The organism is Bacteroides sp. A1C1 (assembly GCF_004328515.1).
GTDB lineage: Bacteria > Bacteroidota > Bacteroidia > Bacteroidales > Bacteroidaceae > Bacteroides > Bacteroides uniformis.
In genome coordinates this window covers 1787814-1903156 of sequence record NZ_CP036491.1, presented here as the reverse complement: position 1 = coordinate 1903156, position 115343 = coordinate 1787814, and the positions used below count along the sequence as shown (strand labels likewise).

At 45.7% G+C, this 115343-nt stretch carries 93 protein-coding genes, 3 tRNA genes and 1 pseudogene (2 of these 97 cut by a window edge); 41 read left to right on the top strand and 56 right to left on the bottom strand.

The window, feature by feature from the left end; translation table 11 throughout:
- From EYA81_RS07810 to EYA81_RS07795, 4 genes are all read right to left on the bottom strand, one after another.
- Window positions 1–1886 carry the 5' portion of a M3 family metallopeptidase gene (locus EYA81_RS07810; protein ID WP_131225594.1) on the bottom strand. The gene continues 199 nt to the left of window position 1, outside the view, so 1886 of the gene's 2085 nt are visible here — the first part of the coding sequence; it begins with the start codon at window positions 1884–1886; its stop codon lies beyond the left edge, outside the window.
- A 41-nt stretch (window positions 1887–1927) separates the two neighbouring features.
- Window positions 1928–3028, bottom strand: a complete 1101-nt coding sequence (locus EYA81_RS07805) for an endonuclease/exonuclease/phosphatase family protein (protein WP_117600125.1) — start codon at window positions 3026–3028, stop codon at window positions 1928–1930.
- Window positions 3029–3120: 92 nt separating this feature from the next.
- Complete coding sequence (locus EYA81_RS07800; RefSeq protein ID WP_117964656.1) at window positions 3121–4011, bottom strand: rhomboid family intramembrane serine protease; 891 nt, start codon at window positions 4009–4011, stop codon at window positions 3121–3123.
- The gene (locus EYA81_RS07795; protein WP_165491367.1) at window positions 3992–4675 is read right to left on the bottom strand and encodes a rhomboid family intramembrane serine protease; all 684 of its coding nucleotides are present in this window, start codon (window positions 4673–4675) and stop codon (window positions 3992–3994) included. The genes EYA81_RS07800 and EYA81_RS07795 overlap by 20 nt, the downstream gene beginning before the upstream one ends.
- Before the next feature lie 246 nt (window positions 4676–4921).
- Here EYA81_RS07795 and EYA81_RS07790 point away from each other — a divergent pair, with 246 nt between their 5' ends.
- Window positions 4922–5188, top strand: a complete 267-nt coding sequence (locus EYA81_RS07790; RefSeq protein WP_117878811.1) for an HU family DNA-binding protein — start codon at window positions 4922–4924, stop codon at window positions 5186–5188.
- 155 nt (window positions 5189–5343) lie between these two features.
- The gene (gene argS, locus EYA81_RS07785) at window positions 5344–7161 is read left to right on the top strand and encodes an arginine--tRNA ligase (RefSeq protein WP_055288277.1); all 1818 of its coding nucleotides are present in this window, start codon (window positions 5344–5346) and stop codon (window positions 7159–7161) included.
- Between the two features lie 141 nt (window positions 7162–7302).
- On the opposite strand, the gene topA is transcribed toward argS, so the two are convergent.
- From topA to EYA81_RS07765, 4 genes are all read right to left on the bottom strand, one after another.
- Complete coding sequence (gene topA / locus EYA81_RS07780; protein ID WP_131225593.1) at window positions 7303–9705, bottom strand: type I DNA topoisomerase; 2403 nt, start codon at window positions 9703–9705, stop codon at window positions 7303–7305.
- Between the two features lie 145 nt (window positions 9706–9850).
- Window positions 9851–11482 carry a TonB-dependent receptor gene (locus EYA81_RS07775; protein WP_131225592.1) on the bottom strand — a complete coding sequence of 544 codons (1632 nt, stop codon included), beginning with the start codon at window positions 11480–11482 and terminating at the stop codon, window positions 9851–9853.
- 15 nt (window positions 11483–11497) lie between these two features.
- Window positions 11498–14542, bottom strand: a complete 3045-nt coding sequence (locus EYA81_RS07770) for a tetratricopeptide repeat protein (RefSeq protein ID WP_131225591.1) — start codon at window positions 14540–14542, stop codon at window positions 11498–11500.
- A 104-nt stretch (window positions 14543–14646) separates the two neighbouring features.
- Window positions 14647–15186 (bottom strand): NUDIX domain-containing protein, encoded by a 540-nt coding sequence (locus tag EYA81_RS07765; RefSeq protein WP_131225590.1) that lies wholly within the window; start codon window positions 15184–15186, stop codon window positions 14647–14649.
- Window positions 15187–15292: 106 nt separating this feature from the next.
- Here EYA81_RS07765 and EYA81_RS07760 point away from each other — a divergent pair, with 106 nt between their 5' ends.
- Entirely contained in the window at window positions 15293–15784 is a 492-nt protein-coding gene (locus EYA81_RS07760) for a 3'-5' exonuclease (protein WP_131225589.1), read from the top strand.
- A 37-nt stretch (window positions 15785–15821) separates the two neighbouring features.
- On the opposite strand, the gene EYA81_RS19185 is transcribed toward EYA81_RS07760, so the two are convergent.
- From EYA81_RS19185 to EYA81_RS07670, 19 genes are all read right to left on the bottom strand, one after another.
- Window positions 15822–17399, bottom strand: a complete 1578-nt coding sequence (locus EYA81_RS19185; protein ID WP_165491366.1) for a bifunctional serine/threonine-protein kinase/formylglycine-generating enzyme family protein — start codon at window positions 17397–17399, stop codon at window positions 15822–15824.
- Between the two features lie 9 nt (window positions 17400–17408).
- Window positions 17409–18461 carry a PP2C family serine/threonine-protein phosphatase gene (locus EYA81_RS07750; protein WP_165491365.1) on the bottom strand — a complete coding sequence of 351 codons (1053 nt, stop codon included), beginning with the start codon at window positions 18459–18461 and terminating at the stop codon, window positions 17409–17411.
- Between the two features lie 19 nt (window positions 18462–18480).
- The gene (locus tag EYA81_RS07745) at window positions 18481–19044 is read right to left on the bottom strand and encodes an FHA domain-containing protein (protein ID WP_117600149.1); all 564 of its coding nucleotides are present in this window, start codon (window positions 19042–19044) and stop codon (window positions 18481–18483) included.
- A gap of 19 nt (window positions 19045–19063) precedes the next feature.
- Window positions 19064–19783, bottom strand: coding sequence for a caspase family protein (locus EYA81_RS07740; RefSeq protein ID WP_227187315.1), 720 nt, complete (start codon window positions 19781–19783; stop codon window positions 19064–19066).
- 18 nt (window positions 19784–19801) lie between these two features.
- Window positions 19802–20710 carry a hypothetical protein gene (locus EYA81_RS07735; protein WP_119961490.1) on the bottom strand — a complete coding sequence of 303 codons (909 nt, stop codon included), beginning with the start codon at window positions 20708–20710 and terminating at the stop codon, window positions 19802–19804.
- A 34-nt stretch (window positions 20711–20744) separates the two neighbouring features.
- On the bottom strand, window positions 20745–21230 hold the full coding sequence (locus EYA81_RS07730; protein ID WP_119961491.1) for a hypothetical protein: 486 nt from the start codon (window positions 21228–21230) through the stop codon (window positions 20745–20747).
- Window positions 21231–21371: 141 nt separating this feature from the next.
- On the bottom strand, window positions 21372–22076 hold the full coding sequence (locus EYA81_RS19180) for a DUF3298 domain-containing protein (protein ID WP_165491364.1): 705 nt from the start codon (window positions 22074–22076) through the stop codon (window positions 21372–21374).
- Between the two features lie 12 nt (window positions 22077–22088).
- Window positions 22089–23750 (bottom strand): serine/threonine-protein kinase, encoded by a 1662-nt coding sequence (locus EYA81_RS07720; RefSeq protein ID WP_131225587.1) that lies wholly within the window; start codon window positions 23748–23750, stop codon window positions 22089–22091.
- Between the two features lie 30 nt (window positions 23751–23780).
- Window positions 23781–25415, bottom strand: coding sequence for a serine/threonine-protein kinase (locus EYA81_RS07715; RefSeq protein ID WP_131225586.1), 1635 nt, complete (start codon window positions 25413–25415; stop codon window positions 23781–23783).
- 108 nt (window positions 25416–25523) lie between these two features.
- The gene (locus tag EYA81_RS07710; RefSeq protein WP_131225585.1) at window positions 25524–27707 is read right to left on the bottom strand and encodes a serine/threonine-protein kinase; all 2184 of its coding nucleotides are present in this window, start codon (window positions 27705–27707) and stop codon (window positions 25524–25526) included.
- A gap of 4 nt (window positions 27708–27711) precedes the next feature.
- Window positions 27712–29619, bottom strand: coding sequence for a serine/threonine-protein kinase (locus tag EYA81_RS07705; RefSeq protein WP_119961365.1), 1908 nt, complete (start codon window positions 29617–29619; stop codon window positions 27712–27714).
- A 52-nt stretch (window positions 29620–29671) separates the two neighbouring features.
- The gene (locus EYA81_RS19540; RefSeq protein WP_227187317.1) at window positions 29672–29908 is read right to left on the bottom strand and encodes a hypothetical protein; all 237 of its coding nucleotides are present in this window, start codon (window positions 29906–29908) and stop codon (window positions 29672–29674) included.
- Between the two features lie 59 nt (window positions 29909–29967).
- Entirely contained in the window at window positions 29968–31260 is a 1293-nt protein-coding gene (locus EYA81_RS07700; protein ID WP_227187319.1) for a serine/threonine-protein kinase, read from the bottom strand.
- A gap of 5 nt (window positions 31261–31265) precedes the next feature.
- Entirely contained in the window at window positions 31266–31634 is a 369-nt protein-coding gene (locus EYA81_RS07695) for a hypothetical protein (protein ID WP_131225584.1), read from the bottom strand.
- 13 nt (window positions 31635–31647) lie between these two features.
- Window positions 31648–32748 carry a leucine-rich repeat domain-containing protein gene (locus tag EYA81_RS07690; protein ID WP_131225583.1) on the bottom strand — a complete coding sequence of 367 codons (1101 nt, stop codon included), beginning with the start codon at window positions 32746–32748 and terminating at the stop codon, window positions 31648–31650.
- Window positions 32749–32779: 31 nt separating this feature from the next.
- Window positions 32780–33424, bottom strand: a complete 645-nt coding sequence (locus EYA81_RS07685) for a hypothetical protein (RefSeq protein ID WP_117958803.1) — start codon at window positions 33422–33424, stop codon at window positions 32780–32782.
- Window positions 33425–33560: 136 nt separating this feature from the next.
- Window positions 33561–34271 (bottom strand): FHA domain-containing protein, encoded by a 711-nt coding sequence (locus tag EYA81_RS07680; RefSeq protein ID WP_131225582.1) that lies wholly within the window; start codon window positions 34269–34271, stop codon window positions 33561–33563.
- A 16-nt stretch (window positions 34272–34287) separates the two neighbouring features.
- Window positions 34288–34662 carry a LytTR family DNA-binding domain-containing protein gene (locus EYA81_RS07675; RefSeq protein WP_131225581.1) on the bottom strand — a complete coding sequence of 125 codons (375 nt, stop codon included), beginning with the start codon at window positions 34660–34662 and terminating at the stop codon, window positions 34288–34290.
- Between the two features lie 6 nt (window positions 34663–34668).
- Complete coding sequence (locus tag EYA81_RS07670; RefSeq protein WP_131225580.1) at window positions 34669–36576, bottom strand: serine/threonine-protein kinase; 1908 nt, start codon at window positions 36574–36576, stop codon at window positions 34669–34671.
- Between the two features lie 551 nt (window positions 36577–37127).
- On the opposite strand from EYA81_RS07670, the gene EYA81_RS07665 reads away from it, so the two are divergent.
- From EYA81_RS07665 to EYA81_RS07655, 3 genes are read left to right on the top strand one after another with little or no spacing between them, the layout of a single operon-like run.
- Window positions 37128–37601, top strand: a complete 474-nt coding sequence (locus tag EYA81_RS07665; protein ID WP_117600168.1) for a hypothetical protein — start codon at window positions 37128–37130, stop codon at window positions 37599–37601.
- Window positions 37602–37612: 11 nt separating this feature from the next.
- Window positions 37613–38410, top strand: a complete 798-nt coding sequence (locus EYA81_RS07660; RefSeq protein ID WP_131225579.1) for an inositol monophosphatase family protein — start codon at window positions 37613–37615, stop codon at window positions 38408–38410.
- 53 nt (window positions 38411–38463) lie between these two features.
- Window positions 38464–39168 carry a ComF family protein gene (locus EYA81_RS07655; RefSeq protein WP_119961373.1) on the top strand — a complete coding sequence of 235 codons (705 nt, stop codon included), beginning with the start codon at window positions 38464–38466 and terminating at the stop codon, window positions 39166–39168.
- A 1-nt stretch (window position 39169) separates the two neighbouring features.
- On the opposite strand, the gene EYA81_RS07650 is transcribed toward EYA81_RS07655, so the two are convergent.
- From EYA81_RS07650 to EYA81_RS07640, 3 genes are all read right to left on the bottom strand, one after another.
- Complete coding sequence (locus tag EYA81_RS07650) at window positions 39170–39775, bottom strand: outer membrane beta-barrel protein (protein WP_119961374.1); 606 nt, start codon at window positions 39773–39775, stop codon at window positions 39170–39172.
- A gap of 186 nt (window positions 39776–39961) precedes the next feature.
- Window positions 39962–40035: transfer RNA gene (locus EYA81_RS07645), tRNA-Asn, on the bottom strand.
- Window positions 40036–40056: 21 nt separating this feature from the next.
- Window positions 40057–40130, bottom strand: a tRNA-Asn gene (locus EYA81_RS07640).
- Between the two features lie 81 nt (window positions 40131–40211).
- On the opposite strand from EYA81_RS07640, the gene EYA81_RS07635 reads away from it, so the two are divergent.
- The 15 genes from EYA81_RS07635 to EYA81_RS07560 all read left to right on the top strand — a co-directional run bounded on the left by EYA81_RS07635 (window position 40212) and on the right by EYA81_RS07560 (window position 65047).
- Window positions 40212–41195 (top strand): adenosine kinase, encoded by a 984-nt coding sequence (locus EYA81_RS07635; protein WP_119961375.1) that lies wholly within the window; start codon window positions 40212–40214, stop codon window positions 41193–41195.
- Window positions 41196–41217: 22 nt separating this feature from the next.
- The gene (locus EYA81_RS07630; protein WP_119961376.1) at window positions 41218–42909 is read left to right on the top strand and encodes a S41 family peptidase; all 1692 of its coding nucleotides are present in this window, start codon (window positions 41218–41220) and stop codon (window positions 42907–42909) included.
- A 229-nt stretch (window positions 42910–43138) separates the two neighbouring features.
- Window positions 43139–44539: a DUF5723 family protein gene (locus EYA81_RS07625; protein WP_207389424.1), complete on the top strand. Its 1401-nt coding sequence runs from the start codon at window positions 43139–43141 to the stop codon at window positions 44537–44539.
- A gap of 117 nt (window positions 44540–44656) precedes the next feature.
- Window positions 44657–47491: a hypothetical protein gene (locus tag EYA81_RS07620; RefSeq protein ID WP_119961378.1), complete on the top strand. Its 2835-nt coding sequence runs from the start codon at window positions 44657–44659 to the stop codon at window positions 47489–47491.
- Between the two features lie 167 nt (window positions 47492–47658).
- Entirely contained in the window at window positions 47659–49950 is a 2292-nt protein-coding gene (bglX, locus tag EYA81_RS07610; RefSeq protein WP_119961447.1) for a beta-glucosidase BglX, read from the top strand.
- 438 nt (window positions 49951–50388) lie between these two features.
- Complete coding sequence (locus EYA81_RS07605) at window positions 50389–53391, top strand: TonB-dependent receptor (protein ID WP_165491363.1); 3003 nt, start codon at window positions 50389–50391, stop codon at window positions 53389–53391.
- Between the two features lie 19 nt (window positions 53392–53410).
- Window positions 53411–54931, top strand: coding sequence for a RagB/SusD family nutrient uptake outer membrane protein (locus EYA81_RS07600; protein ID WP_117600174.1), 1521 nt, complete (start codon window positions 53411–53413; stop codon window positions 54929–54931).
- Between the two features lie 22 nt (window positions 54932–54953).
- Window positions 54954–55790 (top strand): LamG domain-containing protein, encoded by an 837-nt coding sequence (locus tag EYA81_RS07595; protein ID WP_117600175.1) that lies wholly within the window; start codon window positions 54954–54956, stop codon window positions 55788–55790.
- Window positions 55791–55815: 25 nt separating this feature from the next.
- The gene (locus EYA81_RS07590; protein ID WP_117600176.1) at window positions 55816–57456 is read left to right on the top strand and encodes a glucoamylase family protein; all 1641 of its coding nucleotides are present in this window, start codon (window positions 55816–55818) and stop codon (window positions 57454–57456) included.
- Between the two features lie 10 nt (window positions 57457–57466).
- Entirely contained in the window at window positions 57467–58783 is a 1317-nt protein-coding gene (locus EYA81_RS07585) for a glucoamylase family protein (RefSeq protein ID WP_117600282.1), read from the top strand.
- Window positions 58784–58838: 55 nt separating this feature from the next.
- A complete protein-coding gene (locus EYA81_RS07580) occupies window positions 58839–59690 on the top strand; it encodes an endonuclease/exonuclease/phosphatase family protein (RefSeq protein WP_117600177.1) in 852 nt (283 codons plus the stop codon).
- Window positions 59691–59912: 222 nt separating this feature from the next.
- Entirely contained in the window at window positions 59913–61487 is a 1575-nt protein-coding gene (locus EYA81_RS07575) for a sulfatase (protein ID WP_117600178.1), read from the top strand.
- A 58-nt stretch (window positions 61488–61545) separates the two neighbouring features.
- On the top strand, window positions 61546–63270 hold the full coding sequence (locus EYA81_RS07570; RefSeq protein ID WP_131226425.1) for a family 43 glycosylhydrolase: 1725 nt from the start codon (window positions 61546–61548) through the stop codon (window positions 63268–63270).
- An 8-nt stretch (window positions 63271–63278) separates the two neighbouring features.
- On the top strand, window positions 63279–64049 hold the full coding sequence (locus EYA81_RS07565; protein WP_005834487.1) for a prolyl oligopeptidase family serine peptidase: 771 nt from the start codon (window positions 63279–63281) through the stop codon (window positions 64047–64049).
- On the top strand, window positions 64046–65047 hold the full coding sequence (locus EYA81_RS07560) for a metallophosphoesterase (protein ID WP_005834489.1): 1002 nt from the start codon (window positions 64046–64048) through the stop codon (window positions 65045–65047). The genes EYA81_RS07565 and EYA81_RS07560 overlap by 4 nt, the downstream gene beginning before the upstream one ends.
- Window positions 65048–65053: 6 nt before the next feature.
- On the opposite strand, the gene EYA81_RS07555 is transcribed toward EYA81_RS07560, so the two are convergent.
- The 6 genes from EYA81_RS07555 to rpoN form a co-directional block, all read right to left on the bottom strand.
- Window positions 65054–65968 (bottom strand): glutaminase, encoded by a 915-nt coding sequence (locus EYA81_RS07555; RefSeq protein ID WP_005834492.1) that lies wholly within the window; start codon window positions 65966–65968, stop codon window positions 65054–65056.
- Between the two features lie 12 nt (window positions 65969–65980).
- Entirely contained in the window at window positions 65981–67846 is a 1866-nt protein-coding gene (locus EYA81_RS07550; protein ID WP_117964677.1) for a 4-hydroxy-3-methylbut-2-en-1-yl diphosphate synthase, read from the bottom strand.
- A gap of 91 nt (window positions 67847–67937) precedes the next feature.
- Window positions 67938–68447 (bottom strand): 5-(carboxyamino)imidazole ribonucleotide mutase, encoded by a 510-nt coding sequence (gene purE / locus EYA81_RS07545; protein WP_117879154.1) that lies wholly within the window; start codon window positions 68445–68447, stop codon window positions 67938–67940.
- 116 nt (window positions 68448–68563) lie between these two features.
- Window positions 68564–68944: a glycine cleavage system protein GcvH gene (gcvH, locus tag EYA81_RS07540; RefSeq protein WP_117600283.1), complete on the bottom strand. Its 381-nt coding sequence runs from the start codon at window positions 68942–68944 to the stop codon at window positions 68564–68566.
- Window positions 68945–69012: 68 nt separating this feature from the next.
- Window positions 69013–69675, bottom strand: a complete 663-nt coding sequence (locus EYA81_RS07535) for a phosphatase PAP2 family protein (RefSeq protein ID WP_131225577.1) — start codon at window positions 69673–69675, stop codon at window positions 69013–69015.
- A gap of 93 nt (window positions 69676–69768) precedes the next feature.
- Complete coding sequence (gene rpoN / locus EYA81_RS07530; protein ID WP_131225576.1) at window positions 69769–71259, bottom strand: RNA polymerase factor sigma-54; 1491 nt, start codon at window positions 71257–71259, stop codon at window positions 69769–69771.
- A gap of 327 nt (window positions 71260–71586) precedes the next feature.
- Between rpoN and EYA81_RS07525 the strand changes: the two genes are divergently transcribed.
- A complete protein-coding gene (locus tag EYA81_RS07525) occupies window positions 71587–72960 on the top strand; it encodes an aminopeptidase P family protein (protein ID WP_005830557.1) in 1374 nt (457 codons plus the stop codon).
- Window positions 72961–73061: 101 nt separating this feature from the next.
- Here the strand turns inward: EYA81_RS07525 and EYA81_RS07520 are convergent, their stop codons facing one another.
- Window positions 73062–74567, bottom strand: a complete 1506-nt coding sequence (locus EYA81_RS07520) for a HAMP domain-containing sensor histidine kinase (protein WP_005830555.1) — start codon at window positions 74565–74567, stop codon at window positions 73062–73064.
- A 42-nt stretch (window positions 74568–74609) separates the two neighbouring features.
- On the bottom strand, window positions 74610–76283 hold the full coding sequence (locus EYA81_RS07515; RefSeq protein ID WP_005830553.1) for a nucleoside kinase: 1674 nt from the start codon (window positions 76281–76283) through the stop codon (window positions 74610–74612).
- 83 nt (window positions 76284–76366) lie between these two features.
- Here EYA81_RS07515 and EYA81_RS07510 point away from each other — a divergent pair, with 83 nt between their 5' ends.
- Window positions 76367–78064: a Na/Pi cotransporter family protein gene (locus EYA81_RS07510; protein WP_005830551.1), complete on the top strand. Its 1698-nt coding sequence runs from the start codon at window positions 76367–76369 to the stop codon at window positions 78062–78064.
- On the opposite strand, the gene rd is transcribed toward EYA81_RS07510, so the two are convergent.
- Complete coding sequence (gene rd / locus EYA81_RS07505) at window positions 78061–78222, bottom strand: rubredoxin (protein ID WP_005830549.1); 162 nt, start codon at window positions 78220–78222, stop codon at window positions 78061–78063. The two genes, EYA81_RS07510 and rd, sit on opposite strands and share 4 nt — an antisense overlap.
- A gap of 141 nt (window positions 78223–78363) precedes the next feature.
- Here rd and EYA81_RS07500 point away from each other — a divergent pair.
- The 12 genes and pseudogenes from EYA81_RS07500 to EYA81_RS07445 form a co-directional block, all read left to right on the top strand.
- Window positions 78364–78782 (top strand): annotated as a pseudogene (locus tag EYA81_RS07500) (sensor histidine kinase); the annotation flags it as partial.
- A gap of 90 nt (window positions 78783–78872) precedes the next feature.
- Complete coding sequence (locus tag EYA81_RS07495; RefSeq protein WP_131225575.1) at window positions 78873–81557, top strand: calcium-translocating P-type ATPase, PMCA-type; 2685 nt, start codon at window positions 78873–78875, stop codon at window positions 81555–81557.
- 2 nt (window positions 81558–81559) lie between these two features.
- On the top strand, window positions 81560–82180 hold the full coding sequence (locus tag EYA81_RS07490) for an HAD family phosphatase (RefSeq protein WP_005830542.1): 621 nt from the start codon (window positions 81560–81562) through the stop codon (window positions 82178–82180).
- Complete coding sequence (locus EYA81_RS07485) at window positions 82164–83105, top strand: bifunctional riboflavin kinase/FAD synthetase (protein WP_057097766.1); 942 nt, start codon at window positions 82164–82166, stop codon at window positions 83103–83105. The genes EYA81_RS07490 and EYA81_RS07485 overlap by 17 nt, the downstream gene beginning before the upstream one ends.
- 225 nt (window positions 83106–83330) lie before the next feature.
- Window positions 83331–83816 carry a DUF3836 domain-containing protein gene (locus EYA81_RS07480; RefSeq protein WP_117964688.1) on the top strand — a complete coding sequence of 162 codons (486 nt, stop codon included), beginning with the start codon at window positions 83331–83333 and terminating at the stop codon, window positions 83814–83816.
- A 181-nt stretch (window positions 83817–83997) separates the two neighbouring features.
- Entirely contained in the window at window positions 83998–84792 is a 795-nt protein-coding gene (locus tag EYA81_RS07475; protein ID WP_016272429.1) for a CPBP family intramembrane glutamic endopeptidase, read from the top strand.
- The gene (locus EYA81_RS07470) at window positions 84789–85457 is read left to right on the top strand and encodes a DUF2975 domain-containing protein (RefSeq protein WP_005830532.1); all 669 of its coding nucleotides are present in this window, start codon (window positions 84789–84791) and stop codon (window positions 85455–85457) included. The genes EYA81_RS07475 and EYA81_RS07470 overlap by 4 nt, the downstream gene beginning before the upstream one ends.
- Window positions 85458–85480: 23 nt before the next feature.
- On the top strand, window positions 85481–86086 hold the full coding sequence (locus EYA81_RS07465; RefSeq protein WP_005830530.1) for a DUF2975 domain-containing protein: 606 nt from the start codon (window positions 85481–85483) through the stop codon (window positions 86084–86086).
- Window positions 86087–86101: 15 nt separating this feature from the next.
- Entirely contained in the window at window positions 86102–86743 is a 642-nt protein-coding gene (locus tag EYA81_RS07460) for a DUF2975 domain-containing protein (protein WP_005830526.1), read from the top strand.
- Between the two features lie 26 nt (window positions 86744–86769).
- Window positions 86770–87234: a DUF2975 domain-containing protein gene (locus EYA81_RS07455; protein WP_034532751.1), complete on the top strand. Its 465-nt coding sequence runs from the start codon at window positions 86770–86772 to the stop codon at window positions 87232–87234.
- Window positions 87235–87254: 20 nt separating this feature from the next.
- The gene (locus EYA81_RS07450; protein ID WP_005830523.1) at window positions 87255–87473 is read left to right on the top strand and encodes a hypothetical protein; all 219 of its coding nucleotides are present in this window, start codon (window positions 87255–87257) and stop codon (window positions 87471–87473) included.
- A gap of 18 nt (window positions 87474–87491) precedes the next feature.
- Window positions 87492–87695 carry a helix-turn-helix transcriptional regulator gene (locus EYA81_RS07445; RefSeq protein ID WP_005830522.1) on the top strand — a complete coding sequence of 68 codons (204 nt, stop codon included), beginning with the start codon at window positions 87492–87494 and terminating at the stop codon, window positions 87693–87695.
- Window positions 87696–87957: 262 nt separating this feature from the next.
- Here the strand turns inward: EYA81_RS07445 and EYA81_RS07440 are convergent, their stop codons facing one another.
- The 3 genes from EYA81_RS07440 to EYA81_RS07430 are packed head-to-tail and all read right to left on the bottom strand — an operon-like array spanning window position 87958 to window position 90366.
- The gene (locus tag EYA81_RS07440; RefSeq protein WP_034525971.1) at window positions 87958–88380 is read right to left on the bottom strand and encodes a SufE family protein; all 423 of its coding nucleotides are present in this window, start codon (window positions 88378–88380) and stop codon (window positions 87958–87960) included.
- Window positions 88381–88417: 37 nt separating this feature from the next.
- On the bottom strand, window positions 88418–89431 hold the full coding sequence (locus EYA81_RS07435) for a M28 family peptidase (protein WP_005830510.1): 1014 nt from the start codon (window positions 89429–89431) through the stop codon (window positions 88418–88420).
- Window positions 89428–90366 carry an LD-carboxypeptidase gene (locus tag EYA81_RS07430; protein ID WP_005830507.1) on the bottom strand — a complete coding sequence of 313 codons (939 nt, stop codon included), beginning with the start codon at window positions 90364–90366 and terminating at the stop codon, window positions 89428–89430. The genes EYA81_RS07435 and EYA81_RS07430 overlap by 4 nt, the downstream gene beginning before the upstream one ends.
- Window positions 90367–90592: 226 nt before the next feature.
- On the opposite strand from EYA81_RS07430, the gene EYA81_RS07425 reads away from it, so the two are divergent.
- Window positions 90593–91513, top strand: a complete 921-nt coding sequence (locus EYA81_RS07425) for a phosphate acyltransferase (protein ID WP_117600190.1) — start codon at window positions 90593–90595, stop codon at window positions 91511–91513.
- 44 nt (window positions 91514–91557) lie between these two features.
- A complete protein-coding gene (gene buk / locus EYA81_RS07420) occupies window positions 91558–92619 on the top strand; it encodes a butyrate kinase (protein ID WP_117964692.1) in 1062 nt (353 codons plus the stop codon).
- 150 nt (window positions 92620–92769) lie between these two features.
- Here buk and EYA81_RS07415 read toward each other — a convergent pair whose 3' ends face one another.
- The 7 genes from EYA81_RS07415 to EYA81_RS07385 all read right to left on the bottom strand — a co-directional run bounded on the left by EYA81_RS07415 (window position 92770) and on the right by EYA81_RS07385 (window position 105454).
- Window positions 92770–94698 (bottom strand): trehalase family glycosidase, encoded by a 1929-nt coding sequence (locus EYA81_RS07415; protein ID WP_117964694.1) that lies wholly within the window; start codon window positions 94696–94698, stop codon window positions 92770–92772.
- A 20-nt stretch (window positions 94699–94718) separates the two neighbouring features.
- Window positions 94719–97862, bottom strand: coding sequence for a glycoside hydrolase family 2 TIM barrel-domain containing protein (locus EYA81_RS07410; protein WP_131225574.1), 3144 nt, complete (start codon window positions 97860–97862; stop codon window positions 94719–94721).
- 78 nt (window positions 97863–97940) lie between these two features.
- Complete coding sequence (locus tag EYA81_RS07405) at window positions 97941–98543, bottom strand: lysine exporter LysO family protein (RefSeq protein ID WP_005830487.1); 603 nt, start codon at window positions 98541–98543, stop codon at window positions 97941–97943.
- Entirely contained in the window at window positions 98540–98818 is a 279-nt protein-coding gene (locus EYA81_RS07400; protein ID WP_117600194.1) for a LysO family transporter, read from the bottom strand. The genes EYA81_RS07405 and EYA81_RS07400 overlap by 4 nt, the downstream gene beginning before the upstream one ends.
- Before the next feature lie 130 nt (window positions 98819–98948).
- On the bottom strand, window positions 98949–100469 hold the full coding sequence (locus EYA81_RS07395; RefSeq protein ID WP_117600195.1) for a RagB/SusD family nutrient uptake outer membrane protein: 1521 nt from the start codon (window positions 100467–100469) through the stop codon (window positions 98949–98951).
- Between the two features lie 23 nt (window positions 100470–100492).
- Window positions 100493–103612, bottom strand: coding sequence for a TonB-dependent receptor (locus EYA81_RS07390; RefSeq protein WP_131225573.1), 3120 nt, complete (start codon window positions 103610–103612; stop codon window positions 100493–100495).
- 219 nt (window positions 103613–103831) lie between these two features.
- Window positions 103832–105454, bottom strand: a complete 1623-nt coding sequence (locus EYA81_RS07385) for a tetratricopeptide repeat protein (protein WP_119961449.1) — start codon at window positions 105452–105454, stop codon at window positions 103832–103834.
- 97 nt (window positions 105455–105551) lie between these two features.
- Here EYA81_RS07385 and EYA81_RS07380 point away from each other — a divergent pair, with 97 nt between their 5' ends.
- Window positions 105552–106157 (top strand): ribonuclease HII, encoded by a 606-nt coding sequence (locus EYA81_RS07380; protein WP_117600198.1) that lies wholly within the window; start codon window positions 105552–105554, stop codon window positions 106155–106157.
- Window positions 106158–106166: 9 nt separating this feature from the next.
- Here the strand turns inward: EYA81_RS07380 and EYA81_RS07375 are convergent, their stop codons facing one another.
- Complete coding sequence (locus EYA81_RS07375) at window positions 106167–107093, bottom strand: magnesium transporter CorA family protein (RefSeq protein WP_005834540.1); 927 nt, start codon at window positions 107091–107093, stop codon at window positions 106167–106169.
- Between the two features lie 269 nt (window positions 107094–107362).
- On the opposite strand from EYA81_RS07375, the gene gpmI reads away from it, so the two are divergent.
- Together gpmI and EYA81_RS07365 are read left to right on the top strand one after the other, a co-directional pair.
- Window positions 107363–108877, top strand: a complete 1515-nt coding sequence (gpmI, locus tag EYA81_RS07370) for a 2,3-bisphosphoglycerate-independent phosphoglycerate mutase (protein WP_005834542.1) — start codon at window positions 107363–107365, stop codon at window positions 108875–108877.
- Between the two features lie 112 nt (window positions 108878–108989).
- Window positions 108990–109571, top strand: coding sequence for a DUF3109 family protein (locus EYA81_RS07365; protein WP_008662683.1), 582 nt, complete (start codon window positions 108990–108992; stop codon window positions 109569–109571).
- 129 nt (window positions 109572–109700) lie between these two features.
- On the opposite strand, the gene gyrB is transcribed toward EYA81_RS07365, so the two are convergent.
- The 3 genes from gyrB to EYA81_RS07350 form a co-directional block, all read right to left on the bottom strand.
- Window positions 109701–111662, bottom strand: coding sequence for a DNA topoisomerase (ATP-hydrolyzing) subunit B (gyrB, locus tag EYA81_RS07360; RefSeq protein WP_008662686.1), 1962 nt, complete (start codon window positions 111660–111662; stop codon window positions 109701–109703).
- 205 nt (window positions 111663–111867) lie between these two features.
- Window positions 111868–112122, bottom strand: a complete 255-nt coding sequence (gene rpsT / locus EYA81_RS07355; protein ID WP_005830420.1) for a 30S ribosomal protein S20 — start codon at window positions 112120–112122, stop codon at window positions 111868–111870.
- Window positions 112123–112162: 40 nt separating this feature from the next.
- Window positions 112163–112234: transfer RNA gene (locus tag EYA81_RS07350), tRNA-Glu, on the bottom strand.
- A gap of 289 nt (window positions 112235–112523) precedes the next feature.
- Here EYA81_RS07350 and recO point away from each other — a divergent pair.
- On the top strand, window positions 112524–113252 hold the full coding sequence (recO, locus tag EYA81_RS07345) for a DNA repair protein RecO (RefSeq protein WP_117600199.1): 729 nt from the start codon (window positions 112524–112526) through the stop codon (window positions 113250–113252).
- Window positions 113253–113402: 150 nt separating this feature from the next.
- On the opposite strand, the gene EYA81_RS07340 is transcribed toward recO, so the two are convergent.
- From EYA81_RS07340 to ftsA, 3 genes are all read right to left on the bottom strand, one after another.
- Window positions 113403–113852, bottom strand: coding sequence for a GatB/YqeY domain-containing protein (locus tag EYA81_RS07340; RefSeq protein WP_131225572.1), 450 nt, complete (start codon window positions 113850–113852; stop codon window positions 113403–113405).
- A 69-nt stretch (window positions 113853–113921) separates the two neighbouring features.
- Window positions 113922–115235: a cell division protein FtsZ gene (gene ftsZ, locus EYA81_RS07335; RefSeq protein WP_117600200.1), complete on the bottom strand. Its 1314-nt coding sequence runs from the start codon at window positions 115233–115235 to the stop codon at window positions 113922–113924.
- 33 nt (window positions 115236–115268) lie between these two features.
- Window positions 115269–115343, bottom strand: partial view of a cell division protein FtsA gene (gene ftsA / locus EYA81_RS07330; protein ID WP_131225571.1) — the end only. It continues 1359 nt past the right edge of the window; only the last 75 of its 1434 coding nucleotides appear in the window; its start codon lies off the right edge, out of view; the stop codon is at window positions 115269–115271.

Below are 115343 nucleotides of genomic sequence, written 5' to 3'. Positions count from 1 at the left end.
TAGCTGTAGTAGCCTGCCGCATAGCCGCCAATGATGTGGTTAAAGTACGTGGTACGATAACGGGGAGCTATTTCCGGAATCAGCCCCAGTTGGTCCATTGCTTCTTTTTCGTATGCAACGACATCAAGACCTTCGGTGTCAGTCAGGTTATGCAGATTCATGTCGAGGATGGCGGCGGCCAGCAACTCGGTAGTCATGAAACCCTGATTGAACGTTTTTTGGTTCAGTATCTTTTCAATCAGGCTGTCGGGGATGACTTCGCCAGTCTTGTAATGCTTGGCATACATTTTCAGCACTTCGGGTTCGGTGGCCCAGTGCTCGTTGATTTGGGAGGGGAGTTCCACGAAATCGCGTACGACATTGGTGCCTGAAGTACCTTTATACTGGCATTGGGTTAGCAATCCGTGCAGAGCATGGCCAAACTCATGGAACAAAGTTTCTACTTCGTCGATAGTCAGCAGGGAGGGAGTGCCGCCTACCGGCTTGGTGAAGCTGCATACGTTGCATACCAATGGGCGTACGCCGTCTTGTTGCTCACGGTAATTACTCATCCATGCTCCGCCACTCTTGCCGGGGCGGGGGAAGTAGTCTACATAGAAAATGCCCAGTTGTGAGCCATCGGCGGCTTTCACTTCGAACACTTCCACATCGGGATGATAGACGGGGATGCCCTCGAGTTTAGTCAGTGTGATGCCATAGAGCTTGTTGGCAACGGCAAAGGCGCCTTCGCGTACATTTTCCAGCTTGAAGTAGGGCTTGATTTCTTCTTCTTCGAGATTGTATTTTTCTTTGCGCAGTTTCTCGGTGTAGTACCACCAGTCCCATGCTTCCAGTTTCTCTCCTTTGCCTTCCTTGTCCATCAGCTTTTGCAGCTCGGCTGCTTCGGCTTTTGCCTTGGGGAGTGCATAGCTCCATAAATTGTTGAGGAAGTCCATCACGGTAGCGGAATTCTTTGCCATTGTATTGTCCAATACAAAGTTGGAGTAACAATCGAATCCCAGCAATTGCGCCTTTTCAAGTCTCAGGCTTACGATGTCGGCAATGATTTTTTTGTTGTCGTTCTTGTCATTGTTGTTGCCACGGTTGATGTAGGCTTTGTACATCTGCTCGCGCAGCGGGCGGTTGGCTGAATATTGCAGGAAAGGCAGGCGGCTTGCATTGTGCAGGGTGAACAGCCATTTGCCTTCTTGTCCGGTGGCACGGGCTTCGACCAAGGCGCTTTCGCGGAACCATTGGGGAAGTCCGGCGAGGTCTTCTTCTTTTTCTACATAAAGCTTGAAATCGTTGTTTTCGTTCAGGATGTTGTTGCTGAACGTGATTCCGAGCGTGGAAAGCTGCTTGTTGATTTCGCGCAGGCGGGCTTGTTTGTCGGCCGGAAGATTGGCGCCGGAACGGACAAAACCCTTATAAGTCTTTTCCAGCAGTCTTTGTTGCTCACGGGTCAGACCGAGAGCATCTTTCTGATTGTAGACAGCATCTATTTTCTTGAAAAGCTCCTGATTGAGTGAGATGTTGTCTTCGTGTTCGGCCAATGTCGGGGCCAGTTTCATGGAAAGGGCTGTCAGTTCATCGGTAGTTTCGGCCTCCGTCAGGTTGAAGAATACACCGCCTACACGGTCCAGAGTTGGGGAGCTGTTGTCGAGAGCAACAACGACATTTTCGAAAGTGGGAGCTTCCGTATTGGCAATGATGGCTTGGATATTGGCATTCTGCTCTTCTATACCTTTTTGGAATGCGGGTTCATAGTGCTCCAACTTGATTTTATCGAATGGAGGCACTCCATTGGGTGTTTGAAACTCGGTAAGGAACGGATTGCTTTCCGTCTGGGTGGCACAGGAGTACATCATACAACTTGCTGCTAAAATTAGAATACATTTTTTGAACATTGTTTTCTAAGTATTAAATGTTAAGTATTAATTCTCAATTCTCAATTCTTTTTGGTGATATAACACCATATCGGATAGTGGTCTGAATCCTTGATGGAACGGTCTACTGTACAATTGTAGGCTTTCAGGTTCTTGCTGGTCAATATATTGTCTATCCGAAAATAGAATCTGTTCTGATTGTAAGAAATTCCTAATCCCCGTCCTGATTTGGTGAATGCATCGTCCAGATTTTGGGCGATGGTACGATGAGTATAAGAGATGGGGGTGTCGTTGAAATCGCCACATACAATGATACAAGGATGTGGTGAAGCTGTTATTTCGTGTGCAATCGTGTCAGCTTGCGGTGCGCGGATGGCTGATGCCTCTGCTAATTTACGTATGAGCAGGCGCATACCGCTTTTCACCTTTTCTTTTTCAGGGGATTTCAGCATGTTTTCGTACACGGCTTTATCGGCTTTGGTCAATTTGTTGGACTCCAAATGATTGTTGATGAGGGTGACTGTATCCTCTCCTATTTTTACTTCATACAGTACCGAACCGTTGTACTCGCTGGAATAATCTAGTACACGTGCCGAGAGAATCGGATATTTGGAATAACATGCTATCTTGTTGGTATGCCCTTTTTCCCTGCCCACCGTGTTGATGCGGTGATATGGATATGCCTTGAGTTCCTGTTCCACATCTTTTTGCGAAAGGTGCCGGGATGATTCTGTCGTGGAGTATTCTTGGAGGCAGAGGATATCGGCATTACTTTCTTTTAAATAAGTCAGTATGGGATTCTTGCCATTCTGCTTGATGGCTCCGTCAAATCCCATGATGTTGTATGAGAGTAATTTGAAACTTGTTTCAGGCAACTTGTTTGTATGAAAGTTGATGGGCAGATAAGTGCGTGTCTGTGAATAACAAAGTAGTAATCCTATCAAGGGAAGCAATGCGGTTTTGTAACGCTGGATGACCAGCCAAAAGATGAAGAAGCCTATATTTATCATCAGAAAAACGGGAAATGTCAGTCCCAGGCACGACTGCACCGGATGTGTGACCGGCTGTATGTGCGGACTATAGGCGGTAAACAGTAGCAAGCCCGTAAACAAGGCATTGACCGCCAAAATCAGGAGGGCGACAAAATTACCTAAATACTTCATTATAATAATTGAAAATTGAAAGGTGAAAACTGAAAATAAGAGTGGCGGCTATTTTCTCATTCTCCATATTCCACTTTCCGTTTTCCATTTGTTTAACGTTTACTTGCGTCGAACAAGCTTTTCTTTTCCTCCGTAGTAAGGCTTTCGTATCCCGATTTCTTTAATTTGTCGAGAATGCGGTCTATTTCGTCGGATTGGGCTTTTTTCCGTGCGTTGTAATCATAATCTTTTTGTTTACTGGTACCGTAATGTACTTTCATTTTCGGCTTTCGGGGTTTAAAGCTGACGATGGAAACTAAAGCATCCAGACATTTGTTTATACATGAGGTCAGGTCACTGCCTTTGCTGAGGCTGGCAGCAAACCATAACCCTGCCAGCGCACCTCCCAAATGTGCGATGTGTCCACCGGCATTGCTGGAGGTAATGAATAGCAAATCGGTGCCTATAACGATAAGCGCCAGATACTTCAGTCGGATGGTTCCGAAAAGAAATAGATGTATCGGATAGTTGGGCTCACGATAGGCTGTGGCAGCTACGATGGCAAGCACGGAAGCAGAGGCACCCAGCATGAAAGAGTAATTTATCATGGGGTGGAAGTACGGGAAAATATGATAGGCGGCAATATAGAGCAAACCACCGCAGATTCCTCCCAAAATGTACACACCACGCAGATGCTTTGCAGAAAAGAAGTTCAGGAATAGTGCTCCGAACCAATAAAGCCACAGCATGTTGAAAAGAATGTGCATGAATCCTGCATGCATGAACATGTACGTCAGCAGTGACCACGGTTGCAGAATGAAGCGTGAAAGTGATGCCGGTAATTCCAGCCATTCGAATATTCCCATCATACTCCGATTGAACAATTGGAGCATGACTTCAGTCAGAGTGGTGAATATGAATACCGCTGCATTGATGTAAATCAACTGGATATAGATATTTCCTCTGCGAAAGTTTTCTTTCAAATCAGTTATAATAGTAGCCATTTCCTCTGTTCTTTTTTCTCCAATACATAATCAAGATAAAACCGAATACCATACCGCCCAGATGTGCAAAGTGTGCCACATTGTCTCCTGCGTTATTTGCAAATCCGGCATATAGCTCAATCAGGGCATATCCGATAACAAAATATTTGGCCTTGATGGGAACCGGTAGTGGGAAGATGAACATTTGCTGGTTGGGGAACAACATGCCGAATGCCAGCAGAATGGCGTATACTGCTCCCGAAGCTCCCACGGTAGTCATCATATTGAGATATTCCTCCATCGGGATGATGGCCATGCCGGTATTTACGCTGTCATAGGCGGAAAGTACTGTCTCATAATGAATATACTGTACCACCTCCTGGATAATTCCGGCTCCTATACCGCACACCAGATAGTAGAACAGAAATCGTTTTGGCCCCCATACCTGCTCTAAAATACGTCCGAACATCCATACGGCAAACATGTTGAAAAATATGTGCGCGAATCCGGCGTGCATGAACATATATGTTATCAATTGTGCTGCATTGAAATCTTCGGCAAGAAAAAAATGCAATCCCAGATATTGGGCGAGGTCGATGCCGTAGCTTTGGGCGACGATGGTACCCAGAAACATCAGCACATTAATGATTAAAAGGTTCTTGGTTACAGTAGGTATAGTATTCATAATCTGTTGTTTCAATTCATTTTACAGTTCAAAAACAGTTGCCTGTTTTTGCTTTCTCCGGCAAAAATACGAATAAATTCTGTTCTATAACAGAAAAAGCAGATTCTATTCCTTCTTTTTCGTTGTTTTCCAATATTTTTTTAATGTTTTTATTTGATATTCAGAAATATTGCTCTATTTTTGTGGAGGTTTGTGATGAAAAGTAAAAATATCTTTTGTGTAACATATTAATTAATTTTAAGCATTATGAATAAGGCGGAACTTATTAGCGCTATGGCAGCGGAGTCTGGTTTGTCAAAGACTGATTCAAAGAAAGCATTGGATGCATTTATCGCATCAGTCACTAAGGCAATGAAGGCCGGTGATAAAGTATCATTGGTTGGTTTTGGAACTTTCAGTGTGGTGGAAAGAGGAGCGCGTATGGGTATCAACCCCTCTACTAAAAAGCCTATCGAGATTGCTGCAAAGAAAGTTGTTAAATTCAAACCAGGTGCAGAATTGACAGCTGAATAAAAACAGTATACTCAACATACAAAGAGGGGACGTTTTGCAAAGAGCGTCCCCTCTTTGTATGTTGAATATCTTGTGAGTCAATAAAAACAAGCCTGCTTGTTTTGTTCTGATTTCGGTTTACGCTATCTTTGCACGCAGGAAAATACATTTGAATCATGAATATAGAACAGAAACTGGTATCGTCCGTTATCGGCGGGCTGAAAGCGCTTTACGGACAGGATGTTCCTGCCGCACAAGTGCAGTTGCAGAAAACCAAGAAAGAATTTGAGGGACACCTCACACTGGTTGTATTCCCTTTCCTCCGTATGTCCAAGAAAGGACCGGAGCAGACAGCACAGGAAATCGGTGAATACTTGCAGGCAAATGAGCCTTCGGTTGCAGCATTTAATGTCATCAAGGGCTTTCTGAACCTGACCATTGCCTCCTCTGCATGGATAGAATTGTTGAATGGCATTCATGCAGACAAGCAGTACGGCATCGTGGCCGCTACTGACAACTCTCCATTGGTGATGATTGAGTATTCTTCTCCCAACACCAACAAACCGCTTCATTTGGGCCATGTACGCAATAATCTTTTGGGAAATGCGTTGGCTAATATAGTGGCTGCCAACGGTAATAAGGTAGTAAAGACAAATATTGTCAATGACCGTGGAATTCATATCTGCAAGTCCATGTTGGCATGGCAGAAGTACGGGAATGGTGAAACTCCCGAATCATCCGGCAAGAAGGGAGACCACTTGATTGGCGATTACTATGTTTCCTTCGACAAGCATTATAAAGCGGAAGTGAAAGAACTGATGGCCAAGTTCCAAAGCGAAGGCATGAATGAGGAAGAAGCCAAAGCCAAGGCAGAAGCTGAATCTCCTTTGATGAAGGAGGCTCGTGAAATGCTGGTAAAGTGGGAGGCCAATGACCCGGAAGTACGTGCGCTCTGGAAGAAGATGAACGACTGGGTGTATGCAGGCTTCGACGAGACTTACCGTATGATGGGTGTAACTTTTGATAAGATATATTACGAATCAAACACGTACCTCGAAGGTAAGGAGAAGGTGATGGAAGGCCTGGAGAAAGGCTTTTTCTACCGGAAAGAAGATGGCTCTGTATGGGCGGACCTCACGGGGGAGGGGCTGGACCACAAGCTGCTGCTGCGTGCGGACGGTACATCCGTCTACATGACGCAGGATATAGGTACTGCCAAACTCCGCTTTGCAGATTATCCCATCGACAAGATGATTTATGTGGTAGGCAACGAACAGAATTACCATTTCCAGGTATTGTCCATCCTGCTCGACAAACTGGGCTTCGAATGGGGTAAAGGGTTGGTGCACTTCTCTTACGGTATGGTGGAACTTCCCGAGGGCAAGATGAAGAGCCGCGAAGGTACAGTAGTTGATGCTGACGACTTGATGGCGGAGATGATTGATACAGCCAAGGAAACCAGCAATGAACTGGGTAAGCTGGATGGTCTGACAAAGGAAGAGGCGGACAATATCGCCCGTATCGTTGGTCTGGGTGCCTTGAAGTACTTCATCCTGAAAGTGGATGCCCGCAAGAACATGACATTCAATCCAAAAGAGTCCATCGACTTTAATGGTAATACGGGACCGTTCATCCAATATACTTATGCACGTATCCAGTCTGTTCTCCGCAAGGCAAAAGAGGCCGGTATCGAAATCCCTGCTCAGTTGCCTGCCGGCATTGAACTGAGTGAGAAGGAAGAGGGATTGATACAGATGGTTGCCGACTTTGCCGCTATTGTGAAGCAGGCAGGTGAGGATTACAGCCCGTCCATCATTGCAAACTATACGTATGACCTTGTGAAGGAATATAACCAGTTCTACCATGACTTCAGCATTTTGCGTGAGGAGAACGAAGCAGTGAAGGTATTCCGCCTTGCATTGTCCGAGAATGTAGCCAAAGTGGTACGCTTAGGTATGGGCTTACTGGGAATTGAGGTGCCGGATAGGATGTAAACATCGCACTATAAAAGAATAAGCCCGGGGATACTTCTTCGGGCTTATTCTTTTATAGTACAATTTTTATTCTTGTGGTATAAATAATAGAAGTTTAAATTATCGCCTCCTTTCTCCCATTTTATACGTGTAGACTAAGTCCTATTTTGTCTTGCTTGTTTTGGCAGTTGCCTTGGCGGTTGTTTTAGTCGTTTTCGTTGCTTTCACCACCTTTGCAGTCCGCTTAGACTTGCCCGTATCCTTGTCGCTTTGCAGTTTCACAATTTCCAGACAAGCCTGAAGGTTCAGGTCTTGAGGGATGATGTCTTTAGGAATCTTGTAGTTGCTGCCTTTATAAGCGATGTAAGGGCCATAGCGTCCATTCAGGATTTCCAGTTCCGGTTCTTCCTCAAACTTCTTGATATGTTTCTGGGCTTCTGCTTCTTGTTTCTTTTGCAAAAGTTCAATAGCTTCTTCCAGCGTAACGGTCATCGGGTCCATTGTCTTGGGTAACGAGGCATACAAGCCGTTGTTCTGGATATAAGGTCCGAAACGTCCCGCACCTACGACTACATTCTTGCCTTCATACTCTCCGAGAGTACGGGGAAGTTTGAACAGCTCCAGCGCTTCTTCCAGCGTAATGGTCTCGATGGACATTTCTTTTTTTACCTGGGCGAAACGGGGCTTTTCCTCATCTTCGGCAGTACCTATCTGTGCTACTGGGCCGAAACGTCCGATTTTTACAGACACTTGTTTTCCGCTGACGGGGTCTGTTCCTAGAATCCGTTCGCCTGCCTTGTGGGCGGTTTTCGCGGCAAGTGTGTTTTCTACTGAAGGATGGAATTTCTTATAGAATGTTTTCAGAATGGCGGTCCATTGCTTGTCACCTTCGGCTATTTCGTCGAATTGCTTTTCGACGCTCGCAGTGAAGTTGTAGTCAAGGATGTCCGGGAAGTACTCTATCAGGAAGTCATTGACCACAATACCGGTGTCTGTCGGCATCAGTTTTGACTTTTCAGCTCCGGTGATTTCTGTATGGTTGTTGTCCGTTATTTCATTACCCTGCAAGTTAAGCACATTGTAGGTGCGTTCTTCACCTGCTTTTTCTCCTTTTATCACGTATTCGCGTTGCTGGATGGTGGAAATGGTCGGAGCATAGGTAGACGGACGTCCGATACCCAGTTCCTCCAATTTGCGCACAAGGCTTGCTTCCGTGTAGCGGGGAGGGTGTTGGGTGAAACGTTCGGTAGCGGTGATACCTTCATGTTCGAGCTTCTGTCCTTTTTTCAGAGGGGGCAGTAGGCGTGCCTCATCTTCCTGGGTTTCTACGTCATCATCGTATGATTCGCGGTAGACACGGAGGAAACCGTCAAATTTCACCACTTCGCCGGTTGCAGTGAAAGTCTCCGTCTCGTTGCTGATAGCAATGGTTACGGTTGTCTTTTCCACTTCGGCATCTGCCATCTGCGAGGCGATGGTACGTTTCCAGATGAGGTCGTACAGCTTTCTTTCCTGCGGGGTACCTTCTATCTTGGCATTCTCCATATAGGTGGGGCGGATAGCTTCGTGGGCTTCTTGCGCTCCTTTGGTCTTGGTGGCGAAGTGACGGTTGTGTACGTAACGTTCGCCCATCAGGTTGGAGATGGTTTCACGGCTGGCGTTGACGGCAAGTTCGGAAAGGTTGACGGAGTCGGTACGCATGTAGGTTATCAATCCGGATTCGTACAGACGTTGCGCCACCATCATGGTCTGTGCCACGGTGAATCCCAGTTTGCGGGCAGCCTCCTGCTGCAAGGTAGAGGTGGTGAACGGGGCGGCGGGAGTTTTCTTCAGCGGACGGGTAGTGATGTCGCTGATGGTAAACGTGGCTGCTTTACAGCTCTCCAGCAATTTCCGGGCTTCTGCCTTTGTCTTGAGCCGGTGCGCCAGTTCGGCTTTCATTTCCACTGTTTTGCCGTCAGTGTCCGGAACGAGGAATACGGCGGTAACACGGTAGGATGCTTCGGTTTGGAATGCATGTATCTCGCGTTCGCGCTCTACAATGAGACGGACGGCTACGGACTGTACACGGCCTGCAGAAAGGGCAGGTTTCACTTTCTTCCACAATACCGGTGAAAGTTCAAAACCTACGATACGGTCCAGGATACGTCGGGCTTGCTGGGCATCGACCAGGTTGATGTCAATGTCACGGGGATTTTCTATCGCTTTCAGGATGGCACCTTTGGTGATTTCATGGAAGACGATACGTCTGGTGTGTTCCGGTTTCAGTTTCAGCACTTCGTACAAGTGCCATGCGATGGCTTCCCCTTCGCGGTCCTCATCGGAAGCCAGCCATACGGTTTCTGCCTGCTCGGCTTCTTCTTTCAACTGGGTTACGAGTTTCTTTTTATCCGCCGGTATCTCGTAATGCGGTTTGAAGTCTTTGTCTACATCAATACTGAATTCTTTTTTCTTCAAATCACGTATATGGCCGTAGCTGGAAAGGACTTTGAAATCTTTTCCAAGGAATTTCTCGATGGTTTTTGCTTTCGCCGGAGACTCGACTATGACAAGGTTTTTCTGCATAAATTTCTGTTTTTTAGTGACTCCCGCCACTGAATTCGCCCGCAAAAGTAGGAAAAAAAGATTCTTCCCACCTTATAATATAAGGAGAATTTAGCAAAAATGACCTTTTTTGTTCAAATTAGAGCTCCGGCTTGTGCTGCCCCTATTAAAAGAGGAAGCTTACTCCACCTAAGAAACTGAGACCTTCTGAAGGGTATCCCCAGTAGTACTGGTAATCTTTGTTCAGCAAGTTGTTCACGCGCGCATACACGGAGATTCCTTTGAAGAGTTCGTAACTGCCGTTTAGATAGAGATTGCTGACGGGGTCTGCCTTGTTGCCCTCCACGCCTTGGCGTGAGATGTGCTGATAGCCGATGCCGACAAGCAGTGGGGAGATGGGGCGTACCTTGAGATTGAGATTGCCTTCTACGGCCGGTTTGAAGCTTACTACGACATCAGGACCGTCTGAGTCTGTTGTCCAATGGCGATAGACGGCATTGGCGGCGAGATAGAAAACATCCTTGTAGTTGTAGCTCAGGTCGGCTCCGGCGTAGAGGTTCTTGGTGTCTTCTGTGAGGAAAACATTGCTTATCCCGTCGTACTTGACAGTCGGAGTGTCAATCAGGTCGTTTTTCAAATCTTGATACCCGCCGTATAGGTTGAACCACAATCCGCTGACCGGGCTTGCCTTGAAGCCGATGGCTGCGTTGAGCTGTTCGTAGGTATTGTCAAGCTGCTGGTTTGTAATGCCATAAGGCGTAATGGTTTCCAGACGGCGGAAATCGTTCTGTAGCCGTCCTCCCTTACCTTGTGCGTAGAGGATGTAGCTGTCCGAGAAGATGTATTGTATTTCTACGTCGGGAGCGGCGCAGAACTTCTTGCCGAAACCGAAAGCCAGGTCGACGTGTGCGCCGAGACGTATTTTCCAGTCGTCATTCTGAAAGAGATAGTATGGATTGAAGTCTACGTCGGTGTGATTCTCGAAACGTCCGTCGCTGTAGAATGTATTGTCCATGGCAAAAGCGATGCCGATGGTCTGCTCATCGGAGATGGAACCGGTGACATCGGCTTTGGTACGCACGATATTTTCTTTGATATTGCTCACCATGAGGTCGTGTTGGCGCTGGTAGACCAACAAATTGGTTTCGGCGCGGAATTGGAGAGGCATATCGTCGCTCATGGAACTTACCCCGAAATGTACATCACCCGAAACGAATTTCTGCTTGTTGCTGACGAAGTCGGGCAGGAAGTTGAAATTGCTTTGGTTGAACTTTCCGGCAATATTCAAATCGACTTTGCTGAAGGCATGTACATAATCCATGGCAGCATGGGTACGGTAGTAGAATGAATTCCACGTCCCGCCATTATCCGGCAAGTCCAGTTTGCCATCCATGCCATCCATTGTGAATGTCAGGTTGAGGCGGTCTTTGGGGGATAAGGAGAAGAGGTAGTTGGCGCGTACATCGAGGTTACCGTAGTTACCGTATCCCAAGCGTACATATCCGGGCAGCGCTTTCGCCTGCGTCTCTTTTCCGGTATAGGCTTGCATGATACCTGCCGGGATATGGGTTGCCGGCATCAGGGTGGCGTCATATTCCACCGGCTTTTTGCTGACGGTAGGAGGTTCCACCTTGGGAAGCACGTTCACTTTGGAGGCGTCCATGATGTCCGGATTATATTCTTGTTCCACGACTACCGTACGGTTCATGGTGGTGTCTTGGGGTTGTGTCTGGGCTTGTGCTCCCCAAGAGAGGGAGACAAGCATAGTTCCTGCGAGGATATATTGTTTCTTTTTCATAATGTGCTATATTTCTTACTTCAATTTCTCCAGTCTTTCGTCAATCATACTTGCTATATCGTCGTCGGCCTGGTAGTTCTGCTGCAGGCTCAATAGGTATTGGCGTGCATCAAGCTTTTTGTCCATGGCTACATATACATCAGACAGAAGGATGAAACTGCGTGCCAGCCAGTAGGCATGCGGTGTGCTCTGGTCGATGAAATTAAGGATTTCCTTTTCTGCAGAGGCATAATTACCGGTGTTGTACCATTGTAATGCCACCAGATATTTGGCTTCGGCTCCATAAAGGGTACGGGTGTCTTTGGCCAGCAGTTGAAGGTCATCCATTGCCTTCTTGTCGGCTTTCTGGTTGAGGTATGCCTTGGCACGGTAGTACAATGCCTCGTTCCGGAGCTCCGGAGACAGCTTGGCTTCGGCAAGCAAGGCTGTGGCGGCGTTGATGACTTCCGCATCATCATGCATCAGTGCTCCACAGCGCAGTACACCGATAGCGCCAAGCTGGCGGCGCTCTGCCGTGGTGGCTTTGGCTTGCAATTTCTTGTAGTCGGCCAATGCCAGGTCATATTGCTGGCGGTTGAACAGAATTTCTCCATGCATCAGCAAAGCCTCTTCAGAATATGGGTTATCGGGGTATTCCAGCAGTTTTCCGGCATGTTCCAATACCGCCTCGTCATCTTTCTGCTCTTTGCCTATGACGCAGAGGTAGTAGTGTGCATTCAGGCTGAAAGCGCCTCCCGGATAACTTTGCAGATAGCGGGTGAAGCTCTCTTTGGCAGGTGCGGCTTCGCCTTTCATATATACTTTTTCGGCAGCGATGTAAGTCAGCGAGTCTTGCTCACTGGGTTCGAAGCGGATTTCTCCCGGCATTTGGGCGGCAAGGGCGGCAAACTCATCCACGCGGTTGGCATCTACGTAGATGGACTTCAAGTCGCGCATGGCAAGGCGGGCTTCCTCGCTTCCGGGATATTGGGTGACTACATGTTTGTAGGCTTCTATGGCACGGTCATAGTCGTCGTTCTGGTAGTAAAGCAGGCCGATTTCGGCGGCGGCTTTACGGCTGACGGGGCTTTCGGGGTATTTGGCAAGCAGCTCGCGGAAGGTGGCGATAGCCTGGCGGCTGTTGTTGCTCTGTACGTAGGAGCGTCCCTTCTCGTAGAGGGCATTGATGGCGTAGGGCGAGTTGGGATATTTGGCTGCAAGTCGGTCCAGCATGCTCACCTTTTCCGTATAGTTTTTCTGCATGCCATATACCAGTGCTAATTGATAGACGGCATAGTCTCCGGCGGGAGTGTTCAGGTTCTCAGCTTTGGCGTAGTATTGCTTGGCTTCCTCGAAACGGCGGACGTGCAGGTTACAGTCACCGATGCGGTTGTAGGCATCTGCCAATGCGGTCGGGTTTTCGCCTTTCTCCAGTTGGACAAAGTTGCGGAAACGGTTCTCTGCCGTCGAATAGTCTTTCTGGTGGAAAGCGATGTAGCCCAGGTTATAGTAGGCAAGGGCAAACATTTCCGTATCCCTCTGCCGGGTGAGTGACAGATATTCGTTGAAATTGCGGGCGGCTTCTCTCATCCGGTTCAGGCGGTAATAAGACTCGCCGAGCCAGTAGAGGGCGTCTGCCTTGGTCTGGAGGTTGTATTGTCCCAGCGTGACGCTTTGGTTGAAGTAACCGATGGCTTGCTCGAACTGTGTGTTGGCAAAAGACTGGGTCCCGAGTTGGAACAGAATCTTCTGCTTGGCTTCCAGAATGGCTTTGCTGGGATGGGAGATGCGGTCGATGGATTTGAGTGCGGCATCGTAGCTGCGTGTATTCATGTACACTTCCACCAGGTAGTTGCTGACTTTCTCGGCATAAGGAGAGTTCGGGAACTCGTTCAGGAATTTCTCAAAGACGGTCACCGATTCGCCGAAAGCGGAATAGGAGGTCTCGTGGATGCATAAGGCGTAGTTATAGGCGGCTTGTTCCTTGACTTTCATATCGGCGTTGGAGGCGGCAGCCTGCTCGAAAGCCATACGCGCTTTGGTCTTGTCTGCCAGTTGCAGATAAGACAGTCCCATGTGCAGGTATGCGTTCTGCGAAAGGGCGTCGTTTTCGGCAGTCACTCTGCCGAGGACGGAGGGGACTTGCGAATACACGCCGCATTGATAATAGGACATTCCCAGCATGTAAAGGGCATCCCTTCTATGAGCGGCAGATTCGGCATTGTGTTCTATATATTGTCCGAAGGACTTTACGGCTTCGTGATACTTCCCGAAATGGTATTCGGCTGTACCGAGGATACGGTTCAGCTCCGCCGTGTGGGTGTAGCTCAGACCGTCGGGATGGGTTGACAGTGCATTCTGCGTCACGATTTCCGCCTTGTCGTACTGCTTCTTCAACAGATAGATTTCGGCGATGTAATAGGGAACCAAGTCCTTGTATTTGGCATTGTCCTGCAAAGGCAGGAAACCGCTGAGCGCTTCGTCATACCGTTCTTGGGTATATCGGATATAAGAGATGTAGTAAGCACAGTCCGCTGCATACTTGCGGCTGGTGCTACGCAGAGTCTCGAACCAGATGGCTGCTTCCTTTACGTTGCCCGTTTTCAGGTAGCAGGTGGCAAGGCGGTAGGTCATGTCGTCTCGCTCCTCGGAACCCAGCAGGTCGAGGCGGGCGGAGTTGAACATGGCGAGGGCATCGTCATAATTGCCTTCGAAGAAGTAGGCGGAGGCAATCAGTGCGTAGATGCGGTTGGCATGGGGAGTATCGGGATATTCGTCCAGGAAGGCACGGAGCAGGTCTATGCTTTTGGGGTCTCTGAGTTCGTATGCGGCGCATACCAGCATGTATTCCGCTTCCTGTCGCTCGCCCGTGTCGGGCAGAGGCTTGCCGTCTGCATTCATCTGGCGTACATAGGCTTGCAACGGGGAGATGGCGGCGGCATAGGCCTTTTGTTGGAACAACGTCTGTCCTTCCTGGTAGAGTCGCTTGGGAGAAGTACTCTTCTCGCTTGTTTGTGCTGAGGCGAGTAAAGGTGCGCAACAGAGTGCTGTGCACAATATTCGGGAGATTTTATGTTTCATCTTCTTTTGTTAGAATAGGTATTTTACAAAAATACGGGTTTTAACCCGGAAATGTTACACTTGTTTGGCTTTTTTAGGATATATACCATAATAGGAACGAATAATCATTCGCTTTTGTTCTTTCGCATGTCTTCCAGGAAGATACCCACTCCTTTGCGGATGGAGCCGAGCCCGAACTCTTCCGTACGGATATCTTTCAAGGGGAGGAAGAAGAGGTCTGCCGCGTCGTCCATCGCCTTGAAGTGCAAGGTGTCCTCCACCGTACAACGGAAAAACATATCCAGCGTGTGTACGGGGAAGCCGGAATAGATGTAGATGTTGGGCAGGGAGAAGAGATATTCGGCCTTTGCCACCTTCATGCCGGTTTCTTCCTTCACTTCGCGGGCAACGCCTTCCTCGCCGGTCTCGGTCATGTCGATGAAGCCTCCGGGAAGGTCCAGCGTCCCTTTGGCAGGCTCTTTGGCACGGCGGCAAACCAGCAGTTCGTCGCATTCGTTCAGTATTAAGGCGACGGTGGCGGAAGAGGGGTTGAAGTAGTAGACGAAACCGCAGTCGGCGCATTGCTTTGACTTCCCGTTATGAACTTCGAAATGGGCTGAACCGCATTTCGGACAATATTTGAATTGCGAAAGTGGATGTTCCATGATATTTTAGCCTTTGTCCGGGGGACAAAGATAATGGAAACCAGGTGTAGAATGAAAGGAACAGAGTGAATTTTTCGTATCTTTGGCGACTATAAAACCATATCGGATGAAAGATTTTGCTGCCATTGATTTTGAAACGGCCAACGAACAGCGTACCAGCGTTTGTAGTGTAGGAGTGGTTATCGTACGTGATGGAGAGATTGTGGACCATTATTATAACCTCATCCGTCCCGAACCGGAGTATTACACTTATTGGAATACCCGCGTGCATGGTCTGACGTTGGCAGATACCCGGGATGCTCCTATCTTTCCCGTTGTGTGGCAGGAAATAGCTCCTCGCATTGAAGGCTTGCCATTGGTAGCGCACAACAAGGCCTTTGATGAAAGCTGCCTGAAAGCTGTTTTCCGTACTTACTGCATGGATTATCCGGATTATGAGTTTCATTGTACTTTGCAGGCATCACGTCGCGTCCTGAAAGGATTGCCCAACTATCAGTTGCACACAGTGGCAGCTTGTTGTGGCTACCAACTGGAGCAACACCACCATGCATTGGCGGATGCGGAGGCTTGTGCATGGATAGCCAAACAAGTCATATAAAGGAGGAAGTTCATGTGGAATCCCGCTCCGTAGCTGTTTATAAAGCCAATCGTAATCCTATGCTTGCATCATGATACACTTGGCTATTGTTGTTTCTACATGAAACACGGCATCTTCGTGGTGATGATAAATAGCATCCGCCTCGTAGAGTCCGATTTGAGCCATATTCGTAGAAAGAGGAACACCATTCTTGAATGTTTCCGCTCATGTCATACAATCCCAATTCATTCGGTCTTTTTAAAGCCACGGGATGGGTGTGATGTTCGCTGTTCTCATCATACCATGCAACTTCATCAATAGAATTTGAACCGGCGTATTTATACCCTTTGCTTTGATTTCCTCCTCGTGCCGCATACTCCCATTCTTCTTCGGTTGGAAGACGGAACTTGCGTCCGGTAACATTGTTTAGTCTTTGAATAAAATCTATGCAGTCAATCCATGATATATTCTCGATAGGAAGATTCTCCTCTTTGGATTCCGATTGATAGTTTCCCATAATCGCATTCCATAATTTCCGGGTAACAGTGGTTTCTCCCAAGTAGAAGTTCTGTATATCCACTCTTTTGTTGCTTTTTTCGTCACTATAGGCTTCGTGCTCTTGTTCTGAAGTAGCTCCCATCATGAAAGTTCCTGCTTCAACGAAACACATTTTGAATAAAATTCCTTTTACGTCAATTGATAGATATTGGTGGTCTGTCCTTTTTTGTATAACCGTGTTTTCCTTAGAAGAAGATGTACCGTCTTGAGGATGTTCATGAGGCTCCATTGCTATCAGGGACAGAAATTCTGTAATAGATTGTGGCCTTTGTTTGCGTGCTGGAGCCATACACTTTTCTATTGCAGTTGCTATTCTGGGAGCTATATAATCTGGAATTGTTAATCCTTCGTCTACAATGTCAGAAGCTTCGGGCGGTGTTTCTCCTGTCAGTAACTTATACATGGTAGCGCCTAATGAATAAATGTCTGTGCTGGGCATGAACATGCTTGTACCACCTTGTCTATATTGTTCTATGGGGGCATAACCTTTACTGATTCCTGTAGGAGTGGTGCTCGTTTGACTTCCGTCTATATCATATCGTTTGGAAATTCCGAAATCTATTAATACAGCATCTTCCTCACCTCTGAGCAGAATGTTGGAAGGTTTGATGTCTAAGTGTAAAATCTTCTTTTGATGGATATACTGTAATGCTTTAGCTGTTTGGCAGATGTAGTTTAATGCTACCGCGGTGTCTAACTTCCCTTGCTTCTGTATTAACCTGTCCAAAGAGTCTCCGTCAATATATTCCATTACATAATATGCAGTTGCATTTTCCTCAAAAATGTCATGAATGCGGATGATATGCGGATTGTCCATCTGGGCAATGGTTTGAGCTTCTTTTATGAATTTTATTCGGAAACGGTCCACTATATCTCGACTACCTTGTGAGCCCAGAAGAACTTTGGAAGTAGTCTCTTCGCGTTCACAGTATTCTTTCATAAAGAACTCTTTAATGGCGACAGACCGGTTCAGTCCCGTCTGAAGCCCTAAGTAAGTAATGCCAAAACCACCTTGGCCAAGTACTTTTTCTATTTTATATTTGCCTCCTTGCAGAGATGTTTCCGATAGTAGCTGCATATTCTTGGATTATTTTTGTAATATAGTGTTTTCTATTTGGTGATTTGTTTTGGAATGCTCTTTCTCCCCCTTTATAGCTTTCAACAGAACGAAAGAAGCGGCGTAGATAACGATAAAAAGTAATATGGCGAATGCAAGAATCTTGACAATCGGCAGCCTGCGCTTTTGTCTCTTATCCTCTTTAGTTTCAGCGCTCTTTTTCCCCTCTCTTTCGATTGTCCTTGTTCCAGCAGTCATGACACGGTTGTCCGGAACGGATTCTATAGGACTTTCTTCTTTGCCTTTTTCTTCTTTTGTATAATTATCCGGAATTAAGTCTAAAATATGAATAAGAAATGCAGAATGATTATCCCGGTTGTTTTCACTGACCTTGGTCAGGATTTGTATTTTTTCATCATCTGTTGTGTCAGGGTCAGAGAGGATATTCAGCAAGTCACTATCGTCAGTTTCCTCTAACATGCCATCCGAGCACATGAAGAAATAGTCACCGGGGCGGATGTCTGTAATATGTTTTATGTCTGCTTTAGGACGTCTTTCCAGGTTGGGTTGCATGGCACGGGTAATGACATTCTTCTGCTTTGAGGTTTTCATCTCTTCAAGGGTGATTTCACCGATGTCATATAGGTCGTTTATCAACGAGTGATCTCTTGTGTGGAAAATGTATCTTTCAGAAGGTCGGATATGATAGATGCGGCTGTCACCGATATGGGCAAGCAGGCATCCGCCACTATGAAATTTCAGAAGAGTCATGGTGGTCCCCATCTTTTTGGCGGCACCATTATCCTTTTGGTCTAATGAATCATAGGCTGCATTGAGCGCCTCGTTAAATTGCTCGTCTGTGAAAGCCCCTTCCGGTGAAGTTTGTGACAAGATGTATTCACTCATCGTTTGGCATACTGTCTGGCTGGCAACCTCACCCGACTCATGACCACCCATTCCATCGCATACGATAAACAGGCGGTCTTCTGCCGTTACTTCACCTGATACGGGGAAGATGGAATCTTCCTGATTGCTCCGTTGTCCCAATTCGTAGATAGTTAAGGGGTTTAAAACATATTTCATATCCAATTTTGTTTTAGGTTTAAATGATTGTATCATCTTCAGAAAGAAGTATGAATTTCAATGTCGTATTCGACATTTTTATGATTTCACCTCCATGCAGTATGATACGGTCACCATTTTCAATTAATCCAGAATTGATATAAGTGGCATTTTTGTTTTGAGCATTCGAAAAATAGTGTATATAACCACCGGTTTTCAGTTTGCGTACCTCAATAATGGAATGTGAACGGCTCATTGTAAGGTCATCTGTATCAATCTGTACAGTGGCGTTTGATGTTTGTGCCTTTCGTCCGATTGTATTTATCCCTAGGGATAAAGTATACATATGACTTGTGCCAATTTTCTGAAGTTTGCCGATACTCTGATTTTTTGAATGGTCAATGTGGGTTTCATCTCCCATGGTGGTGTCATCATTTTCATTCGGTGGAGTATATTGTTGTTTGGGAACTTTGTAGTCAATGTACTTTGATGCCTTTTTGCATACTGGGCATGGAATACTCTTGGTTTCCAGGCCTGCTATCTTTTTTATAGTCAGAACGGCACCGCAGTTCGGACACTTGATTCTTAATAATTCTGATTCCATTTGTTCTATTCTATTATTGTTACCATATCATTACCGGCATAGAATCGCTGAACTTACCCCACATGACAGGGTGCTGCTTGTCCCTTGACAGCTTTTTTACCCCTTGGCTGACAAATTCGAAAAGCTCTTTAGCTGTGATGATCCGATCACGGTTTACGTCGGCTCCGCCTCGTAGTCCCCGTTGCAGGCATGTTGTGAAGAACCCGTTTTTCATGGAAGGAGACTCTATAGAGACTTCATTTTCACGGGAAGAAAGGAACAGCATTACTTTTAATGAAGAGGGGGATATATTCGATGAGTTTCTACGTGGTTCTCTCATCTTTCCAGAGAAACATGCATCTGCAAATATCATTTTGTTCTTGGCTGCACTTTTTGCCATTGTTTTCTTGATGTCTTGATAAGTAATCATTGCATCATAGCCCACAAATCCACCTTTATATCCATGACCACTAAAAAAAAGGACAATGATGTCTTTGGCTGAGGCTTTATTGAAAATTCGCGTCATACTGCTTAATACATTACTTCGGGTGGCTTGTGCATCGGTTAATAATATTGTTTCTGCTTTATGATTTTTCTGATATATCCATTGTATGGTCTCTGCATCTTTGGCAGGCAATGTTAAATCATTCTCTGTGCCGGGATAGTCTGCAATGCCTACGGAAACTAAATATATATTCTGTGCCAGGCTTTGCAGGCTAAACAAGCATATGCATATCAGTGAAAATAATATCCGCTTCATTCTCATCTTGTCCGTTGATTAGGCAAATCCGCTGGAGTCAGCATCATTAATATAATCAGGCATATCTGCCAGATAATCATCCGAGGGTATTGCATCCATCTGCTGCTGCAAATCGGCAACTTCCAGTCCTTGGTCTTGTATGTTGTAGACTTCATTTTCGCTGATTACTCCATCTCCATTTACATCGGCTCCCATCAGGTCGAAAGTGCCGTTATGATCCACATCTACCACATAAACTTCTTGTCCGTTTATTTCCAGTTGTCCGATGGTAACCATCGAGCCGTCATCCATGGTTTCATCACTGATTCCTACAATCTGAACTTCATCTTCAACGTGTGCATTTTCATGTTCCACATTGACTATTTCCGGTTCTTCCGTTGCATGATGTTCCGCTACATTATGGCTCTCTTCTGTAGCGTGTTCTGCTGTCTCGTGATTTCCCGAACCACTTGCTCCATAGGAAACGCGGCTTCCGAATTCTGCCCGCTGTTCTGGTGTCATGTCACTCCATTCATTGGCGTAATATGTACCGTATACGTCACCGTGCCATTCAAAGACTCCTCCCGGTCCTACCTCCTGGCGCGCTGCTGCAAAGGCTTCGCTGAAAGACATATCGTCACTGACTGTTGCAACCGGTAACCCTTCTACAGAGATGTGTGAGTCTGGAGAAACGGGAGTAGAGCCATGGCTTGTTGCTGACTGGCTGCCGTGGCTGGGAGCGTCACTGTCATTGGCGGCACTGGAAGAGCTGGTGAAAAAGGTACTGGCGCCACCTAATAAAATTCCAGATATGCCACCTATTGTTACATGTTTCCATGAACTGGCTTTTTTCGCAGGCTGTTCCTTTGAGGTGCTCTGATTGTTGTTCGGCAATGTTTCTTCGTTGTCGTTCTGTTGCTGGTTAAGAATGGTGTCTTCTGAGTTCATAAGGCTGATATTTTTTAGTATTAATAATGTCTTTTCATATAGAAAACAGTTGACTGTCTTCTACAATGGTATCATCACTGTATATAGCATTGTCCAGCAAAGGAATATCCATCGTTTCTCCTGCTACCCAGTCCATGACGTCTTGCATATCTGATTGAAAGATATCTCCTTCGTCTGGATATTCAATGTCTTCGATGACAATTTCATCATTCTCCGTACTGGCCATGTCTATCGCTTCACTTTCAGCCGGAGAAAGAGGGTCTATGGTGTAGGCTATGTCTGCAGTGACGGGATCTGATATTTCTATAGATACAGTTTCTGGTTGTATCATCTCATCAGTGCTGCTTTCCTCTGCAATTTCCAGTGTCTCGTTGTCTTCATTAGAGTCAGTTTCCCATGCTCTTGTTGAATAAGCTGCTGCTGCAAAAGCCGCTCCTCCTATTGCTGCTCCCGCGCTTGCAGCTACTCCAAGATTCTTAGCGTATTCTGACTCTGAGACTTTTAACTGCTTCTTTTCCATAACCAATGTTTTCTTTTATGTTTCAAAGATATTGATTTGAAATGATAACCTATATAAGGATTTGTGTATATTACATGAAATGCGGTGATTCTTGTATGAAATAACCGTATAGGTGGTCATTCTCAAGCTGATGAGGTCGTTTTATTCATCAAAGAATGTTTTTGCTGTAGAAGTGACGTGGTTCTTGACTTTGCTGATGGGTATCACAAAGGAGGGAGCGCCTGCTGCGTAACTGGCAATTTCATAGGGAGCATACGAGAAGAAAACACCATCTTTTGTAATCCATGGGTCTGTTTCGGGCAGAGGGAGGTTGTTGATATTGTATAATTCGTTGTTCAGTTGAATGTTGTTCATCAGCTCGTCATCGGTCACCACCCCGAAATATTTTTTCAAACCAGCTTTTATGTCGTTTTGTATCGCATAAGGGCGCATAATCATGTCTTTTGAGAATTTTTTTCCATCAATTTTCCCTTTGGCATTAATTTCTTGTGCCAACGATTTTCCAATGATATATTCCATGCTATAGTAGGAAGTGTCATTCTCCTGAAATACGTCAAGCACTCGTATAATATTCTTGTGATTGAGGTCTGAGCTAATCTTAGCCTCTTTTAGAAATTTCTTTTGAAACTTCTCTACAAATTTTTTCTTACTGGTTGTTGGCACTGTTACTGTGCCCGACACATTGTCACGCTCACAATATTCTTTAAAGAAAAACTCCTTTATAGCGACTTTTTTGTCGGTTAGCGTTTGGGTGGCCAAATAGGTGATGCCGAACCCTCCTTGTCCTAAGACTGTTTCTATTTTATATTTTCCTCCTTGCAGAAGAGTTCCGTTTTGTAATTGCATAATCTATAAGATTTATTGATGTGTTATATGGTTGATTGCGAGTAGTAGTATGATTGTTGCAGAAAATAAAATCGCATGAAGCTTCTTTCGAGGTGATAACCAAAATATGAGCAAGTCTGGTAAGATGACAAGGCTTGTTATGGTGATAATTCCTCCTACTCCTATGTTGGGTCCAATTATTAGCATTAGAGTCATGACTCCAGCAAAGATGGCCATAAAGCTTTCTTTTGCTATGCTTATGACCTTTGCTCCCTCTTCAGGGGGCGTTTTATTAGAAACTACTGTGAGAACAGTTTCGTTGAAAGAAGGAATTTGGGAAGTGATGGCCCTTTGAAGCCTTGAGAATATGCCATGCCAGTTTTTGGGCAATTCATTGGTGCGTAATTCATCTAAAGCCTTATACTCCACCTTTATATCTGCATAGGATTTTTTTGTAGAGAAGAGGGAGAATCGCATGCGGTAAAAAATATCTGGTGCATTATCCACTTCATAATTGAATGAGTCATAAGCTGTTTGTAAACTTAACTCTCGTAGGTTTGATAATAGTTTTTTGAATTTTTGAGAGGTATATGGATAAGTATAAGTCTGTATCTTGGTTTCTGGTATAGTGAATGCTTTTACGGTAAGTGCAATAGAGTTTGCGGTGATTATAATATCTGTAGAAAAATTTCTATCACTTCCCATGAATACCTTTTCTAATGATAGGGTTATTTTGTTTGTTTCCGGCAAAACTATCAATGAATTATCTTCAATAAGAATGGTGTCTTCTGCATGACCTCCTTCAATTTCCTGGATAAAAGTTTCTACAGTTTGTGTTCTTGCATTCTTTTCTGGTTTCATTGCATGCTGTATGGCAGTAATGGTCTTGTTACTGATGTTTCTTTCTTGCAATTCGGCTTCCGGAAAGCCATAGTTCATAATATTAGAAGCATTGGGAGGCGTTTTTCCGGTCAATGTTTTAAATAATGTAGCTCCTAAGGCATAAATATCGATTGTTATAGGAAAACCTTCTCCATCGCGATAACAGCTTTGTTCAATTGGGGCATAGCCTGGGGTGCCATATCCGATGGCAGTACTTGTTTCAGGTTCTCCTTGTGAATTGTATTGTTTGGAAAGACCGAAATCGATTAATACTATAGAACCATCTTTACGCCGCATTATATTCTTCGGTTTTAGATCAAGATGCAACATCCTATTGTTATGCATGAATTGCAGTGCTTCCCCTATTTGACGGATGCATGTCAAAGCTTCTGATTCGGAGAGACCGTTTTCTGCTTTTATATAAGAATCAAAACTCCCGCCTTCTAAATATTCCATTACGTAATAGCAAGTATTGTTTGCTTCAAAAGCTTCCAGGATGTCTACAATATGTGGATGTTTGAGTTTTGAAAGATTCTTGGCTTCCCGAAGGAATTTTGTTTTATATTCTTTAAAAGCCTTTTCATTGGAACAAGTTACAGTAGTGCCCTCCCTACCATTGAAATTCTTCTGAAAAAATTCTTTTATGGCTACTTGTGTATGGGTATTTAGGTAACCTAACTCTCCTTGAAGTTGTATTGAAGCAAGATAGGCTATACCGGAAGACCCCTGGCCTAAAATACCTTCAATCTTGTAATTGTAAGAATTACCAGATAGAATAGTACCTTTTCTTAATGATTGTTGAGTTCCTTGCATATTAACTTTGAATTTTGTTTTAAATGTTGGTCACTTTGAAACGGGACGGACAGAACATCCAAGATAGCGAAGGGTGAAGCTTAGCTGATATTGGGTGTTGCTGAAAGAAAGGTAGTTTGAATATCCCGTGGAGTATAAAGTCCCTGACCAATAATAGCCAAAGTTTTTTTGACTGCCAATGTTAGTGCCATAGCGTTGACCTACTGCTGGTAAGAAAATGTAATTTCCACTGGGGCCTGTTATCATATACCCATTGCTCCCTTTATATGAAGTCCATTTCCATGAACATTTCTCGCATAATTCCAACACTTCATTTTTTGTGGGTAAACGCCAGTTTTCTCCCCATTTAATGTGAGCTATATCATAATTGGTGCCGCATATATTGGAGGGTGGATTGTTGTTGGGATAATCAGTATTATTTGTAGATGTATTGTTTCCTGTTGGGTCTGCCCAGCCATATAAGCCTCCATAATCTTCCGGAGAACTTGCACCTACATTCCAACTTGCCCATTTTACACTTAATCCTAAATCAATTGGTTGAGCCGGAAGATTAGGGATTGGATTTTCTATTGCAACTGCTGTATCAGAGTTCTGAGCAGGCACATTGTAGCTTGTTTTGTTTATTACAAAAATAGAGGTTACCAACAATATTAATATTGCAATCAACCATATTTCCCGGTTTGAAAGATGATTGGCTCGTTTGGGAGGAATGTTGGGTGAACCCGGTTCTTCTTCTGCCTTTGGGGAGATAGAGGGAATTATAGTTGTTTCAGATTCTTCTTCATTATACTGCATTGATGGCTTATTGTTATTAGTCAATAACGATAAAAATTCATCAATGCTTTGTGGACGGTCTCTACGGCGCGGTTGCATGGCTTTCTCAATTGTATAGGCCGTTGATTGGGATATACTCGGTGGAAGTGGAGGAAGCCCGTCGTCATTCACATCACTGGCATCAGGTGGAGTCTCATTTGTCAAGAGCTTGTATAAAGTTGCTCCCAAAGAATAGATATCTGTTGCAGGAGAAAAGGTGCTGACGCCTCCTTGCTTATATTGTTCCATTGGAGCATACCCGGCACTGATGCCTATAGGGGTTGTACTGGTTTGATGCCCTTCACCGTCATAGCGTTTGGATAGTCCAAAGTCTATAAGGGTGGCGTTGTTATTATTGTCTAACAATACATTCCCTGGCTTTATGTCAAGGTGGTTCATTTGGTGCTGATGAATAAACTTTAAGGCATCAGCCAGCTGGTAGATATAATGGAGGGCCTTAGACTCTCTGACTGCTCCATTCCTTTTTAGATATTCTGCAAGAGAGCCATTTCCCGTGTATTCCATTACATAGTAGGCTGTCTCATTTTCTTCGAACACATCAATGATACGAATGATGTGAGGATGATTCAGCCCGGCTATCATCCGGGCTTCCTTTACGAACTTCTGGCGGAAACGTGCTACTAATTCTTGACTGCCTTGTGAACCGACTGATACATGAGAAGTTGCAACGTCACGGTTGCAATGTTCCTTCATGAAGAATTCTTTAATAGCTACCTTGCGTTCTAAGGCCACTTGTGTGGCAAGATAGGTGATGCCAAAGCCGCCTTGTCCCAAGACTGTTTCTATTTTATATTTTCCTCCTTGGAGGAGAGTGCCGGATTGTAATTGCATAGCTTTTTATTTTGGTGGAAATTGAAATGGTAATCTATATACAGATGGCGATTCTTGTATGAAATAATCGTATAGAAGGAAGTACCTGCTATCTCTACGCGAACTCTATTACTCATTCTCAAGTTTGCGTAGATTTTTTTGGGCAGTTTCACTTCCTTGTTCTGCTGCTTTCCTATACCATTTTATTGCTTCTGCCTTGTTCTTAGGAATACCGGGCTTTCCATATTCGTATATTAGCCCTAAATCAAAAGATGCACTAGCATTGCCTTGTTCTACTGCCATTTTATACCACTTTACTGCTTCCAAGGCATTTTCTTTCTCGTATATATCTCCTAGTCGTTTTAAGGCTTCAGCATCCCCTCTCTCTGCAGCCATTTTATACCATTTTATAGCTTCTGGGTCTTTTTTTCTGGCTCCATTGGAATATATCTCTCCTAATTTTTTTTGGGCTTTAATATCTCCTTGTTCTGCAGCTTTCTTATACCACTTTATAGCTTCGTCTATATCTTCTGGAATGCCTACCTTGTAGAAAAACATATTGCCTAGTCTATACTGTGCATCCACATTTCCTTGTTCTGCCGCTTTCTTATACCATTTTGCAGCTTCTACCCTATTTTGAGAAATACCTTGCCCATAATCGTACATATATCCCAATTTATATTGGGCACTTGCAATGCCTTGTTCTGCTGCTTTTTGATACCATTTTATTGCTTCCGAATAATTTCGCGTAACATTAAGTCCCGTATAATACAAGTTCCCCAGTTCATTTTGGGCTTTTGCATTTTCTTGATTTGCTGCTTTTTGATACCATTTTTCAGCTTCAGTAGCATTCTTTGCGACATCCCGACCAAGAAAGTACATTCTTCCTAACTCATATTGGGCCTCTGTATTCCCTTGCTCTGCTGCTTTGGCTGTTTCCTTAAAGCCGTTCTTTTTCTTTGGAGGCATATTGGCACTCATGGCACTCAGGTTTGCTGTTTCGGTGTTTTGTTGCGCAGGGCGTTCTACATTCCCGGTCGCTGCATTTTCTTTTACATGAGAATTCGGGTTTATATTTTCAGCAGATGTGCTTGCATGTACTGTTACTGATGATGCGTTATTCGGTTCAGAATTTGTTACAGTGTCTGTTGCGGACAGCCATTCTGTTTCTGTATCTGTATCGGAGTTGGAACCTGTTCTGGAAGTAATATAGGCTATAATTCCTCCAATAGACAGAACAGCTATTAGGACAAGAATAATATATTTTAGATTTTTGGGGTGGGGCTGGGAAGATATGTCGTCACTTGAAGGCATAGTCTGTTCTTCATTGGCGGATGTTTGGATAACCGTAGCTTCCTCCAGCGTTATTCCTATATCTTCTTTGGGAGTTGTTTCCGTATCCTTATTTTCCAATATACTTAAAAATGCGGCTACACTTTGCGGTCTGTCTTTTTTCATAGCCGACATGACTTTTGCGATACTGGCTATTAACGAATCGCTTACTTGATGTTTTTGTAGCTCATATGCAGGAAAACCGTCATTCAATATTTCTGAAGCCTCTGGTGGACGGATTCCCGTCAACATCTTATACATAGTTGCACCAAGCGCATACACGTCCATCGTTGCCGGGAAGTCTTTACCTTCATGATAATTACTCTGTTCTATCGGTGCATATCCGGGGGTACCACTTCCCACTGTAGTGCTTGTTTCCGGTTTCCCATTTTCGTCATATTGCTTGGACAAGCCAAAATCGATAAGTACGGCTTCCTGATTCTTACGGAGCATAATATTTCCAGGTTTCAAGTCCAGATGAAGCATCTTATGAGCGTGCATGTAAGATAGAGCGTCTCCTATCTGTTTGGCATACATAATGCTTTCTGCTTCCGTCAAGCCTTTTTGTTGTGTGATGTATGTATCCAGATTTCCTCCATCTACATATTCCATGGCGTAGTAGACTGTGTTGTTGGCCTCGAAGTATTCCAGCACTTTAACGATATGGGGATGGTTCAGCTTACTCAGGTTTTCGGCTTCGCGCGAAAACTTCTTTTTGTAGTCATAATAGACCCCTCCTCTGCTTCCACAAGTAACAGTATTTTCTTCTCGTCCATTGATGTCTTTCATGAAGAACTCCTTGATGGCAACTTGTATGGTTGTTTCGAGTTCACCCAATGCTCCGGAAACTTTGACTTGGGTCATAGCCAAGTAGGTGATGCCGAAAGAGCCTTGACCCAATATCTTTTCTATGGTATAGGTATGTGATTTACCATATAAAATGGTATTTTGTTTAAGTGCATAATTATTTATATTACTCATATTATTAAGTAGTTGATTGTTTGTTATTATTTATGTTACAATTGTAACAAATCTCTGAATTAAATCTATCTGCTGGAGAAGATGCAAATTTGGGAACTCGTTCTTCAAGGCTCTTTCTTTTTTTCTTTCTTTGTTGCTCTTCTTTCTTTTGTTTTTCTTCTTTGGGGATAACAGGGCGAATGGGGAGTGCAACATTATTGGGCATAACCCTAACTGAATCTTTCAATAGGAAAGCGCGTCCTCTTTTGAATTTGACAAATCCCCCTCCTATTAAAGCTACGGAACCAGTCCAATAATATGCTATGGAACCGCGATTTTCTATATTTTGTCCGTTTTTGATACCGACAGCAGGCAGAAATATATTGTTGCCGTTGGGTCCGGTAATTTTGTATCCCCCTATTTTTTGGTAAGTGGTCCATGTTATCTTGCACTTATCTCTAAGTTCCATGAATTCTTTTGCTGTTGGCATACGCCAATATTTCCCTAATTGAGTTCGGGCAATATCATACTCCGAGCCACAAATATCATCAAAATCATAAATGTTAATAGAGGTAGGTCCACTGCTGGCTGTTCCCGTGGAATCTCCCCAGTAGTATAAATTCCCATATTCTTCAGGAGTTGAGGCACCGAGATTCCACCCGGCCCATCTTACACTTAAACCTAAATCTACAATTTGATCTGTTGAGATTTCATTGTGTTGAACATTGGTTCTTGTTTGCCCAATTTCTGTATTAGAGTTCTCATACCGAATAGATGAATCATGCAGAGCCGAATTATTCATAGATATAGGCGATGTAAGTATAGCACTGTCGGATACAGTACTGTCAAGCCCAATAGCTAAAGAGTTGTCTTGTGCGATATTACTCGTCTTGTTGGTTCTGCTGAGCCAAATAGTACATAATATAAGGATTAGAGCTATAACTCCCCAAAGCCATTCTTTTTTGAATAAGAAAATTCGTTGAGGCTTTGGAATGGAAGAAGGATGCTCTTTTGCTACAAATTCATTTTTAGGGGTATCTAATATTGTAGTTTCATTTTCCAAACCAGGTTTTATCCCTTCATTCAATAATGTGAGAAATTCATTAATGTTTTGCGGTCTATCTTTGCATCGAGGTTGCATTGCACCTTGTATGGCCTTTCTTATCAATGGACTTATCTTTGTTGGCAATGCTGGCAGTCCCTCGTCATTCACATCACTGGCCTCTGGCGGTTGTTGGCTTGTCAACAAATAAAACAATGTTGCTCCGAGAGAGTAAATGTCTGTACCTGGTGAGAATGTTTTTACTCCACCTTGCTTATATTGTTCCAAAGGTGCATATCCTTTGCTGATACCGATTGGCGTACTACTTGTTTGGTTACCGGTGTCATCATAACGTTTGGATATACCGAAGTCTATTAGTACAGCTTCTCCATTGTTCCGAAGCAGAATGTTGGATGGCTTTACGTCCAGGTGCATGGTTTTACGGTGATGAAGATATTCCAACGCATCAGCTATCTGGAGGACATAACTTAATGCTTCAGAATCGGACATTGCTCCATTGGTTTCAATCCGTTCTTTTAAAGAACCGCCATCTATATACTCCATTACGTAATAAGCTGTGTCATTTTCTTCAAATACATCATAGATGGATATAATGTGTGTATGCGCCAATCCTGCAATGATTTGGGCTTCTTTGATAAACTTTTGGCGGAATCGTTCTACTAACTCCCGGCTACTTTGGGTACCCATAATGATATGTGAAGTCTTCTCATTGCGTTCGCAGTAGTCTTTCATGAAGAATTCTTTGATGGCTACTTGACGGTTCAATCCGGTCTGAAGGGCTTGGTAAGTAATTCCAAAGCCACCTTGTCCCAATATGGACTCTATCTTGTATTTTCCTCCTTGAAGGAAAGAACCTGATTGTAATTGCATAGTTTTTTATTTTGGCGGAATTTAAAATTAAAATAATGCAAACTATAACAGTTTATTCTGATACGGGGCGAACGGAATTTCCCTCCTTACAATAGTCGCTGTACAACGGACTCCAGCCGTTAATACTGAAGACGAGGCTGGAGGCGCTACTAGAAGTGCTATTAGCTGTCTTTCGTGTTCCTGACCAATAGCGGCCATTTCTTCCTCGACCATATACCGTTCCACCGTAAGCGTAGCAGTATCCTGATGCAGGGAGGAAGATTCGATTTCCATTCGGTCCTGTTACCATATAGCCTGCAACTTTTTTGTATTCAGTCCATTTCCATATACATTTATCAGATAATTCTTTTAATTCTTGCTGTGTAGGTAGCCTCCATTTCTCTCCCCATTTAGCACGAGCAATGTCATATTGAGTGCCGCTAATGTTGAAAGGGGGAGTGCCACTGAGAGAATCGTTACTATTTGTTGCTTTTTTTCTCCGGTCGGGTCCGCCCATCCATATAGTCCTCCGTATTCTTCGGGAGAAGATGCTCCGACATTATAGGCTGCCCATTTCACACTCAAGCCAAGATCTACCGGATTGTTTTCAGTTGGAATTACTTCCGTAGCAAAGGCTTCTTCTTTAAGAGGAGTGGTATCACTTGGTTTTTGAGTAAACCAGACAACTGTTGCTAACAGAAGTGCGACGACAACCCCTATAAATATGGGTAACTTGTTACTGCTGGAGGGCTGTTTTTGGGGAGGCAACTTTTCTTTCTTGGCAATGATGGTAATATCCTCTCTTTCCGGTTTATTCAACAATTCTAAAAAATCTTTTATGCTTTGTGGACGTTGTCTTTTGGGTTGCATGGCAGCACGAATCGCTCGTTCGGTAGTTGCCGATATGTTTGCGGGTAAGGCTGGTAGTCCGTCATCGAACACAATGTTGGCAGCCGGCGGTGTCGTTCCGGTCAGCAATTTATAGAGTGTAGCACCTAATGAATAAATATCTGTAGTTGGTGTGAATATTTGCACTCCTCCAGCTACATATTGTTCCATTGGTGCATATCCGGTACTGATACTTACCGGAGTAGTACTGGTCTGTTGCCCGCTTTCATCGTATCGCTTGGATAGTCCGAAGTCTATCAACACTACTTCTCCCTCTTCTCTCCGCAAAATGTTTCCAGGTTTCACATCCAGATGGCTCATCTGCCGTTGGTGGATATAGTTCAATGCTCCTGCTATTTGATGGATGTAATGCAGCGCTTCCGTTTCTTGTAGTGCACCGTATCGCGTCACATATTCTTGCAGAGAACCTCCTTCTATATATTCCATCACATAGTAAGCTGTGTCGTTTTCTTCGAACACATCATGTATACGGATAATATTAGGATGGTTAAGTCCGGCAATGGATTGTGCTTCTTTTATGAATTTTTGCTGAAAACGAGCTACGAGTTCACGGCTTCCTTCCGTCCCGATGGTAATGTGTGACGTATCGGCGTTGCGGTTGCAATACTCTTTCATAAAAAACTCTTTGATGGCTATCCTACGGTTTAGTCTTGTTTGCCATCCTAAATAGGTGATGCCAAAGCCGCCTTGCCCAAGTATTCCCTCTATTCTGTATTTACCCTCTTGTAGAAGGGTGCCCTCTATCAACTGCATATCAATCAATTCCCTTTCTTTTCCCAGTTATTCAGTACTTTTTTCAAGTTCTCTTTCTTTATTTCTGCCATTTCTAATTGTATCGTTACGAGTTGGGAACGTAAATCCAGGCAGATAGAGTCTTGCCGGTCATTTAATCTCTCCATTGTCTCAGTGGAGACATCATTGTAGGTGGCATTCCGCTTTTTGTCTTGTTCCTGTATCTTCTTCTGAAGAGACTTTTCCTGAGCACTCAAAACTTTTAGCCTGACGGCCTGAATTGTGTCGTTATTACTGCGTACATTTTGGGGGTGGAATGTGGATGCGTGCAGATTACTCATGATACAACACATCAGTAATAGGCACGAGGCGATTATAATATTTTGCGGCTTCATTGTTTCTGTATATTTAGGGTTTATCATATTTTGAAAAATCTTTTACTCCGGATAACATGCTTTTCCCCAGCATATTAGTGGGTTCCACTATTGAGGGTATCAGGGCATATTCGGGTGGGAATCCTTCGGGAGTGTTGGCCGAAACTTCAGCATATTCTCCTTCTGTGGAGCAAAGTGCCTCTTTATAGGAACTTAGTGCTGTTTGGGGGATGAGCAGTTTGATTTTCAGCTTGCCGGCAATTTTTATCAGGAATACTTTTTGTCCGTTGAGCTCTGCGGTGGATATCGGTTCTGTTCTGCGCATGATGATTTGCTCCAGGTGTTCCATCTGGGAGAACTCCCGGTACGAGAGTATCTGTAATGAAGCAGGCAAATCGATTTGGGTTATATTGGGACAATCGATTAAAGCCTTCCAGCGTATAGCGGTGGTGCCGTCGGGAATACGTATCTTTCCTGAGCGTCCGCGGGGGCAACCTAACAGAATTGTTTTGTCTTTGTTATAGAGCATTCCGTCTATGGAAGTAAAGTTTGGATTATTGGCATCCACTTCTATGCTTTGCAACTGTTTCAATGATTTCAAATTCTGCAGGCTGATGAGCTTTGCCGGGATGACGATGGAGGTCAAACGGTCACTCCAGCGGAACATTTTGAGGTTCACTTGTGTCCAGTCGCTGCCCAACGTTACCTGCCCGATTGCTGTACACCGGAAGAATACTCCTTCACCAAAGCGGACGCTGTTGCCGGGAAATACGATTTTCTCTAATCCGCTGCAACCTTCAAAGGCAAAATCGCCTATGGACGAAAGCCCGGAAGGCAGTACAATGCCTTTTAGGGAAGCTGCATTACTGAATGCCTTCTTGCCAATGCCGACAACACGGTATATCGTGTTGTTGTGCTTTACCCTTGCCGGAACGGATATCTCACCGGTATACAGAGAGGGTTGGGGGGCAGAGATGTTCCCTTGGTAGGTAACTTCCACATGTTGTTTCTTTGCATCTACAATGTTGAAGAAGAATTTCTCTCCACTTTTTCCGGTGACGGTGAAATCGTGTGCGTAGAGCAGGGAGGTGCTTCCCAATAATAGGATGAATGTGATTATATTTGTTCGTTTCATAGCTTTAGTAAATATAGTGTGATGAATAGAATTAGGCCATGTAGCCGGTTACGTCGGCATCATTTATATAGTCGGGTATTGGGTCATTGTCTGCCAGCAATGTAGCATCCTCGTTTACGCCGGTTGCTTGTGTGGTTGCCATAGACAATCCTTCCATGCGAATGCCTGCCTCTTCTATATTGATGACCTCATTGTCTGTAATTATTCCATTATTGTCCATATCTGCCACCATGGCATCTGCTATTCCATCCCGGTCGATGTCAACGACAAGAGTTTCTTGTCCGTTGACAATAACACCGGCTATATCCATTTGCGAGCCGTCTTCGCACGTAACCGTTTCATAGGAGACCACACTGATGGTATCTTCGTTATGCGGTTCATCGTTGCTGTTTCCGGGCATGATAGGTGTGGCAGGGGTATCAGGCTTCTGAGGGGCAATTGGCTCATTGGTTAAAGGTACTTCCGAAGTTACTGTAGGGGTATCAGTGTGGGGAGGCTGTACCGGTCCTTCGGTGACTGGCTCTGTTGCAAAAGCTGTCTGGGCCATTGAACCGGCCGCTACGCCTATTGCAGCTCCGATGGATGAACTGGCGCCATTTTGCCAATTGTAACTTTTCTGTTCCACATTTTTCTGTGTGGAATTTGTGCTTTCCTGGTTTGTTTTTTTAGTCTTCATAGTTGCTCATTTTTAATGGTTTATAACTTATTCTGCAACAAAAATATAAAGAGAGGCATGCAATGGCAAATTTCAAAAAGTATACTACATAAACCCTGCGGTTTAAGGTATCAATCCCTCATTTTTCAAGGGATTCTTACTTCTCGGTAAATTTGGATTTACAATAGGGGCAGCTCGTCATCTTTTTCAGGTCGTCATACTGTTGATATCCCATGAAATGATGGCATTCCGGGTTGGGGCATACATAGTCCTTATGAAATTTCTTATCAAGGTCGTCCAGAAACCTGGGAAGTGTGGAAGATGACCGGTAGGTTATCACAAAGAAATAGATGGCCAATAAAAGTCCTGCAGAATATAGAATGACACGCAAAACCGGCAGGTCGGCAATGCCCGGAATAAATCCGCAGAAAATGGCAGACATGGAAAATACGCCTGTTACAGAACGGATTGCTGCAGACTTCTTTTCTTTTATCTGTATCTGGAGTTTGGTGTCGTGAAATTCGTCCCATACTTCTTGTAGGTGATGGATAGAGAACGATTTGGGTATTGATGCTCCCAGCCCTTTTATAATGGCCGCTATATCCATGAAGTAACGGTCTGACCCCAGCTCTATGCGGTCTTTTCCGGAAATGTGCTTGGACTCGATTTGCACACCATTGACGTAAGTGACGTTTTCGGGTTTCAGATTGGTAATGATATAGCCTCCTTTGTCATCGGTCACCACTTTACAGTGCTGGCGGCTGACGGATTTGGGTACGCTGTTGGCATTCCCCCAAAAACGGTCTTGGTTGTTTATGCTGATACGCAGGCGGGATGCACCGGCTTCTCTTCCTATGATAAGTTCCATGGCATTATTGTTTTTATTATGCGAATTTTATATTGAGAAATATTTCTTTCAGTTTTTTCAGGGCTTCTTTGGACATCTCCAGTTGAAATGCAAATGATGAATAGTCACTTAAAACGAGTCGCTGTTTGATGACATTTATCTGGTAAACATAGTTCAGATTAATGATGAACCGTTTGCCGATACGGGCAAAGCAGCGTGCTTTTTCTTTCAGTCGCTCTTCAAGGACTTTTTCGGTCTGGGCTAAATTCAAGCAAATAATACCGCGTAGCTTGTTCGTAAGTATTATATTGGTGTAATTTCCATCAGACTCAAAATATACAATCTTGGAAATGTCCAATCTAAGAAGCTCATCGCGTGAATTGAAAAACAAGAAGTTGGTTGTCGTATCCATTGTAACTTATTTATTATTTGTTTTTAATGTATCCTCTTCTGTATAGCTGTTTGATATTAATCCGATTAGAGGAATTTTTACTCGCTTTTTGTACTTTACATCTTCGATAATGATGTCACATAAAAAGTAACTTATATCGATGGTGATTTCTATTGTTTCAGGAGAATATCCTAAATAATCCTTTAGCGGAATGATAAAACGTCTACTGTCTATTTCCATAAAGTAGGAGTCACCGTCTCCGGGAAATGTGGCGCTGCGCCTTAAAGGGAAGCTGCAGAAATTGCATAAAAAAGAGCATTCTCTGACATGATTCTCTAGTGTATACCCCGCCAATACTTTAAAAGGCAGACAATCAAGGAAGGCAAATGAACTTATCTGGCCAATAACAGATGAATACCATATAGATAGGGCTTTAGGCAAGAATTTCCAGTATAGTTCTAAATCGGTCATAGGTATGGCGGGAGATGTTACATCATATTCTTGTAAGATGTGCTCTTCAGCAGTTCCCACTCCGGAGTATTCGGCCTCATAAAGGCCTTCTCCGTATTCGGCAATGCAGTATTCCTCTTTGGAGCAGATGCAGATAGGCATGTCATTTGAATGGATGATGCAAGGTACCGCTGAGGCGATATGGATTTCTTCAGTAACCCGTATCTTTGATGTTTTATCGTTGTCAAAGTACTTGTTGATAAATCTTAATACATCAAAATAATGGCACAGACTTTTCCTATATGTTATGACCTTGAAACGGCTGTCTTGTATAGACTGGCGATTTTTCTTGATGAATGCATCCAGTGAGGTGTTGAAATGTACAATTACCGGATTTATAGGCTTTTCTATTATCTCTTCTACCTGTGTTTTTCCTTCCAGGGGCAGTTCATAAATATTGTCATTCAGAAAATAAACCAGTTTGTCGTCTTGGACGTAATAAAAGGCAATGCCTTGATATGTGGCATGCTGCTTATTGTAGGAAGTGTGTTTGGTACTTTCATCAGTATGGGAGTTCGTAGTGCTATGGGTTAAAGCCACGAACTCATTTACTGTTTGAGGGCGCTTTATCCTCATGGGGGCCATTGCTTTTTTTATGGCCGATATTGTTTGCGCGCTTATGTGCTTTTGCCGCAGCTCTTCTTCTGCAAATCCTTCATTTAGTATTTCAGAGGCTTTGGGCGGGGTCTTTCCTGTCAGCATTTTAAAGAGAGTGGCCCCTAAAGCGTAGATATCCAATGTGGGTGCGAGTATTTTCCCATATTCTTGCGAACCTTGCTCTAAGGGGGCATAACCGGGAGTACCAAGGCCAATAGTAGTGCTTGATTCCGGTTCTCCGTTTTTGTCGATTTGTTTGGATAGCCCAAAATCTATCAGAAACAAAGTGTTATCTGTACGTCGCATGATATTTTTAGGCTTTAAGTCAAGGTGCAGCATCTTTTGGGAATGCATATATTGCAATGCTTTTCCTATCTCCTCTACATATTGTAGCGCTTCTTTTTCCGGCAGCCCTCCTTTCTCCAATATATATGCATCCAGACTGCTCCCTTCGATATACTCCATTACATAGTAGTAGGTGTTGTTCTCTTCAAAAGACTCTAAAACCTTAACGATGTTTTGATGGTTGAGGCGAGCTAGGTTTAAGGCCTCTTTTTGAAATTTCTTTCCATATTTGTATGCAATGCTATTGGGAGATGGCTCATAAATATCTCCTGATGAACTTCTGGCACTTACATCTTGTAGAAAAAATTCTTTGATGGCTACGGATACATTGCTATTCAAGATGCCTAATTCGCCTTTCAGGCAAATTGAAGCCAAATAGGTTATACCGAATGCTCCATGACCTAATACACCTTTAATTTGGTAGTTGTAGGAATGGCCATGGAGTATAGTTCCACAAGATAAAGTGTGAATGCTGCTTTGCATGAATCTATATGTCTGTCTAATTGTTGCTGATACTTGCCTCTTATTTCACTGTGAAAACATATGATTGGGCAGAGTCTTAGCCGTTCAAAGTTATAGAACTTGTTAATGAATTCAAAAGCAAGAAATGTGGGAACTGTACTATTATGCATATTTTCCGGTTATGTGGCTGTAATATGATGTTAAGTGTGACAAACTTTTCTGCTCTACTCTTCTCTGTGCAAGGAGGACCTGCTTCTTGTATAAGAGAAGCCTGCTTTTTTGTAAGAGGACACGGTTATGTAAGCAAAATCTGCTTACATACTTGCATGGTGGTTGCTTACATAACTTAATGCTCTGTGCAGTAGGTTGCTATATGTGTCTATGCAAGCATGCAAGTAGAATGTGCGATAAAGTTATAGTATAGAACTTGAATAGATTCTTGTTTGTGGATTTATCTTTTGCAAAGTCTTGGAATATACTGCCGGAGCACTGATGATAATGGAAAAGAAACTTTTTAAATTGCCGATTTGTTCTTAACTTTGTCAAGCAAAAAGCAATTAAAAAGAGAAAAGATGAATGTAAGAGGAATATCTATATGCTTGCTATGTGCCGGAGCGCTGTTTGTGGCTTGTGGTAGCAAGAGGGGAAAGACTGTGGAAGTTGCTGAACAAGCCGATACGGTACATGTCGTTGGTGGTGATAAGGATAAGCATGGTTGCATTGCATCTGCCGGATATACCTGGAGTGAGGCTCAGAAAGACTGTATCCGTCTGTGGGAAAAAGGAGTCCGTATGAACGCTGTGGATGATGCGGAGAAGGTGTTGTTTCTGGTGTTCAGTCCCGATTCTACTCAAGTGGAACTGTTCTTTTCGGAAGAGGAAATGCCGAACGAGATTCTGGAGCGCCGTGGTCTTCCTTCGGGGGGATATGCTTGGAATGTGGAAGATGATGATACAAAGAATGTGCGTTTGGAAGATGGAAGATGGACGGTCAGCCAGCGCGGTCGGCTTATTTACCGGCAGGCAGAAGAGGCTGCGGGGAACTAATATGTAGAGAAATGGAGGATTTGAAGATATTGACAGAGTCTGTCTGCTGCATAGCCCGTGAAGCCGGATATTTCTTGAAAGAAGAGCGGAAAAACTTCAGCCGGGAAGCGGTACAGAAGAAACAAGCCCATGATTATGTCTCTTATGTAGACAAGGAGTCGGAGAGACGGGTGGTGGCTGCGCTTCGGGAGCTTCTTCCCGAGGCTGGATTTATAGCTGAGGAAGGTTCTGCTGTCTATCACGATGAACCCTACTGTTGGGTAGTGGACCCGTTGGATGGGACAACGAATTATATTCATGATAATGCCCCCTATTGTGTCAGCATCGCTTTGCGCGACAAAGATTCTCTGCTGCTGGGAGTTGTTTATGACCCTTGCCGGGATGAATGTTTTTATGCCTGGCAGGGAGGTGGCGCTTATGTGAATGGAGAACGGATGGAGGTCTCGTCTGTCCAGCAGGTGGAGGATGCCTTTGTAGTGACGGAACTTCCTTATAATTCCGACCGGTATGCACGTACCGGTGAGCATTTGATTCATGAACTTTACGGGCGTGTGGCAGGCATCCGCATGACCGGTTCCGCTGCGCTTGCCATCTGCTATGTGGCTGCCGGACGTTTTGATGCCTGGCTTGAGGCGTTTATCGGCAAATGGGACTTTTCTGCGGCTGCGCTGATGGTGCTGGAGGCTGGTGGAAGAGTCACTGACTTTTGCGGTAGTGACGCCTTTTTGGACGGACATCATATCATTGCCACTAACGGACCGCTGCATCCGTTGTTCTTGAAGCTGGCAGGTGAGGTCTCGCCATTATAGCAAACAAGGCGATGGAGTGTATTGCTCTGTTGCCGTTTTTTTAATACTATACGATGAAAAACATAGTTAAAACCTGGTTCTTTTCTTTTGTCCATCTCTTCTTTCCGCGTCAGTGTGCCGTGTGTGGTGCTATCTTGCAAGAGGGTGAAGAGGGCATCTGCATGAAGTGCAATATGGATATGCCCCGGACAAACTATCATCTTCGTAAGGACAATCCGGTGGAACGTATGTTTTGGGGGAAGATACCTCTGGAATATGCCACATCTTGTTTCTTTTACCATAAAGGGAGTGATTTCCGCCGCATTCTCCATCAGTTGAAATATGGAGGGAGGAAAGACCTTGGCGAAGTGATGGGGCGGTTTATGGCGGCGGAGTTGTCGACTGCCGGTTTCTTCGGTGATGTGGATGTCATTGTCCCCGTTCCTCTGCATCCGCGTAAGCAGAAAATGCGCGGGTACAATCAGAGCGAATGTATAGCTCGCGGCATTTCCGCTGTCACCGGTATTCCCGTAGATACTGCTTCCGTTGCCCGTATGAAGCATACGGAAACGCAGACCCGTAAATCCTCTTATGAACGGTGGGAGAATGTGGACGGTATCTTCTGTCTGCGTCGTGCTGATGCTTTTGCAGGGAAGCATGTACTGATTATAGATGACGTATTGACTACCGGTGCCACCACTACGGCTTGTGCCGATGCGCTCAAGGAAGTGGAGGGCGTGCGCATCAGTGTATTGACACTGGCGGTGGCGGCCTCATAAGTCAGAAACGATAACGGCCGCCTGCTACGATTGTTCCGGTATATCCTACTCCGAATTCTGTGAAGAAGGCAAACCGGCTTCCGTATTCGATGCCTAGGAAACTGAATTGATAAGAGAATTTTGTCTTGTGAAAGACTTCTCCTCCAAAACTGTTCCGGAGGAAATAGGCACCGAGCCCTGCTGAGGTATACAGAGAGAATTTGGGGCGGGTAAACCAGTGCCACCGGAAGGTGGGAAGAACATACAGATACCTTCGGTTGTCTTTGGTGTTTTCATCCAAAACTTCATAAAGGCTACTGGCCGTTCCTCTATTACCGGTTATTCCTCCGGTTACGCCCAGGCTGATTTTGCGGTTGAATCTATAAATATAACTGATGTTCAGAGCGCCGTAATAGCTGGTCTTCTCGCGTGTATAGATTCCAAAACTTGCTGTCGGAGCAATAAACTCTTCGGCTATACTATTAGCATCGGTAATGGGGAGGAAGCCGTAACTGACGGATATTTCATGGTGGCGGAATTTTTCCCGCGCAGAAACAAGAGAGGTTTGTGCTTTACCTGCGGTACATAGGTTGAATCCTATGACTAAAAAGAATAAAAGAGTTTTCATTGTAGTTTGGTGCTTGGATTAAGATATGTCTTTCTAATAAATAAAGACAGGTGCTTTTATGAAATTCCTTACTTTACATTTGGCAAATGTATGTTAAATCTTTGAAAATGAAATAGAAGTGTTTGTCTTTTGTGTGGGATAATGTGGGAAAACAAAAAAGGTTCGCCTGATTGACGAACCTTTTCGCTCTTCCTCTTGGACTTGAACCAAGGACCCTCTGATTAACAGTCAGATGCTCTAACCGACTGAGCTAAGGAAGAATATGCATTCAAGTTTTTTCGCTCTTCCTCTTGGACTTGAACCAAGGACCCTCTGATTAACAGTCAGATGCTCTAACCGACTGAGCTAAGGAAGAATGTTGTTTTTTCTCAAATGCGCTGCAAAAGTAATAGGATATTTTGAAATATGCAATATCTTTGCAAAAAAAATATCGAAGATGGATAAAATAATTGGGTTGGGCAATGCTTTGGTTGATGCACTGGCAATCATTGAGGATGATAATATTTTGACGGAGATGCAGCTCCCGAAAGGAAGTATGACTCTGATTGATGAAGATAAGTTCTTGAAAATTAGTGAATATTTCAGCCGGATAAAGACACATCTGGCTAACGGAGGTTCTGCCGGAAATGCGATTCGGGCAATGGCATGCCTTGGTGCAGGTACGGGATTTATCGGAAAAGTAAACAATGATTTTTACGGTAACTTTTTTCGGGATAGTCTGCTGGAACATGGGACAGAGGCGGATTTATTGCTTTCCACTACCCTTCCGTCCGGTGTAGCCTCTACGTTCATTTCTCCTGATGGAGAGCGTACTTTCGGCACTTATTTGGGGGCGGCTTCTACATTGAAGGCGGAAGATCTTTCGCTGGATATGTTCAAAGGATATGCTTATTTGTTTATAGAGGGGTATCTGGTGCAAGACCATGATATGATTCTCCGTGCCATTGAGCTGGCTAAAGAGGCCGGTTTACAAGTATGTTTGGACATGGCGAGCTACAATATAGTAGAAGGAGACCTTGAATTTTTCTCTCTGTTGGTCAACAAATATGTGGATATTGTTTTTGCCAATGAAGAAGAGGCAAAGGCCTTTACAGGTAAGGAACCGGAGGAAGCATTGGACATCATTGCCAAAATGTGTAGCATAGCCATTGTAAAGGTGGGTGCCCGTGGTTCTCTGATTCGTAAAGGTACAGAGATGGTGCAGGTACAAGCGGCTCCGGTAGAGAAAGTGGTGGACACTACAGGAGCGGGCGACTATTTTGCAGCAGGTTTCTTGTATGGACTGACGTGTGGCTATTCGCTGGAGAAATGTGGCAAGATAGGCTCCCTTCTCTCTAAAGATGTGATACAAGTGGTGGGTACGGAGCTTCAGGCAGCACAATGGGAAAAAATCAAGGAAGAAATTTTATTAATTAATTAGCATATTATCACATAGACATATTATGAGAAGAATTTTAAAGATACGCTGGATGGTTACCTTGCTGATTGTAGCGGGAGCCGTTTGTTTTTGGGGGTTTAAGAGTGGTGATAGCCGCAGTTTCCAAATAGCAAAGAATCTGGATATATTCAATTCCATTGTGAAAGAGTTGGATATGTTCTACGTGGATACGATTGATCCGAACAAGACTATCCGTGAAGGCATTGATGCCATGCTCTACTCGCTGGATCCCTACACGGAGTATTATCCGGAAGATGACCAAAGCGAATTGGAGCAGATGCTGAAGAATTCCTATGGTGGTATAGGTTCTGTGATTACTTGGAATCCGAAACTGAAACGTTCCATGATATCTGAGCCATACGAGAATATGCCTGCTGCCGATGTAGGCCTGAAAGCCGGAGATATTTTGATGGAAATTGACGGAAAAGACCTTGCCGGAAAGAACAACCAGGAAGTCAGCGAGATGCTTCGCGGACAAGTGGGTACCAGCTTCAAGCTGAAAGTGCAACGTCCCGGTACAGAGAAACCGTTGGATTTCGACATTGTGCGCCGTTCCATCCAATTGCCGTTCATACCTTATTATACGGTGCTGGATAATAATATAGGTTATATCAATCTCAGCACCTTCTCGGGAAATCCTTCCAAGGAGTTCAAGCAGGCTTTTCTGGACTTGAAGAAGCGGGGGATGACTTCGTTGGTGATTGATCTGCGTAATAATGGAGGCGGCTTGCTGGATGAGTCCATAGAGATAGCCAATTTCTTTCTGCCTCGCGGAAAAACACTTGTGACGACAAAGGGCAAGATTAAGCAAGCCAGCAATACCTACAAGACGTTGCGTGAACCGTTGGATTTGGAAATTCCTTTGGCTGTTCTGGTCAATGGCGGAACGGCTTCCTCGTCAGAAATCCTTGCGGGTTCTTTGCAGGACCTTGACCGTGCGGTCATTATCGGTAACCGTACTTTCGGTAAGGGATTGGTGCAGACCACCCGTCCGTTGCCATACGGTGGTACCATGAAGCTGACGACTTCTAAATATTATATTCCCAGCGGCCGTTGTGTGCAGGCTATCGACTACAAGCACCGGAATGAGGACGGCAGTGTGGGACGTATTCCGGACAGCCTTACTACCGTGTTCCATACGGCTGCCGGACGTGAAGTGCGTGATGGCGGAGGCGTGACTCCGGACATTGCGGTGAAGCAGGAGAAGCTGCCCAACATTCTGTTCTATCTTGTCAATGACAATCTTATTTTCAATTATGCAACGGACTATTGCCTGAAACATCCTACCATCCCTTCAGCAGAGAAGTTTGAAATTACAGATGCCGATTATGCGGACTTCAAGGCGATGGTGAAGAAGGCGGACTTCAAATACGACCAACAGACAGAGAAGATGCTGAAGAACCTGAAGGAGATGGCCGAATTTGAGGGCTATCTGACTGATGCTTCGAAAGAGTTTGAAGCGCTGGAGAAAAAATTGTCGCATAATCTGGACCGTGACCTTGACCATTTCTCCAAGGACATCAAGAGCATGATTGCGGTAGAAATCATCAAGCGTTATTATTTCCAGCGTGGAAGCATTATCCAGCAGTTGAAAGATGATGATGACTTGAAAGAGGCTGTAAAGATACTGACTGCTCCGGCAAAATACAAGGAAATGTTGAGTGCTCCGACAGTGACGTCAATGTCTCTGCAATAAAGAAAGGAGGCAGCCCCGGTTTTTCTGAGTACCGCTACGAGAGCAAATGAGAATGTTTATGATGAAATAGTATAAGGGCATTCTTAAGAGGATTCTTTTATTTGCTCCTTAATTTATACCGGATAGTCTCTGTATAAGCCTTTTATACACGGCTATTCGGTTAAGTTGTTTGTAGGGTATTAACTTGTTTTATATTTTTGCAGGTGATAATGAAAATATTGACAAGGTTATGAAACGATTGAATTCTCTGAAAGTATGGCTGTCTGTGGTATTGTTGCTTTGCTTCTCTCTTTCCGGACAAGCCCAGTTTCTGCGCACTTCCTACTTTATGGAAGGAAGTAGCCAGCGTATGCAGCTCAATCCGGCCTTGATGCCGGGACGCGGTTATCTGAATATTCCCGCGATAGGTTCGTTGAATGCTACCGTCAACTCCAGTTCCCTGGGGTATAGGGATATTATGGACATTATTGAGAACAGTGATGATAGCGACTATTTCATGAGCAATGACTTTATGAACCGACTGGATGCTATCAATAACTTGAATGTGAATTTGAGTACCGACATTCTGTCTGCCGGGTGGTATAAAGGAAAGAACTTCTGGTCAGTCAATGTGGGGTTGCGTAATGATATCGGTGCTGCCATACCGAAAACCATGTTCCAGTTTATGAATAACATGAGTAGCCTGGAGTTTGGTGACAATATTTCTGACTATTTGGGCATTAACGAAACCATTAATGGACAGAAGCTTGAGATAAATTCCTATGCAGAAGTCGGCGTTGGCTTTGCAAGGAATATAACAGACCGACTGGCTGTAGGCGGTAAGGTGAAGATGCTGCTGGGTATCGGTAACTTAAAGCTGAACATTAACCAGATTCATGTGGAAACTCCTTCTGTGGGCTCTTCAGGAGTGACGAGTAAAGCTTCCATTCAAGTGGATGCAACTTTGGAGAACTCGTCAAAGCTGTTAGAACTTCCCGAGAACGAGAATGGTGATTATATCGATGAAATCGATTTTGGCAGTTTCGGTTTTGCCGGATATGGTGGGGCTATTGATTTGGGAATATCTTACAAGTTACTGGATAAATTGACACTTTCTGCTTCAGTTCTTGATTTGGGCTTTATCAAATGGTCTAAATCGAATACCAGTATAGCGCGAGCCAATGCAGAGCAGACTTATGATCTTCTTGACCCGGCCTCGCAGCAGGAGTTCATAAATATTGTGAACAGCGGCGAGATTCTTAACTATGACATGTTGCAGCTCAAGACAGAGGAAGCTTCTGAGAAGAGCCGTACCCGTGGATTGACTTCTACAATGGTTCTTGGCGCTGAATATGCCTTGCTGAATGATTGGCTGGTAGTGGGTGCCTTGTATACCGGTCGTTTTGCCAAGCCGAAAACTTTGAATGAGCTGACTTTCTCTGCCTGCATCCGTCCGACGAATGCTTTCAATGTAGCTGCCAGCTATTCCGTACTTCAAGGAGCCGGTAAAACCTTCGGTCTGGCACTGAAACTGGGGCCTTTCTTTGCGGGAACAGACTATATGTTCTTTGGCAAGAATACGAAGAATGTCAATGCTTATTTGGGTGTTTCTATTCCTTTGGGAAAACAGAAAGCTGCTGAAATCTTATAAAGTGAGTTGTCAGTTGTCGTGGGTTATCTTTCTATAAAAGAGGATAATCTGCGATTTTGTTTTTACGAAAACGCAAAAAGCTTTATCTTTGCTGGTAAATACCTATAAACAGTACTCATGAGAATTGCAATAACGTTTCTCTTGTTTTTGGTTTTCAGTAGTTTGCTGCAAGCTTCACCCATACCTTTTTCTCCTATAGTGAGGAGCTATTCAGTGTCGGATTATAATGCTGGTATTCAGAATTGGGCCATTGCTCAGGACGAAAGAGGAGTGATGTATTTCGGTAATAACAGTGGGCTGTTGGAATTTGATGGAAGTGCTTGGCGGCTGTATGAATTACCGACAAAAGGAATTGTGCGTGCTATATATATCAGTGAAGATGGAAGAATTTATGTAGGCTCTTACGAAGAATTCGGTTATTTTGTCCGTACTCCTTATGACACTCTTCAATATCATTCATTGAAAAATAAGGTGAAAGATTTTGTGTTTCATAATGACGAAATCTGGGATATTGCTTGCGTTCAAGGAGAAATTGTATTTCAATCATTCGGTTCTCTCTTTTTTTATAATGGAAATTCGGTAGAAGGTATTCGAATGAAGAACCTTCCACTGAATTTGTTCCAGGTTGGAAATACTTTTTATTCTCAAAGAATAAACGGCGGACTTTATGTCTTTGCCGGTAGGGAAATGAAAGAACTTATTCCCAGAAAAGCATTTGGAGATAGTGATGTCCTGGCCGGGCTCCCTTATGATGATGCGGTTTTAATGTTTACCCGTAATCAGGGAGGTTTCCTGTATCGAGATGGGAGGGTAGAAAAATGGGAAACTGAATGTGATGATATATTCAGGAAGCATACCATTAATCGTGCGGTGATGACCAAAGACAGTTGCTACGTTGTTGGCACAATATCTGATGGCATATATGCGTTGGATAAAAAGGGAAAGCTGATTTGGAAGGTCAATACGGATAATAAACTACAGAACAATACTGTTTTGAGATTGTATTGTGATGATGACAACAATATATGGACAGCTTTGGATGAAGGTATTGCCTATATACACAACAATTCTTTAATCTATTATTATGAACCTCCATTTCGTAAAATAGGCATGGTATATGATGTCTTGGTAAGGGAAAATGAAGCTTATATTGCTTCTAATCAGGGACTTTATTGGCTTAAGGATGGAAAGACTGAATTAGTTCCGGGTTTGGAAGAACAAGCGTGGTTCGTCGATGAATGGGGAAAACAGATTTTCTGCGGGCACAACAAGGGGACTTTCTTTATATCAGGACTGAAATCAAAGCTGGTATCTGATGTAAAAGGAGGGATGTGTATGGAAAAGATTGAATTGAAGGAACAATCTTTTTTGTTGGAGGGAGCTTATGCGCTTCTGAATTTATATACGGAGACTGCTTCGGGAGAGTATTGCTTTACTCGGTCCTTACGTGGGTTCAGCCACATGATTCGTCATATAGAAGTGGACCATCAAGGGAATATTTGGGCGAAACATTTAAGGAATGGTTTGTATCGCTTTCGGATTGATTCGGATATGAAGCAGGTAAAGGATGTGCGGAAGTATGAGAGCTTGGGAGAAGTGAAAGGTGGGAGTTTTACTTTGTTCAAAATCAATGGTCGGGTAGTTTTTTCTAATGGGGAATATTTCTATACTTACGAAGATATGACTGATTCGATTGTTCCTTATGAAACAATGAATGAGCAATTGATGGAATTGAAAGGAATCAAGACTGTGAGTCATGCGAACGGAGATTACTATTGGTTTGTGGGCGACAGGACTGTGTTTTTGGTGAAGTGTGCGATAAATACTTTCAATATCGAACTTCGGATTCCATATTCTTTGTTTGACGGTCTGGCTGTGGAAGAACGAGGAAGCGTGGTTTATGACAAGAGAAATAATCATTCCTATCTTTGCTTGAATAATGCCATTGCCCGTATTGAAACAGATAGTTCCTCGTTATATAAATCTCAGACCAGGCGTTCTTTATGGATTTCAGAGATGCAGGTTACTGAGGAATTCAGTGATAAACGGAAGACATTGGTCGTGCAGTCGGGAGTCAAGGTCGAACATGAGTTTAATACAGTGAGTTTTACATTGTGCTATCCGGTTTATAACGATTATACTTATAAAGTAAGATACCGGTTGGAAGGGTATTCTGATCAGTGGATACCTGATGGACGCAATTTGCAGAAAAAGTATGCCCGTCTTCCTTATGGAAGTTATGTTTTTCGGGCGGAGATATATGATACTGGTAGAGTTTTGGCATCGGTGGAGTTTCCCTTTGAGATTTTGTCTCCGTGGTATTTGTCTTATTGGGCTGTGGGAAGCTACATTCTGATAGGGTTGTGCCTGCTGGCCTTGCTGCAATATATTGTTTATCGCTTTGTGAAGAAAAAGAAGGACCGTGTGATTGAGCAGCAGCGTGTAGTCCATCAGGCAGAGCTTGAACGGCAAGAGAAGAAGATTATTGAGTTGGAAAAGGAGCAGCTTGAGGCCGATTTGCGTTTTAAAAGTAAAGAATTGTCCAGCGTGGTAATGATGAATATCGCTCATCAGGAGTTTTTGACTTCATTGAAAGAGGAGATACAGAAGCAAAAGTTGTCCGGACAGCATAGTCGTAAGAATTTGGATAAACTTCTTGTTTTGGTCAACAATAATATAGTGTCTGATGAAGAGAACTGGATAATGTTTCAAGCTAATTTTGACCGTATACATGAAAATTTCTTCCGAAACCTGAAACTTCAATATACTGATTTGACTTCAGGAGATTTACGCTTTTGTGCATTGCTCCGCTTGAATATGCCGACAAAGGAGATAGCGAAGTTGCTCAACATTTCTACACGTGGGGTTGATGCTGCAAGATACCGGTTGCGCAAGAAATTCAATCTGCTTCCGGAAGAAAGTCTGACTGATTTCCTTATAAATTTTAAATAACTGTTTTACAGTGGAATATTAATGGGGGAAGTATTAATATTGTACTCCCTCTTTTGTTTTTTAGTGATGGGTGTACTTTTGTTGTAGTGCGGGATGTGGAGGTTGTCGTATGCTTTTCTTTTATTTGCAGCAAAATAATATTTCTATAAATTAAAAGCATGAAAGACATGAAGTATTTACTTTTCAAGTTACAATCATTTTTAGTCTTGTTGGTGTTTACTGCCGTTAGTGCGTATGCGCAGAAATCTCCGGTCGATATGAATCGTTTCATCGACGATTTAATGAAGAAGATGACCCTGGAAGAGAAAATAGGTCAGTTGAATCTGCCGGTTACCGGTGAGATTACGACCGGTCAGGCTAAAAGTAGTAATGTGGCCAAACGTATTCGTGCCGGTGAAGTGGGCGGGCTTTTCAATCTGAAAGGCGTGGAACGTATCCGCGATGTACAGAAGCAGGCGGTTGAAGAAAGTCGTTTGGGTATTCCTCTCTTATTTGGTATGGATGTTATTCATGGATATGAAACGGTGTTTCCCATCCCTTTGGGATTGTCGTGTACATGGGATATGAAGGCGATTGAAGAATCGGCACGTATTGCAGCCATTGAGTCCAGTGCCGACGGTATTTGCTGGACATTCAGTCCGATGGTGGATATTTGCCGTGATGCCCGTTGGGGGCGTGTGTCCGAGGGCAACGGTGAAGACCCGTTTCTGGGAGCAGCCATTGCGCAGGCCATGGTACGTGGTTATCAGGGAAAAGATATGAGCCGTAATGATGAGATTATGGCTTGTGTAAAGCATTTTGCCTTGTATGGTGCCGGTGAGGCAGGACGTGACTATAATACAGTAGATATGAGTCATCAGCGCATGTTCAATGAATACATGTTACCCTATCAAGCGGCGGTTGATGCCGGTGTGGGAAGTGCGATGGCCTCTTTCAATGAGGTCGATGGCATTCCCGCTACTGGAAACAAGTGGTTGATGACGGATGTATTGCGTAAGCAGTGGGGGTTTGGCGGTTTTGTAGTGACAGATTATACCGGAATTACAGAAATGACCGACCATGGCATGGGCGATACGCAGACTGTTGCCGCGTTGGCACTGAATGCAGGTGTGGATATGGATATGGTGAGCGATGCATTTGTAGGTACGCTCAAGAAGTCATTGACAGAAGGAAAAGTGACAGAAGAAGTAATTAATGCGGCTTGTCGCCGTATTCTGGAAGCTAAGTACAAGTTGGGCTTGTTCGATAATCCTTATAAATACTGTGATGTGAAGCGTGCCAAGAAGCAAATCTTTACCAAAGAGCATCGTGCCGTTGCGCGTAAGATTGCTTCGGAGAGTTTGGTGTTGCTGAAGAACGAGGGTAATGTGCTTCCGCTGGCCAAAAAAGGCACTATTGCTGTGGTAGGTCCGTTGGCAGACAGCCGCAGTAATATGCCGGGTACTTGGAGTGTGGCTGCTGTATTGAAGAATGCAACTTCTTTGGCTGAAGGTTTGAAGGCGGTAGCAGGCGATAAAGCCGAAATATTGACTGCGAAAGGCTGTAATTTGATGAGTGATGCCGAATATGAGAAACGTGCCACTATGTTCGGACGTTCTTTACACCGTGACAATCGTTCGGACAAGGAGTTGCTGGACGAGGCTCTTGCTGTGGCTGCCAAATCGGATGTTATTGTGGCTGCGCTCGGTGAGTCTTCGGAAATGAGTGGAGAGAGCAGTTGCCGCACGAATCTTGAAATGACCGACACCCAACGCATGCTGTTACAAGAATTATTGAAAACAGGAAAACCAGTGGTACTGGTGCTGTTTACCGGTCGTCCGCTGGTACTGAACTGGGAGCAGGCAAACGTGCCGGCCATTCTGAATGTATGGTTTGCAGGCAGTGAGGCAGGTTTTGCCATCGGTGATGTACTGTTTGGTGATGTGAATCCGAGTGGGAAGCTGACTACGACTTTCCCGAAGAACGTGGGACAGATTCCTTTGTTCTACAACCACAAGAACACGGGACGCCCTCTTGCCGACGGTGCATGGTTCCAGAAATTCCGCAGCAACTATATAGACATAGACAATGAACCGCTTTATCCTTTTGGTTTCGGCTTGAGCTATACCACATTCTCTTATAGCGACGTGGCTTTGGACAAGACTAGCATGACGGATAAGGGCGAACTGACTGCTACCGTGACTGTGACCAATACCGGCAAGAGAGACGGTGCGGAAGTGGTTCAACTTTATATTCGTGACCTTGTGGGAAGTGTAACCCGTCCGGTGAAAGAGTTGAAAGGCTTTGAGAAGATTTTTCTGAAAGCCGGCGAATCTAAAAAAGTATCTTTCAAGATTACTCCCGAATTGCTGAAGTTCTACAACTACAATCTTGATTTTGTATGCGAGTCCGGTGATTTTGAGGTGATGATTGGCAGAAATAGCCAGGACGTAAAGAAAGCAGCGTTCAAGTTACTCTAACTGATTCTCAAGACGGCAATATGCAGCATTCAAGCCACTGCGTTGAGATGGCATTGTTGCTGCATATTGTCTACATCTTCACTGCAAACGTTTTGCAGTTTTTACTTGATATATAATCTATCGTATAATGGCAATCGGTTATGGAAATCTTATGGTCGGCTTTGAGGCAGTGAAAGGTATGACGTTCTTGAATATGGGATAAAAAACTTCAGAATAGGATAAAAGCCCCCTTTGCTTTTCTATCTTCTTGCTCTATTATATGAATAGTACCTAAATATTTATTATACTTTTATATTCCTTATAATCTGTTGTTTATGTTATGCAGTAGTAGCAATGATGTACCCCTCCGGTGAACTGTGGTACTCTTGTGGTAGCTTGTTTTTTGACATATATCAACTTCTCCGGTATGTTTGCAAAAGAATTTTAAATCAATACAAAATGAAGAAAAATCTACTAATTACATGTGTGATGTTATTGTTTGCCATTACTTCGATGGCACAGAACAAAATTACGATTTCGGGTGTCGTTACGGACAAGACAGGCGAAACTGTTATCGGCGCTTCTGTTCGTGTAAAAGGGCAGGAGAGTAAAGGTAGTATTACTGATATAAATGGTAAATATCAGATTGTTGATGTGGCATCTAATGCTACCTTGATTTTTAGTTATATAGGTATGCGTGAGCAGGAGATTGCCGTAAATGGGCGTTCAACTATCAATGTGAAGATGGAAGAGGACAGCCAGCTCATTGATGAGGTGGTTGTAGTTGGTTATGGTAGTGCCAAGAAACGCGACTTGACCGGTTCTATCGTTACTGTGAAAGCGGATGAGATTGCCTCTAAGCCTTCTACCAATCCACTGGCATCCATACAGGGTAAGGTTGCCGGTGTACAGGTAGTGAATACGGGCCGTGCAGGACAAGACCCTGAAATCCGTGTTCGCGGTACGAACTCCATTAACGGTTTCAAACCCCTTTATGTGGTAGATGGACTGTTCACGGACAATATCAATTATCTGAACACTGCGGATATTGAATCTATGGAAATCTTGAAAGACCCTTCTTCTTTGGCTATTTTCGGTGTGCGTGGTGCCAATGGTGTAATCATCATTACCACTAAAAGGGCAAAAATAGGGAAGACGATGGTCAACATCAACTCCTCAGTGGGTTGGAAGGTTATTTATGACCGTGTAGGTGTGACGAATGCCGAAGAGTTTAAGATGCTGTACAACGAGCAGTTGATATCTCAAGGAAGCGACCCTTATGATTATACTCAATGGACTGGTAACACAGATTGGCAGGATGAGATATTCCAGACAGGTTTTCTGACCAATAACAATGTGAGCATTACAGGTGCAACGGATAAGAGCAAGTTTTATTTGGGTTTGGGTTACGTCATGGAAGAAGGTTCCATTAAAACGGAAAAGCTCAATAAGTTTACCGTAAACTTGAACAGTGAATATAGTGTAACCGATTTCCTGCGTTTTGGTTTCCAACTTAATGGAGTTCGTGCTAAGTATCCTGATGCAAAGGGTGTGGATGGTGCTTTGAAGGCTGCTCCTATTGCTCCTACTCATGACCTTGAATCGGGACTGATACATACGCTGCCCGACTTCCAGCGTGCACAAGTGTGGAATCCTCTTATTGAAACAGAGTTGCGCGGTGCTCACAACAAGTCTGAAAACTATCGCGTGGCAGGTAATGTGTTCGGAGAGATAGATATTCTAAAGAACCTTACGTTCAAAGCGACTTTCTCTATGGACTATGCTTCTAGCCAGGGACGTTCATATTCTCCGCTGATTTATGTTTATAATCCCGATGTGGAGGGGGGGGAAGAACGGTTGACTGAAAGAGAAAGTGTGAACCAAAGCAAGTCTACCTCTCTTGCTGCACAGTCTGACTATGTGTTGACTTATCTCGGACAGTTTGGTAATCATGGATTGACATTGACTGCCGGTCTTACCACCAATTACAATGAGTCTTCCAGTTTGAGTGGTGGACGCAGCCAGCTTGCGGGCTACGGCATTTTGGTGGGCGACGACCCGGACAGATGGTGGCTCTCTACCATCGACGATGTATCTACGGCAACTAATGGCGGTTCTCAGAGTGACAGATTTACCATGTCTTATTTGTTCAGAGCATTGTATAACTACAAGAATCGTTATTTACTTAATGCTTCTTTCCGTAGGGACGGTTCATCTGTTTTCTATAAGACAGGTAATACTTGGGACAACTTTTACTCTTTCGGTGCCGGTTGGGTAATGACCGAAGAGAAGTTTATGCAGAACCAAAATGTAATTAACTTCTTGAAGTTGAAAGGCTCTTGGGGTGTGTTGGGCAGCCAGAATACCGGTTCCAGTTATCCGGCATACGCCACCATTGTTAGTTCGGGTTCAGCTGTGTTCGGTGACAATATCATTGCGGGTAAAGGCCCCAACAAACTGATTTCACCTACTTTGGGATGGGAACGTAATTATTCATGGGAAGTAGGTTTTGACATGCATATGTTCAATGATCGTTTGCAGCTTTCTCCGGTTTATTATAACAAAACAACAAAAGATATGTTGACTTCCATTCCGGGTATTGCAGGTACTGTTCCCGGATTACAGAATGTGGGTGAGATTCGCAATCGCGGTTTTGAACTTAGTGCTTCTTGGAACGACAAGATTGGGGAAGATTGGAGATATGGATTAGGTGCTAATTTGAGCACTATTGATAACAAGGTGCTTTCACTGGTAAACAAAGACTATAATATTATCAGTGGTCCCTCACGTGTTTCCGAAGGTTATCCGATTGGCTATTTCTATGGTTACAAGGTTGAGGGTGTATATCAGAACGAAGACGACATCCGTTTCTCTCCGATTAACTCGGTTGGTTCGGTAACACCGGGTGATTTGAAATTTGCTGATGTTGACGGTAATGGCAAAATTACTGATAATGACCGTACAATGATAGGTAATCCAACTCCTGATTTTACTTACGGTTTTAATGTTAATTTGGGATGGAAGAATCTGGACCTGACTGTTGACATGATGGGTGTTTATGGAAATGAAATTTACCGTAATTGGGGAAGCAGTAGCTATGCACAACTGAATTATCGCACAGAGCAATTGAATCGTTGGCATGGAGAGGGCACTTCCAATTGGGAGCCCTTGCTCGACCCTTCACACAAAATAAATCAGGAGGCTTCCACGTATTTCATCGAAGATGGCAGTTTCTTCAGAATCCGTAATATCGAATTGGGATATAACTTTGACAAACGACTGTTGAATCGTATCAAGGTACAGTCACTGCGTCTTTATACCAATGTGCAGAATCCCAAGACCTGGAGCCGTAACGGCGGATATACGCCGGAAGTGGGCGGAAGTGCTATTTCGTTTGGTATTGATGGTGGAGGCTATCCTATGCCTACAGTTTATACGATTGGTTTTAATTTGACTTTCTAAAATTATATAAAGGCAGACTATGAAGAAGATATTTTATTATATAGCATTTTTAGCAGTAAGCTTTGCACTAACTTCGTGTGAGGATATGTTTGATAGAAAACCGCTTGGACAGCAGACAGAGGATGATTTGACTGGTGGTACTTATGAAACGCAGGTGTTTAATATGTATGCCAAGTTGCGCGGTTTTCATTTGACAAGCGGCAATACTGCATTGGCAATCCACGGTATGCGTTCTGAGGACGCAGAGAAAGGAAGCACATTGTCCGATGGAGCAGCCACTGGCAAGATGTTCGATGACTTTGAATATTTGGCAAGTAATGGGATGATTAAGAGCTACTGGAATGAAAACTATTCATTGATACATAAGGTAAATGATTTGCTTGATGAAATGAGCCAAAACCCGTCATTGACAGAAGGTGACCTCGTCAATAAGGGGGAAGCTTTGTTTGTACGTGCTTTCTGTTATTTTAACCTTGTACGCGCTTTTGGTGAAGTGCCTTTGATTGACTTTAAAGTTTATGATGCAGCTGAGGCAAATGTTCCAAAGTCTTCTGTGGCAAAGATATATGAATTAATAGATTCTGACCTTACGGAAGCCGAAAACAGTCTGCCCAGAACGTGGGAGCAACTTTATGTAGGTCGTCTCACTTGGGGAGCTGCTCGTTCTCTTCATGCACGCACATACATGATGCGTAATGACTGGGGGAATATGAAGGCTGCCGCTGAAGAAGTGATTAACTCCGGTTTATATAATCTGAAAACACCTTATGAAGACATATTCCGGGAAAAAGGTGAAAACTGTAGTGAATCTGTTTTTGAATTGCAATGTACGGCAACAGAATCACAACCAGGTTCTAATGATATAGGAAGCCAGTTTGCTTCCGTTCAGGGTGTACGTGGCGCAGGCGAGTGGAATCTCGGTTGGGGGCAACACACCGCTACTCAAGAATTGGCAGATGCTTTTGAAGAAGGTGATCCGAGAAAAGACGAAACCCTGCTTTATTTTATACGCAACGGCAAGGACGATCCGGAGTCCATACCTGCTAACAAGCCTTATGGCGAGAAACCAGTTTCGAATGCCGATGTTATAGCTAAATACTTTAACAAAAAAGTATATACAGATCCGGCAATGCGTTTGAAATTCACAAAAGGAGGTTATTGGGTGAATATTCGTTTGATACGTTATGCTGATGTGGTATTAATGGCTTCCGAAGCTGCTTGTGAATTGGGTGATTTATCTTCTGCCCGTAACTATTTGGAGATGGTGCGCGCTCGTGCTCGTGGCAATAATATCGGAATCCTACCGGAAGTGACGACCAACAATCAGAATGAACTGCGTGAGGCCATTCGTCATGAAAGACGTGTTGAGTTAGGTATGGAGTTCGACCGTTTCTACGACTTGGTTCGTTGGGGTATTGCTAAAGAGGTACTTCATGCTGCAGGCAAGACCGGTTATCAAGACAGACATGCTTTGTTGCCCATCCCGCAAGACGAAATTGACAAGTCGAATGGTGTATTGGTTCAAAATCCCAATTATTAATCTATAAATGTACTAACTACTTATGAAAAAATATATAGTATCTGTGGCTTCTTGCCTGTTTGCATTGTGTATGCAGTCTTGTTTTCAGGATATGGATCATCCTGCTTTCGACTACCCTGAGAGTACCGGTGAAGTACCTACTACTCCTTTGAAGATGTATCTTCCTTTTGATGAAGAGGACATTCGGGATAAAGGTGAATGGGGATTTTTGGTAGCAGATAACGGGAATGCCAAGTTTGTGGAAGACGGAATCGCTGGCATGGCCTATCAAGGTGCTGAAAATGCTTACATTTTGGCCAAGACTCCTTCTATTTTGGAAAATAACATACCCACTATCGGTGATTTGACTGTAGCTTTTTGGATGAGAACCACTAAGAATACTTCTGCGCAAGGTTTGTTCTCTATCCCTAACTCTATTAAATTCTGGGGCAACTTCGACATCTTCTTGGAGAATAATAATAGCGAGACTCAGGCATTTTTCAAGGTTCATATCTTCAATCAGACAGCAAAAGAGAATGATGAAAGATGGGTTGAGGCAAAAATAGATGATATTTTTGGTAGCGAATGGGTGCATCTGGCTTTTGTGTATGATGGCAATACTTCTACCATTACTGTTTATCGTAATGGTGAGGGGGTCTTTACCAAAGAATTGCCTGATTGTGGGAAATTGAAGTTTAATAATGTAGGCGCTTCTTTGGCTGTTGGTGCATTTCAGTTCAGCACTACTCCGAGTCTTACTTCGGGTGCAGGAGCACAAACCTGGGCAAAGAACTTTCCCGGTCAGCTTGATCAGTTCCGCTTATATGACAAGGTGTTGACGGCAACCGAAATTCAGAGTATTTACTCTGGAAAAGAATGAAGCTACACTTTAATCTGATGCTAAGATGAAAGTATTATATTTCATAGTATGTCTTTTGTTGGTTGCGTGCGGTGGTGATAATCAACCTGAGGTGAATCAGCCTTTCGAGTTGAAGAATATCATTGTGGGTGACCAACAAAACCAACAGACATTTGAGAATGTTGCTCCCAATGTAGCCATTGTTTTGGAGTTCTCGGATGCTGTAGATGAGGCTTCAGCCCGTAACAATATTGCTTTGAAACATGAGGAGCTTCCTATAAGCTGCGATTATGAGTTCCTGCAAGAGAAAAAAGTATCGGTGACTCCTAAGGAGGGGTTTAAAATCTTGTCATCGTATAAATTGATTGTCAATCCGGGGGTGAAGTCCACCTCCGGGGTACTGCTTTCCAATGGCAAGGTTTGTATGATTAAGACAGGAATGGATGATACTGATAAGTTTGAGCGTATTCCTGATGAGGACTTGTTGACATTGGTACAGAAGCAGACCTTCAAGTACTTCTGGGACTTTGGGCATGAATATTCCGGAATGGCGCGCGAACGTACTACTTCGGGCGATGTCGTTACTACCGGTGGTACTGGCTTTGGCGTGATGGCCATGCTGGTAGCTGCTGAACGGGGTTTTATTACCCGTCAGCAAGCTGTTGAACGGGTGCAGAAGATAGTTACTTTTCTTGATAAGGAATGTACGGCTTATCATGGTGCTTATGCACATTGGATAAATGGCGCAACGGGAGCAACCAAACCTTTCAGTGAGAAAGACAACGGTGCCGATTTGGTTGAAACCTCCTTGTTATTTCAAGGTTTGCTTGCCGCTCGAGCCTATTTCAAGGAAAATATGGAAGTAGAAAGCAGGTTGCGTGCCGACATAACCCGTCTTTGGGAAGCTATTGACTGGACTTGGTTCCAGAAAAATGGTGAAGATGTACTATATTGGCATTGGAGTCCCGATTACGGTTTTGAGAAGAACCTGGCAATAAGAGGATGGAATGAATGTCTGATTACTTATATACTTGCTGCTTCGTCTCCAACACATGCTATCAATAAAGTTGTATATGAAGCGGGCTGGGCTAAAAATGGAGGAATCAGGAATGGAAAATCTTATTATGGCATCACTCTTCCTTTAGGTTCGGATAAAGGGGGACCGCTGTTCTTATCTCAATATTCTTTTCTGGGCATTAACCCGCAAGGACTGGAAGACCAATATGCCGATTACTGGATGCAAAATCGTAATCATACATTGATTAATTACAATTATTGTAAGGAAAATCCTAAAGGATATACGGGTTATAGCGCTTCTTGTTGGGGATTGACGGCAAGTGACGGCGATACGGGATATTCAGCTCATTCACCTACTAATGATAAAGGGGTCATTGCTCCAACAGCCGCTTTGTCTGCATTTCCTTATACTCCGGAGGAGTCAATGGAAGCGCTGCATTTTTTCTATTATAAGATGGGAGACAAACTTTGGAAGGATTATGGTTTTATAGATGCCTTTAATTTGACGGCAGATTGGTACGATACTCAGTACATAGCCATTGACCAAGGGCCGATAATCTGTATGATAGAGAATTATAGAACAGGTCTCCTTTGGAATTTATTTATGTCTATACCGGAAATCCAACAAGGACTGAAGAAGCTTGGCTTTCAGAGTCCGTGCTTAAACTAAAAGAATGATTATGATGAGAATATTGCTATATTTGATACTTTTGCTATATCCTTTTAATTTGATTTCGGGACAGAAAACGCAGAAGCAGCTTTCTGACGACGAACTTATGACCCTCGTCCAGAAGCAAACTTTCCGTTATTTTTGGGATTTTGCCCATCCTGAATCCGGATTGGCGCATGAACGGAGTAACGGTGGTGCCGAGACAGCTACCATTGGTGGGTCGGGATTCGGAGTGATGGCTATCATTGTCGGCATAGAACGTGGGTTTATCACCCGTGAACAAGGTGCTGAACGTATACTGAAGATTGTTCGTTTCTTGAGCGACAAGAATACCGACAGTTATCACGGCATGTGGGCACATTGGATGAACGGTAAAACCGGTAAGACCATTCCTTTCAGCCGTAAAGACGATGGAGCGGATATTGTAGAATCCGCTTTCATGTTCGAAGGCTTGTTGGCTGCCCATCAGTATTTTATAAAGGATAATCCGACGGAAAACCGTATCAGGGGAATGATTAATAATCTGTGGCGCCAAGCAGAGTGGAATTTTTTCACTCAGGGGCAGGATGTGATGTACTGGCATTGGTCACCCAATAACGGATGGGCGATGAATCACCAGATTAAAGGTCATAATGAGTGCCACATTGTGTATATCTTGGGTGCGTCTTCTCCTACTTATCCGATTGCTGGGAGCGTTTATCATAAAGGCTGGGCCAGTGCGAATACTTTTCTGAACGGTCGGGAGTATTATGGCATCAGGCTTCCTCTCGGGGACAATAACGGCAAGGGCGGTCCTTTGTTCTTTACTCATTACTCCTATATGGGGCTTGATCCGCATGGTTTGAAGGACCGCTATGCCAATTACGAGGAACAAATGAAGGCTCATACCTTGATTAACCGTGCCTATTGTATTGACAATCCGAAGGGATATAAGGGTTACGGTGAGAAATGCTGGGGATTGACAGCTAGTGACGGTGATAAAGGCTATTCTGCCCATAGTCCCGGAAATGATCGCGGCGTGATTACGCCTACTGCGGCCCTTTCATCCATCCCTTATGCACCGGAATATTCTTTGGAGGCCATGCGCTATTTCTATGAAGAACTGGGTGACCGTCTTTGGGGTGAATATGGTTTCAAGGATGCATTTAATCTGACTGAGGATTGGTTTGCGCCTTCGTATCTTGCCATTGACCAGGGACCGATTATCGTGATGATAGAGAACTATCGCACCGGTTTGATTTGGAAGCTTTTCATGAGTCATCCCGATGTACAGAAGGGATTGAAGAGATTAGGCTTTACGTCTCCTTATTTGAATAAGGCTGATTAGGTTTGGCTGGATTTGATTTTGGTGAATTTTATATAGATTAAAAAGGATTATAACCATGAAAAACGTGCTTTTCAATAGTGTATTGGTTGCTTTCGTATTGCTTGTCGCCTCGTGCGGCAAGCAACCGGAAGCTAAGGTGGAGGTGATGTCGTTTAATATCCGTCTGGATCATGTAGCGGACAGTATGAATAACTGGAAATACCGTAAGGATAATGCAGCACAGATGATTGCTTATTATGCTCCGGACATTGTGGGCATGCAGGAGGTGGTAAAGAATCAACTCGATGACCTGAAGGAGCGCCTTCCTCAATATACTGCCCTTGGCGTAGGTCGTGCAGATGGAAAAGAGAAAGGCGAATATTGCTCCCTTTTTTATAAGACAGATCGTTTTGAGCTTTTGAAGAACGGAGATTTCGGACTGAGCGAGACTCCCGATTCCATCGGAAAGAAAGGTTGGGATGCGGCATGCGAACGTATCGTGACTTGGGCTGTGTTGAAAGACAAGGTGAGTGGCAGGAAAATAGCTGCTTTCAACACCCACTTTGACCATGTAGGTGAGGTGGCACGTCGAGAAAGCGCTAAGTTAATACTCGAGAAGATAAAGCAAATAGCGGGAGAGCTTCCGGTAGTTATCACTGGAGACTTTAATGGAACGGTAGACTCCGAGCCGGTTACTATATTGACGGAAGGTGGAATGAGGAACGCTTGTTCCACGGCAAAGGTCGTTTACGGACCGACATGGAGCTTTCATGACTTCGGACGTATTCCGGTGGAGAAGCGCAGGCTGATAGATTTTATATTCGTAAATGCTTCTGTAGAGGTGGAGCGTTACCGCACAGTTGGCGATAAGCCGGACAATGGCTATCTTTCCGACCATGCTCCCGTATTGGTTACTTTGAAACTGTAAAGAGGCACTCGTCTAATTCTATTCTGCATTATTTACAAATCATAAGGGCTCAAGAAACACTTGTATACTGAACCTAATTCAGTCGTATAGTGAATGCCATTCAGTCGTATACTGAATAGGGTTCAGTTGTATATTGAATGCACTGCATTCTAACTGTGCTGATAATCAATAAATTATAAAACGGTGTTACGCCTTTGATAAATTACAACAAATAATGAATACATGAAAAATAAACTATCCTGGGGAATTGCCTTGTTGCCCTTTGTTCCTTCGGTTTGGATGCAAGGACAAGAACAGAAACAAGGAATAGGAAACAGGCGTCCTAACATTATTTTTATCATGAGTGATGACCATGCCCGACAAGCAATGAGTATATATGGACATCCCATAGGTAAAATAGCTCCTACTCCCCATATTGACCGTATTGGGCATGAAGGGGCGGTATTTCAGAATAATTACTGTTGCAATTCCATTTCCGGTCCCAGTCGTGCAGCCATACTGACTGGTAAGCATAGTCATAAGAATGGTTTTATGAGGAATGGAAATAAAGGATTTGACGGTTCGCAGCAGACACTGCCGAAGATATTGCAAGCAAACGGTTATGAAACAGCCATTATCGGCAAGTGGCATCTTGTTTCAAAGCCTACCGGGTTTGACCATTGGATGATTTTGAATGATCAGGGAGATTATTATAATCCGTATTTTATTACCGAGGGAGATACCACTCGGCATAAAGGATATGTAACTGACCTCATCACTCAATATTGTGAAGACTGGATGAGTGGGCGCGAGGATAAGAATAAACCTTTTTTCCTGATGATGCATCACAAAGCCATTCACCGTAATTGGGTGCCTGCCGAACGGCATTATCATTTGTACGAACACACGCAGTTCCCTTTACCCGACAATTATTATGATGCATACGAAGGACGTTATGCGGCACAAATGCAGAAGATGAATATATACCGTGATATGTACGAAGGTCACGACTTGAAGATGGTTGCGGGTATGAATAGCGACAGTCTGCTATTCGACCCGTGGCCTCATGCTTTTCTTGGTACGATGGAGCCGGATGAGCGCCGCCGTTTTATGGATGCCTATCGTGAACGGAACAATGAATTTTATTCGAAACAGCGTACTTTCAAAGAGGTGGTAGAATGGAAATATCAGCGTTATTTGCAGGATTATATGGCTTGTGTGGCAAGCGTGGACGAGAGTGTAGGAGAAATATTGGATTATTTGAAGCGTACCGGATTGGATAAAAATACGATTGTCGTTTATACTACAGACCAGGGGTTCTATCTGGGCGAGCACGGTTGGTTTGATAAACGTTTTATGTACGAGGAGTCTTTCGGTATGCCGATGGTAATGAGCTGGCCGGGACATATTAAGCCTGGAACGCAGGTAACAGGATTAACTCAAAATATTGATTTCGCTCCCACTTTTCTCGATATGTGTGGAATTGAGATTCCTGAAGACATGCAGGGAGTGTCATTTCGTCGGTTGGTAGAGGGAGAAAATACTCCACGAAACTGGAGGAAGTCACTTTACTATCACTATTATGAATTCCCCGGTTTTCATAGTGTCCGTGCACATTACGGTGTCAAGATGGAGCGCTATAAATTGATGCATTTTTATGTGGATGACAAGTGGGAACTTTATGATTTGAAGGAGGACCCGGCAGAAATGCATAATTTGTATGGTGAAAAAGGGATGGAGAAGGTTGCTGCAGAATTGAAAGCGGAACTTGCCCGCCTGCAGGAAGAATATGATGTTCCTGAATCTCTGTGTAAATAATGGTGCATATTTCGTGATGTATAAATGAATATTTAGAAATATAAATGTGGATAATATGATGAAAAGATTAAGTGGTCTGGTGCTGCTGTTGTGTTTGGCGAATTTCCTTTCTGCACAGGACATGCGTATGGATACTTATTGTAATCCTTTGAATATCGATTACACGTATATGATTTATAATTCGGATAAGAGTATCTCCTACCGTTCTGGTGCCGATCCTGCTGTGGTGGAGTTTCGGGGTGAATATTATATGTTTGTTACCCGTTCACACGGTTATTGGCGTTCCAGGGATTTGCTGAACTGGGAGTTTGTACGTCCGGGCAGGAACTGGTATCCGCAAGGGTGTAATGCTCCGGCGGCACATAATTACAAAGATTCGGTACTTTATGTGACCGGTGATCCTTCCGGTTCCATGAGTATCCTTTATACGGATAATCCGGCTTCAGGAAACTGGGAAGCTGTTCCGGCAATTTTGCATAATCTGCAAGATCCCGATTTGTTTATTGACGATGACGGTAAAGCGTATATGTTCTGGGGTTCTTCCAATGTGTATCCTATCAGGGGAATGGAACTGGACAAGAACCGGCGTTTCATCAAGAAGGGAGAAACGAAAGAACTCTTCAATTTGGATATGCCTAAACATGGCTGGGAACGTTTCGGTGAAAACCATACGGATACTGTATTGGGCGGATATATTGAGGGGCCTTGGCTGACGAAGCATAATGGGAAATACTATATGCAATACGGTGCTCCGGGAACGGAATTCAATGTCTATGCCGATGGTGTTTATGTGGCCGATTATCCGATAGGGCCTTATACTTACCAAAAGCATAATCCGGTGTCCTACAAGCCGGGTGGTTATATGAACGGTGCCGGACATGGAAGTACCGTGCTTGGTCCTGGGGGGCAGTATTGGCATTTTGCTTCGATGTCACTCTCTATCAATGTGAATTGGGAACGTCGCCTTTGTATGTTTCCGGCAGGGTTTGATAAAGATGGCATTATGTATGTAGATACCCGTTTCGGAGACTATCCCCGTTATGCACCTGCCGTACCGGGCAAGGCTGGACAGTTCCGTGGCTGGATGTTGCTCTCGTATGGCAAGCCGGTGACGGCTTTTACTACAAAAGACGAATTTAAGGCAGATGCCCTAACGGATGAACTGACTAAAACTTTTTGGCTTGCCGAGGCTAATGACGAACGGCAGTGGGTGATGATTGATTTAGAGAAACCTGCTGATGTGTATGCTGTTCAGATAAACTATCACGATTATCAAAGTAATATGTACGGTCGCTACGAAGGACTCCATCACCGTTATCTCATCGAAGGTTCTCTTGATGGTGAGAATTGGGATATATTGGTGGACCGTAAGGAAAGTTATAGGGATACTCCGAATGATTATGTTGAACTGGCATTACCCAAGTCTGCCCGTTATATCCGTTATAAAAATATAGATATACCGACACCGAATCTGGCTATATCTGAACTTCGCGTCTTTGGATTGGGTACGGGGAAGGCACCGCAACAACCCAAAAAGTTGGTACTTGACCGCCAAGCAGACCGTCGTGACATCTCCATCCGTTGGGAGGCTGTGAAAGGTGCACAAGGTTACAACATACTTTGGGGCATTGCACCGGACAAACTTTACAGCTCTTGGATGGTCTATGATAAGACTGATTTATTGATGAAAACCCTTACTGCTGATCAGGATTATTATTTTTGTGTGGAGGCTTTCAATGAAAATGGTGTATCTTTACGTTCGGAAGTTAAACATGTAAAATAAATAATAAGATGAAACGTATAATCGGCATCCTTTGTGGATTATTCTTTTTCTTGTTTTCGTTTGCACAAGAAACCTTTCAAAAGGAAACTTATATCTCTTCCCGTGGAGATACATTGTTGTATCGTTTGTTGCGTCCAGAGGTGATGAAACCTGATGAAAAGTATCCTTTGGTGCTTTTCCTGCATGGTGCCGGAGAGCGTGGCAATGATAATGAGAAACAATTGGTTCATGGTGGGCAGATGTGGCTTAATCCTGTAAACCGCGAAAAGTATCCGGCGTTTATTTTGGCTCCGCAGTGTCCTGAAACCGGATATTGGGCATATACGGAGCGCCCTTCATCTTTTGCTCCGGCAGATATGCCGTTGGAAGTGCCTGTTTCTCCTATTTTCCGTACGTTGAAAGAGTTGTTGGATTTCTATCTGGCCATGCCGCAGATAGACAAAGACCGTATCTATGTTATGGGACTTTCTATGGGAGGAATGGGTACATTTGACATGGCTGTCCGCTATCCGGAGATTTTTGCGGCAGCAATACCTATTTGTGGAACAGTGAATCCGGCACGGTTGAAGGCTGGCAAATCGGTCAAGTTCCGTATTTTTCATGGAGATGCGGATAATGTAGTAACTCCTGAAGGATCGCGTGCAGCATATCGGGCCTTGAAAGCTATTGGTGCCGATGTGGAATATATTGAATTTCCTGGTTGTAATCATGGTAGTTGGAATCCGGCTTTCAACTATCCTGATTTTATGGAGTGGCTGTTTAATCAGAAGAAAAAATGATGAGAATATTGTCTGTTATCGGAGCGCTCTTTTTAGGGGGCGCTTTTTTAACTTCTTGCACCACTTCCGGTCGGGTAAGTACTTTTGTGGTATTGCCGGATACGCAGACTTATCTGGAGCAATGTCCGGAGGTCTTCGATTCGCAAGTGGACTGGTTGGTTGCCAACCGTAAGAAAATAGATGCCGTGTTCCAAGTGGGAGATTTGACACAAGATAATTCTCCGGTGGAATGGGCATATATGCAGAAAGCTTTTCATCGTGTCAGCCAAGCAGGAATACCTTATTCTGTCGTATGGGGAAATCACGATATTGGCAGTAAACCCGGTAAGTTTTCGGACATACATAACACTGCAATGGCCAACAAGTATTTTCCTCTTTCCGGCTATAAGCGGAAGAGCTATTGGGGAGGTAGTGCAGATGGAAAGACATTGGATAACTATTTCATAAATTTCAGGTCGGGCGATACCGATTGGCTGGTCTTGAATCTGGAATTCGGGCCTTCTGATGAGGCTCTGCAATGGGCCGATTCCATAGTGGGTATTCATCCGGATAAGCTTGTCATATTGAATACACACGCCTATTTGTATTGTGACAGTACGTTGCATGACGGGAAAGACTGGTGGCGCCCTCAAGGATATGGCATCGGCAAAGAGTCTGGGCGCACAGTGAACGATGGTGCTGGAATCTGGGAGAAATTGCTTCTCAAACATCGCAATGTGATAGCTGTCTTTTGTGGGCATGTCTTGAAAAGCGGAGTCGGCACGCTGGTCTCTATAGGGAAAGAGGGAAATAAAGTGTATCAGATGCTGGCAAACTATCAGCGTGGTGTGGAAGGTAGTAGATTGGGAGGTGAAGGCTACTTACGTATTGTAACTTTTAACCGGAAGACAAGGGAGATAGATGTGAAAACCTATTCTACTTGGAATAAAGCCTACCACCCCTCCGAACATCATAACTTTAAGTTCAAAGAGGTGGACTTTGATAAATATCTACGCTGAAATTTTTCAGAAAATAGATTCCTGTGTCTGTGTGGTCAGCAGTTCCAAAGCCTTGATGCCCATAACGGAATTCCCTTTCTGGTTCAGTCTTGGGCTCCATACTGCGACTGAATAACGCAGTGGATAAACTGCAGCTATGCCGCCTCCTACACCACTTTTTCCAGGAAGGCCTACTAGATAAGAGAACTCTCCGGCTTCGTCATAAAAACCACATGTTTGCATGATGGCATTGATCCTTTTTACCTGAGAGGAGGTCAGAGTGATGTTTTCGAACGCAAAGGCTTGTTTATGGTTGGCGAAAGGTAAAAATGCCTTAGACAAATCATAACAGCTCATCTCTATGGAGCATTGCAGGAAATAGAAGCGGAGTACGCGTTCTATGTCATTGTTTATGTTATGATGATATTTCAACAGATTGGTAATTGCCGCATTCAGGTAGCCGTTTTCGCGTTCGGATAGGGCTACTTCTTCATTATAATCAATCTGGTTGTTTCTGCTGAGTGAACGGACAAAACGGATATATTCCTCTTTTGGATGCTTTAAATGGCTCAATAGAATGTCGGTCATCACAATGGCGCCGGCATTGATAAATGGATTTCGGGGAATACCTTTTTCTACCTCTAGTTGCACTAGCGAGTTGAAAGCAGTGCCCGAGGGTTCTTTACCCACTCTTTTCCATAGATTGTCTCCTTCAAGGCTTAGGCACATGGCAAGGGAAAATACTTTCGAAATACTTTGTATGGAGAAGCCGGTAGTAGCTTCTCCATGCATGAAGGTTTCGCCTTGTATGGTGTGAATGCACATTCCGAACTGGTCCGGATTGATTTTGGCGAGTGCCGGAATGTAATCAGCTTGCTTGCCAATAGTGGCATAAGGCTCTATTTCTTGATGAATACCTTTCAGTATTTTCTGATAATCCATATTATAGTTCTTTTATTTCTCTATATAGTCGCCATTGTCCCTAATGAGTTCTATCAGCTTTTCCACCGCCTCTTCTTCGGGAATGTTCTTTTCGATGCACTCCTTCTTCTTGTAGAGGCTGATTTTGCCTCGTCCGGCGCCTACATAGCCATAATCAGCATCGGCCATTTCTCCGGGACCGTTGACAATGCATCCCATGATTCCTATCTTGAGTCCTTTCAGATGGCCGGTGGCTGCCTTGATACGGGCAATGGTACTTTCCAGGTCGTAGAGGGTGCGTCCGCAGCCGGGACAAGAGATGTATTCGGTCTTGCTGGTACGTACACGTCCGGCTTGCAGGATACCGAAAGCAGTGGCATCCACTACTTTGCCGCTTATGGTTTCTCCTTGGTTGAAGAGAAGGATACCGTCGCACAGACCGTCGAAGATAAGTGCTCCCATGTCTGCAGCCGCTTTGATTTGCAGATTTTCCAGTTCGCTTTCTGCGTAGTGTTCAAAGAATACTACCGGGTTTTTCAGGTCTTCCTTCATCATTTGGTGTACCAGGGCGCGTTGTTCTCCCAATCGGTTGGGGTGATTGCTTTGTGAAACTAATACGACTTCCGGATGATACTTCAGGCAGGCGATGGCTTCGTCATTCAGCCCCATGTACGTGATGAAGAGGAATTTCAAAGAAGCGCCGCAGCTGCTTAGGAAAGGAAGCTGGTCTCCTTTGAAGGCGGGCCAGGCATTGTCCGGTTCCGTTCCGCCGTTACTGTGCTCCATCCAGACATCGGCATCGATGATGCATTGCATGCCTTCCGGAAGTTGCCGGGGGATGGAGCGCCCCGTATAGATATAGTCCGGCATGAATTGCGGGTTGAAGTCCATATCTCCGTCCAGGCGTGCAGCGATGACCACAGGCAGATTGTCTCCACCGATATGGTGTACGGCACCGGTCTTGCGGCGGGTGGGAGAGAGATAATTGAATTCCGGTACATCTGCTCCGGGGATGTAGGGGTGGTCGTGTCGTTGTACAATGTAATCCACCAGTTTGCGGGCTACGGGGATTTCTGCCTCCGGAGCTTCACTCAGGGAAACCCGGATAGTGTCACCCAAACCATCTGCCAGCAGGGCACCGATGCCCAGGGCTGACTTGATGCGCCCGTCTTCTCCGTCTCCGGCTTCCGTTACACCGAGATGCAGCGGGAATCGCATGCCTTCTTGTTCCATTACGGCTGCCAGCAAGCGCACTGTCTTTACCATGACCACTGTATTGGACGCCTTGATGGAAATGACTACATCCGTGAAATTCTCTTGCACGCAGATGCGCAGAAACTCCATACAAGATTCCACCATGCCTTCCGGTGTATCGCCATAGCGCGACATGATGCGGTCGGATAATGAACCGTGGTTCACGCCGATGCGGATGGCAGTATGGTTCTCCTTGCAGATATTAAGGAAGGGTACAAAGCGGTCGTGTATCTTCTGTAACTCTTGGGCATACTCTTCATCGGTATACTCCAGATGTTTGAAAGTACGTGCTGCATCCACATAGTTTCCCGGATTGATGCGGACTTTTTCTACATACTGTGCTGCTACGTCCGCTACCTTCGGGTTGAAGTGAATGTCGGCCACAAGCGGCACCATATATCCGTCTTGGCGTAGGCCTATGTTGATATTCATCAGGTTTTCAGCCTCTTTGATGCCTTGGGCCGTGAGGCGTACATACTCTCCTCCGGCGTCGACAATACGTTTGGCTTGCGCCACACTGGCTTCTGTGTCCTGCGTAGCGGTGTTCGTCATACTTTGTATGCGGATAGGATTGGAGCCGCCCATAGGGGTGGCTCCAATGTTTACTTCTGATGTTTCCCGTCGGGAATAGTTGAATAAATCCACGGTAATAAGTGATTAGCGTTTAGTGATAAATGATTAGTGATAAGGGATCAGTGACTACATATCATCTTACTAATCCCTTATCCCTAATCCCTCAATTAGTCTTGTATTCGTACTTCACCTCCTTCAAGTCCTCATTTGCCTTAACTATTTTCTTTTTCAGCCCTTCTTTATAGGTGGCGAATGTTTCAGCCAATGAGGAATCGCTCAGTGCCAGCATCTGTACGGCAAGGATGGCAGCGTTCATGGCGCCATTAATGGCAACGGTGGCTACCGGTATGCCCGGAGGCATCTGGATGATAGAGTAGAGGGCGTCTACGCCATCGAGTACAGACCCTTTTACGGGAACCCCGATTACCGGCAGTGTGGTATTGGCAGCAATGACGCCGGGCAGGGCGGCAGCCATACCGGCAGCGGCAATAATCACTTTAATGCCGCGTTGGCGGGCATTCTTGGCAAATTCCTCCACTGCTTCCGGTGTGCGGTGAGCAGAGAGAGCGTTCATTTCGAACGGTACATGCAGGTCATTGAGCAATTGCGCGGCCTTCTCCATAACGGGGAGGTCGGAAGTGCTGCCCATGATGATGCTAACGATTGGAGACATGAATCTTTAAATTATTAAAGGGTTAATTTTATAAGGGTTAGGGATTAACGATTAGGGGTTAGGGATTGCGCTATCATTCCGTCCGGTGCTAATCGCTAACCCCTAATCCTTTCATTTCATTCGTTTATCAGCGCTTTGTAGGCTTCGGCATCCAGCAGGCTGTCGAAGTCGGCATCAGCGGCGGGTTTGATTTTGATGAGCCAGCCTTCGCCGTACGGGTCCTGGTTTACCAGTTCCGGTTGGTCAGCAAGCGCTTCGTTCTGTTCCAGAATTTCTCCGCTTACGGGCAGGAAGAGGTCTGAAATGGTTTTTACTACTTCAATGGTGCCGAACACTTCGTTGGCGGCCAACGTTTCACCTTCGGTTGGGATGTCGACAAACACAATGTCGCCCAGTTGCTCTTGTGCGTAATCGGTAATACCTACATAGGCTACATCACCTTCCAGGCGAATCCATTCGTGTTCTTTGGTGTACTTTACATTAGTCGGGAAATTCATGATCATTAGTTTTTAAGGGTTGATACTATGTAAATTAAAAGTTGAAAATTAAAAATTAAACAAGGCTCTTAAAAAAGGAAGATTCGGAACAATATGTTGCTCAGCGGGTGGAGTACCAGCAACGAGCAAAGAAGCCCTACGGCAAAGCCTCCCATAACTTCGCCCAGGGTGTGGTGTCGTAGGATGATGCGGGCGGTGCCCAGCACGCCAGCCACCAGTATAAAGAGGCATAGCCACCATACGGGATTGTAGCTGAACAAGGCACTGAAAGCTACCAGTCCGCCAATTACGGCTCCGGCGCCTGCCATGTGTTCGCTCAGTTTCCATTTTAAGTTGACAATGACGCAGATTATCATCATTACCAGAGCGGAGAGTATGATGCCGGTCATATACCACGGGATATTGAGCCGGTGCATCATGAGCAGGCAGAATACATAGGAAGTGATGGTCAGAATAAAGGGAATGTATCTCTTTTTTCGTTCCACCAGTTCTTCCGGACTGAAACCGTTGATTTTGCGGAAGATGAAGATAGTCAGTGTAGGCATCAGGATGGTGAAGCAATACACCACGCCCAATACTATCAACTTGTACTGCAACGGCATGATGCGCAGGTACGAGAATATAAACAGAACCAGAAAAGCCAGGAAAGGGATGGAGAACGGTGTGAATACCGCCGAAATCACTTTCGCTGTTCTGATTAAAGTTTTATCTGCTATAATATGCTCTTCCACAACCTAATTTTATTTACGATTTGACTATTTACAATTTACTATTTGAATGCACTAATCTTTAAACCTTAATCCCTAATCGCTCATCCTTTTCTCTCATCTTCTCAGTCTTGCCACGGGGATATTCATCTGTTGGCGATACTTTGCCACCGTGCGGCGGGCTATGGGATAGCCTTTCTCCTTCAGCAGCTCGGTCAGTTCGTCATCGGTCAGAGGCTTTTTCTTGTCCTCGTTGTCAATGCACTCTTTGAGTATCTTGCGTATTTCGCGTACAGACATCTCTTCGCCGTCTTCGGTTGTGTAGCCGTCGTTGAAGAAGAACTTCAGCGGGTAGATGCCGTAGTTGGTCTGTACATACTTGCTGTTACTCACACGGGAGATGGTCGAGATGTCCAACCCGGTGCGTTCGGCAACATCTTTCAGAATCATGGGGCGGAGTAATGACTCGTCTCCTTCGAGGAAGAAAGGACGTTGCAGGTCTATGATGGCCTGCATGGTAGTCATCAGCGTATTCTGGCGTTGCTTCACGGCATCGATGAAACCTTGTGCGGCATCCATTTTTTGTTTGAGGAACATCATGGCTTCGCGGGATTCCTTAGACTGGTTGGCCCGGTTCTTGGTGTGTTCTTCCACCATCTCGGTGAAGTCGCGGCTCATGCGCAGTTCCGGCACGTTGCGGTTGTTCAGTGTCACGTTGATGGTACCGTCGTCATAAGTGTCTACCAGGAAGTCGGGCACAATCTGCTGCATGTTCTTGCCGATGGCTTCGCCGAGCGAGGCACCGGGACGGGGATTCAGCTTGCAGATTTCCTTAACGGCTTGTTGCAGGGTATCTTCGCTGATACCTAATTTCTGCATAATCTTGTCCCAATGCTTGCGGGTGAACTCTTCGTAGCACTGGGTAAGAATATCTTCTTCTATATAGTATTGTGGAGGCGAGGGCATGGGCCGTTGCGCTTTCTTACGTCGAATCTGGATGAGCAGGCACTCTTGTAGGGTGCGGGCGCCCAGACCGGCGGGGTCGAAGTCTTGTATAATCTTCAATACTTCTTCCAGCTCTTCGGGAGAAGCGTCGATACCGGCGTAGATGGCGAGTTCGTCGCTGATACTGTCCAGCGATTTGCGCAGCAGGCCATCGTCGTCCAGCGAGCCGATGAGATATTCGGCCAGTTCGCGCTGGTGCGGAGTCAAGTCCTGCTCGCCGAGCTGCTGGCGCAAGGTTTCATAGAAGGAGGTGGCGTCGGAGAAAGGAATTTCTTCTGCCTGCTCCCCTTTGCTGCGGTTGTTCTCCTGCAGCTTGTAGTCGGGGATATCGTCTTCGTTCAGATAATCGCTTAAAGAATCATAGCTAGTGTCTCCACCATCTTCTGAGCCGGTTTCCGCATCGGGTGTGTCGGGGTATTCGTCGCCAGGAGTATCCTCCTTACCCTCTTCCAGTGCCGGATTTTCCAGAAGTTCGGCACGTACGCGGTCCTCTAGTTCCACGGCGGGAAGTTCCAGCAGCTTTACCACCAGAATTTGTTGCGGCGACAGCGTTTGTATCTGCTGTTGCGCTTGGGTCTGTACTTGTCGGGAGCCTTGTGCCATATTTTTATAAATTATTCAATGCACTCATTGTGCATCTTCTTTCAGATATTTACCGCAAAAATAGTGAATAGTTCGATAACACGAAACCTCTCTGATGATATTTAACAAGAAAAGAGAAAACAAACTTTTGCCAATAGCTTGGCAAACTTTTGCCATGCCTATGGCAAGACTTTGCCAACGCGGTGGCAAAACTTTGCCAAAGGCTTGAAAAACGTTGGCAAAATAGTCTTCTGATTATGAACTATATAGATTAATCTCCTTTTTGTATTATCTTCTTTCAAAGATTATCTATATCTTTGTCCTATAACTACTAAAACAAGGAATGTTATGTTTGCTAAAGAAACGTATGTGCAGCGCAGGGCCCAGCTGAAAAAAACGATAGGCTCCGGAGTGTTACTGTTTTTGGGTAACGATGAACAAGGTTTGAACTATGAGGACAATACTTTCCGTTACCGCCAGGATTCCACTTTTCTCTACTATTTTGGCTTGTCGTTTGCCGGGCTGTCAGCTCTCATCGACATAGATGAAGATAAAGAAATCATTTTTGGCGATGAGCTGACCATCGACCATATTGTCTGGATGGGTACCCAGCCCACCCTTCACGAAAAGGCTTCTGCTGTGGGAATTTCCGAAACCCGTCCTTTTGCCGACATCGTCGGTTATCTGCACAAGGCTGTACAGAAGGGACAGACCATCCATTATTTGCCCCCTTATCGTGCCGAGCATAAGTTGAAACTGATGGACTGGCTGGGTGTTCCTCCGGCACGTCAGGAAGGGTCTGTACCGTTTATCCGTGCGGTGGTGGCACAGCGCAACTACAAGTCGGCAGAAGAAATAGCGGAAATAGAAAAGGCATGCGACGTGACTGCTGACATGCACATCACCGCAATGAAGGTGCTTCGTCCGGGCATGTACGAATACGAGGTTGTGGCCGAAATGAACCGTATCGCCGAGATGAACAACTGCGAGCTGTCTTTTGCCACGATTGCTACTGTCAACGGCCAGACCCTGCATAACCACTATCACGGCAACCGGGTGCAACCGGGAGACCTCTTCTTGATTGATGCCGGCGCCGAGCTGCCTTCGGGTTACTGTGGTGACATGTCGTCTACCGTGCCGGCGGACAAGACTTTTACTCCACGCCAGCGTGCCGTTTACGAAATCCAGAACGCCATGCATCTGGAGTCTGTTAAAGCGCTTCGCCCGGGCATTCCCTATATGAAGGTGTACGAGCTTTCCGCCCAAGTGATGGTGGAGGGGCTGAAAGAGCTGGGATTGATGAAGGGCAATGCCGAAGATGCCGTGCGCGAAGGGGCGCATGCCTTGTTTTATCCCCATGGACTGGGCCATATGATGGGGTTGGATGTGCACGATATGGAGAACCTGGGTGAGCTCTGGGTAGGCTATGACGGTCAGCCCAAGAGTACGCAGTTCGGCCGCAAGAGCCAGCGTCTTGCCATCCCTCTGGAACCGGGCTTTGTGCATACGGTTGAGCCGGGCATCTACTTCATCCCCGAGCTGATTGACTTATGGAAAGGAGAGAAGAAGTTCATGGACTTCATCAACTACGATAAGGTGGAAGAATACCGCAATTTCGGCGGCATCCGTAATGAGGAGGATTATCTGATTACCGAAACGGGAGCACGTCGCTTGGGCAAGAAAATTCCACTGACACCGGAAGAGGTGGAAGCGTTGCGTTGACAACCACATCCTTAATATACACAGAGAGCCGTTTGTCCCGATAATGCCGGTGGCAAGCGGCTCTCAAATTTAGGGGTCATACAGATTGTATTATGTATGGTTTATGCGTGCAGTTCCAGTACGAACCGTGCTCCCTTGTTGTAGCTGCTGTCTAGTGTCAAGCTGCCGTTCATCTTGGTGGCAATCAGTGAGCAGATGGGAAGTCCCAGACCGTCGCCTTGTGTCAGGTCTTTCACTTCGGTGAAGGGCTTGAAGATGTTTTCGCGCTGCTCTTCGGGAATGCCGCAACCGGTGTCGCTGATGATGAACTGGTGGGTGTGCGCACCGCGTTTCTTGAAGTCCAGCCATATTTTTCCTCCAGCAGGGGTGTACTCGGCGGCGTTTTCCAACAAATGCAGCAAGACGCGTTCCAGTTGCTCAGGGTTGATTTTCACATTCAATTTGGGGGCATTCACGGTCAGGGTGACATCTTCTTGTGTCATTCCTTTGATTTTGTCCATGATGCCTTCACAGAAAGTGGAGATATTCTTCTCCTGCACTTCGTAGGGTTCGGACAAGGTGGTTTCCAATTCGGACAGTTCCTGGATATGGTTGGAGAATGCATGCAGGGCTTTTACGCCCGGCAGTGAGGCGTCGAGCGTGTCCAGTGTCGGTTCCATTTGGGCGGAAATGTTCTGGATAAATTTGGTTTTCAGCTCATTGTGCTCATTGGCAATGCTGATGGCCTTCTTCTGTTTACGGGTGAGGATGATGAAACGCAGCAATACGATGGCGCCGAATACCAGTGCGGCGGCAAGGATGGCGGCGAGTATGCAAAGCCCGATGATGATGTACTGCTTGGCGCTTAGGGAATCATCTTTCTCCTGGATAGTGGCCAGGCTTTCATCGTATTTCTTCTTCAGGGCGTTCAGTTCCTCTTGGGCGGTAAGCGCCTTTACGGAGTCGGTCCATAGGATGTACTTGTCGTAGGTGCGTGCCACCAGTCCGGCATTGTTTGCTTTGCGGGCGATACTGATAAGAGTCTTGTAGCATTCGTCTACTTTGGCGTAGTTCTTCTGTTCCTTATATTGCCCTATCAGGCGGTTGGTAGCCGCATCACCTTGTGTGTTCATGCCGAAGGTGTAGTAATAGTTGGCCTGCGTATAAAGCAGGTCATTGCTCAGAGAGTCGTTGTGAGAGGCTTTGGCGGTCTCTTCCAGTTTGGTCAGCTGTTCCTTGGCACGTGCGGGATTTTTCAGGTTGATGTACATCTGCAGGCGTTCCTTGTTGATGCGGAAACGTAGGTTGGGCATGGCCTTGCCCGTTTTCTGTTCGCCGGTTGCCACCACTTGCTCGGCACCGCGCAGCAGTTCAAAAGCTTCTTTATAGTAATTCTCCCGATGGTAGAGGGCGCTGGCATTGACGCCGCATTCCACTGCCTGGGCATACTTGTCTTGCGTGGCAAAGGCATTGTAGGCTTGCAGGAATAGATAGCGGGCTTTGATATATTCTTTTTTCGTAAGATTTTCTTGTGCTTGTTTCATCAATTCGTCTGCACGGTTTTGCGCATGGAGTTGAGTAAAGATGCAGAAAGTCGCTAAAAGAAGTATCGAAATAATTTTTTTCATGTGTACGTTTGTTTTATTTGCTCACAAAGTTAGAATAAAAACTTAGTATTTGAAGCTACTGCCTCCTAAAAATTCTCTCAATAAGGATGTCGGTGGAATTTCTTTGTCCTGCACGGGGGTGAAATATTTGATGAATTTTAGCAACCGGTAGGCTTCTGCGTATTCCGGACAGTTCCGTGGAACACTGGTAAGGATGGGCTCTGCGTGGCAGCGGAGCACGGCGAATTCGAACAAGAGGGCAGAGTTGAACATAACGTCGGCATTTTCCTGATAGGGGAATATCCATTTGTCCTCGCCGGCACGTACACTGGGCCAGCGTGAAATGGTCTCTTGTGCCGAGTAGCCGCGGTAGTTGAAGTCGCGGATGATGCGGCGCAGCAGGCGGTTGTCCGTGGTGGGAATCCAGTTGTGGTCGTCCAGCGAGATGGTGGTCAGGGCAGATACATAAATCTTGTATTTGCTGGCGGCGGGAATCTGTGGTGTCAGTTCAGGGTTCAGGGCATGGATTCCTTCCAGGATGAGGATGGTATGCTCGTCGATGCGCAGCTTGTCTCCCTTGTACTCTTTCTTCCCGAGGTTGAAGTTGAAGCGGGGCAGCTCCACTTCTTCGCCCCGGAGCAATGCTTGTAATTGGGTGTTGAAGAGCTCAAGGTCGAGGGCATAGAGCGATTCGTAATCGTAATTGCCGTTCTCATCGCGCGGGGTGTCTTCACGGTCTACGAAGTAGTTGTCCAGCGAGATGGGGTAAGGACGCAGGCCGTTGGTCATCAGCTGCACGCTGAGGCGTTTGCTGAAAGTGGTTTTTCCGGAAGACGAGGGGCCGGAGATGAGCACGAGCTTCACCCGGTTTCCGTTTTCGCCGCGGTGGTAGATGTCATCGGCAATCTGGGCTATCTTTTTTTCCTGCAGGGCTTCGGCCACGTTGATGAGGTCGGTGGCATGGCCTTCCTCGCAAGCCATGTTGAAGTCGCCTACGTTGCCCAGTCCCATAATGTAGTTCCAGCGCAGGTGTTCCTTGAATACGTCGAGCATTTTCTCTTGTTTCACCACTTCTTCCAGGACATCGGGGTTTGCCCGGTTGGGGATGCGTAGCAGCAGGCCGTCGTAATACTTCACGATATCGAACAGCCAGATGTATCCGGTACTGGGCAACAGGTTGCCGTAGTAGTAGTCTACGGTGTCGCCCAGTGTGTAGTAATAGGTATATAGCGAGCCGGAAGTTTCCAGCAGCTTCACTTTGTCGTTCATGCCCCGTTCGTTGAAGATGCGTACAGCCTCGGTGGTGTGGCATTCTACACGGTGGTAGGGGATGTTCTCGGCAATGATTTCCTGCATCCGTTTCTTGATGGCTGCCACATCTTCCAGCTCTATGGGGCGGCCGATGCGCAGGTTGCAGAAGTAACCTTTGGATACCGGATGCTCTACGAACAGTTTTCCTTCCGGAAACAGCTCGCTGACAGCTTTGTAAAGAATGAAGCAGAGGGAACGGACATAGGTGCGCATACCTGAGGAGTCACGTATGTCGAGAAATTCTACATCCTTATTGTTGTATACACGGAAATTCAGCCCTTCGGAACGGTTGTTGACCTTTGCACTGACTACCTGATAGGGGAAATTTAGATTAAAACCGTAATAAATATCCAAAAGTGAGCTCCCTATAGGGAATTCTTTAGAAATATTATTATTTTTGCAACAAATTTGTAACATGTGTTTCATGATGTCTCGTTTTTAGTGGGTTGACACGTTAAATATAGGACATTATAACACGTGAAGGAATGAAACACCTTAAATAATTAAAGATGGAATATTCTTTTTATGATTTTTTAAAGCTACTCGGCTCATTGGCACTGTTTCTTTACGGAATGAAGATTATGAGTGAGGGGCTTCAAAAATTTGCCGGTGACAGACTGCGGAAGATATTGACCGCAATGACAACCAACAGAGTGACCGGTATGTTGACGGGCGTGCTGATTACAGCACTTGTACAATCTTCCTCTGCAACCACGGTGATGGTTGTAAGTTTTGTCAATGCGGGGTTGTTAACGCTTTCACAGTCCATAGGTGTCATAATGGGTGCTAATATCGGTACGACTGTTACGGCATGGATTATTTCAGCTTTAGGTTTCAAGGTGGACATTGCCGCCTTTGCTCTTCCTCTTCTTGCTTTCGGCATTCCTCTCCTCTTCTCTCAAAAAAGTAACCGCAAGTCTGTCGGTGAATTTATTTTCGGTTTCTCATTCTTGTTCATGGGGCTTTCCTATTTGAAAAACAATGCTCCTGACTTGAGCCAAAATCCTGATATGCTGTCATTTGTGCAGGACTATACCGACATGGGCTTTATCTCCATACTCCTTTTTGTGGGTATCGGTACGGTGTTGACCATGATTGTGCAGGCATCTGCGGCAACTATGGCCATTACGCTTATTATGTGCGCCAACGGCTGGATTAGTTTCGAATTGGGGGCAGCACTGGTTTTGGGAGAGAATATCGGTACAACCATCACGGCAAACCTTGCGGCGCTGACCGGTAATACGCAGGCGAGGAGGGCTGCTTTGGCTCATTTGGTATTCAATGTGTTCGGTGTGATATGGGTGTTGTGTCTTTTCACCCCCTTTACCGAGGCTGTGTCATGGTTCGTGGAGAACGTGATGGGTACTAAAGATCCGGCTGTGGCCGTATCCTTCAAGCTTTCGGCATTCCATACTTGCTTCAATATCTGCAACGTGCTGATATTGATATGGTTCGTGAAGTTTATCGAACGTACGGTCTGTGCCATTATTCCAATGAAGGAGCAGGACGAGGAATATCGCTTGCGTTTTATCTCGGGCGGTATGCTTTCTACGGCAGAGCTGTCCATCCTGCAGGCAAGCAAGGAAATACATCTTTTTGCCGAACGTACCCGCCGTATGTTCGGAATGGTGCAGGACTTGCTGCATACGGAGAAGGATGATGATTTCAACAAAGTGTTCAGCCGTGTGGAGAAGTACGAGAATATCAGTGACAGCATGGAGCTGGAGATTGCCAATTATCTGAATCAAGTGTCCGAAGGGCGCCTGAGTTCGGAAAGTAAGTTGCAAATACGTGCCATGCTGCGTGAAGTGACGGAGATAGAGAGCATCGGCGACAGCTGCTATAACCTGGCACGTACCATCAACCGCAAGCGCCAGACCAATCAGGATTTCACCGAGAAGCAGTACGAGCATATCCATTTCATGATGAAGCTGACGGATGATGCCTTGGAGCAGATGATTGTCGTGGTGGAACATCCGGAGCATGCAGGCGCGGATGTGAACAAGTCCTTTAATTTGGAGAACGAAATCAATAATTACCGCAATCAGCTGAAGAACCAGAATATCTTGGATGTGAACAACAAAGAATATGATTACCAGATGGGTGTTTACTATATGGACATCATTGCGGAATGTGAAAAGCTGGGCGACTATGTGGTGAATGTAGTGGAAGCCAGCAGCGATATAAAAGAAAAGAAAGCGTCTTAGGACGCTTTCTCAAATTCTTCTTTGCCTACTCCGCACAAGGGGCAAACCCAATCTTCGGGAAGGTCTTCGAAAGATGTTCCCGGTTCTATTCCATTTTCAGGGTCGCCTAATTCAGGGTCATAGACATAATCGCATACAGTGCAAATGTACTTTTCCATAAATTTCTTTTTTAGGTTTATTCTTCTATAATAACGTTTAAAAGCCCTTTTTGTTTTATTGTTGAACAAAATAGTCTATTTTTGTTTCTTATTAAAACAACATTTATGAAAATGGCCGACAATCTGTTCTGGGCGATTATGCGGGATGCCATAGAGAATGCCGGCTGTTCCAAATCGGTGTTTCTGGCGAATATGAGCCATGAAGTCTGTACTCCGTTGAACGTAATTGTCGGATTCTCGGAATTGCTGGCCTCTGCATCGACGGGCGAGGAGGAGATACTGTTACTGGAAATTGTGCAAAGTTATTTCTACGTAAAAGACACGGGAACCGGTATTCCTTAGGAGAAGTTGCCACATGTTTTTGAACGTTTCGTCAAGCTGAAGCAGGGAAAGGAAGGTACCGGACTGGGGCTCTCCATTTGCCAGACCATTGTCCGCAAATTGAGGGAGGCGAAATAGGCGTGGAATCGGAAGAAGGGGCAGGTTCGACTTTCTGGTTCACATTGCCGTGGGAGCCTGTAACCGGACCGAAACTGGTAAGGGAAAAAGAGAATCGATGACAGTCAATTAATCACTAATCATTATATAGGTATTGTTTTCCCGGATTATTATTGTATTTTTGCGTTCCAAAATTAAACCTAAAGACTTGCATGACTGCAATAAAGGATGATTATTATCATGTCGGGCTGACCGACGAACAAGTGCGGAAGAGCCGCGAGGAACATGGAGTAAATTTATTGACGCCTCCTAAACGGCCTTCTTTATGGAAATTGTATCTGGAGAAGTTTGAGGACCCCGTAGTAAGGGTATTGCTGGTTGCCGCTCTGTTTTCTTTGATTATTTCCATTGTAGAGAATGAATATGCCGAGACTATCGGCATTATAGTAGCCATTCTGCTGGCTACCGGTATCGGTTTCTTCTTTGAATATGATGCCGGAAAGAAGTTTGACCTGCTGAATGCAGTGAACGAAGAAACTTTGGTAAAAGTAATTCGTAACGGACATGTGCAGGAGATTCCCCGTAAAGATGTAGTGGTGGGTGATATAGTGGTGCTGGAAACCGGTGAAGAGGTTCCGGCGGACGGTGAATTGCTGGAAGCCATTTCCCTGCAAGTGAACGAATCGAATCTGACCGGTGAGCCGGTAGTGACGAAAACTACCGTAGAAGCTGACTTTGACGAAGAGGCTACGTATGCTTCCAACCGCATTTTGCGCGGTACAACGGTGGTGGACGGACATGGCACCATGCGTGTGGAGGCTGTGGGCGATGCTACGGAAATCGGTAAAGTGGCACGTCAAAGTACCGAACAGAATACGGAACCTACTCCGCTGAATATTCAGTTGACCAAATTGGCCAATCTGATTGGAAAGATTGGCTTTTCCGTAGCGGGTCTGGCTTTTCTCATTTTCTTTGTAAAGGATGTGGTACTGGTTTATGACTTTTCTTCATTTCATACCTTCCGTGATTGGCTGCCGGCCTTGCAGGCTACTTTGCAATACTTTATGATGGCGGTTACCCTGATTGTGGTGGCTGTGCCCGAAGGCTTGCCGATGAGCGTAACACTCAGTCTGGCGTTGAACATGCGCCGCATGCTCTCCACCAACAACCTGGTGCGCAAGATGCATGCATGCGAGACGATGGGAGCCATTACAGTGATTTGTACCGACAAGACCGGTACATTGACCCAAAATCTGATGCAGGTGTATGAACCCAATTTCTATGGTTTGAAGAATAACGGGCAGCTGGGGAATGATGACCTCAGCAAGCTGGTAATGGAAGGTATCAGTGCTAACTCCACTGCTTTTCTGGAAGAAGAGGTGACTGGCGAGAAGCCGAAAGGGGTGGGTAACCCCACGGAGGTGGCACTGCTGCTTTGGCTGAACAGCCAAGGATGCGACTATCTGGCGTTGCGTGAGAAAGCTACGGTTATCGACCAGCTGACTTTCTCTACGGAAAGGAAATTCATGGCTACCCTGGTGCAATCCCCCCTGATTGGGAAGAAGGTGCTGTATGTGAAGGGAGCTCCCGAGATTGTTTTGGGTAAATGCAAGGATGTCATGTTGGACGGCAAGCGTGTGGATGCGGTGGAATACCGTTCTACAGTGGAGGCTCAGTTGCTCAACTACCAGAATATGGCTATGCGTACACTTGGCTTTGCATTCAAGATTGTGGATGATGCGGAAGCGTCTGATTGTGTGTCATTGGTTGCTGAAAATGACTTGTCGTTCCTCGGTGTGGTTGCCATCAGTGATCCTATCCGTCCGGATGTGCCTGCGGCCGTTGCCAAATGCCAGTCGGCAGGTATCGGAGTGAAGATTGTGACGGGAGATACACCGGGTACAGCTACCGAGATAGCACGTCAGATTGGTCTGTGGAAACCGGAGGATACGGAAAAGAACCGCATTACGGGAGCTGCATTTGCCGAATTGACGGATGAGGAGGCATTGGACCGTGTGATGGACCTGAAGATAATGTCGCGTGCACGCCCCACAGACAAACAGCGTCTGGTGCAACTGTTGCAGCAGAAAGGTGCGGTAGTGGCTGTGACGGGTGACGGCACGAATGATGCTCCTGCGTTGAACCATGCGCAAGTGGGACTTTCGATGGGTACTGGAACCTCCGTTGCCAAGGAGGCCAGCGACATCACGTTGCTGGATGACTCCTTCAACAGTATAGGTACGGCCGTGATGTGGGGACGTTCTCTATATAAGAATATACAGCGTTTCATTGTTTTTCAGCTGACTATCAATTTTGTGGCTTTGTTTATCGTTCTCCTGGGTTCACTGGTGGGTACGACGCTTCCTTTGACCGTCACGCAGATGTTGTGGGTGAACCTGATTATGGATACGTTTGCGGCCCTGGCCCTGGCGTCCATTCCACCCAGTGAGAGCGTGATGAAGGAAAAACCGCGTAAGAGTACGGATTTCATTATAACCAAGTCCATGAGGTATTACATTCTGGGAATGGGGTCTGCCTTCCTGGTGTTACTTATGGGAATGCTCTTCTGGTTTAACAGTGAAGAGGGGGGGATGACTACCTATCGGTTGACTGTGTTCTTCACGTTCTTTGTTATGCTTCAGTTCTGGAACTTGTTCAATGCACGTGTGTTCGGCACTTCGGACTCGGCGTTCAAGGGCATTTCTAAATCTTATGGCATGGAGCTGATTATACTTGCCATTTTGGGCGGACAGATACTGATTGTACAGTTTGGTGGAGCTGTATTCCGCACAGTGCCGCTCGATTTTATGACTTGGATGACGATTGTCGTTTCTACTTCGTTTGTTTTGTGGATAGGTGAACTGGTTCGCCTTATCCGACGTTTAACACAGAAATAGTGATGAAAAGAAGAGGAATCAAGAACCTTATTATTGATTTTGGCGGAGTTCTGATTGATTTGGACCGCCAGCGCTGTTTAGAGAATTTCAGAAAGCTGGGATTGCCGGACGTGGAAGTCATGTTGGACCTCTATCACCAGCAGGATTTCTTCCAGAAATATGAAAAAGGGTTGATTACCAGTGCGGAGTTCCGGGAAGTGATTCGTGGAAAGATAGGGAAACCGGTGACTGATGCCCAGATAGATGACGCCTGGAACAGTTTCCTAGTGAGTATTCCTACTTTTAAATTGGATTTACTGTTGGAACTGCGCAAAAAATATGTGGTCTATCTGCTGAGCAACACCAATGAAATCCATTGGCAATGGTCGTGTCTGCACGCGTTTCGCTACAAGGCTTTCCGTGCGGAGGACTTTTTTGAGCATATCTATCTTTCTTATGAGATGAAGATGGCAAAACCGGATGCCGATATATTTCAGAAAGTACTGGATGAGACCGGTATTCTTCCCAACGAGACTCTTTTCATTGACGATTCTGAGGCCAATTGCCGGACAGCGGAGGCGTTGGGTATTTCTACCTATACGCCAAAGGCCCACGAGGATTGGAGACATGCAGTTGTTTTGTGAAACATCGGACATTGGTTCCCGTCCAAGTGTAGCCACTATCGGTTTCTTTGACGGAGTACATCGGGGACACCGCTACCTGATAGAGCAAGTGTGTGCGGTAGCTGCCGGGCGTGGGCTTGCTTCGTCGGTCGTGACTTTTCCGGTACATCCGCGTAAAGTGATGCAGGCCGATTATCATCCGAAGTTATTGACCACCTGTGATGAGAAAGTTTCCCTGCTAGCCAAGACTGGGGTGGATTATTGCATGATGCTTGATTTTACTCCTGAAATAGCCCGGCTTTCGGCACGGGAATTCATGTCCATACTGAAGGATCGCTATCAGATACAAGCTTTGGTAGTAGGATACGACCATCGTTTCGGGCATAACCGCAGCGAGGGTTTTGAAGACTATGTGCACTATGGTCGCGAATTGGGTATGGAGGTGCTTCTTGCGCGCGCGTATTCTTATAGTAAGGAAGCATCGGTAACGGAGGTTACTGTCAGCTCCTCGGCTATTCGAGGTCTGTTGCAGGAGGGAAACGTTTCGGAAGCTGCCGAGTATCTGGGATATGATTTCTTTTTGGACGGTACGGTTGTCGGCGGCTATCAGGTGGGGCGTAAGATAGGTTTTCCTACGGCTAATCTCCGTGTTTCCGATTCTGACAAGCTGATTCCCTGCGATGGTGTGTATGCCGTCCGTGTCTGTGTTGAAGGCAAGGAGTACGGCGGTATGCTAAGCATTGGCTACCGACCTACGTTGGAGAACGGCCCCGATCGCAGTATTGAGGTCCATATATTCCGGTTTGATGCTGACATTTATCAGCAGCCGATGCGTCTTTCCTTTGTGCGCCGCACCCGTCCTGAACTGAAATTCGACAGTATAGAAGAACTTATTGCCCAGCTTCACCGTGACGAGGTGGAGATTAAATCCATTCTTTCTTTATAAACATAAGGCGATAAGGTCATTTATCTCCTTGCAGTTCTATGTATTTTCCCGTTTGAAATGTTTGTTTTCTGTGTATTTATCGTAAAACACGTTTTTTTTATTGTTTTTCGATAAATATTTTCTGTTTTTCTTTGTCATATCAAAAAAAGGTCTTTTATTTGCATATCGAAAAACGATAAATGATTATCGAAAAACAAAATAAAGAACTAATAAAACAATAACGGTATGAAAACTTTAGTAATGACAACAATCTTTGTAGTGACAGTAGTGATAAATGCTTTTGGTGGTAATATCCAGGAAAACTTTGCCTATAATGAAGTGATGAACGGAAATCAGGTGGAGTCCCAGATTGTATATAAAGTAGAGAACGGTAAGTTTCTGCAGAACCATTTGAAATACAATTTCAACTATGATGCCCAAGGGCGTACGATACAGAAGGAAGCGTTGAAATGGAACGAGATTGAGCAGGCGTTTGAACGCTTCTATTGCTTGAACTACAATTATACAGAAGCCGGTACGGATGTGGAATATGCCTTGTGGGACAACAAGACGCATGCCTACTCCGATGTGAAAGAAAAAGCAGTTTATCTGCAGGCGGGAGATGACATCAACTACTTGAGTTACAAATGGAGTAAGAAGGACAACGACTGGAATCTGTTGGTGGAACATGCCACTGCAGAGGAAGACGTATTGCTCCTGGCAGTGAAATAAATGAAGAACAAATATAGAAATGAGGGAGGGGCTTAGGTTATGAGAAGAGCATTTATGAGTATTACACTATTGGTATTGTCACTTTCTACAGTGATGGTGCTGCTGATGGGACTTGTTGCCACAGCTTGACGGATTGACAGAGAAAATGTGTATCTTTGCGAACTTTTAGACGAATAGAACAATGAAAACGGCAATAAAACTAGTATTGATTTACTTTTTGATGCAGCTTATAGGAGCACTGTTTGCAGGACCTTTCTGTCTGCTGTATACGTATTTTGCTTATGGAACTTTCGACATGGACAAGGCTGGTCAGATTGCTGTGGCGCCTACCATGCTGCTGGGCTTTGTTTTCATGGGACTGTACTTGTGGCGCAAGAACTACCTGACGGGAGACAAGCATCTGTATTCTCCGGTGTCAGTCCCTTATCTGGCATGGAGCCTGCTTGCCGGAATGACTTCCATATGTATAATAGGTCTTCTGATGTCCGAACTTACTTTTTTGCCCAATTTGTTGGACCAGACATTTGATATACTGCAATCCGGTTGGCTGGGTATTCTCTGTATTTCTGTTTTGGGACCCGTATTGGAAGAACTGCTTTTCCGTGGTGCCATTACCAAGGAGCTGCTTCGCAGATATAGCCCGGCAAAGGCTATCTTGTTTTCCGGGTTGATATTTGGTATCTTTCATCTGAATCCGGTTCAGATAATAGGTGCTTGCCTCATCGGTTTCTTGCTTGCCTGGCTTTATTATAAGACACGGAGTCTTATGGCATGTATTCTGATACATATCATGAATAACGGCTTGTCTGTCTATCTGAGCCTGAAACATCCTGAAATGGAGGATGTGACACATCTGCTGAGTAACCCGTATGTACTGGTTTGGGCAGTGGTTTTCATATTGTTGCTTCTACTCTCCTTGAAACAACTGAATAAATATAATATATCTGATACTAATACAACAACAACTGAATTATGAAAAGAAGATTGAACATTCTCTGCCTGGTGGTAATGCTTGTACTGAGTTACTCGGTATTGGAGCAGGGGTACTATATCTTTCTGGGAGCCAAGATGGGGGCGCAGACCGGACTGGAGCTGGGAAAGAAAGGGAGTGACATTGCTGCCTACAAGGAACTGATGAACCTGAAGGTTGTCAACCTGATACCTTCTTCCATGGAGTCGTTTGATTTCTTCAGGGATTCCGTCTACAATGAGAAAAGCAGGAGTTATGTGCCTGCAGCCTACTCTTCGTTGATGGTCAGCGTAGATTCTCATGATTCTGTCGGGAAAGTGGTGGCAAAGTATTTGCTGATATATCTGCATTTGGGCTTTTCCCTTTGGGCGGTAGTATTGTTTATCCGCTTGATAATCTCTATCAACAAGTCCGACATCTTCAACTGGCGGAATGTACGTCGGCTGCGTCGATTGGGAATGGCACTGGTTGTCAGCTTCTGCTGTACCTTTGCGTCATCATATCTTGATTTTATAGGTATCGATACCGTATTCTCGCTGCATGGTTACGAGCTGAGCCTCTCAGAATTGGTGAGCACTACCACGCTGGTACTTGGGCTTTGTTCGCTGATTGTAGGTGAAGTGTTTGCCATTGGATTGAAAATGAAGGAAGAGCAGGATTTGACGATTTAATAATAAGAAGAACGGACAGAGATATGAATAAAATCAGAGTATGTGCCTTCCTGGCTTTGGTAGTGTTTATTGGTAGTGTTGTAACGGATATGTTTAGTGGATTTATGGACGGCTGGAATGAGGCGGGCGACCAGAAGGATTTTCATGCCTTACCCTCTGTGTCACTTTTGGTGCGGGCAGATGATACGCTGCCTGCCGATACTTTGATTAGTGCGGCACAGGATACGCCCATGTATTGCAATACAAGTGAGGTATCGGTGCAAGGTTTCCGTAGTACGAAGTGGCGGTGGGTATCGTTCTTGCTGTTTCCTGCGGGACTGTTTGCGCTTTACGGGTTCTATAGTGTGGCGCGGCTGGTGCTTACTGCCACGAAAGGCGAGGTGTTTGTGCACAAGAATGTGCGTCGGATGCGCATCTTTGTCTATGCGCTGATTTCGGTGAGTCTTTTATTCGAGTTGCAGCAATGGGGCATCTATCATGACTTGGCTTCTCAAGTGCGGCTGGAGGGATACGAGGTGTTGCCTTATTCTTTCAAGTATGCTTGGTTCAATTATATGCTGTTGGCATTGTTCACCGAGATATTCGCCATCGGCGTGAAGATAAAGGAAGAGCAGGATTTAACGGTTTAATGTGGGGGGAGGATTATGAAAAAGATAAGTATATTGGGTATCCTGGCTATATTGGTCATTGTTGCAGAGTTTACCTATGCGATGATAGCGGGCTGGGTGGATATGAAGAATAGTTTTCTTGAGGGTTACAATAGTGTAAATGTGCATTCGGGAACTCCACAGCCAGAGTATTCCGGTTTATTTGATAAGGTATATGTGGATGTAAGACCTTTGGAAACGACAGCAGTCGATTCCTTGACGAATCGTTTTGCCGATAAGTCAGTACCTTATCAGGTAAAGAGAATAGGCACTGTGATTGTCCCCACTGTCTGGAGTTCCATAGTGAACTTCTTTGCCATGTTTGCCATCATTCCTTTCTTTGTAGGAATCTATTGTCTGATACGTTTGCTGGTATCCATCTCAAAGCGGGAAGTGTTTACTTCGGATAATGTAGCCCGGTTGCGTTTCTTTACTTATTCGTTTGCTGCATTGTACGGCTTGATGACTTTGCACGATTGGCTGAATCATCTTGAAGCAGTGAAGCAAGTGGCTCTGCTGGGCTATGAAGTGGTTGCATCGCATGATACGGATTTCACATCCCTGGTTATTATAATTCTTTTCACCGAGATATTTGCCGCCGGGGTGAAGATAAAGGAAGAACAGGACTTGACTATTTAAAAGTGAGAGGAGGGATTATGACACTTATGAAACAAAAGGAACCAAAGGAACCAAAGAGACGGATAGCGCTTATTATGAATGTGCTGTTTTATTTCTGTGGACTATGTATTGGTGGCGGCATTGTTCGTAATCTGACATTGTGCTATGAGTTGGGAAAGGATGATACTGCTAATTTTATCTGGCACATATTACCCGAATCAGTAACAATGCTGGTGATGACAATATGTGGCTTGTGTATTTTTCTCATTCTCCGCAATGTGAAGAAAGAGGAAGTGTTTGTTTATCAGAATTCATCTTTGATACAAACCATTGGGGTGCTGATAGCATTGAATGGGCTTTTTCAGGTAACTCTCTCCTGGTTTACTCCCGAAGGAGTACCGACTGATACTTCTTATCGGATATTCGTGTTATTGGGAGTTTTCATCATCTTTATGGGCTATCTTTTTAAGATGGGAGTTCGTATGCGTGAGGAACAAGAGTTGACGATTTAAATAAAAGTGAAGAGCGCGATATGAAGAAAAGTGTGAAATATGGTCTGTATTTCGTTGTCGGACTTGTGGCGGTTTTATTGTTGGCAAGTATTGTCTATTTTCTCCTCTTGTTTCCGGCCTTTGACGGGAAGTGGAAAGTCTATATTGTAATGCCGTGGATGTATCTGTGCATATATGGTTATTACCGGTTGACGAAACGGTACACTGACTGGTGGTGTGAGTGGGAAAAGAATAATTGATAAATAGAACACAATTATATGATTATAGTAAACCTTGACATAATGATGGCCCGAAGAAAGATATCTTTGGGCGAACTGGCGGAGAAGATTGATATTACGCCTGCCAATCTCTCTATTCTCAAAACCGGAAAGGCTAAGGCCATCCGTTTCTCTACACTGGAAGCAATCTGTAAGGAACTTGATTGCCAGCCGGGGGATATACTGGAGTTTAAGGAGGGATAAATAGGGAGAAGAAGGCGCAAGTAGAGGTTGAAATGCTTACCGCCTTAAGAAACTCCGTTTACGTACTACAGTAAACACCTTTACATACTACGGTAAACGCCTTTACATACTACGGTAAACGCCTTTACATACTATGGTAAACGTCGTTACTTCATAATGTAAAAACCGTTACATTCTGGAGTAACGGCTTTTACATTATAGGGTAAACATCCGGTAAATATAATCTGCTGATTATTAGCTTATATATTGTCGGTCGTAACCTTTAGATGTCTTTCGCTTTGAAGGCCAGCGCATACATTCGCATCTGCTTTACCATAGACAGCAGTCCGTTGCTACGGGTGGGCGACAAGTGTTCCTTCAGTCCTATTTTATCAATGAAATAGAGGTCGGCGTTCAGTATCTCATCCGGTGTGTGCCCGGAGAGTACTTTGATAAGCAGTGAAATGATTCCTTTCACAATCAGTGCGTCGCTTTCGGCCTGGAAAATAATTTTTCCGTCCACTTCGTCTGCCTGCAGCCATACGCGGCTCTGGCAACCTTCAATCAGGTTTTGTTCCGTCTTGTATTTTTCGTCGAGCGGTTCCTGCTCGTTTCCTAAATCAATAAGAAGTTGGTACCGGTCCATCCAATCGTCGAAATCATTGAATTCGGCAATTACTTCATCTTGTACTTCGTTGATACTTATCATGGAATTTACTATTTACGATTTACTATTTGATTGTCTATTTCTCATTGTAGATGACTTCGAGCAAGGTCTGTCCCACTGCGTTGAGAGTGCCCTTGTCGATGATGTCCATGGTGTCGTCTATCGTGTGCCAGAAGTCACCGAAGCCGGTGTCGCAGTTCGGGTCATAGTTGATGATGTCTACGCAGGGAATCTGCCGCAGGTTGTATACATACATATGGTCGTCTGTCACTTCGGTGCCTTTTTCTTTGGGGAAGAAGTTGCCGAAGCCCAGGCGGTGGGCTGTGTTCCATATCTTGTTCACGTACTTACCGGCGGTTCTTTGAGAGAACTGTTCCTTGTAGAAGGTGGCGTTCTTTCCACCCACCATGTCGAGCAGGATGCCGTAGCGGGCATTATAGCCGTCTACATGGGGTACTCGTCCCCAATATTGCGAGCCCAGGCACCAAGTGTCGTTCTTGTATGCACCTTGATAGAAGTAGGGGATGCCATAGTCTTCGGCGTCAAAGAAGATGATGTCGATGCCTATGGCTGGAGCCTGCTGCTGTAGTTGGCGGGCCACTTCGAGCAATACGCCCACACCGCTGGCTCCATCGTTCACACCCAGGATGGGGCTGTGATGCTTCGTCTTGTCGGCATCCTGGTCGGCATAAGGACGGCTGTCCCAATGGGCACAGAGCAGTACACGCCTTTTGCTTTCCGGATTATAGGCGCCGATAACATTGCGCGCTTTCAGGATGGTGTTGTCGTAAGCCACCAGGTCGGCATGCTGGTTGTATACTTTGGCGCCGAATTCTTCCAGCTTCTTGGCAAGGAATTCTCCGCAGGCTTTGTGAGCGGCGGTGTTGGGCACGCGCGGACCAAAATCCGCTTGGGTCTGTATGTATTGATATGCACTGTCTGCACTGAACTGGGGTACTTGGACAGTCGCTTTGGTCGCATCGCCCTCACTGTCATTATCGGCTGCAGACTTGCTGCTGTTGTTGCTGCATGCCACTATCGCTACAATCAGCAACAGCAGCAACGGGATGAATGTATAATTCCGTTTCATTCTCTTTCTGTATTAAAACTTAGTTTCACTTCTTTCTTTCCAACTTTCAGTGTTACCGCAGCGCCGTTTATCAGCGGTACATTCATGCTGACATGTCCGACGGGAAAATCGAAACATATCGGGTAATCGTATTCCTTCACCAAATCGGCCAATGCGCCATATAGGTCTTTTCCCAGGGACTTGTTCTCCTCGTATTCGGTGAATTGTCCGATGATGAGGCCGGAAAGCTTGTCGAGGACACCTCCCAGTTTGAGATTGTACATCATGCGTTCCACCGCATGTGGGCGTTCTCCCACATCTTCGATGAAGAGGATGGTGCCTTCGGCGGGAATATCGTAAGGAGTACCACGCAGCCCGTAGAACACAGACAAATTGCCGCCGCGCAACACGCCTTTTCCCTCTCCCTTATGATTTAGTTTGTGCCCCGGGCAGACATAACTGAATGCTTCGGTTCCTCCCAATGCCTGCCCGAATAGTATATCCTTCAGTGCTTGTGTGCAGAAGTCGTCTTCCGGTTCTACTGTGAGATGGCGCGCCATGGGGGCGTGCAACGACGCGAAGCCATTCTGCTGGAACAGATTATGGAGGGCGGTGATGTCACTGAATCCGATGAGCCATTTGGGATGCTGCCTGAACTTGGTAAAATCCAGTTTGCCTATCAGATGCACGGCTCCGTAACCGCCCCGACTACAGAATATGACTTTGGCTTCTTCATCGTCCATGGCTTCCTGCAGGTCCTCGAGGCGTTGCCGGATATTTCCTGCATACGTTCCGTTGGAACTCCCCGCGTGCTTTGCGAATACGACTTCCAGCCCCCAGGACTTCAAACGTTTGTAGGCGCCTTTCAGGAAAGATTTGTCAATCTTGCTGGAAGGGGAGAGAACAATGACACGGTCACCTTCCTGCAGATACGGAGGGAAAATAAGACTACCCATACTATATTATCAATCTATTTTGGGCAAAAGTACACAATTCACCACAGATATCACAGATTAACACGGATTTTTAACAGAAGAGAGCGAGGAGAGGGGAATGTGTTCTGTGCAAATTCGTGTCATCTGTAGTGAATATATCAAAATGATATTAAACATATAAAATTTCAACGGGATAAATGCTGCATTTCTCGACATTTTTTTAGATATTTGCTAAAAATCTAACGTTATGGAACCAATACGGAACTTTGCCCAGTTAACAGCCCACCTGAAAACCTTGAATAAGAGGAAACGTATTGCGGTAGTCTGTGCCAATGACCCTAATACAGAATATGCCATATCCCGTGCCTTGGAGGAGGGGATTGCGGAATTTCTGATGATTGGCGATTCTGCCATATTGGAAAAATATCCCACCTTGAAGAAATATCCTCAATATGTCAGTACCTTGCATATAGAAGATTCTGATGAGGCTGCACGTGAGGCGGTGCGTATCGTACGCGAGGGTGGAGCAGATATCCTGATGAAAGGCATCATCAATACCGACAATTTGCTACGTGCCATTTTGGACAAGGAGCATGGTTTGTTGCCTAAAGGAAAGATTCTGACCCATCTGGCCGTGATGCAGATACCTACTTACGATAAACTGCTCTTTTTCTCCGATGCTGCGGTCATTCCCCGCCCGACGCTTCAACAGCGCATTGAAATGATTTGGTATGCCATTCATACTTGCCGCCATTTCGGGATAGAGCAGCCACGTATCGCGCTGATTCATTGCACGGAGAAGGTCAGCGCCAAATTCCCCCATTCTTTGGACTATGTGAATATTGTGGAACTGGCGGAAGCCGGAGAGTTCGGCAATGTCATCATCGACGGTCCGCTAGATGTGAAGACCTCTTGTGAGAAGACGAGCGGTAACATCAAAGGCATTGTATCACCGATTGACGGGGAGGCGGATGTGTTGATATTCCCAAACATCGAATCGGGAAATGCTTTTTATAAGGCTGTATCTCTGTTTTCTCATGCCGATATGGCCGGGTTGCTGCAAGGGCCCTCATGTCCGGTGGTATTACCGTCGCGTAGCGATTCTGGTTTGTCCAAATATTACAGCATTGCCATGGCTTGCCTGACCAGCGGGGTGAAAGAGTCTTAATTGTAATTAGTAATTTGTAGTTCGTAATTTGTAAATCGTAATCAATGAAAATACTGGCAGTAAATCCCGGTTCCACCTCGACAAAAATTGCTGTCTATGAGGATGAAACTCCCCGTCTGGTACTCAACATCCGGCATTCGGTGGAGGAACTTTCCCAATTTCCCCGCATCATCGACCAGTTCGAATTCCGCAAGAAGTTGGTACTGGAAGCTTTGGACAACAATGGAATCCCTTTTGAATTTGACGCTATCGTGGGGCGTGGAGGATTATTGAAACCCATTCCGGGTGGTGTTTATGTAGTGAATGACGCCATGTTGGATGATATTGCCCATGCGATGCGCAGCCATGCATGTAACTTGGGATGCCTGATTGCTTCCGAACTGGCAGCTCTGCTTCCCGGTTGCCAGGCTTTTATTGCAGATCCCGGTGTAGTGGATGAGTTGGATGAAATAGCCCGCATTACGGGTTCGCCTTTGATGCCACGTATCACCATTTGGCATGCCCTGAACCAGCGTGCCATCGCCCGGAGATATGCTGCCGAGCACAACACCCGATACGAAAACTTGAACCTGGTTATCTGCCATCTGGGTGGCGGCATTTCTGTGGGGACACACTGCAAGGGGCGTGCCGTCGACGTGAACAATGCACTGGACGGTGAAGGTCCTTTCTCGCCGGAACGTGCCGGGACCTTGCCTGCCGGGCAGCTGATAGATGTTTGCAGCTCCGGTCGTTTTATCAAAGAGGAACTGAAGAAGCGTATTTCCGGTCGTGCCGGTTTGACGGCACATTTGGGTACGACAGATGTTCCTGCCATCGTAAAGCGGATAGAGGAGGGGGACAAGCACGCGGAACTGGTGCTGAATGCAATGATTTATCAGATAGCCAAGTGTGTGGGCGCCGCTGCTGTTGTGCTTTATGGTAAGGTGGACGCCATTCTGCTTACGGGAGGTATGGCACATTCCGAGTACATCACTTCACGATTGCAGGAGCGCGTGTCTTTCCTTGCTCCTGTTCACGTCTATCCCGGAGAAGACGAATTGGAAGCATTGGTACTGAATGCGCTGGGAGCTTTGCGTGGAGAGCTTCCGGTGCAGGTTTATCGGTAATAAGCATATTTTTTGTGCTCTTTAGCGGAACACTTTGTCTCAACGTACAAAATAGTTTGTTTCCATACAGCAAGACACTTTGTTTCTTTCTTTTGAAACAAAGTGTCTTGCTGTATGGAAACAAACCGTTCCGTTATATAGAGACTCGGTTTATTTACCGTAATCGTCGTACATCATCAACAGATGTGAGGAGCTCCAGCTGAAATGGGGAGCTTTCAGGCGTCCGCCGGTATGGGTTCCGTAGTTCTCGTGGATGGGAGCACCCTCTTTCAGCCCGCTTAGGCGGTCGAAGACTTGCAGCGTATATTCATCTGCCAGCTGGTTGTAGCCGTAGTTGCGCAGTCCGCGGATGGCAAAGTAGGTTTGGTCCAGCCAGATGGGGCCACGCCAGTAGCCGCGCGGATTGTATTTGGGATTGTCGGCGGCAATGGTAGGGAAGGGGATATACGTGGAGAACTTTGCCGTATCTTGAAGTATGGGCAGCATGCTGTCCACTTGCGCCTGTGTGGCAATCCGGGTCCACAACGGAGTGTAGGCTTCGCAGCCCGGCTCTTCGATGAATGAACCGTCCTTCAGACGGCGGTCGCAGAAGAAGTTGATGTTCTTGTCAAAGAAATAGTCGGCTACCTGGCTACTGTAGTCCGGTGCGTCGAAAGGTATCTTCAGCAGGCTGGAGAACTTCTTCAGCAGTTTGCATTCCAGTGCCAGATAAGCGTTCAAGTCCACACTCTCCTGATCCATACTCCAGGCATCCTCGTAGCCTTCGTTTTTCAGCATCACGGCGCCGTCAAAACGGATGGCGTTGTCCATACCGCTTTCCCAGGCGGCAGCTTCCAGTGTTCCGTCGGTAGCACCGTATTCGCACATGCCATTGCGGTTGTGGTCGCGTTTTTCGTACCACCATTTATAATAGGAGAGCAGTTGAGGGTACATTTCGGCAACGAAGGCGGTGTCACCCGTATGGGTGAAGATTTCGTCGACAGCCCAGCATACCAAGGGAGGTTTGCTGTCACGGGCATTGTTCTCGGAGGGGTCGGTATAGATACAGTCGATAATCATGCCGTCCGGTTGCTGGTAGTCGAACATGGCGCGGATGTTGTTCTTGGCCAGTTCGGGGTCGAACTTGGCGGTTCCGGCACTGAAGCGCCAACTGTCCCATGCCCAGAAGCCGACGAAATAACCTACGGCATGGCTCGGGATGATGCCTTCGTGAAGCAATCCGCCGCGGTGTGTCCGCCAATTGGAGATGAGCGTGGTGACGGCTTTCACGGCGATGCGGTCGTATTCGGGCTTCATGTCCTTGCGCAGTATCTTGGTGAGGTAACCTTCCCAACGTTCGGCATTGGCTTGCAGGGCGGGGGTGGGATTATTGAGCAAGCCCGGCAGGTTTTGCAGGCCGGCAGTCATCTCTTTTTCGGAAGTGAAGAAAGAGATGGCTACGTTGACGGGGTAGCGCGGAGAGCGGACGAGGGCTGTATAGTTATTGTCAGTCTTGGCCAGCTCTACATTAGGAGTAAAGGTCACGGTTACGGTTTCGCCACTGGGATGACGGGCGATGACGGAGTTCTGTTCTACGCTGACGGTGATGTCTTTGCCCCATTGGCTACCGGAGAACAGCAGGTCTTCAGCCGTGTCGGCTTCGATGCGCAGCAAGGCGGTCGAGGCACTTGTGAAGTTGAGCCGTTGCGTGATGTTCCCGTGGGTGGAATGTGCCGACATATAGAGCTCGCCGGGGTAATAGCAAGTGGAATCCGGAACAAAAATCTCTTGTGTATCTTTGGCAAAGCTTACGACGGCGGCTGACTGTGCCATCCACTGGCGGCGGAACATATCGAGGCTGAAGGGGCCGCAGAAGCCGTTGACCCATTGTTGCCGTTCGGGCAGCGTGAAGCCCATCCACGAGCCGGCGTCGGTGAACCAACCGTAGCAGCGGTGCAGAGTGTCGGGAGTGTAGGAGATGTCCAGTATGTCGGCGAAGGCATACCGTTTCTCCGTAGTGCTTTTCATGCCGGGGGTGCAGGCTGCGATGCTTGCGGCCAACAATGTGAAGCAGAGTATGCGTATAAATTTGTATTTCATATGAATGAGGTATTTAACGGTTATTTGTGCGCTTGTTCCGCCGCATCATCCTCCGGTGCGAGAGGGGCGAGCGTGAAGTTGTATTTCCATTCGTGCGGAGTGATGGTGTACTCGGGATGAACTTGTGCTCCCCAGGTATTGTCACCGCCTACGCCCATCTGCTTGTGGTCGATGTTGAGCCATACCATATCTTTCTTCTGGATGCTTCCACCGTGGCGGCGCTCCATCTGCGAGGGACGGTATTCAATGTCCTCCATAGGGAAGTTCCAGGCGCTGACGCTTAACGGTTCTTCGCCCACTACCAGCAGACCTTCACCGGCAGCATTGCGCAGGGCCACCCAGCGTACGTCACAATGATTGGCCGTCTCTTGGGCACGTACATACGGATGGAATTGTTCCCACACCGTGGCGTTGTAGAGGCCTATCAATGCTCCCGTCTTGCGGTCGGCATACGTCTCTTGCGGACCACGGCCCAGCCAGGTCATCATTTCATATTCGGCAGGGAGTATCATGCGCATGCCCAGGCGCGGCATTTCACTCAATGGCTTCTTGCCGGGGGTGAAGTGCATGGTTACTTGAACCTTGCCGTCGGGAGTGATTTTGTAGAGAGTCTGCAAATCAGCATCTTGTTCTTCCATGCGGTAGGTCGCAGTGACAGTAGCCGTTTGTCCGGCTTCCGCAACTTCGATATGCTGTAGTTTGGCATCGCGTCCAGCGTTTTTCCAAGTGCCGCAGCGTATCAGATGTCTGTTTGGAATGTCATTGTCAGTCAACGGGCGCCAGAAGTTGGGTTGCAGCCCTTCCTTAATCAGATTCTTTCCGTTGTAGTTCAGCTCTGTCATTTCACCGTTTCGGGTAGAGAAAGCTACCTGGAAGTTATTGCCTTTCACGGTCAATGCTTCGTTGTTGCGGTTTACGGTCAACGTTCCCTCCACCGGCTGAACGGTTTTGGCTGACGGGACGGAAGGCAGTTCCCATTGTTCGATGGCAACCTCGTGTCCTTTCGGTACTAATGGCGCTTCGTGCTTGGTGAATGCACGAAGTGTGAGGAAATACTCCTTGCCGTCGGCAGGCAGCGCTTTCAGTGGCAATTCTATGTTGGCAGAGTTTCTGGGAGTAATCTTGGGGAAATCCATCTCACCGTTCTGAACGGTCTTGCCGTCGCATTCCACTGCCCAGCGGAGGGTATATCCTTCCAATCCGATGAAATCGTGCCAGTTGGTGACCTTTATCTTGTTCGGGGTGAAGGCGAGCGGTTCGAAATGGATGTATTGCAATACCTTCTTCACTTCGTAGATGTGCGGGTGCGGGGTGCGGTCGGCAGCAATCAAGCCGTTGGCACAGAAGTTGGAGTCGTTGACGACGCCTACAAATCCCATGTCGCCGCCAAAAGCCCAGATGTCGTGCTGGTTCTCGTCCTTGATGGCAAATGTCTGGTCCACCCAGTCCCAAATGAAACCGCCTTGCAGCTGATCGTACTTGTAAATCAAGTCCCAGTAGTCCTGGAAGTTACCTACGCTGTTACCCATGGCATGGGCATATTCGCAAAGAATCATGGGGCGGGCATCACGTTGGTTCACGTGTTGGCGCAACCTCCAGATGCGTGCGTACATGGGGCAATAGATGTCGCTCTTGGAGTTGTAGCCACCCCCTTCGTATTGTATGGGACGGGTAGGATCTATCTTCTTGGTATAGTCATACAGAGTTTCGAAGTGCTTGCCGTAGCCCGACTCGTTGCCCATGGACCAAGTCACGATGGCAGAGTAGTTGCGGTCGCGCGCAATCATACGACTCATCCGCTGCATGAAAGGCACCTCCCAGGCGGGGTAGTTGGCAAGGGTCTCATCTTTGTGGAACATCATGCCATGGCTCTCGATGTTGGCTTCGTCTACCATATAGAGTCCGAATTCCGTGCAAAGCTCGTACCACGCATAGTTGTTCGGGTAGTGGCAGTTGCGTACACCGTTCAGGTTGAACTGCTTCATCAGCTGGATGTCGTGTATCATGGAAGCTACGGTGATGGTACGTCCCTTGTGCGGGTCGTGCTCGTGACGGTTCACCCCCTTGAAGAGGACGGCCTGGCCGTTAATCATCTGCATGCCGTTCATCATTTCCACGGTACGGAAGCCGAAAAGGTGCGTAAAGGATTCCTGCGGTTTTCCTTGTGCATCAAAGGTGCTGACTACCAGCGTGTAGGTGTTCGGTGTTTCGGCATTCCAGGCTCGTGCATTCGGGAACACTTGCTGCTGGGTAAACAAAGTGTCTGTGGCAGAGGTTATGGACTTTTTCCGGTCATAGATAACCTTGTCCTTGTCCATTACCTTGACTTCCACCGTTTCTCCGGCTTTAGGCCGATGGAGGAATACGTCCAGCTTTAGTTCGCCATCCTTGTAGTTGTTTATCAGTTCCGCTGTCATCCGGAAGTCCTTGACGCGGCTCTGGGGGCGGGCGTAGAGATAAACACTCCGTTCGATGCCGCTGTATTTCCAGTAGTCCTGGCCTTCCAGGTAGGAACCGTCGCTATAACGGAATACTTTTACTGCCAGTTTATTGTTGCCCTTCTTCAGCAGGTGGGTGATGTTGAAGTGCGACGGTAGGCGGCTGTCTTCTGCATATCCTGCCAATTCGCCGTTTACCCATACATAGTAGGCAGACTCCACCCCTTCGAAATCAAGAAAGATGTCCATGCCTCCCCAGCTAGCCGGGACGGTGAACTCGCGGATATAAGCACCTACGGGATTGTAGTCGGTAGGCACGTAGGGCGGATTGGGCGGGAACGGATAACGGGTATCTGTATAGATAGGTGCATCGAAGCCTTGCAGTTCCCAGCTTCCCGGAACTTCAATTTTACTCCACTTGCGGGTACTGAATCCGGGCTTGTGAAAGTCTTTGGGGCAGAGGTCATTGTTCTTTGAAAAAAGAAATTTCCAGGTGCCGTCCAGAGTGATACGGCGTTCCGTTGCAGAATTAACGTCGAACCGTACGTCGGCGGGCAAGGTACGTTGTTTCAATGCGTTGGCTTCATTCGTAAACGGAGTGAAGTGGGCGTGCATCGGTTCTCTGTTCATTTCGTTGACTTGCGGGTTTTGCCACGGCTCATTGTCTGCCAGGGCACCGGTGCAAAGCAGCGAAGAGAGAAGAAAGGTATAAAGTTTGGTCTTCATATTATTAATGATTAATTGGAAGTTGAAAATTGAAAATGGGAAACGGAAAATTTTCACCTTTCACCTTTCCATTTTCAGCTAAATAGAACAAAACAATGTCACTAAGAATGGGACGCTGAAGTCTACTACAAATCCATGGAAAATGGAAACTACTACAAACTGCTGTCCGGCTGTCCGTGTGATGATGGGCAGTGTGGTGTCCATCGTCGTGGCTCCTCCGGCAGAGATGGGAGCAAGGTTTCCGAACCATCGTACCAGCAACGGAGCGGCTAGCAGTGTCAGAATCTCCCGGCTGATATTGGCAAGCAGGGCGATGGTGCCCAGCTCGGCTCCCTTGTATTCGGTAATGAAGATACTGGAGAGCGAGTAATAGCCGAATCCGGAACCTACGGCCAGACAGTCCGTTATAGAACGGTGTGTCAGAATCAGGCTGACGGCTGCGGAGCCTGCTAGCGTTCCCAGTATCGTCATGATGGGCAGGAATACCAGTCGCGGATTGAGTGAACGGAAATTCTTCAGGGTTTGCGGGTCGTTACCCACGCTCAGCCCTACACTGAACATCAGCGCACAAAGCGCGTAGTAGCTGATGTTGGTTTCTGCAATATCAAAGGGCAACAGATGGCATACGCCGCAAATCGTACCCAGTACGAAAAAGCCCACTATGATAAGACTTCCTTTCATGCCCTTCCTCCTTTCTTGTTATACAAGGCTCTCCACAATGCCCAGGCGGCGATGACGCTTCCCAAGGTTCCTCCCAGGGTGAGTATCACAGCTTCAAGGCCTATGGTATGGAGTCCCTTGATGATTTGCTCGTTGCTTCCGACCTCGATGCCGAGGATAAACAGCAGCAACCAGATGAGCAGGGTGATGATTTGGTGGATTTTCTTTAAGTCCCGTTTCCGTAAGAGATAGCCCAGCAGCATTCCCGTGAGCATTAGTCCGATGATTGTAAACATATCTATGTCGTTTTTTAGTGGCAAAGATAGTATGGTCTATTTTTGCAGGTGCAAAGATAAAGCTTTCAAAGCAAACAAGGCGGCATTGCCGGGGGCGAATGCCGCCTTGATATACTATTTGGGAAAAGGATTATTCGTTTATTTTATTGTTGGTCTGAATCTCCATCAGAGGAATGGGCAGGAAGGAATGGGTAGATGCACTGAATCCGGTTCTGCCGTCAGCCTTCATGGCTTCGTCCAGTTTGCCCCAACGACGGAGGTCATAGAAGCGTGAGTTTTCCAGTGTGAATTCCACCAGACGTTCATGTTCAATCTGTGCTTTAACAGCAGCTTGGTCACTTCCGGTCATGGCAGGCAGTTTGCCGTGCACGCTACGTACTTCGTTAATCAATGGAATGGCTTTTTCTGGATGGCCTTGTTCATTGTAGATTTCAGCCTTCATCAGCAGTACATTGGCATAACGCATCAATGGCATGTTGGTACCTACGTAGTTTTGTGCATAGTCGCTCCAAGTTGAAGGCATGTATTTACGGTAATTATATCGGGTGGCAGAATTCTCATCATAGATGTCATCGTAATTGTACCCCAGAATGTGCCCGCCTTCATAGTAATACGGATCATCAAACATCATGGAACCATAGGCACGGGCATCGTACATGTTACCTTCGGCAATGCGTCCTTCTTTCAGGAATTCGTTGTACATCATGTCGCTGACACGGATTTCGTCCCAACCGGACATGCTGCCCGGAGCTACCCAGAAGTGGAGTACGTGCTTGTGGAAAGTACCGTCGGCCGTACTGTTGGTAAACTGAAGTTCCAGAATGGACTCTTTGCAATTCTTGTTGGTTCCGTCGAACATGCTTCCGTAGTCGGACTCCAGTTCGTAGCCGGTCACTTTGTTGAAAGCGGCTTCTGCCAGCCCCAGGTATTCGGCCTTTTTGTCACTTTCTTCATAAGCACGGGTTAAGTAAGCCCATCCCAGGTAAGAGTAGGCTGCTCCTTTGGTTACACGTCCCGCTTCGGAAGAAGGGCGGTCTTGTGGCAGCATGCTGCCTGCTTTGTCCAGTTCGGTACAGATAAAGTCCCATGCTTCCGTTCTGGTAGACAATGCTTTGTGAGTCTGGGATTCTCCGGTCAGATATTCATTGCGGATAATGATTTTCTCCCAGCTCATAATCAGTTTGAAATGATAGTAGGCACGCAGGAACAGAGCTTCGCCCGTAAGATGGTTCTCGTCATCGGCACTCATCTTCTCACCGCTGGTCTGTACTTTGTCAATACCGTATAATACGTTGTTGGCGTAGTTGATGCCATTGTAATTGTTCATCCAGTATTCTTTGATACTGGAGTTCTCATTGTTGTAGGTGAATCCGTACAATGCAGCCCATTCCGGATAGTTGTTGACGTCCTGGCCTTTTACCATCTCATCGCTACGGAAGGTTTCCACAACAAACTTGACTTCTGCAACCGTGTAAGAGCCGGTGCGGTTATCCAGCTGGCCATATACCGCTGATAGACCTGCCTCTACGTCGGCTTTATCTCTCCAATATTTGTCGGTAGAAAAGTCGGGGGACTCTGTCGTCAGGAAATCATCGCATCCTGCCAGTAAGGCGGCGCATAAGAAAGAGGCTATATATATAATTTTTTTCATTGTTTTCTTGTTTTTAATGGTGATTAGAATGTAACTTGCAGACCTATTACAAATGAGCGGGTGAACGGGTATACAAAGGAGTCTACACCGGTGTCCAGAATGCTTGAAGAGAATTCAGGGTCGATACCGGAATATTTGGTGATGGTAAAGAGATTCTCTCCACTGACATAGAGGCGGCATTTTTCAAGATACATTTTCTTAGCCAAAGCTCTGGACAAGCTGTATCCTAACTGCAACTGGCGAAGGCGGACGAAGTTACCGTTTTCGAGGAAGCGATCGGATTCACGGGTATTTTCATTCGGGTCACCCAGTACAGCTCTTGGCATGCTTGTTCCTGCGTTTTGCGGTGTCCATGCATTCATGGTGCTTGTGAAGTAGTTTCTACCGGCGTCCATTCCTTCATAATACAGACGGTTTACGTTGTAGAGTTTGTGCCCCCATGCACTGCCGAACTGGAAGGAAAGGTCAAAGTTCTTATAGGAACCGCTGAATGACAAGTTGGCTTCCACCTTGGGAATACCGGAACCGGAATATACCTTGTCGCCGGAGTCGATGCTTCCATTGCCGTTTACATCCTTGAAGCGGATATCACCGGCTTTGGCACTCGGCTGGAGACGTTCGCCTGCACTGTTTACGTAAGTAGCAGCTTCTGCATCAGTCTGGAATATGCCGTCAGTCTGATACAGCCAGAAGCTGGCTACCGGATAACCTTTCAGTGTTTGGGTTACGAAGTGGCCGTCACCCTTCCAGGCAGAACCATAAAGTATCTGGTTCGGGTCTGCCTTCAACATTTCGTTGTGGATGGTAGAAAGGTTGAAACCGATATTATAGTCGAAACCGTTGATGTTGTCTCCATAGTTCAATTCAAGCTCGAAACCTTTGTTTACCATCTTTCCTACGTTGACAGTAGGATTGTAGATACCTGCAGAAGGCGGCATGACTTTTTCAATCAGTAAGTCTTCCGTTGTGTTGTAATAGTAGTTAAGGCTACCGCTCAACTTATTGTTGAAAAGACCGAAGTCGAAACCGATGTTTTTGGTATCGGTAGTTTCCCAACGCAAATCGTCGTTTACCAGATAGAGGTTGGACATGCCGGCCCAAGGATTGCCACCTTGTATGTAGCTCATCCATTGGGTATTGCTGTTACTCATTGTTGGCGCATAATAGTAGCCCAGTGCACTCTCGCTACCTAGGCGTCCCCAGCTGGCGCGGAACTTCAAGTTGCTGATAGGGGTGTTTTTGGGGAAGAAATCTTCCTCACTGATTCTCCATCCCACTGCTACGGAAGGGAAGGTACCCCAACGGTTGTTTTTACCGAACTTGGAAGAGCCGTCGGAACGTACAGTCACTTGCAGCAAGTAACGGCTGGCGTATGAATAGTTGAAGCGTCCGAAGAAAGAAGCGCGGTTGTAATCGTAGAAAGTACCTGTGCCGGCAAATGTACCGCCGATACCAGCATCGATTGTGGGAGATGTCGGGTCGAAGAATCCGCCGGGAACCTCGCTGGAACTCAGACTGCCGCCTACTACATCATATTCGGTTTTCTTGCCTTCCACGCTGACAGAACTTTTATCCTGATGGGCGGAAATGATGGAGTTACCTATCATGGCAGTAACGGAATGCTTGCCGAAGTCTTTCATGAAGGTCAATACATTCTCGAATGTTTGCTTGCGATAGTATGAGTTGTACTCGTAGTTATAAGGATAGAGGCTCGGCTCTTGTGCATTGGCTTCGTATTTGGCACGATGATAACGGTCGTTGTAGTAGTAACCGTCGTACGTATAGCTTGTTTTGAATGTAAGCCACGGGGCGAGGTTCATGGTCAGACCGATATTGCCGGTAATGTCGTAACCCGTATATTTTCTGTCTTTGTAATGGTCGTCTGCCATGACATTACGGTTGGTTGGGAATTCCATCTTGGTACCGTCTACCGACATGTCGGTCAGACCGTATCCGTATGTCTGGTTTTCGTCGTAAACGGGCACCAGTGGCGAAATGGAGTACATTTCTTTTAAGGAATACTGAGGCTGTTTGCTTTGTGTGACCTTGAAGTTCAAGCTCGCATCGAAATCAAAGATATATTTGTGTGCATTCAGTTTCAGACGGGCATTGTCCTGGATGTAAGAGTTACCTTTAAAGATACCCTTCTCGTCGGCATGGCCATAAGAAAGTGAATATTTAGCAACTTCAGAACCTCCGATGAGGTTTACATAATAGTTCTGTGCGATGCCGGTACGGAGCATTTCATCCTGCCAGTTTGTATCGGCACCGGTAGGGTTCTGTCCATTCTTGTACGTAAGATAAGCGGGCTTGTTTGTCCCTGCATTCTCGTACATCATGTTGTGCACTTTCAAGTAGCCGTCTGCATTGAGCATGTCGAACTTCTTGGCTACCGAGTTGACCGTCATATATGTATTAAAGGAAACTTTCAGTTCTCCTTCCTTTCCGTTCTTGGTAGAAACGATGACTACACCATTGGCGGCCACAGAACCGTAGATGGCAGCGGCGGCACCATCTTTCAGGATTTCCATGGATTCGATATCCTGCGGATTGATGGTGTTGATGTCGCCAGGATACCCGTCGATGATGTAAAGCGGCTCATTGTCACCCATAGTCTTGATACCACGGATTTTTACGGAAATGCTTGCACCTGCATTACCTCCCGATTTCAATACGCTTACACCGGCAATTTTACCTTGCAGTGCTTCGGTTGCGCTGGTAGTGGCACGCTTCATCAAATCTTCCGCTTTCACCGAAGAAATGGCACCGGTCATGTCGCTCTTCTTCATCGTACCGTAACCTACGACTACGACTTCATCCAGCATTTCAGAATCATCTTTCAATGCTATTTTGATGTTCTTCTGCCCGTTGAGGGGAATTTCCTGGGTTACATAACCCACATAAGAGATTACTATAGTTGCTTTAGGAGAGACTGTCAACGTAAAGTTGCCGTCAACGTCGGTGATGCAACCATTGCCGGTTCCTTTCTCCAAGATACTGGCACCGATAAGAGATTCTCCTTTGGTATCGGTTACGGTACCGGTTAGCTGGATGGTTTGCGCTAATGCACTTAGCGGCGCTAGACATACAAAGAGCAAAGCAAGTAGTAATGCTCTTTGCAAATACTGTTTAATTTTACCCATGTGTGATAAAGTTTTTTAAGGTTAATACTTTGTTTTTCACAAGGGCAAAGGAAGTGATATAATTATAAGGTTGACTATGACCTTTATCTATAAAATATCTACAAAGGAGGCTGAAAGCACTATTATTTAATCTACAAGATGATTGATAAATCGTTGAATAATAATATTTTATTGTAATATAATATATCTACAAGAGAGCTTTTCTCTTCGGCTTCGTTTTTAGAAGCTCTGGAGGTATTCAACCAAGTCTTCTTCTGTGGATAAGTTCAAGGATTTGCGTAAACGATACCGGTTCATATTGATTGTTTTGGGAATGGTGCCGGTTATCATGGAGATTTCTTTGGTTGACAGATTGACGCGCAATAGAGTTGCCAAGTATTTTTCGCCTTGCGTCAGATTAGGGTGTTTTAATGCAAGTCGGTCCAGAAATTCTTTGTTCTTTTCTTCTATATTCAGCAATAAGCTGCTGTTTGTCTTATCTCCGCTTTGATATTGGCTGATGAAGGCATTCACTTTTTTTAGGTGGGGAATGAGTGTTTGGTTATCCATCTTATAACCCTCTTTAATCATCCCACGTATCTTGTCGAGTAGCTCATTGCGGCTTCTTAGGAATACGGCAAAGCTGGTGACCTCCTGGCGGCTGTCATCCAAAGCACTCTGCACGTTTTTCAGTTCCATTTCTTGCTGTTGTAGTTTCAGTTCGGATACTTCGCGTTCGGAGAGTTCCAACTGATAGCGGGTTTCAATCAGTTGCAGGTCTTTTCTGCGTTTATACCATTTATATAGGAAGATACTGACAGCTAAACCGAGAATAAGTATGCTGCCCAAGAGCCATAGATTGCGTTTCAGCAATTCTATTTCATAGGTTTGTTCCTGCATTTCAGTGGCATGCTTCTGGTCCTGGTATCTTTTATAGGAAATTTCCTGCTCGATGTTACGCAGCTTGTTGCTGCTTTGCAGCTCTTTGCTCAGGTGCTGCATTTTCTCCAGGTATTTATAGGCTTGGGCATAGTCACCTATAGCTGCATATACCATGGACGAATATTCGTAATTGTCGCAAATCAGTTCGCGGGCTCCGATATTATGGGCATACTCGTAGGCTTTATGCAAGGCTTCCAGGGCTTTGGAGTATTGCTTGTCATAGTAATACTGTTTCCCCATGTTGTTGTAGTTTTCGCCAAGAGACCATTGGGCGTCCAGATTCTTGTTGATGGTGATGGCTTCCTGGATGAAAGAAAGTTTCTCTTCCGTATTTCCCTGGTACAGACAAAGGTTGTTCAGGTTGGTTGCAATCTCTTTCAGGTTTCGTTGGGCACGGTTGATGGCCAGCGCACGTTGGAAGAAACGCTCGGCAACGGTAAATTCGTTCATGAAGTGGTGCATAACTCCACGTTCGTTATAGCATCCGGCCACAGAAGTGGAATCACCAATGGCTTTGAATATGGAGGTTGCCTTGTCGTTTAGTTCTATGGCTTTGTTGTAGTCTCCCAGTTTGCTGTAGACACGTCCCATGAGGGAGTATAGTTGGGCACTTTGTTGCTTGTTTGCGGGGGTGATGTATTTCTGAGTATCATATAGATTCTTGATACTCAGGTCAAAGTTGCCCAATAGCTGTTCTGCCTGGCAATAAAGGAACATGGCCTGCGCACGGACCTCACTGGGCTCATCTTCGGGAAACAAGGCAGAAGCCTGAGCAGCATAGTAGGAAGCTTGTTTGGGGGTGTTGTATAGGCATTTCTGTGCTTGGTCAATCAATTTCTGTGCTTGCTGCATGTCTTGAGCTTGCAGTGGGGCAAGTGCTGACAGAAGACATACAAGTAGTAGACATAGGTTTTTCTTCATGGCATCGTCTTGTTTCTGCAAATTTAATTAATTCTTCTTAGAAGTCCGGTTTCCCTCCAAAAAGATTTATCTTTGTGCCTCAAAGATAGCGATATATATGTTATTACCTTATTTGAATAAAGATTTGATAGAGGCGGGATGCGATGAGGCCGGTCGCGGCTGTCTGGCCGGTGCGGTCTATGCCGCTGCCGTTATTCTGCCAACGGACTTTAAGAATGAACTTCTGAATGACTCCAAGCAGCTGACGGAAAAACAACGCTATGCCTTGCGTGAAGTGATTGAGAAAGAGGCTTTGGCATGGGCGGTGGGCGTCGTCTCTCCTGAAGAGATTGACAAAATCAATATCCTCAATGCCTCCTTTCTTGCCATGCACCGTGCTGTTGACCAACTGAATGTCCGTCCGCAACATCTGCTGATAGACGGCAATCGCTTTAAAAAATATCGGGACTTGCCGCATACTACCGTAGTGAAAGGAGACGGGAAGTACCTTTCCATCGCTGCCGCCTCCATTTTGGCAAAGACCTATCGTGATGACTACATGAACCGTCTCCACGAAGAGTATCCTTATTATGACTGGAATCATAATAAGGGGTATCCCACCAAGAAACATCGTGCCGCCATTGCTGAGCGGGGCACTACCCCCTATCATCGCTTGACGTTCAATCTCTTGGGGGATGGGCAGTTGTCGCTGAACTTCGGGTAATGATGCTGTTTAGAACCACTTAATCCTTCTGAACCATACGAATGTCACTGCTGATAATATTGCCGACAAAAGTATGATGAAAATAAACGCGTGCGGAAAACTCTCCAGGTGGATGTCCACATTCATGCCGTAGAAACTGGCTATCAACGTGGGAATCATCAGTGTAATGCTGAGGCTTGTCATACGTTTCATGATGGCATTCACATTGTTGGAGATGATGGAGGCGAAGGCGTCCATGGTTCCCGTCAGGATATCACTGTAGATGTTTACGGTATTGTATGCCTGCTTCAACTCGATGACCACGTCTTCCAATAATTCCAAATCCAGATAATTGGTGTCTTGAAAGATGTTTTTCAGCCGTCCTATCATCACTTCATTGCCACGGATGGAAGTGTTGAAGTAGACCAGCGTCTTTTGCAGCTTCATCAGTTGCAGGAGATCTTCGTTGCGGATGCTTTTCTCCAGCTCTTTTTCGGCGGTGGCCACATCGTTGTTTATCTGTTTCAGATATTTCAGGAACCAGACGGCGGAAGAGTAGATGATTCGCAGAATCAAATCCAGTTTATTGTTGACGACTATGTTCTTCCGGCGGGTATGCTGAATGAAGTCCGGTATCAGCTCCGTGTGGTGATAGCAGACAGAAACGATGATTCCGTCATTGGTGATAATGCCGATGGGCACAGTGATGAACGGCACGCCGCGTTGGTTGCTCTGCATCGGGATGCGGAGGATGGTCAGCAGCCAGTTGTCTTCTGTTTCCGTACGTGGGCGCTCGTCCACGTCGGCTATGTCTTCCAGGAATGATTCGGGAACTTTCAGCTCTTCGGTTAGGAATTTGAAATCATCGTTGTCCGGGCATTCTACGTTGACCCAGCAGTTGGGTTGCCATTCGGCCTTTTCAGTGAAGCCATTTTCACTGTAGAGATACTTTCTCATTGTTTGCCTCCTTTCTAGTTGGAACAGAGGCATTGCAGTCAACGTCTCCGTTCGTTTTATTGGTGAATACTATTGCACGTTCGTGGGTTTGAATCGTCCATATTTCTTGTTTTTTTATTTTTTAAGCGTGGCAAAAGTACATAAATCATTTGAAACAGTACGCTTTAACGGCTGTTTTTTGTACCTTTGCAACGCAAAAAACAGGTTCCTACTATAAAAGAACGTTTGTATCATACAAAAAGATTATACAATTAAATTCGATTAATATTATGAGTAAGAAAGCCCTTTTAATGATTCTTGATGGCTGGGGCATCGGCGATCAAGGCAAAGATGATGTGATTTTCAATACACCTACTCCGTATTGGGACAGTCTGTTGGCAACTTATCCGCATTCCGAGCTTCAAGCAAGCGGTGAAAACGTTGGTTTGCCCGACGGACAGATGGGTAATTCTGAAGTAGGTCACCTCAATATCGGTGCCGGACGCATCGTTTACCAGGATTTGGTGAAGATTAACCGTGCTTGTGCCGATGGCAGCATTCTGAAGAACAAGGAAATTGTTTCTGCTTTCTCATATGCAAAGGAAAACGGCAAGAATATTCACTTTATGGGACTGACCAGCAACGGTGGCGTGCACAGCTCTTTTGACCATTTGTTCAAACTCTGCGATATTTCCAAGGAATACGGTATCGAGAATACCTTCATCCACTGTTTTATGGACGGTCGTGATACCGACCCGAAGAGTGGTAAAGGTTTCATTGAGCAGTTGACTGCTCATTGCGAGAAGTCTGCCGGCAAGATTGCTTCCATCGTGGGACGTTTCTATGCCATGGACCGCGACAAACGTTGGGAACGTGTGAAGGTTGCCTACGATTTGTTGGTAAACGGTGAAGGCAAGGTTGCTACGGATATGGTCCAGGCTATGCAGGAGTCCTACGACGAAGGCGTTACGGATGAATTCATTAAGCCGATTGTGAACGGTGGCTTCGACGGTACCATCAAGGAAGGTGATGTTGTAATCTTCTTCAACTACCGCAATGACCGTGCCAAGGAATTGACCGTTGTCCTCACCCAGCAAGATATGCCCGAACAAGGCATGCAGACCATTCCGGGCCTGCAGTTCTACTGCATGACTCCGTACGATGCCAGCTTCAAGGGTGTGCATATCCTTTTTGATAAGGAGAACGTACAGAATACCTTGGGCGAATACCTTGCTGCCAATGGCAAGACCCAGCTGCACATTGCCGAAACAGAGAAGTATGCACACGTGACTTTCTTCTTCAACGGTGGCCGCGAGACTCCTTACGATGCTGAAGAGCGCATCCTGGTTCCTTCTCCGAAGGTTGCCACTTACGACTTGAAGCCCGAAATGAGTGCGTACGAGGTGAAGGACAAGTTGGTTGAAGCTATCAAGACCCAGAAGTTCGATTTCATCGTGGTGAACTACGCCAATGGTGATATGGTGGGACATACCGGTATCTACGAAGCTATTGAGAAGGCAGTGAAAGCCATCGACGAATGTGTGAAAGATACTGTTGAAGCTGCCAAGGCAAACGATTATGAAGTAATCATCATCGCCGACCACGGTAATGCCGACCACGCTCTGAATGAGGATGGTACTCCGAATACTGCCCACTCTCTGAACCCCGTTCCTTTCGTTTACGTTACTGCAAACAAGGACGCCAAGGTTGAGAACGGTGTATTGGCTGACGTAGCTCCTTCTATCCTGCATATCTTGGGTATGGAACAGCCGGCCGAAATGACTGGTAAGGATTTGATTAAGTAAGGCGTCAAGGCCGTAACAATATTTAGACGCGGATTATACGGATTCCACGGATGCTCTTAAAGTTGAGTCTGTGCAATCCGGATAATCCGCGTCTTTTTTTAATAGAATGATTATGATACAGATTGGTGATGTTGTGGTTTCTTTCGATGTCTTGCGCGAGAAGTTCTTGTGTGACTTGGGTGCCTGCCAGGGGATTTGCTGCATTGAGGGCGATGCCGGTGCTCCCGTAGAGCTGGACGAGGTGGAGAAACTGGAAGAGGTGCTTCCGCTGATTTGGGATGAGCTTTCTCCCGAAGCCCGCACCGTGATAGAGGAGCAAGGTGTGGTCTATACCGATTGTGAAGGTGACCTGGTGACTTCTATTGTGAACAACAAGGATTGCGTCTTTACCTGCTATGATGATAAAGGCTGTTGCTATTGCGCCATCGAAAAGGCTTACCGTGAGGGTAGGACCAACTTCTACAAACCCATATCCTGTCATCTCTATCCGATAAGGGTGGGGAACTACGGACTCTATAAGGCAGTGAACTATCATCGTTGGGATGTCTGCAAAGCCGCTATGTTGTTGGGACAAAAGGAAAATCTGCCCGTGTACAAGTTCCTGAAAGAACCGCTTATCCGTAAGTTTGGTGAGGACTGGTATGCAGAGTTGGAATTGGTAGTGGAAGAGATGAAAAAACAAGGAATCCTATAGTTCTTCTGTATGGAGACGGGTCTCTTCTTTGGAAGAGAAGAGGAATAAAGGAAAAGCCCCGGTCAGCAGGATTATCCTGCCCGTCCGGGGCTTCCTCGTTGTAAGATGTGAGGTTGGTTATTAAATTAATTAAGCGTCAATATTTGCATACGTTGCATTCTTTTCGATGAAATCGCGGCGAGGGCCCACGTCTTCGCCCATCAGCATGGAGAAGATATAGTCGGCTTCGGCTGCATTTTCAAGATGCACCTGCTTCAGCATACGGTTTTCCGGATTCATGGTGGTTTCCCACAACTGTTCCGGGTTCATTTCACCCAAACCTTTGTAGCGTTGGGTGTGTACTGCGTTTTCCGAACCGCCGCCGTAAGTGTCGATGAACTTCTGGCGCTGCTGGTCTGTCCAGCAATACTCTTTCGCCTTGCCTTTGGTGCAAAGGTAAAGGGGAGGAGTGGCGATGTACAAGCAACCCTGCTGGATAACTTGCGGGAAGTAGCGGAAGAAAAGCGTCATAATCAGCGTGTCGATGTGAGAACCATCGACGTCGGCATCGGTCATGATGATAATCTTCTTGTAGCGCAGCTTGTCAATGTTCGCTTCTTTGCTGTCTTCACCGTCCACGCCGAAACGGATGCCCAGCGCCTGGATGATATTGTTTACTTCGTCGCTCTCGAATGCCTTGTGCCACATGGCCTTTTCCACATTCAGAATCTTACCGCGAAGCGGCAGGATAGCTTGGAACGCACGGTTACGGCCTTGCTTTGCTGAACCGCCTGCCGAGTCACCCTCGACGAGGAACAATTCGCATTCTTCCGGGTCCTTGCTGGAGCAGTCGGCCAGTTTGCCCGGCATGCCGCCACCCGACATCGGCGATTTGCGTTGTACGGATTCGCGTGCCTTACGTGCGGCGATACGTGCCTGGGCGGCAAGAATCACCTTGTCTACAATCAGCTTGGCTTCCTTCGGGTGTTCCTCCAAGTAGTAGGTGAGGGCCTCGCCCACAGCCTGGTCTACGGCGCCCATCACTTCGTTGTTACCCAGCTTTGTCTTGGTCTGTCCTTCGAACTGAGGCTCTGCCACCTTGATGGAGATAACGGCAGTCAGTCCTTCGCGGAAGTCGTCGCCTGCAATCTCTACCTTGGCTTTCTCCAGCATCTTGTTGTCTTCGGCGTATTTTTTCAACGTACGGGTCAGTGCACGGCGGAAACCTGCCAAGTGGGTACCCCCTTCAATGGTATTGATGTTGTTTACGTAAGAGTGCACATTTTCGTTATAAGAAGTGTTGTACATGATGGCTACTTCCACCGGTGTGCCTTGCTTCTCGGTATTGATGTAGATTACATCGTTCATGAAGTGCTCGCGTGAGGAGTCCACGTAGCGCACAAATTCCTTCAGGCCTTCTTCCGAGTAGAAGATTTCCTTCTTGGCATTTCCTTCTTCGTCCTTTACGCGAAGGTCGGTCAGTGAAATCTTGATGCCTGCGTTCAGATACGCCAGCTCGCGCATGCGGGTGGCAAGAATATCATAGTTGTAGACTGTCTCCGTAAAGATGGTACCGTCCGGCCAGAACTGTTGGCGTGTACCGGTAATGTCTGTTGTGCCCACTTCTTTGACGGAGTAGAGCGGATGTCCGCAGGAATATTCCTGCTGATAGATTTTTCCGTTACGGAAAACCTGGGTAGTCATGTGTGTAGACAAGGCATTTACGCAAGATACACCTACACCATGCAGACCTCCCGATACCTTATAGGAACCTTTGTCGAACTTTCCTCCGGCATGCAGTACGGTCATTACAACTTCCAGCGCGGATTTCTTTTCCTTTTCGTGATAGTCTACCGGGATACCACGTCCGTTGTCTTGTACGGTGATGGAGTTGTCCTCGTTAATGGTGACTTCGATGTGGTCGCAATAGCCGGCAAGTGCCTCGTCGATGGAGTTATCCACAACCTCGTACACCAGGTGGTGAAGTCCTTTGCTGCTAATGTCGCCAATATACATCGCGGGACGCTTTCTCACTGCTTCCAAACCTTCCAGTACCTGGATGTTTTCGGCAGAATAGCTCCCGTTATTGGAGTGAATCTGTTCTTCAGTCATAATCTTTTTTCCTTATTGTAATAACAGAGCAAATATAGTGAAAATCCTCGGGATATGGTGCTAAACAAACGGATAAATTCGGGTAGTTTACAGCTTTTTAGCACAGAAAAGAAACTTGTGTGGAAGCAGGTAAATAGAGAGGTATAAATGAGAAAGGCCGGACTAAAAAGTCCAGCCTTGTAATATCTTTTGTGTAACAGTCAACTTAAGCCAGCTTGTTGATATAGATAGCCAATTTTGACTTCAAGTTGTTAGCCTTGTTCTTGTGGATTACATTAGTCTTAGCCAATTTATCCAACAGTTTTGTGATACCCGGATACATTGCTGTTGCTGCAGCTTTGTCTGTAGTAGCACGAAGTTTACGAACAGCGTTTCTCATGGTCTTGCCATAATATCTGTTGTGAAGTCTTCTTGTTTCTTCTTGTCTGATTCTCTTCAGTGATGATTTATGATTTGCCATCTCGACTAATCTTTTTTAATTCGTTTATTTTTTTATTTTGTAGCCCGTGGGGGAATCGAACCCCCCTTTCAAGAATGAAAATCTTGCGTCCTAACCGATAGACGAACGGGCCATCCTTTGGTGAGCGTTTCCGCTCTTGCAAAGAGTCTTTATTTCTCGTTTGCGGATGCAAAGGTAGAAACTATTTTTGAATTACCAAAACATTCGCAAGAAAAAAATATAGCTTTTTGTTGTCTTTTGTCTTAGAATGGAGCGTTATCTATTGAAAATCAGTGTAATATATGCTTTTATTTTTTTTACACTCCTTACCTTGTTTTTTTATTCTTCTCCTTTTGTTTCTCTTCTTTCGGGTTTTTTTTGTAGCTTTGTTATCAGATTGAAACCAGATAAAGAAATCGGGAATGTTACAGAAAACACAGGGAATTGTACTGCATACCTTGAAATATAAGGATACATCTCTCATTGCAGACATCTATACGGAGGTGGCTGGCAGGGCTTCCTTCATGGTGTCCATACCCCGTTCGCGCAAGGCGGCGGTGAAGCCGGTACTCTTCCAGCCGCTGGCATTGGTGGAACTTGAAGCCGATTTCCGTCCTAATGCCACTATATATAAGGTGAAGGAGGCGAAGTCTCTTTATCCTTTTGCCACGCTTCCCTACGATCCCTACAAATCCGCCATCGCTTTGTTTCTTTCGGAATTCCTTTATCGCGCCGTCCGGGAGGAGGCGGAGAACCGTCCGCTGTTTGCTTATCTGTATCATTCCGTCATCTGGCTGGATGAATGCAGGGAGGGGTTTGCCAATTTTCATCTGGTCTTCCTGATGCGCCTTTCCCGTTTTCTCGGTTTGTATCCCAACCTGGAGGATTATCATGCCGGAGATTACTTCGATTTGCAGAATGCTTGTTTCACTCCCTTGCGTCCGCAGCTTCATTCCAATTACATCGCTCCCGAGGAGGCGGCCCGCCTGACACAGCTGATGCGTATGAATTATGAAACGATGCATCTTTTTACCATGAACCGGTTGGAGCGTACCCGCTGCCTGAACATTATGAATGAATATTATCGTCTGCATCTGCCGGATTTCCCGGTGCTGAAGTCTCTTGAAGTCTTGAAAGAATTGTTTGATTGAGGAGCGCCAATCTTGCTTGTCGGATGAAACAATAGCTCCTGATTGCGCGAGATGGGCATCTTATGCTGCATGAGATGTATATCTCATACAGCACGAGATGCCCATCTCATGCAATTGAACCCGAATATTTCTTATCTCCTTCGCTATACTTTATCCCAGCAGTTCCTTTACTTTGGCTGAGATGGCGCGGCCTTCGGCAAGTCCGGCAAGTTTCTTGCTGGCTACACCCATCACTTTGCCCATGTCCTTGCCGCTGGTGGCACCGACCTCGGCTATGATTTCCTTCAAGGCTGCTTCCAGTTCTTCGGCGCTCATTTGCTTGGGCAGATAGGTTTCAAGCACCTTTACTTGTGCCAGCTCATCGTCTGCCAAGTCCTGGCGACCTTGCTGTACATAGATTTCAGCGGCGTCTTTGCCTTGTTTGGTCAGTTTTTGGATAATCTTCAAAGCATCTGCATCGCTCATGGTATCGTTGGCTCCGGGAGCGGTTTTGGCTTCAAGGAATACTTTCTTTACGTTTCTCAATGTTTCGAGAGCCACTTTGTCTTTGGCTTTCATAGCTGTTTTAATGTCTTCGCTGACTTTTTCAAATAAATCCATATTGTTATAGGTTTACTCCTGTTCTCCCGAAGGGGAGGAGGATGGTTTTACATATCGGGAACGGAAAAATCAGAAGGTGATGACTCCCCCTGCACCGCCTTCTGCTTCTTGCGCGGCTTCGGTGGCGAGCTGCCCTTCCTGCTCTGCCTTCATCTTGATGCTGTTCAGCGTACTTTTGTCACGCAGATAGGTCGGAGAATTCTCTACCATGCTGATGATGTCGGCGTTGTCCATGTCTTCGGGATTGAAGAGATAGATATGGCGACGGCGGCTGCGCTGGGAACGGGCGTTGGCATCCTTGCCGTAGTACACTTCGCGGCGGTTGCGTCTCTGTTCCTCTTCCTCCTCCAGCTCGGCAAGGCGTTGCTGTTCTTCGGCGGTGCGCTGGGTGATGCGGTCGTCCATCTCCTTCATGTGGATGTCCTGGATACCGAAACCGGTGGCAAGCAGGGTGATTTTCACTTTCTGTTCCAGTTTGTCGTCGATGGCCATACCGAATTTGGTCTCGAAGTCGCGGCTGAAACGGTTCATGAATTCCTTTACCTCGTCCATTTCGCTCATCATCAGCTTGTATTGTGAGCTGTAAGAGATGTTGAGGAGTACCTTCTTGGAATTGAAAATGTCGTTGTTGTTCAGCAACGGCGAGTGCTGCGCATTCTTGATGGCTTCGCTGACACGGTTGTCACCTTCGCCGTAGCCGGTACTCATGATGGCTACGCCGCCGTCCTTCAGCACTGTTTTCACGTCGTTGAAGTCGAGGTTCACCTTTCCATGCAGGGTGATGATTTCGGCAATACTCTTGGCGGCTACCGAAAGGGTGTCGTCGGCCTTGTCGAACGCGTCGTCCACGGACAACTCGCTGTATATCTCGCTCAGCTTTTCATTGTTGATGACCAGCAGGGCATCTACGTGCTTGCTGATTTCCTCTACGCCATCCAGTGCCTGGTCTATCTTCTTGTCGCCCTCCCAGCGGAAAGGGATGGTGACGATGCCGATGGTCAGGATATCCATTTCCTTGGCGGTCTGTGCAATGATGGGTGCGGCACCCGTACCGGTACCACCGCCCATTCCGGCAGTGATGAATACCATCTTGGTGCCGTCGTTCAGCATATTCTTGATGTCTTCGATACTCTCTTCTGCTGCCTTGCGGGCACGGGCGGGGCGGTTTCCGGCTCCCAGGCCTTCTTTTCCAAGCTGTAACTTCACGGGCACGGGAGAGTCCTTCAACGCTTGGTTGTCTGTGTTACACAGTACGAACGTCACGTCGTGTATACCTTCCCGGTACATATGGTTCACGGCATTGCCGCCACCTCCGCCTACACCGATTACTTTAATGATTTTCGGTGAATCCGTCGGGAAATCGAATTGTACTATATCTTCCATAATAACTTAATTTTCTGGCACATTATCACATTATTACTTCATATCGTCGTCCGAGAAGATTTCGTTGGAAATCTTGTTGAAAGTCTTTTCGAACCAGCTGGGGCCTTC

Excerpts from the sequence above, each read along its gene's own strand:
- EYA81_RS07555 (WP_005834492.1), bottom strand. The coding sequence starts at position 65,968 with ATGGATTATCAGAAAATACTGAAAGGTATTCATCAAGAAATAGAGCCT.
- EYA81_RS07605 (WP_165491363.1), top strand. The coding sequence starts at position 50,389 with ATGAAGAAAAATCTACTAATTACATGTGTGATGTTATTGTTTGCCATT.
- EYA81_RS07790 (WP_117878811.1), top strand. The coding sequence starts at position 4,922 with ATGAATAAGGCGGAACTTATTAGCGCTATGGCAGCGGAGTCTGGTTTG.
- EYA81_RS07415 (WP_117964694.1), bottom strand. The coding sequence starts at position 94,698 with ATGAAATACAAATTTATACGCATACTCTGCTTCACATTGTTGGCCGCA.
- EYA81_RS07385 (WP_119961449.1), bottom strand. The coding sequence starts at position 105,454 with ATGAAGAAAAACCTATGTCTACTACTTGTATGTCTTCTGTCAGCACTT.
- EYA81_RS07710 (WP_131225585.1), bottom strand. The coding sequence starts at position 27,707 with ATGAGTAATATAAATAATTATGCACTTAAACAAAATACCATTTTATAT.
- EYA81_RS07795 (WP_165491367.1), bottom strand. The coding sequence starts at position 4,675 with ATGAATACTATACCTACTGTAACCAAGAACCTTTTAATCATTAATGTG.
- EYA81_RS07510 (WP_005830551.1), top strand. The coding sequence starts at position 76,367 with ATGGAATATTCTTTTTATGATTTTTTAAAGCTACTCGGCTCATTGGCA.
- EYA81_RS07805 (WP_117600125.1), bottom strand. The coding sequence starts at position 3,028 with ATGAAGTATTTAGGTAATTTTGTCGCCCTCCTGATTTTGGCGGTCAAT.
- EYA81_RS07480 (WP_117964688.1), top strand. The coding sequence starts at position 83,331 with ATGAAAACTTTAGTAATGACAACAATCTTTGTAGTGACAGTAGTGATA.
- EYA81_RS07565 (WP_005834487.1), top strand. The coding sequence starts at position 63,279 with ATGAAACGTATAATCGGCATCCTTTGTGGATTATTCTTTTTCTTGTTT.
- EYA81_RS07515 (WP_005830553.1), bottom strand. The coding sequence starts at position 76,283 with ATGAAACACATGTTACAAATTTGTTGCAAAAATAATAATATTTCTAAA.
- EYA81_RS07435 (WP_005830510.1), bottom strand. The coding sequence starts at position 89,431 with ATGAAACGGAATTATACATTCATCCCGTTGCTGCTGTTGCTGATTGTA.
- EYA81_RS07800 (WP_117964656.1), bottom strand. The coding sequence starts at position 4,011 with ATGGCTACTATTATAACTGATTTGAAAGAAAACTTTCGCAGAGGAAAT.
- EYA81_RS07475 (WP_016272429.1), top strand. The coding sequence starts at position 83,998 with ATGAAAACGGCAATAAAACTAGTATTGATTTACTTTTTGATGCAGCTT.
- EYA81_RS07445 (WP_005830522.1), top strand. The coding sequence starts at position 87,492 with ATGATTATAGTAAACCTTGACATAATGATGGCCCGAAGAAAGATATCT.
- EYA81_RS19540 (WP_227187317.1), bottom strand. The coding sequence starts at position 29,908 with ATGGTAACAGGACCGAATGGAAATCGAATCTTCCTCCCTGCATCAGGA.
- gyrB (WP_008662686.1), bottom strand. The coding sequence starts at position 111,662 with ATGACTGAAGAACAGATTCACTCCAATAACGGGAGCTATTCTGCCGAA.
- EYA81_RS07595 (WP_117600175.1), top strand. The coding sequence starts at position 54,954 with ATGAAAAAATATATAGTATCTGTGGCTTCTTGCCTGTTTGCATTGTGT.
- EYA81_RS07680 (WP_131225582.1), bottom strand. The coding sequence starts at position 34,271 with ATGGAACTTATCATAGGAAGAGAAGCCGGTGCATCCCGCCTGCGTATC.
- EYA81_RS07405 (WP_005830487.1), bottom strand. The coding sequence starts at position 98,543 with ATGAAAGGAAGTCTTATCATAGTGGGCTTTTTCGTACTGGGTACGATT.
- EYA81_RS07715 (WP_131225586.1), bottom strand. The coding sequence starts at position 25,415 with ATGCAATTACAATCCGGCACTCTCCTCCAAGGAGGAAAATATAAAATA.
- EYA81_RS07675 (WP_131225581.1), bottom strand. The coding sequence starts at position 34,662 with ATGGATACGACAACCAACTTCTTGTTTTTCAATTCACGCGATGAGCTT.
- EYA81_RS07575 (WP_117600178.1), top strand. The coding sequence starts at position 59,913 with ATGAAAAATAAACTATCCTGGGGAATTGCCTTGTTGCCCTTTGTTCCT.
- rpsT (WP_005830420.1), bottom strand. The coding sequence starts at position 112,122 with ATGGCAAATCATAAATCATCACTGAAGAGAATCAGACAAGAAGAAACA.
- EYA81_RS07635 (WP_119961375.1), top strand. The coding sequence starts at position 40,212 with ATGGATAAAATAATTGGGTTGGGCAATGCTTTGGTTGATGCACTGGCA.
- EYA81_RS07395 (WP_117600195.1), bottom strand. The coding sequence starts at position 100,469 with ATGAAAAAAATTATATATATAGCCTCTTTCTTATGCGCCGCCTTACTG.
- EYA81_RS07630 (WP_119961376.1), top strand. The coding sequence starts at position 41,218 with ATGAGAAGAATTTTAAAGATACGCTGGATGGTTACCTTGCTGATTGTA.
- EYA81_RS19180 (WP_165491364.1), bottom strand. The coding sequence starts at position 22,076 with ATGCAATTACAAAACGGAACTCTTCTGCAAGGAGGAAAATATAAAATA.
- EYA81_RS07495 (WP_131225575.1), top strand. The coding sequence starts at position 78,873 with ATGACTGCAATAAAGGATGATTATTATCATGTCGGGCTGACCGACGAA.
- EYA81_RS07650 (WP_119961374.1), bottom strand. The coding sequence starts at position 39,775 with ATGAAAACTCTTTTATTCTTTTTAGTCATAGGATTCAACCTATGTACC.
- EYA81_RS07770 (WP_131225591.1), bottom strand. The coding sequence starts at position 14,542 with ATGAAACATAAAATCTCCCGAATATTGTGCACAGCACTCTGTTGCGCA.
- rd (WP_005830549.1), bottom strand. The coding sequence starts at position 78,222 with ATGGAAAAGTACATTTGCACTGTATGCGATTATGTCTATGACCCTGAA.
- recO (WP_117600199.1), top strand. The coding sequence starts at position 112,524 with ATGTTACAGAAAACACAGGGAATTGTACTGCATACCTTGAAATATAAG.
- EYA81_RS07375 (WP_005834540.1), bottom strand. The coding sequence starts at position 107,093 with ATGAGAAAGTATCTCTACAGTGAAAATGGCTTCACTGAAAAGGCCGAA.
- EYA81_RS07425 (WP_117600190.1), top strand. The coding sequence starts at position 90,593 with ATGGAACCAATACGGAACTTTGCCCAGTTAACAGCCCACCTGAAAACC.
- EYA81_RS19185 (WP_165491366.1), bottom strand. The coding sequence starts at position 17,399 with ATGCAGCTACTATCGGAAACATCTCTGCAAGGAGGCAAATATAAAATA.
- EYA81_RS07600 (WP_117600174.1), top strand. The coding sequence starts at position 53,411 with ATGAAGAAGATATTTTATTATATAGCATTTTTAGCAGTAAGCTTTGCA.
- EYA81_RS07365 (WP_008662683.1), top strand. The coding sequence starts at position 108,990 with ATGATACAGATTGGTGATGTTGTGGTTTCTTTCGATGTCTTGCGCGAG.
- EYA81_RS07400 (WP_117600194.1), bottom strand. The coding sequence starts at position 98,818 with ATGTTTACAATCATCGGACTAATGCTCACGGGAATGCTGCTGGGCTAT.
- EYA81_RS07585 (WP_117600282.1), top strand. The coding sequence starts at position 57,467 with ATGATGAGAATATTGCTATATTTGATACTTTTGCTATATCCTTTTAAT.
- EYA81_RS07690 (WP_131225583.1), bottom strand. The coding sequence starts at position 32,748 with ATGAAACGAACAAATATAATCACATTCATCCTATTATTGGGAAGCACC.
- EYA81_RS07655 (WP_119961373.1), top strand. The coding sequence starts at position 38,464 with ATGAAAAACATAGTTAAAACCTGGTTCTTTTCTTTTGTCCATCTCTTC.
- EYA81_RS07465 (WP_005830530.1), top strand. The coding sequence starts at position 85,481 with ATGAATAAAATCAGAGTATGTGCCTTCCTGGCTTTGGTAGTGTTTATT.
- EYA81_RS07750 (WP_165491365.1), bottom strand. The coding sequence starts at position 18,461 with ATGAAATATGTTTTAAACCCCTTAACTATCTACGAATTGGGACAACGG.
- EYA81_RS07760 (WP_131225589.1), top strand. The coding sequence starts at position 15,293 with ATGAAAGATTTTGCTGCCATTGATTTTGAAACGGCCAACGAACAGCGT.
- EYA81_RS07470 (WP_005830532.1), top strand. The coding sequence starts at position 84,789 with ATGAAAAGAAGATTGAACATTCTCTGCCTGGTGGTAATGCTTGTACTG.
- EYA81_RS07525 (WP_005830557.1), top strand. The coding sequence starts at position 71,587 with ATGTTTGCTAAAGAAACGTATGTGCAGCGCAGGGCCCAGCTGAAAAAA.
- EYA81_RS07705 (WP_119961365.1), bottom strand. The coding sequence starts at position 29,619 with ATGCAATTACAATCAGGTTCTTTCCTTCAAGGAGGAAAATACAAGATA.
- bglX (WP_119961447.1), top strand. The coding sequence starts at position 47,659 with ATGAAGTATTTACTTTTCAAGTTACAATCATTTTTAGTCTTGTTGGTG.
- EYA81_RS07580 (WP_117600177.1), top strand. The coding sequence starts at position 58,839 with ATGAAAAACGTGCTTTTCAATAGTGTATTGGTTGCTTTCGTATTGCTT.
- EYA81_RS07490 (WP_005830542.1), top strand. The coding sequence starts at position 81,560 with ATGAAAAGAAGAGGAATCAAGAACCTTATTATTGATTTTGGCGGAGTT.
- EYA81_RS07730 (WP_119961491.1), bottom strand. The coding sequence starts at position 21,230 with ATGGAAAAGAAGCAGTTAAAAGTCTCAGAGTCAGAATACGCTAAGAAT.
- EYA81_RS07700 (WP_227187319.1), bottom strand. The coding sequence starts at position 31,260 with ATGCAGTTGATAGAGGGCACCCTTCTACAAGAGGGTAAATACAGAATA.
- buk (WP_117964692.1), top strand. The coding sequence starts at position 91,558 with ATGAAAATACTGGCAGTAAATCCCGGTTCCACCTCGACAAAAATTGCT.
- EYA81_RS07720 (WP_131225587.1), bottom strand. The coding sequence starts at position 23,750 with ATGCAAGGAACTCAACAATCATTAAGAAAAGGTACTATTCTATCTGGT.
- EYA81_RS07455 (WP_034532751.1), top strand. The coding sequence starts at position 86,770 with ATGAAACAAAAGGAACCAAAGGAACCAAAGAGACGGATAGCGCTTATT.
- EYA81_RS07775 (WP_131225592.1), bottom strand. The coding sequence starts at position 11,482 with ATGAAAAAGAAACAATATATCCTCGCAGGAACTATGCTTGTCTCCCTC.
- EYA81_RS07485 (WP_057097766.1), top strand. The coding sequence starts at position 82,164 with ATGCAGTTGTTTTGTGAAACATCGGACATTGGTTCCCGTCCAAGTGTA.
- EYA81_RS07625 (WP_207389424.1), top strand. The coding sequence starts at position 43,139 with ATGAAACGATTGAATTCTCTGAAAGTATGGCTGTCTGTGGTATTGTTG.
- EYA81_RS07450 (WP_005830523.1), top strand. The coding sequence starts at position 87,255 with ATGAAGAAAAGTGTGAAATATGGTCTGTATTTCGTTGTCGGACTTGTG.
- EYA81_RS07410 (WP_131225574.1), bottom strand. The coding sequence starts at position 97,862 with ATGAAGACCAAACTTTATACCTTTCTTCTCTCTTCGCTGCTTTGCACC.
- ftsZ (WP_117600200.1), bottom strand. The coding sequence starts at position 115,235 with ATGGAAGATATAGTACAATTCGATTTCCCGACGGATTCACCGAAAATC.
- EYA81_RS07620 (WP_119961378.1), top strand. The coding sequence starts at position 44,657 with ATGAGAATTGCAATAACGTTTCTCTTGTTTTTGGTTTTCAGTAGTTTG.
- EYA81_RS07695 (WP_131225584.1), bottom strand. The coding sequence starts at position 31,634 with ATGAAGCCGCAAAATATTATAATCGCCTCGTGCCTATTACTGATGTGT.
- EYA81_RS07740 (WP_227187315.1), bottom strand. The coding sequence starts at position 19,783 with ATGAAGCGGATATTATTTTCACTGATATGCATATGCTTGTTTAGCCTG.
- EYA81_RS07590 (WP_117600176.1), top strand. The coding sequence starts at position 55,816 with ATGAAAGTATTATATTTCATAGTATGTCTTTTGTTGGTTGCGTGCGGT.
- EYA81_RS07685 (WP_117958803.1), bottom strand. The coding sequence starts at position 33,424 with ATGAAGACTAAAAAAACAAACCAGGAAAGCACAAATTCCACACAGAAA.
- EYA81_RS07570 (WP_131226425.1), top strand. The coding sequence starts at position 61,546 with ATGAAAAGATTAAGTGGTCTGGTGCTGCTGTTGTGTTTGGCGAATTTC.
- EYA81_RS07520 (WP_005830555.1), bottom strand. The coding sequence starts at position 74,567 with ATGAAAAAAATTATTTCGATACTTCTTTTAGCGACTTTCTGCATCTTT.
- topA (WP_131225593.1), bottom strand. The coding sequence starts at position 9,705 with ATGCAGAAAAACCTTGTCATAGTCGAGTCTCCGGCGAAAGCAAAAACC.
- purE (WP_117879154.1), bottom strand. The coding sequence starts at position 68,447 with ATGTCTCCAATCGTTAGCATCATCATGGGCAGCACTTCCGACCTCCCC.
- EYA81_RS07660 (WP_131225579.1), top strand. The coding sequence starts at position 37,613 with ATGGAGGATTTGAAGATATTGACAGAGTCTGTCTGCTGCATAGCCCGT.
- gpmI (WP_005834542.1), top strand. The coding sequence starts at position 107,363 with ATGAGTAAGAAAGCCCTTTTAATGATTCTTGATGGCTGGGGCATCGGC.
- EYA81_RS07765 (WP_131225590.1), bottom strand. The coding sequence starts at position 15,186 with ATGGAACATCCACTTTCGCAATTCAAATATTGTCCGAAATGCGGTTCA.
- EYA81_RS07735 (WP_119961490.1), bottom strand. The coding sequence starts at position 20,710 with ATGAACTCAGAAGACACCATTCTTAACCAGCAACAGAACGACAACGAA.
- argS (WP_055288277.1), top strand. The coding sequence starts at position 5,344 with ATGAATATAGAACAGAAACTGGTATCGTCCGTTATCGGCGGGCTGAAA.
- gcvH (WP_117600283.1), bottom strand. The coding sequence starts at position 68,944 with ATGAATTTCCCGACTAATGTAAAGTACACCAAAGAACACGAATGGATT.
- EYA81_RS07670 (WP_131225580.1), bottom strand. The coding sequence starts at position 36,576 with ATGCAAAGCAGCATTCACACTTTATCTTGTGGAACTATACTCCATGGC.
- EYA81_RS07560 (WP_005834489.1), top strand. The coding sequence starts at position 64,046 with ATGATGAGAATATTGTCTGTTATCGGAGCGCTCTTTTTAGGGGGCGCT.
- EYA81_RS07430 (WP_005830507.1), bottom strand. The coding sequence starts at position 90,366 with ATGGGTAGTCTTATTTTCCCTCCGTATCTGCAGGAAGGTGACCGTGTC.
- EYA81_RS07380 (WP_117600198.1), top strand. The coding sequence starts at position 105,552 with ATGTTATTACCTTATTTGAATAAAGATTTGATAGAGGCGGGATGCGAT.
- EYA81_RS07745 (WP_117600149.1), bottom strand. The coding sequence starts at position 19,044 with ATGGAATCAGAATTATTAAGAATCAAGTGTCCGAACTGCGGTGCCGTT.
- EYA81_RS07390 (WP_131225573.1), bottom strand. The coding sequence starts at position 103,612 with ATGGGTAAAATTAAACAGTATTTGCAAAGAGCATTACTACTTGCTTTG.
- rpoN (WP_131225576.1), bottom strand. The coding sequence starts at position 71,259 with ATGGCACAAGGCTCCCGACAAGTACAGACCCAAGCGCAACAGCAGATA.
- EYA81_RS07340 (WP_131225572.1), bottom strand. The coding sequence starts at position 113,852 with ATGGATTTATTTGAAAAAGTCAGCGAAGACATTAAAACAGCTATGAAA.
- EYA81_RS07665 (WP_117600168.1), top strand. The coding sequence starts at position 37,128 with ATGAATGTAAGAGGAATATCTATATGCTTGCTATGTGCCGGAGCGCTG.
- EYA81_RS07460 (WP_005830526.1), top strand. The coding sequence starts at position 86,102 with ATGAAAAAGATAAGTATATTGGGTATCCTGGCTATATTGGTCATTGTT.